A 114,095-nucleotide genomic window follows, 5' to 3' on the forward strand; every position below is an offset into this window, starting at 1 on the left:
CTGAGCCAGGATCAAACTCTCCAAAAAAGTTTGATGTGAACTCTCAAGAATTAACGAGTCATGTCTTCACTCTTCAGTTTTCAAGGAACACTTCATTTCGCTTTATGTTTGCCGCTCTCTCGCGGCGACAAATACGATATTATCACCTTCACCGACATAAGTCAACACTTTTTTTAAAAATAAAATCGAAAAAAATGGCGGGGACCTCAAAATCCCCGCGACCAAGCGGCCAACTCAATCCATTTCATATCTTTTCCCATTGATTTCAAAACTGGAAGAGATCCGGGCATTTAATGAATTGGAAACCGAGCAATACTTCTCAACGGAAAGCTGTACAGCCCGACGGACTTTTTCTTCGGGAAGATCCCCTTTTAACACATAATGCATGTGCACTTTGGTGAAGCGGCGGGGATGATCTTCTGCCCGTTCCCCTTCCACCTCCATTGCGAATCCTTCCACATTCAAACGCATCTTCCGCAGAATATCGACAATATCAATCGCGGAACAGGTTCCTACTGCCGACAAAACCATTTCTGTCGGTCGGGGGCCTTTGTTTTCCCCGCCGACTTCCGGTGCGGCATCCATTGTCACCGTATGTCCGGACGGCGTTTCCGTTTCAAACCGCATCTTTCCTTGCCATGTCACATTCACTTTCATTTCTATTCCTCCTAGGATATTCCATATATAATCAAGGCCGCCTCAACAACAGCCGCTAAAAACAGCAGCACCACAATGGCCGTAAGATTGGGCACCAGCCGGCTTCGAATCCTTTTCCATTCAGCAATGCTGGCCTGCATCCGTTCGCTTGAAAAGACCGATAAAACCCGCCTCAACACGGCCATTCCCAAATGAATCCCCAAACCGGCAGCCATAAACAATGCCGGCAATTCCATGATACCATGGGGCAAGATCGACTGGACAAAGATGGCCCAGGGATTTTGTCCCGAATCATGGGATGCGACGTAAAGGGTGGTTCCCAACAGCATTCCGTTCATCAGCATGGCCGAAAAGGGATAGATTCCGAAAAACAAAGCGCCCAATAAAATGATCATCATCGTGGCAAACAAGTTATTCAGAAAGATCGAGACAAATGCATTCAAAAACGTCGGCTGACTTTGGATGGATTGCACCACTTTTTCAATTTCCTCAAACACCCCGGCTTGTTTCAGAAAGGTTGTCAACGAATCCCCTTGGAAGTAACCGGTCACGGCACTGGTGACAAACACGACAGCCATCATCGTAAAATATCTTCTTTCTTCGCGAATGGCGGACCACCACTTTTTCATATTTCCACTCCTTTTTATGGACAAACAATCATAACCCTCGTCCTCACGCATACATTTAGGATAGATGTTGATTCGGGGGAGGGACCGACACAATGAATTTTTTTCTTGTGCTTTCAGGCAAACGTCTGAAACGGAGTATTCTTATCCTTCTTGTTCTATTCTTTGCAGCCGGGATCTTTTATGCGGAAAACAAAAACATTCAGGTCTTTGTACCGCTGGATCCGGGCCCGTCTGCGATTTACAGCGTTGACACAGATAAAAAACAAATCGCCTTAACCTTTGATATCAGCTGGGGGGAAGAACGCACCGGCCCCATTTTGGACGTTTTGGAACAAAAAGGGCTGAAAAAAGCGACGTTCTTCTTATCTTCTCCGTGGGCAGAAAGCCATCCCGACCTGGTCAAACGGATTGTGAACATGGGGTATGAAATCGGAAGCCACGGTCACCGGCATGATAACTACAGCCAATACAACGAAGAACAAATTCGCACTCAAATTTTAAAAGCAGACCAGATTTTGCAAAAAGCCACAGGCAAAAAACCGAATCTGATCCGTTTTCCGAACGGGGACTTTGACAAAAGGGTCCTCAAGATTGCCGACAGTCTCGGTTATAAAACCATCCAATGGGACACCGATTCCCGCGACTGGATGAATCCCGGGAAAGATGAAATTGTCAAACGTGTTTTAACCAAAGCCCATCCCGGAGACATCGTTTTGTTGCACGCCAGCGATTCTTGTCGCCAAACCCACGAAGCTTTGCCGGAAATCATTGACGGGTTGCGATCGAAAGGATATGAATTTGTCACGGTGTCTGAATTGATCTCCGGCTCCGAGGTGGATACCCAATCCGTTGAATAACGTTGCACCTACATAAGCATAGCATAAGATCAGCGTTTTCCCCATGAAAAAAGAGTCGATTCCGTTCGCTTGAACGGCAACCGACTCCTTTATTTTTTCTTTTTCTGTTTATGGGTGTTTTTTGCACCGGCCTTCGTGCTCTTGGCAAACTTCCCCTTCTTCCCCCTTTCAGCGGGCGAAGGTTGCACCCACCGGTGCAGCTGCAAAATTTGCCATGCATTGCAAACCAGAAGGACCAACACCGTGTGCATTATGATCAGAAGCGGGACTTCCCCTTCCTTGGGATTGATGGAAGGAATCGCTTCAATCGTTGTTGCGGCGATGACAAAAAAAAGCGTGGGTATGTATGCGCTTTGATTCGTCCACTTTTGTTTCAGGCCGGCAATCAGGATGGCCGACAAAACAATGACCGTGGGAACGAGCAAGTGGAGCCAGAATTCTTCTCCCTGATATTTCGCGAAATTCAAGTACAGCAAATTTCCGGTCAGAATCAGGATCAATAAAAGCATCACCGTGTCATAAACTGTCTTTTTTCTTAACAATCCCTTGGCCAACCAATTAAACACCAGATAGGCAAAGAAGCCGAGTTCCGCAACGGCCGCCAGGGTCAAGCCAAGCAAAAGCTGACTGGTCAAGGAACCGAACAACACTTCACCCGCCGCCTGTTCAAAAAGAAAACCCAAAATAATTGCCGTAACACATCCGAGGATCAGTGTCGAGAAAAACCAATAAATCAATTTCCTTAAAGTCATAACGGTCTCTCCTGTTTTGTTTTCTTAACCGATTGTACCAAAATTGATTCTGATTTGACAGTCAGGCATAAAGCCTCCGGCAAACTCGCATATTAAAAAAGAGTAAGCTCGCGAAACGGAGGAACAAAGAAGATGCAGAAGATAAAATGGATCGTAGCAATCATCCTTCCTGTGTTGACGGTCGTATCATGCAGTTCCAATCAGTCCCAGCCATCCGAGCCGGATTATCAAAAAATCAAGGAAATCACGCTGGACGTATTGCATACGGGAGAAGGAAAAAAAGTGCTGGAGGATCTGATGCAGGAGCCTGAATTCAAACAAAAAATCATGATGAAATCGCAAGAAATGGAAAAGGCTCTGGCCCAATCCCTTACCGATGCCAAAATGAAAAAAGAGTGGGAAACCATTTTGCAAAAGCCGGAAGTGGCCAACAATTTGTTTCAGGTCACGGAAGAACAAAACAAAAAGCTGATGAAAACCTTGTTGAAAGACCCGGAATATCAAAAAATGCTGATCGAGATCTTCAAAGATCCGCAAATGTCCAATCAAATCCTGCAAATCCTGAAAAGCCAGCAATACCGGGAAGAAACCAAAAAAATCATGGAAGAACTGATCCAAGTGCCGAGCATCCAGAAAAAGCTCGGTGAACAAGCCCAAAGCAAAAAACAAGACAGTCAAGAAGGCGGCGGTGAAGACGAAGGCGAACAAGGTGGCGGCGGCAATCAGGAAGGCGGACAGTCCCAACAATAATGAAGAGGCGGTGAAAACCGCCTCCCGTTATCCGGCAACCGGTGCCTTTTCCAACAATTTTTCAGCCAAATCCCCGTACCTTTTGCCATTGGGGTGATCGGCATCATAGATCGCCGGGGCAAAATCCGGATCATCCATGTCTTTATACTCCGGAGCCCCGAGCGGAATCTGGGCCAACAGATCCACTTTTAACTCTTCGGCCAACTTCTTGCCTCCGCCGTGGCCGAAGACGTATTCCCGCTCCCCGTATTTATTTTGGTACCAGGACATGTTCTCGACGACACCGAGAAGCTCATGTTTGGTCGTATTCAGTGCCATGGCGCCTGCCCGTGCAGCAACAAACGCCGCCGTTGCGTGGGGAGTCGTCACGAGGATTTCTTTGCTTTGCGGGATCATTTGGTGAATGTCCAGCGCCACGTCCCCCGTTCCCGGAGGCAAATCGATCAACAAATAATCAAGGTCTCCCCAGTAAACTTCACTGAAGAAGTTTCTCAGCATTTTCCCCAACATGGGTCCGCGCCAAACCACCGGCGAATTGTCTTGAACAAAAAATCCCATGGACATGACTTTCACGCCGAAACGTTCCACAGGCAAAATCATCTCACCAATCACCACGGGACGCGTTTCGATGCCCATCATGTCCGGAACGCTGAATCCGTATATATCGGCATCAATAATGCCCACTTTTTTCCCTTTCCGGGCCAATGCCACGGCCAGATTCACGGTCACGGTCGATTTTCCGACACCGCCTTTTCCGCTGGACACGGCGATAAACTGCGTGTTGGAGGAAGGATCCAACAACGGGGGAACCTGGCTCTGGCGGTCTTTCTGTCCTTCCTGGCGCAAACTTGCCGCCAGTTTTTGCCGTTCTTCATCTGTCATCGATCCGAAGCACACATTCACCTTTTCGGCTCCCAGCTGATAAATGGCCTTCTCCACATCTTCCTGGATTTTAAATTTTAAAGGGCAACCCTGAATGGTCAAAATTACATCCAGCGAAACTTCTTTCCCTTTTATCCGGATATTTCGAATCATGTCCAATTCGACAAGACTTCGGTTAATTTCAGGATCTTTCACATTTTTTAATGCTTCTAATATTTTTTCCTGGGTTAGCATGGCTGACACCTCAATCGAAAGCGATTTCTTGTCCATTATAACACACTACTGATCAACGATTGGAGGTGGTTCTTTTCCTGTGTAATATTGGAGAATCCCCAGATAAATGGATGCCGCCACTTTTTTTTGGTACTCCGGCTGCGACAAAAGTTCGGCTTCCGCGGGGTTGGACAAAAACCCAACCTCCACCAAAGCCGTCGGAACCGGGGAATGATTCAAAATATACACATCCCCTTTTTGTTTCGCCAAACGCTTGGTGTTGCCCAGCTGTTTCACCAATTCAGACTGGATAAAAACCGCCAGCCTTTTGTTTTCTTCTTTCGCCGGATGATAGAACGTTTGGGCTCCTGACCATCTGGGCGAAGGAATGGCATTCAAATGGATGCTGATCAAAGCATCCGCTTTTTTCTCTTTGACCAAATGAATCCGGCGCATGAGATCCTCTGCTTTCCGGGAACGGAGCCTGCCTGTGTCCGGGGAAGCCAGATCCCGGTCACTCTCCCGGGTCAGATAAACCAAGGCCCCTGCTTCTTGCAAATAATCCCGCAAATAAAAAACCATTTGCAATGTGATGTCTTTTTCGATGAGCCCGGACTCGCTGACCGCTCCTCCGTCCGCTCCCCCGTGCCCGGCATCCAATACAATGACTTTTCCGTTTAATGGCATGGACCATGTGGATACAATAAGATTTTTCGACATGAAAAACAAAGCCGGCAACAGGAGCAAAAGCAAAACGATTCCCGCCCACACCCAATGTCCTTTCAACCATTTTTCCATCCATTTCGCCTCACTTGATTAAACCTGTCTATCTTCATGTATATGGGCGAAACGGACAGTTATGTACAAACCATCGCTCACTCACTCCAGCCTTGCTGGAACCAGATGCGGCTCAATTCTTCCAGCAAAATCATCACCGATTGCACATTCCATTCATCCAACCACCGGAAGATGGAAAATTCCTTCACCAGTTGATCCGTCAATTGGCGGCATATTTTTTCGCGGTTGGTGATAAAAACATCCACCGGGTCGTTTTGGGTGACGATCAGGCAAAGCGATTCGGACAGAGAAATCGTTTTCTGCTCCGGTTGGTTGTTTTGGGGAGTACGGGAAGCAGCATCAACCGGTTGGGAAAACGTCACTTTTCGCCTCCCCGCCTTTTTCCGCTCGATCATCCCGGCCGCATATGATTCAAAAACCATGCGGTACACCAATTCCAACAACATAATTTTGCGCAACTCGGGCCAATAATGGGTAAACGGGTCTACAAAATCTTCCTTGATTTTTTTCAATTGGGACCAGGGAAACTGATTCAATGCTTTTAACCGAATTTGTTCTTCTCTTTTAATCTGCCATTCATCCCAGTAAAAAATTTGTGCCACCGGTGGTTTGCTCCTTTGTCCAAACTCTCTTTTTCTTCATTCTTGACAAAGAAACGTAAGAAAAAACAAGAACCGGGAAAGAACAGCAGATTGCCTCCGGAAAGAAAAGCGGATCCAACCTCTGTGGATTCCGGGCAAACCATCCTGGCTCAGCCGAAAGTGACATCCAAAATCATCATCACAACAAAACCGACCATCAAGCTCATGGAGGCCAGGTCTTTATTCCCTCTTTCCTGCGAGCTTGGAATCACTTCTTCCGCCACCACAAAGATCATCGCGCCCGCCGCAAAACCTAAGGCATAGGGCAACAGCGACCCGATGAACGTGACAAAAAATGCGCCGATGACGGCGGCAACGGGTTCAACCATTCCCGAGAACTGTCCGTAGAAAAAACTCTTTCTGCGGGACATTCCTTCTCCCCTGAGCGGCATGGAAACCGCAATTCCTTCGGGGAAATTTTGGATTCCAATCCCGACGGCAAGTGTCACGGCGGCTGCCAGAGAAGCTTCCGTTCCCCCGCCTGCGATGGAGCCGAAAGCAACCCCCACCGCCAGTCCCTCGGGAATGTTGTGCAACGTGATGGCAAGCACCAACAAGGTGCTTTTTTTCACTTCCTTTGAAAAATAACCTTCCGCTTGGCCGAGGGGCGCGTTTGGGTGGAGATGGGGCAATATTTTATCGATGGCCCCCCAAAAAAACCCGCCGGCCATAAAACCGGTTGCCGCCGGGAACCAATCGGCAATCGCATGGCCCCGGGACATTTCAATGGCCGGGGACAACAGCGACCAATAACTGGCGGCAATCATCACGCCTCCTGCAAACCCCAACATGCTGTCCATCAACTTTTCGTTGAACGTCTTGGTAAAAAAAACCAGAGAAGCTCCCAATGCGGTCATGAACCAGGTGAACAACGTGGCAATCAAAGCCTGCATCACCGGATGAAGAGCATAAAACGCGTCAAACATGGCGAAAAGCAAACTCCTTTATGCGTTTTACTTAATAAATCCCCGGTTGTTGGCGGAATACGGAATCACCGGTTTTGACTTTGAGATGAAAAAGCCGTATGTGGGCATCAGCACAAAAGAAATGCTGGAAGATTTGAATAAAAAGTACCCTTTTTCAGATCCCGTCGATGTGTTAATCGAGAAAAAGAACAGGGTTTACACACGTTTTTCCTGTAATGAAAAAGTTTTTGCACATCCTTCAGGAAAACAAGGTTCCATTGGCCCTGGTTTCGGGGTCTTCACCGGACATCATTGAGGAGATCTTGTCGGTGACCCGGTTGTCCACTTTCTTCGATGCGGTGGTTTCTTCGGAAAATGTCAAGAAAGGCAAGCCGGAACCGGATGTGTTTTTGGAAGCCGCCAGACAGCTCGCCATCCGCCCGGAACAATGTTTGGTGGTGGAGGATTCCCCATACGGGGTTGAGGCCGCCAAACGGGCCGGAATGTATTGTGTGGCGATTCCTTATCTGGCGGAAGAGCCTTTGCCTGACGGTTTCCAAAAAGCCGATTACCTTGTCAAAGAGGGAATGCGCTGTTTTTCGGCTGAAAAAACTTTTGCGTGGTTGAGACAAATCGCCATTCTTCATGAGAAATCAAAGGGAACTCCTTTGGAGCAAGGAAGTTCTTTTAATACGTTCCCCTGATTTCCATCTTTCCGAAGCCATCAGTAAGGATCCGCTTCATGGCTTTTCTGCACGGCTTCTTTGGTTGCCTGGTTGGCGGAAAGCGTCCCTTGGCCAAATTTGGTGCGTCCGGCTTCACGTCCCGGCAGCGTGATTTTTTCCCTTTCTTGCTTTGCCAACTCTTTCATTTTCTTTTCAATTCCTTTCTTCACACGACGTCCGTAATCTTCGTCCGCCTTTGTAAAGTGTTCAATCATTGCATCCTGAATCCGCTTGTCACAAACCGCAAGCGCATCCGACAAGTTTTTGATCAATTCGTCACGCTCCCAGTCTTCAAAACTCCGGTATGTCTGTCCCGCTTGTCCGTAATCGTTTGTACGCTCAATCGGTGCACTCATTGCGGCTGCATTGTACATCGGCTGATGCGGAACGCTTCCTTCTCTGGCGGCTTCTTCCAGCCCCCCCAGCAAAGAAGGTTCGTAATTGATATGCGGATTTCCACCGGATTCACGGGGGTCACGGCGATCCATTTGACCCCGGTGCTGATTGGTTCGGATCGGAACCCTCGGGGCATTCACCGGTAATTGTAAATAGTTGGCCCCGATGCGGTAACGCTGGGTGTCCGAATAAGAGAACGTGCGTCCTTGCAACATTTTATCGTCGGAAAAATCCATTCCGTCCACCAGCACTCCGGTTCCGAACGCCGCCTGTTCAATCTCTGCATGAAAGTCCACCGGGTTTCGGTTTAGCACAAGCCGGCCGACTGGCAGCCACGGGAACTGATCCTCCGGCCAAAGCTTTGTGACATCCAGTGGATCAAAATCAAGTTCGGGATGGTACCCGTCCTCCATGATTTGGACAAACAACTCCCATTCGGGATAATCTCCCCGCTCGATGGCTTCATACAGATCTTGTGTCGCATGTTCCACGTTTTTCGCCTGGATTATTTCCGCCTCTTCCTGCGTCAGGTTTCGGATTCCTTGTTTTGGTTCCCAGTGATACTTCACCAGAACCGCTTTTCCTTTGTCATTGACCCATTTGTACGTATTTACCCCGGAACCTTGCATGTGCCGGTATGTTGCGGGAATCCCCCATGGGGAAAAGAGAAACGTAATCATGTGAATGGATTCCGGTGAACGGGCAACAAAATCAAACATCCGTTGAGGATTTGGCACATTGGAAACAGGATCCGGTTTAAAAGCGTGAATCATGTCCGGAAATTTCATGGGATCACGGATAAAGAAAATTTTAAGATTGTTCCCGACCAAGTCCCAGTTCCCATCCTCCGTATACATTTTCACTGCAAATCCGCGTGGGTCCCTGGCTGTTTCCGGTGATCCTTTTGCACCGGCCACGGTGGAAAAACGAACCAATACGGGGGTTCTTTTTCCCGCTCCGGAAAACACTTTGGCACGGGTATACTTTTCAACCGGTTCATCCCCTACTTTCCCGTAGGTTTCAAAATATCCAAATGCTCCGGTGCCACGTGCATGCACCACCCGTTCCGGAACTTCTTCCCGGTCAAAGTGAGAGATCTTTTCGATGAAATGATAATTTTCAAGGGTTGCCGGTCCCCGGTTTCCAATCGTTTTAATGTTTTGATTGTCAAAAACCGGATGCCCTTGGCGGGTGGTCAGTATTCCGCGAACGATTTTATGATTCATATCATCTTTCCCAGACAAATCAAGCTCCTCCTTTGAAAATGGATTCACCCCTATTTTCAATCCAAACCGAATTTTTATTCGCTTTCATCCATGCTGCGGCCATTGTCGTAAAAACCGGAAAAGGAATGGAAAACACGGCGGCTGCCACCGCCTTGGCCATCGAGAAGTACCATCCTGTTGCCATCATCAACCAAGGAACCGATCCATTCACATGGAAACCGATGGACCAGATGGCCTCGGAAGGCAGTGCCGGGGAAGTCAAGAGCGCGGAAAAGATCCGTTATTATGAAGACGATCCGAAATTGCTGAAAGCGGCTCTGTCCGTCAAAGACAAATACAAAAACGGCAAAGTGGTGGAAGGCACCATCGGTTCGGCCGACCTTTGGAACAATGAGGTGAACCGGATCCAATAGTATCATGAAAAATACGGAACCTCCGTCGAGGAAATGGAAAGCGCCTCCGCCGCGCAAATTGCCGATGCCTATGGGGTTCCGTTCTTGGGTATGTCCAACAATAAGACAAACGCGGGAAAATACCACCTTGATACCGCTGAAACCTTGTGTATCATGTGGTAAACGAATATATTTCCACGCTGAAAAACAAATAATCCCGTTGTGAAAGAGGCGTATGGATGGTTATTTCACCCACAGGCCTCTTTCTCTTAAGTGTCCATCACCGACTTCCCTCCGTTTCCCCATATATCGCAAAAGGAGAATCAATGATGAACAAACCCCGGATTTACCAAATGAGTTTTTCAAAAATTGATCCCCTGTATGTAAAAAAAAAGCGGAGAAAAAAAGGACAAACCAAAGAAGAAGTCGATGAAATCATCCGTTGGTTGACAGGATAACGCCAAGAAGAATTAGAGGCGCACTTGGAAAAACAAACTGACCTTGAGACCTTCTTTTTGGAAGCTCCTCAATTGAATCCTTTGCGGTTCTTGATCAAAGGGGTGATCTGCGGTGTCCGGGTGAAAGACATCGAAGAACCAACAATGCAGGAAATTCGCTACTTGGATAAACTGATCGATGAGTTGGCCCGTGGAAAATCAATGGAGACCATTTTGCGCACATGAAAAACGAAGAAGCACTGATTCCAAAAAGGAGCAGTGTTTCTTCGTTTTGGTTTGAATGTAAAAAACCCTTTCCCGGACAATTCGGGAAAGGGCCTTGTAAACGTTGAGATATAAAGCTTAACGTTTGGAGAATTGGGGTGCACGGCGAGCGCCTTTGAGACCGTATTTTTTACGCTCTTTCATCCGTGGGTCACGTGTCAGGAAACCGGCTTTTTTCAAAGCTGGACGAAGTTCCGGATCAACTTTCAACAAAGCCCGTGCAATTCCGTGACGAATGGCTCCGGCTTGTCCTGTGAAGCCGCCGCCATGAACATTGACCAGAACATCATAACGATCTTGTGTATCCGTCAGCACCAACGGTTGGCGAACAATGGCTTTCAAGGTTTCCAAACCAAAATAATCATCAATGCTGCGGCCGTTGATCACGATTCGTCCATCTCCGGCAACGAGGCGAACTCGAGCGACCGATTCCTTACGGCGACCGGTTCCGTAAAATTGAACTTGTGCCAAATCGGTTACCTCCTTTTATTATCCACGCAGTTCCCACTCAACCGGCTGTTGTGCCTGATGAGGATGCTCGGAACCTGCATATACTTTTAATTTTTTGAGTTGCTTGCGACCAAGGCTTCCTTTTGGAAGCATTCCTTTGACTGCCAATTCGATCATACGTTCCGGATGTTTGTCACGCATTTCGTGTGCCGGAGTCGCTTTCAATCCGCCCGGATAACGGGAATGGCGGTAATAGATCTTTTTGTTCCATTTTTTACCGGTCAATTCAATTTGACTTGCATTGATCACAATCACGAAATCCCCGGTATCGACATGCGGGGTAAACTCAGGCTTATGTTTTCCGCGAAGCAATGCCGCAACTTCCGATGCCAAACGACCCAAGGTTTTGCCTTTGGCATCAACCACATACCACTTCCGTTCCACTTCATTGGGTTTCGCCATATAGGTGGTACGCATCCGTATTCCCTCCTCTATCAACAAACGGTAAACCGTTAATCATTTTCAAGTTTTAGAAGCATTTATCAGTGACTGATTTTGCGCCGAACATAACTCCACCGGGGCATGGAGTGGAAAATACCAAGCGTTATAATATCGCAAATGAGGTGCGATGTCAAGAAGGAGACGCGGTGGGATCGGAATTTTTCCAAGGTGTATAGCCGACTTTGACCAGGACCAGTCCTTCCGGCGGAAACGTGGGTCCCGCTTTTTGCCGGTCTTTTGCCAGAATGATTCCGGGAACCGCCTCCGGCCGGATTCTCCCTTTCCCGACTTCCACCAGCGTCCCTGCGATAATCCGCACCATATTATAAAGAAAACCGTTGCCGGTCACTTCGATGGCCAATCCGCCCGGCTCCTTTTCCAAGCGGCATTGGTAAATCGTGCGGACCTTATCTTCGATCTCGGTTTTGGCGGAACAAAAAGAGGTGAAATCATGGGTGCCCACCAGATGATCCGCCGCATCCTGCATTTTCCCCACATCCAACGAAACCGGGACATGAGTGCGAAACCGGCGCTCAAACAAATCGGGGATCGGCCTCAAATCCAACCGGTAGCGGTATGTTTTCCACTTTGCGCTTTTTCGGGCATGAAAGTCCATGGGGACTTCTTCCGCCGAAAGGGCCAATACATCCCGCGGCAAGGTACGCCTTAAGATATAAGGATATTTTTCAACCGGGATCGGACTGGAAGTCATAAAATGACAAACTTGGTGAAGGGCGTGAACCCCCGCATCGGTCCTGCCGGAACCATGAACCGAAACCGCCTCACCGGTCATCTTCCGCAATGCTTCTTCCAGTGTCCCTTGAATCGTTCTTTGTCCAGGTTGGCTTTGAAAACCGGAAAAATCCGTTCCGTCGTAAGCGATGACCAGTTTAATCTTTTTCAATCCGGGCTTTGCACCTCCCTATTGGCGAAAAATCCACACAATGCCCCCCAACAGGATCAAAACGGCAACCAGCCACCCATCCCTCCAGGTGAGCTGAAGCCGGCGCCATTTCGTTCTCCCTTCCGCTCCCCGGTAACATCTGGCTTCCATGGCCAGTGCCAGATCTTCCGCTCTCCGAAAAGAAGACACAAATAACGGGATGAGGATCGGAAAATATTTTTTCAACCGTTTCAGCAGATTCCCCTCTCCAAAATCCACTCCGCGCGCCATTTGCGCCTTGCGGATTTTCTCCGTTTCCTCCCACAGCGTCGGGATGAACCGGAGTGCGATGGACATCATCAAAGCCAATTCATGTGCGGGAACCCTGACTTTTTTAAACGGAGACAAAATCTTTTCAATCCCGTCCGTCAAGTCCATCGGAGACGTCGTAAACGTGAGCAGCGAAGCAATGGCGACAAGCAAGGAAAGCCGGCTGGCAATGATCCCGGCTTGGCGGATGCCCTCTTCATAAACGGTGATGAAAGAAAAAGACAAGACCACATCCCCGCCTTTGTTCATCCATAAATGCAAAAAGGAAGACAACAGAATGATCCAAAGGACGGGTTTCAGTGCGCTGAAAAAAAGCTTGTATGAAATCCCGGCCGCACGGACGGCGGCAAGCGTGAACAAAAGGAACACTATGCTCGGCAAAACAGCTTCCAAAAAGAAAACATAAATCATAAAGACAAAAACAAATCCCAGTTTGGCCCGGGGATCCAGCCGGTGAACAAAAGAATCGCCGGGAAAATAGGACCCCACCACAAACCCTTTCATTTTGCATTCACCCCGGAAGCAAACCGTTTTTCCAAAGCTTTTTCAAGCGCATCCAAGGTAAAAATGGATAAAGGAAGCGGCGGATCCAGTTTCCGGTTCATTTTCAGGATCAACTGCGTGACATACGGCAATGCCAAAGAAAGTTCCTGCCACTTTTGCTCCCGGCTGAACACTTCTTCCGGCGTTCCGGACAAGACCAGCTTTCCATCTGCCAGCACAAACACCCGGTCGGCACAGCGCACGACGTGATTCATGTCATGGGTCACCAGGACAATGGTTTTCCCCTGCTGATGCAGCTTTTTAAGCAAAGCAAACAGCTCTTCTTCCCCTTCCGGATCCAATCCGGCCGAGGGCTCGTCCAGAATCAGTATATCCGGTTCCAAGGCCAAGACCCCGGCAATCGCCACCCTCCTCATCTGTCCGCCGCTTAAGTGAAAAGGAGAACGATCGCATAATTCCGGCGCAAGCCCGACCAAGTCCATGGCCCATCGGACCCGGCGACTTCGTTCCGGTTCCTCCACCCCCCGGTTTTTCAAGCCGAAGGCAATATCAGCCGCTACGGTTTCCGCAAATAACTGGTGTTCCGGATATTGAAAAACCAACCCGACATGCCGTCTGAGGGCCGATCCCGATTGGCTCCGGGCGTCCCAAACCAGGTCCCCCACCTGGACGTGTCCCGCACTGGGGCGGATCAGCCCGGCGATACACTGGATCAATGTCGATTTTCCAGAGCCGGTTCCACCGACCACAGCAGCAAAACTCCCTTTCGGAATGCGAAGGCAAACCCGGGACAAAGCTTCTCTCTCAAAAGGAGTATTCGGCAAATATTTCACGCTCAGGTCTTGGATAACAATCTCCATATTTCACTCACCAGATCTTCTTTGCCGGTGATCTCTCCCAGCGGCCAGCCTTTTTTCTGGAGCCGGTGTTTCAACTCCACTTCGAGCGGAACCGCCAAACCCCATTGTTTCAAACAATGTGCCCGGGGATACAATTGCTTCACCGGTTGATCCAACTTGCATTCTCCCTGATGCATGACAATCACTCGATCCGCCTGAAAAGCTTCTTCCGCGGAGTGGGTGATGTGAATAATGGTGGTTCCCCGATCATTTAACGATTGCATCAAATGGAGCAACGTCCTCCGTCCAACCGGATCAAGCATGGACGTGGATTCATCAAAAATGATCACATCCGGTTCCAACACCAGCACTCCGGCAATGGCCAATCTTTGCTTCTGTCCGCCCGAAAGGTGATGGGGCTGGACACGTTCCAACCCCTGAAGTCCGACCGCTTTCACCGCTTGATCGATTTTGTTTTTCATTTCCGCACGCGGAACACCGATATTTTCCAATCCAAAGGCAATATCGTCTTCCACGGATGTCGCAACGATTTGGTTATCCGGGTTTTGAAACACCATCCCGACTTTCCGGCGGATATTCCACAGATCTTCTTCCGACCGGGTATCCATGTCCGCCACCCGGACCCGGCCCTTTACCGGAAGCAACAATCCGTTTGCCAACCGGGCCAGTGTGGACTTGCCAGAGCCGTTACCCCCGACAATGCTCACATATTCCCCGGAACCAATGGAAAGCGAGACATCTTTCAACACCCAAGGGGAATCTGATTCCTGTTCATAACGAAACCATACTCGTTCATACTGAATGATCGGTTCCATTTTTTCTCCTTAAAAGAAAAAAGGGTAAACGTCAGGACCAAGTGCTGGATCCTGCCTCACCCTTTCCAACAAAAAAAGATTATTTTACCAATTCAAGGAAGACCATGGGTGCACCGTCTCCACGGCGAGGTCCTAATTTGAGAATGCGTGTGTAACCACCATTCCGGTCTTCATAACGGGGAGCAATCTCATCAAACAGCTTTTTCACTGCGTTCACTTTTTGATGTGTGACTTCTTCTCCCTCTTTCACCGTGTAAGAACGATCGGTACGCACATAGGCAGCGGCTTGACGACGTGCGTGCAAATCGCCGCGCTTTCCGAGCGTAATCATTTTTTCAACGATCGAGCGCACTTCTTTTGCTTTTGCTTCCGTGGTTTCGATGCGTTCATGAATGATCAGATCGGTAACCAAGTCACGAAGCATTGCTTTGCGTGCGCTGCTGTTTCTGCCAAGTTTTGCGTATGCCATGCTTTTCCCTCCCCCTTCAGAGATTAGTCTTCTTTACGCAAAGACAAACCAAGCTCAGCCAATTTGCTTTGTACTTCTTCCAAAGATTTGCGTCCAAGGTTACGCACTTTCATCATGTCTTCTTCCGTTTTTTGCGTCAGTTCCTGAACCGTATTAATGCCGGCCCGTTTCAGACAGTTATAAGAGCGAACCGAAAGGTCGAGCTCTTCGATTGTCATTTCCATGACTTTTTCTTTCTTGTCTTCCTCTTTTTCAACCATGATTTCCGCGTCTTTTGCTTCTTCGGTCAAGCCGACAAACAACATGAGATGTTCGTTCAGGATTTTCGCACCAAGGCTTACCGCCTCGTCCGGTTTCAAGCTTCCATCGGACCATACTTCCAATGTCAGCTTATCATAGTTGGTGACTTGTCCAACCCGTGTGTTCTCCACTTGGTAGTTAACCCGTTCAATCGGCGTGTAGATCGAATCGACCGGAATCACACCAATCGGTTGATCTTCACGTTTGTTTTTATCAGCAGATACATATCCGCGGCCACGATTCGCCGTCATCCGAATGCGCAAATGAGCATCATCACTCAATGTGGCAATGTGCAAATCCGGGTTTAAAATTTCCACATCGCTGTCCGCGCGAATGTCGCCTGCGGTTACATCTCCAGGGCCTTCCACATCGATCTCCAAGATTTTTTCTTCATCCGAATGAATCTTCAGAGCCAACTGCTTCAAGTTTAAAATAATTTCCGTCGTATCTTCCACAACTCCGGGAATTGTGGAAAACTCATGCAATACCCCATCTATCTGGATGGAATTAACGGCCGCTCCTGGCAATGAAGAGAGCAGGACACGGCGCAGAGAGTTGCCCAGGGTAGTGCCGTATCCGCGTTCAAGAGGTTCCACCACAAATTTTCCATATCGATGATCTTCACTGATCTCCACAGCTTCGATCTTCGGCTTTTCAATTTCAATCATACGGCTCACAAACCCTCCTTCAGAACGTCGCGTTCCGGGCGAAATCCAACCTCATGATTGCACGGATTTGGTATAACAGGATAAAAGAATTAGTCTTATCCAGTATACACCATCTCATGCAAAAATAAACAATGGAACAGATTGGAAGCAAAAATTAAACACGGCGACGTTTCGGCGGACGACATCCATTGTGAGGGATTGGTGTTACGTCTTTGATCAGACTTACTTCCAAACCTGCCGCTTGCAAAGAACGAATCGCTGCTTCACGACCTGCTCCCGGCCCTTTCACCAGAACATCCACAGATTTCATTCCGTTTTCCATCGCTACTTTCGCAGCTTGTTCCGCAGCCATTTGAGCTGCAAAAGGCGTGCTTTTACGGGAACCTTTGAATCCCATCGTACCGGAGCTTGCCCATGCAACGGTGTTTCCGCGCGGATCGGTAATTGTTACGATGGTGTTGTTAAAAGTGGAACGAATGTGAGCCGTACCGGCTTCAATGTTTTTTCTTGCACGGCGTTTGACACGTTGAGTTGTCGTTTTACGTTTAGCCACAATTTTCCCTCCTTGCTATTCTTATTTTTTCTTGTTCGCTACAGTGCGGCGAGGACCTTTGCGTGTGCGTGCATTCGTTTTGGAGCTTTGACCGCGAACAGGCAGCCCGCGACGATGACGAATTCCGCGATAACATCCGATTTCGATCAACCGTTTGATGTTTAATGCCACTTCACGACGAAGATCCCCTTCGATGACCAGGTTTTTGTCAATGAAGCTGCGCAATTTTGCTACTTCATCTTCCGTCAGGTCACGAACCCGGGTATCCGGATTAACACCCGTCTCTTTCAAAATTCTTTTCGATTGGGAACGACCGATTCCGTAGATATAAGTGAGGGCAATTTCTACGCGTTTTTCACGTGGTAAATCGATTCCGGCAATACGCGCCATACTTTACACCTCCCGTCATTAACCTTGTTTTTGCTTATGCTTCGGATTTTCACAAATTACCATGACTGCCCCTTTGCGACGAATCACTTTGCATTTTTCGCAAATGGGCTTCACTGAAGGTCTCACTTTCATTTCAGCACCCTCCTGTCTTAAGCGTCTTTCAGCAACTGCTCACAGGTCTTTACTTGTAACGATAAGTGATCCGTCCACGGGATAGATCATAAGGAGAAAGTTGAACAGTTACTTTGTCTCCCGGCAAAATACGAATAAAGTGCATGCGAATCTTTCCGGAGACATGGGCCAGAACTTCATGACCATTTTCCAACTCTACACGAAACATCGCATTCGGTAAAGGTTCTTTTACAATCCCTTCTACCTCGATCACATCTTCTTTGGCCATCGATTCACACTCCTTTATGCTCTTTCTTGAGCAAATATTGGTTCAGGGCGTATCGTAACTTCGCATTATCCACTCGACGATACTTTTTTAAATCAGCTGCGATCTCCTGATTAATCGTATTCGTCACTTGAATGTGCTTGACATTCTTCTTTTTCGGGCATTCCATCTTTCGCCGGTCCCCGTCCGCCAGAAGAACGAAATACGGTTCTTGACAGCCGACCACGATTGCGAAGTTCCCTGCATCACGTCCGCGCAAAATGCGTACAATCTGTCCGGGACTCGGGAGACAATCCACATCTGTCACGTCCATCACCCTTCACCTGGATTACGCTTTGGTCAGAATCTCATAGCCGTCATCTGTGATCGCGATGGTATGCTCAAAGTGCGCGCAGAGAGAACCATCCACCGTTACGACCGTCCAATTGTCAGAAAGTGTTTTGACAAACCGTTTCCCATAGTTGACCATCGGCTCGACCGCAATGGTCATTCCGGATTTCAAACGGGGGCCTTTTCCGGAAATCCCGTAATTCGGGATGCTCGGACCTTCATGTAAGTTCCGGCCCACACCATGCCCGACATACTCCCGTACGATGGAAAAACCGGCTTCTTCAGCAACGGTCTGGATGGCATGCGAAATATCACCCACTCTGGCCCCGGCTTTGGCCTGCTCCAGTCCTTTATATAAAGATTCTTCCGTAACCTTCAGCAATCTTTCCGCTTCCGGACTGATCTTTCCAACCGGATAAGTCCAAGCCGAATCTCCGTGATATCCTTCATAACATGCACCGATATCCAGAGAGATAATATCTCCTTCTTTTAATTCGCGGTTTCCAGGAATCCCGTGTACCAACTCATCGTTGACGGATGTGCAGATACTGCCTGGAAAGCCATTATACCCCTTAAAGGAAGGCGTCGCACCATATCCGCTAATCACTTTTTCCGCCAGCCGGTCAAGCTCTTTGGTGGTAATCCCGGGCTGAATGGCCTTTTTTAACTCCTGATGAGTCAAATATACGATCTTTCCGGCTTCTCTCATGCGTTCGAGTTCATTGGCCGATTTGATGATAATCATGACTTCGCCCCTCGAATCACGGACATAATCTCTTTGGTTACATCTTCGATCGGCTGCTTCCCATCGACACGATGAAGTTTGCCAGTTGATTCATAATAACGCAGTAACTTTTGGATCTGCTCCATGTTGATTTTGAGACGTTCTTTCACTGTCTCAATTTTGTCATCATCCCGCTGGTAAAGTTCTCCGTTGCAGCGGTCACAAACTCCATCCACTTTTGGCGGAGCAAAAACGACATGATAAGTCGCGCCACACTCGCGGCAAATGCGTCGACCCGTCAGACGTTTCAGGAGTTCCTCCTCATCAACATCAATATAAATCACATAATCGATGGGACGATTCAACTCTTTCGTCAATTCATCCAGTGCTTCAGCTTGCGGAACCGTTCTGGGAAAGCCATCCAACATAAATCCGTTTGCACAATCATCTTTGCCCAAACGTTCACGCACAATACCGATCGTCACCTCATCAGGGACCAATTTTCCCTGATCCAGGTAAGTTTTTGCCTCCAGGCCAAGCGGCGTTTCCTCTTTCACTGCCTGGCGGAACATATCTCCGGTCGAAATATGCGGGATCTTCAACTCATCAATAATGTGCGCTGCTTGCGTCCCTTTCCCGGCCCCGGGTAAGCCCATGAGTACAATATTCATCAATATCCCTCCCGGTTCAACTGTCTACGGGTTTGGTCCGCACTTACAGAGAAAAATGGATTTGCATGCCCATATCATAGCCCCGGAAATCAATCCGGGGGATGGACAATGCTCATTTATGCATAAACCCTTTATAATGGCGTCTGATCAACTGACTTTCGATCGTTTTCATCGTTTCAAGTGCCACACCGACCACGATGAGAAGCGAGGTTCCACCAATCTGAACGGTACTGGGCAGACCCGAAAAGTTGATGAAAAAGATCGGCAAAATGGATACGGCTGCCAAAAACACAGAACCTGTCAAGGTTAAGCGATTCATCACCTTGGTCAGGTAGGTCGAAGTGTTTTTTCCAGGCCGGATCCCCGGAATAAAGCCGCCATTTTTCTTCATCTGATCAGCCAATTGAATCGGATTGATTTGCACGAAAGTGTAAAAATAAGAGAATCCGATGATCAGGATGACGTACAGAACCATTCCCAAACCAAATTGGGTGTAGGTGAAATTGGCCTGAATCCAATCAGCAACCGGATGTCCTTGCCAGAAGCTGGCGATCGTCACCGGGAACATGAGCAAAGCCAGTGCAAAGATCACCGGAATCACGCCGGCTGCATTGATTTTCATCGGAATGTGCGTCGACTGACCGCCGTACATTTTACGGCCAACCACCCGTTTGGTGTACTGTACCGGAATTCTGCGGACACCTTGTTGAATGTAAATGACCCCGATCACAACCAGGATCACGACCAGCAAAATTCCAACGGCTTTCAAAATTCCAAGGAACAGTTGGTCTTCCTGAACAAACAATGTGTTGTAAATCGCACCCACATGAGACGGGATGGCAGCCACAATTCCGGCAAAAATCAAAATGGAAATTCCATTTCCGATTCCTTTTTCCGTGATTTGTTCGCCCATCCACATCAAAAATGCGGTACCCGCTGTCAGTGTGAGAGAAATCAAAGCATAGGACCAAACGCTTTGGTCTTCAATAAAGCCGGTAATATAACGGTTGAAACCAATGGACAATCCGATGGATTGAATCAATCCCAACACAATCGTAAAGTAGCGGGTAAACTGTGCCAATTTACGGCGACCCACTTCACCTTCCTTCGCCCATCGTGCAAAGGCCGGAATGACATCCATCGTCAAAAGTTGCACAATGATCGAAGCAGTGATGTAGGGCATAATCCCCATCGCAAAAATGGAGAAGTTCGTGAAAGCTCCCCCGGAAAACGCATTGATGAGACCAAAAACACCTTGTGCTTGATCCATCAACATTTGGAGAGCCTCGGCGTTAGTGTTCGGAACCGGAATAAAACTTCCGATCCGAAATATCACTAACATCATCAAAGTATATAAAATACGCCGACGAAGATCTTCCACCTTAAAGATATTGCCCAGGTTCCGAATCATTAGATTACCTCCGTCGCTCCACCAGCGGCGTTAATTTTCTCCTGCGCTGAAGCAGAGAATTTGTGAGCTTTTACAGTCAGCTTTTTCTCCAGTTCGCCATTGCCAAGAACTTTCAATCCGCTTTTCAGGTTTTTAACAACGCCTTCTTTAACCAAGAGTTCCGGTGTCACAACGGTTCCTTCTTCAAAACGGTTCAACGTGTCCAAGTTGACGATCGCGTATTCCACACGATTCGGGTTTGTAAAACCGCGTTTCGGCAAGCGGCGGTAAATCGGCATTTGACCCCCTTCAAAACCAGGGCGTACACCGCCACCAGAACGTGCATTTTGTCCTTTTTGACCACGTCCCGAAGTTTTTCCCTGACCCGCTGCAATACCACGTCCAAGGCGTTTTTTCGCTTTACGAGCGCCGGTAGCTGGCTTTAATTCATGCAATTTCATCCCTCGCACCTCCTCTTCAGCATGTCATCCCAAAATCACTCATTGATTTCTTTGACTTCTACCAGGTGTTGCACCTTGTTCAACATCCCGCGAATCGCCGGATTGTCTTGATGCGTAACGGTTTGTTCACGTTTTTTCAAACCCAGCGTACGCAAGGTTACGCGTTGGCTTTCCGGGCGGCCGATCATGCTGCGCTTGAGGGTAATCGCCAGTTTTTTAGCCATGGTCATCCCCTCCTTATCCCAACAGTTCCTCTACGCTTTTACCGCGCAGTTTTGCTACGTCTTCCGGACGTTTCAAGTTTTCAAGTCCATTCAGTGTAGCGCGTACCATATTGATCGGGTTGTTTGAACCTGTCGATTTTGTCAGAATGTCACCAACACCCGCAGCATTCAACACGTCACGCACAGGACCTCCGGCAATAACTCCGGTACCTTTCGATGCCGGCTTCAAAAGAACTTTCCCGGCACCAAAACGGCCGATCATTTCGTGCGGAATCGTGCTTCCCAAAAGGGGCACACGAATCATATTCTTTTTCGCATTCTCAATTCCTTTGCGAATCGCTTCCGGTACTTCAGCCGCTTTTCCGATCCCTGCGCCAACTTTGCCTTTGCCGTCGCCGACAACGACAAGAGCGCTGAAACTGAAGCGACGTCCGCCTTTTACAACTTTTGCCACACGGTTAATGCTAACCACTTTTTCGATAAACTCTGATTGCGCAGCATCTCTTTTGCGCGGCTTTTCTTGTTTGCTCAAAAGTCCAGACCTCCTTCCCGTGCTCCTTCAGCCAAAGCTTTCACACGACCATGATAGATGTATCCACCGCGATCAAAAACCACTTTATTGAATCCTTTGTCCGCAGCTCGTTTCGCAATCAATTTGCCGACTTCGCGTGCCGCATCCACTGTTCCGCCATTGACACCTTTTTCTTTGATTTCTTTATCCAAGGTCGAAGCAGCTGCCAATGTGTGTCCGGCCATGTCATCAATCAATTGAGCGTAAATGTTTTTGGAAGAACGGAAAACATTCAAACGAGGACGCTCAGCGGTACCAAACACTTTGTTGCGAACACGCAAATGGCGTTTTTTCCGTCTCTCGTTACGACTTACTTTACGAATCACGGTCTAGTTCACTCCCTTCTTGATCATGCTACGGTTTACTTCCCGGTTTTCCCTTCCTTACGACGAATCACTTCATCGCTGTACTTGATTCCTTTGCCTTTGTAAGGCTCAGGCACACGGACTTTCCGGATGTTGGCGGCCATTTCACCAACAACTTGTTTGTCGATCCCTTTGACTACGACTTGTGTTTGGGAAGGGACGTCAATCTCGATTCCATCCATCGGAGTAATCTCCACCGGATGAGAATAACCGACGTTTAAGACCAGTTTGTTTCCTTTTTTCTGAGCCCGATAACCGACACCAACCAACTCAAGAGTTTTGGAGAATCCTTTGCTTACGCCTTCCACCATTCCGGCGATCAAGCTGCGGGTGGTTCCGTGTAAAGCACGGTAGGTCCGATGGTCGTTCGGACGTTCCACCACGACTTGATTCTCTTCCACCTTGATGCTGATATCGGAATGGAAGTCACGGGACAAGGTGCCTTTCGGGCCTTTCACGGTAACCTTGTTCCCTTCAACGTTTACTTCAACCCCGTTTGGGATTTCAATCGGTTTTTTCCCGATACGAGACATCACATTCACCTCCATCCGTAAACCAATTACCAGATATATGCAATGACTTCTCCGCCGACTTTTTGCTCACGGGCTTCTTTGTCCGTCAAAATCCCTTTGCTGGTGGACAAAAGAGCGATGCCCAAGCCACGCAAAACACGCGGAATTTCATTGGCTTTTACATAAACGCGCAACCCGGGTTTGCTGATCCGTTTCAATCCGGTAATCACTTTTTCATTGTTTGGTCCGTACTTCAAGAAAATCCGAATAATGCCTTGTTTGTTGTCTTCGATATATTCCGCGTCGCGGATAAAACCTTCACGTTTCAAGATCTCGGCGATTTCCCGTTTCATACGGGATGCCGGAAACTCAACACTTTCATGACGAACCATATTGGCATTCCGAATTCTTGTCAGCATATCTGCAATCGGGTCTGTCATCACCATGTGAAACCCTCCTTCCTATCCTATTACCAACTTGCTTTTTTCACGCCGGGAATCTGCCCTTTGTAGGCCAATTCTCGGAAGCAAATACGACACAGACGGAACTTACGCATCACCGAATGCGGGCGACCGCAACGTTCACAGCGCGTATAAGCACGAACTTTGAATTTCGGTTTGCGTTTCGACTTCACGATCATCGATTTTTTGGCCAAGTGATTCCCTCCCTTCAAAGTTTTGCCGTCCCGTTATTTGCGAAAAGGCATTCCCATCAATGCCAACATTTCACGCGCTTCTTCATCCGTATCGGCTGTCGTCACGATCACGACATCCATTCCACGAACTTTGTCCACTTTGTCGTAAGAGATTTCCGGGAAAATCAATTGCTCTTTCAAACCGAGGGTGTAGTTTCCGCGTCCGTCAAAGGATTTCGGAGACACCCCGCGGAAATCGCGAACCCGTGGCAGAGCCACATTGATCAGTTTGTCAAGGAAATGATACATCCGTTCACCACGAAGCGTTACTTTTGCACCAATGGGCATTCCTTCACGGAGTTTAAATCCGGCAATTGATTTTTTCGCCCGTGTCACAACAGGCTTTTGACCGGAAATCAATGTGAGGTCTTCCACTGCACCGTCCAAAGCTTTGGAGTTTTGTACAGCTTCACCCACACCCATGTTGATTACGACTTTTTCCACTTTGGGTAATTGCATGGTTGATTTGTATCCGAATTTTTTCATGAGGGCAGGAGTTACCTCATTGATATAGTGCTCTTTCAAGCGTGCTGCCATCAGGGTTAACCTCCCTTCATCAAACATTACTTGTCAAGAATTTCTCCCGATTTTTTCGCATAGCGCACTTTTTTCTTCTCGCCGTTTTTGCCTTCCACAAACTTGTAACCGACACGGGTCGGCTCTTTGGTTTTCGGATCTTCGATCATCACATTGGACACATGAATCGGTGCTTCCTGTTCAACGATCCCGCCTTGTGGATTGGCTTGGGTCGGGCGAGTGTGCTTTTTGACCATGTTGACACCTTCAACCAGCACACGGTTTTCTTTCGGCATTGCTTTAATCACACGGCCGCGAGTGTAAACTTTTTTGCCATCTGCGAAGTACGGAGCTTCTTTACCTCGCATCACAATGACCATATCACCCTTTTTGATGTGCATACCGGGCACCTCCTTACCTGCAGAAGTGTTCTGTTTTCATCTTCATGAAATCCTTAGAGTACTTCCGGTGCTAAAGAGATGATTTTCATGAAGTCGCGGTCACGCAGCTCACGGGCAACGGGTCCAAAAATCCGTGTACCGCGAGGGCTTTTATCATCTTTGATCACAACCGCGGCGTTTTCGTCAAAACGGATGTAAGAACCGTCCGGACGACGTACGGAACGGACCGTGCGTACCACCACGCACTTCACGACATCCCCTTTCTTGACAACGCCACCGGGTGTAGCTTGTTTTACAGAAGCCACAATCACATCACCGATACCGGCCGATGCTTTTTTCGATCCACCAAGTACACGAATGCACATTACTTCCTTCGCACCAGAGTTATCTGCCACACGCAAACGTGTTTGAGGTTGAATCATGACATTCCCTCCTTCCCGCTTCAATCATGCGCTTGTCATTAAACAATCACTGCTTCTTCAACGATTTCAACCAAACGCCAGCGCTTATCTTTTGAAAGCGGACGTGTTTCCATGATTCGTACAACATCCCCGACTTTTGCACGGTTTTCTTCATCATGCGCTTTGAACTTTTTGGTGTATTTCACGCGCTTCCCGTACAACGGATGCTTTTTGTAGGTTTCAACAGCGACGACGATCGTTTTATCCATTTTATCGCTGACCACTTTGCCGACACGTACTTTACGGCGACTTGTGCGCTCGTTCATCCCTGTTTCCTCCTTTCAATCCCTAGTTCGCGCTCCCGTAACACGGTTTTACAACGGGCAATATCCTTGCGAACCTGACGCAACCGGGCCGGGTTTTCCAATTGACCGGTTGCCGATTGGAAGCGGAGGTTAAACAGCTCTTCTTTGTACTGTGCGAGCTTTTGCTCGATTTCGGCGGTGGTCAATTCAATCAGCTCTTTTGCTTTCATTCGTTACCACCCGCTTCTTCACGTTTTACAAATTTGGTTTTGATCGGAAGTTTGTGAGCTGCAAGACGAATCGCTTCACGGGCCACTTCTTCCGGAACCCCTGCTACTTCAAACATCACTTTGCCAGGTTTCACAACCGCCACCCACTTTTCGGGCGAACCTTTCCCGCTTCCCATCCGTACTTCGAGGGGTTTTTGAGTGATCGGTTGATCCGGGAAAATTTTAATCCACACTTTCCCGCCACGTTTCATGTAACGGGTCATGGCAATACGGGCAGCTTCGATTTGACGGTTGGTGATCCAAGCCGGTTCAAGCGCTTGTAAACCATATTCACCGAAAGCGACTTCCGTACCGCCTTTTGCCCTCCCTTTCAAACTGGGGCGATGTGGACGGCGGAATTTCACGCGTTTTGGCATCAGCATAGGTTACTCGCCTCCTTCCGCTGCTCCTTCTTTATTTTTTTGCGGCAAAACTTCGCCACGATAAATCCATACCTTCACACCAATCCGGCCGTATGTGGTGTGTGCTTCGGCAAAACCGTAGTCAATATCTGCACGCAATGTGTGAAGCGGAACCGTTCCTTCGCTGTAACCTTCACTGCGTGCAATGTCTGCACCGCCAAGACGGCCGCTCACCAAAGTGCGAACCCCTTTTGCACCAGCACGAACCGAACGCTGAATGGCTTGCTTCATCGCACGACGGAACGAAACACGGCGTTCCAGTTGTTGTGCAATGTTTTCAGCTACCAGATATGCATCAAGCTCCGGGTTTTTCACTTCGCTGATATTGATGTGAACTTTCTTGCCGGTCAATTTTGTGAGAGCCTGACGAAGTGCTTCCACCTCAGCTCCACCTTTACCGATCACCATTCCGGGTTTCGCGGTATGAAGGGTAATGTTAATGCGATTTGCAGCACGTTCAATCTCAATTCCAGACACCGCTGCATCTTTCAGGCGTTTTTTGATATACTCACGGACTCGAATGTCTTCGTGCAAGAGATCTGCATAGTCTTTATCCGCATACCATTTGGATTCCCAGTCGCGGATCACGCCGACACGCAGACCCACCGGATTTACCTTTTGACCCAAAGCTTCATCCCTCCTTATTCAATCATTCTTTTTCAGAAACAACTACCGTAATGTGGCTTGTGCGTTTGTTGATACGGCCCGCGCCACCCCGAGCACGTGCAATGTAACGCTTCATCGTCGGCCCCTCATCTACGAAAGCTTGCTCTACATAAAGACGATTGGTGTCCATATTGTAGTTATGCTCCGCATTCGCTACGGCGGAATTCAACACTTTCTCAATAATCGGAGAGGCGGCACGAGGAGTAAAGCGTAAAATGGCAAGTGCCTCTTCTACAGATTTGCCGCGAATCAAGTCAATCACCAGACGTGCTTTACGGGGAGTGATCCGCACGTAACGAGCAACTGCTTTTGCTTTCATCATTTAACCTCCTCTCTTAACCGAAACCTCTACCGTCTTTTCGTTTTCTTGTCATCACCGGCATGCCCTCTGAAGGTCCGGGTCGGTACGAATTCACCCAATTTGTGGCCCACCATGTCTTCTGTCACATAAACCGGCACATGTTTGCGCCCGTCATGCACAGCAAACGTATGACCCACAAATTCGGGGAAAATGGTGGAACGACGAGACCATGTTTTGATCACACGTTTTTCGTCTTTTTTGTTCAGTTCTTCCACTTTTTTCAAAAGATGTGCATCGGCAAATGGCCCTTTTTTCAAGCTGCGGCCCATAAGTTCGACCTCCCTTCGAGTGAGGCTATTTCACAGCCTTTATTTACTTTTACGGCGACGAATAATATATTTGTCAGACTGCTTGTTTTTCTTGCGGGTTTTGTAACCCAGCGTCGGTTTCCCCCACGGTGTAACCGGAGATTTGCGTCCGATCGGTGCACGACCTTCCCCACCACCATGCGGGTGATCCACCGGGTTCATCACCGAACCGCGAACCGTCGGCCGTTTACCCATCCAACGAGAACGTCCGGCTTTACCCACACGGATCAATTCATGATCAATGTTTCCTACTTGACCAATCGTTGCACGACAGGTGAGAAGGATCATCCGGGTTTCACCGGAAGTCAGGCGAATGATCGCATATTTTCCTTCTTTTCCGAGCAATTGTGCAGAAGCACCTGCAGCACGCACCAATTGACCGCCGCGGCCCGGTTTCATTTCGATGTTGTGAATCACCGTACCCACCGGGATGTTTTTCAGCGGCAAGGCGTTTCCGACACGAATGTCCGCATCCGGACCGGAAACCACGGTCATTCCGACTTTCAACCCGTGCGGTGCCAGGATGTAGCGTTTTTCACCATCTTTATAATGGATCAGTGCAATGTTTGCAGAACGGTTCGGGTCGTACTCGATTGTGGCAACTTTGCCAGGAATGCCATCTTTATCACGTTTAAAGTCAATGATACGGTATTTCCGTTTATGTCCCCCACCTTGATGGCGGACCGTTAATTTCCCTTGATTGTTGCGGCCGGCTTTTCTCACCAGCGGAACAACCAATGACTTTTCCGGCTTATCCGTCGTAATCTCATCAAATGCCGAAACGGTCATATGACGACGGGACGGGGTCGTTGGCTTAAAAGATTTAATAGCCACTGCTCTTTCCCTCCTTCTTGCTTAAAATCAAACCTCGAATACTTCGATGGCCTTGCTGTCTTCCGTGAGCGTTACAATCGCTTTTTTCCGTTCGGGTCTGCGACCGCTGTAACGACCGTAACGTTTCACTTTTCCTTTTACGCGCATCGTGTTTACTTTATCCACTTTCACGCCGAAGATCTCTTCGATCGCTTTTTTCACTTCCACTTTGTTTGCGCGAGGATCCACTTCAAATACATATTTCTTTTCTTCCATCAGGTCTGTGGACTCTTCGGTGATGACCGGTCGACGAATAATGTCACGTGGGTTTTTCACTGGCCAAACACCTCCTCAATGCGATTCACAGCCCCGCGGGTGAGAATGAGTTTGTCATGATAAAGCACATCAAGAACATTCAAGCCTTCAGCCGGGATCACTTTCACTCCCGGAATGTTACGGGCGGACAGCTCTGCATTTTCTTCCACTTGATCTGCAACGATCAACGCTTTGCGATCCACACCCAGGTTTTTGAGGACTTGAACCATCTCACGGGTTTTGGGCTGTTCCATTTTCAATTCATCCAGAACGATCAGCTCGCTGTCGTTCACTTTGGAAGAAAGCGCCGATTTGATGGCGAGTCGCCGTACTTTTTTCGGCAATTTGTATGCATAGCTCCGTGGTTGCGGACCAAACACGGTGCCACCGCCAACCCACAACGGGGAACGAATGCTGCCGTGACGTGCGCGTCCGGTTCCTTTTTGTCTCCAAGGTTTTTTGCCGCCACCGCTCACAGCCGCACGATTTTTGGTTGCATGGGTACCGCGGCGCAAGGATGCTTGTTGCATGACAACGGCTTCGTGCAACACAGCTTCATTCGGGGTGATGCCAAAAACACTTTCAGAAAGCTCAATGTCCCCGACTTGCTTACCGCTCATATCTAAGACCGTTAACTTTGGCATGGATGCTCCTCCTTTCTTCACTCAATCAATTGCCTGCTTTCACAGCAGATTTGATCACAACATAACCGTTTTTCGGTCCCGGAATGGCGCCTTTGATCAAGAGCAGATTTTTCTCGGCATCAACACGAACCACTTGCAGGTTTTGTGTTGTCACCTTGTCTCCGCCCATGCGTCCGGGCAATGTTTGTCCTTTAAACACACGGCTCGGACCAACCGCACCCAAAGAACCGGGTCTGCGATGATAACGGGAACCGTGGCTCATCGGACCGCGAGATTGATTATGCCGTTTAATGGCACCGGCAAATCCTTTCCCTTTGGATGTACCTGTGACATCCACGATGTCCCCTTCGGAGAAAATATCCGCTTTGATGGTGCTTCCCAATTCATACTCATCCAAATTCACACCGCGAATCTCTTTGATGAATTTTTGGGGTTTGACGCCGGCTTTTTTCGCATGACCGAGTTCCGGCTTGTTTGCACGATGTTCTTTCTTTTCGTCAAAACCGAGTTGAACGGCCTCGTATCCGTCGGTTGCGACTTCTTTTTTCTGCAACACGACACAGGGACCTGCTTCAACCACCGTAACCGGAGTGACCACTCCGTCTTCATTGAAGACCTGAGTCATCCCGACTTTTCTACCGAGAATCCCTTTCACTTTGCACACCTCCTGCCATTACAGAATCAGAGATTACAATTTGATTTCGATATCGACACCAGACGGAAGATCCAATCTCATCAACGCATCCACTGTTTGCTGAGTTGGATTCATGATGTCAATGAGACGTTTATGAGTGCGCATTTCGAATTGCTCACGAGAATCTTTGTATTTGTGAACCGCGCGCAAAATCGTATAAACCGATTTTTCCGTCGGAAGCGGGATCGGGCCGGAAACACTGGCGCCTGTCCGCTTGGCGGTATCCACGATTTTTACCGCAGATTGGTCCAAAATGCGGTGATCGTAAGCTTTCAACCGAATGCGAATCTTTTGTTTTGCCATCTTTACCCCTCCTTCTCGCCCATTTTGAAAATGAACTTCTCCACGAAAATTTCCCGCCCGGCCATGGCAAAGGGGCCGGGTGTGTCGGCAACCTTTCGCTTCATCGCGTTCATGACAACATTCACGATTATAAAGAAAAAACAATAGATATGCAAGTTTTTTTCTTGTTTTGATTGCATCGGGGAGCCATTGTCCCATTTTTGATGAAAAAGTCCCGGAATAAAAGAGTACGGGAACCATATGGCAATTTCCTGCCGGGCGTCACGGTTTGGCTTTTTCCGATTCCCGTGCACGACGGAGAAATGCCGCAATCCGGCCGGCGGCTTGCTCGGCGTCTTTCCGGTTCGTGATGGCAATGCTTGCATGACTTAATACATACTGACGCCTTCTTTCAAAAAACAACCCTTTGATCTCTTCCATCGTTTTGTTTTGCAAAACCGGCCGGTTGTCACGGATCCGCGGATAACGTTCCTTTTTCCAATATTCCCAGGATACATCGAGGAAAACGACCAGGCCGTGTTCCAGGCAGACACGGCGCACCTCTTCCTGCAAATACGCACCGCCGCCAAGGGAAAGCACCTTCCTTTGCTCCCCCGCACACAACCTGACGATCAGATTCCGTTCCTGCCGCCGGAACCAGGCTTCCCCTTTGCGGGCAAAAATTTGCGGGACAGACATGTGAAGCACTTTTTCCAATTCCCGATCCGTATCCACAAAATCAAAGCCCAACCTCCCAGCCACCTGCTTCCCGACCGTTGTTTTTCCCGCTCCCATAAAACCAATCAGCACAAGATTTCGCTCCTGACACGAAAGACCATCCGGTTCCTTCATCTCCGCTTTCACCCTTTTCCCGCCAGTGCTGAACCCGTCAGAAGAAAGATCGGCACAGTTTTCCGGATTCCATCCAATCTCTTCCATCCAGGCCCTTTTAATTAACTAAGAGTATAAAGCGCACCCGCAAACCGTGTCAATCTTCGCCCCAGGTATACTTTCGAATGACCGGCAACAGATTTTGGACCTCTTCAACCGGCATTTGTCCCGGAGCAGAACATCGCGATCCGGCGGCAAACGTGACGGCGGACCCGTATTGCCAACCCGCCAGCCGGGTCATCGTCCCCAATCCGCCCATCGACATGGTGATTAAGGGAATTCGCACATGATGCCGCGCTTCTTCGGTTGCTCCCATTAAAACGATCACATCCTTGAAAGTGACGGGCATCACGGCCACTTTGGCAATATCCGCCCCGAACTCCCCGGCTTTTAAGATTTTATCAACCAGCACTTCTTTTGATGGAGTCTGAGCAAAATCATGGAAAGACAAAATCAAGCGGACCCCGTACTCTTTGGAAACGTTGCGGATAACCGGGATGTTCCGCTCATCCCACAACTCGTGGTCAATCAGATCCACCTGACGGGTTTGACAGACCCGCTTCATCAGGCTGATTTTTTCTGAATCCGTCAATGGGATGGGTTGCCCCCCTTCTTTTTCGGAGCGAATCGTGAACAAAAGCGGAATCTCCCCGATCATCCCCCTCATGTGCTGAACAACATCCAACACCTTTTCCGGATCGCTGATCTCTTGAAAAAAGTCCGCCCTCCACTCGATCAAATCCGGCTTTTTCCGACAAAGTTCCCTTGTCTGCTTCAGGATCTCATCCGCATCTTTGCCGACCACTGGGACACAAATACATGGCTGTCCGCCCCCGATTTCAACCTTTCGGACCGAAACGACCGTTGGCGAAATATTCATTCACCCTTCACACTCCTCTCCGCCTCTCTGCCTTTTCAGGCTGGATGCATGCGTATTGAATTTACTATACTATATCCACCCTGAAGAAAAAAACTTGCATACCGGATGATGGTGTACCCGTCCCGTTTAAAACCGCATCCGCCTCCATCGATGCCCCAAGCAACCATTCCACCGCACATTCCAAAGCAAGGAGCCGCACATCCGTGGTTTTCGGCCATAAAAAAACCGCTGCCTGATTTCAGGCAGCGGTTGTGCCAAATCCACCATTGATATTACTCAATGATTTGGGTAACGGCACCTGCACCAACGGTACGTCCACCTTCACGGATAGCGAAGCGGGTACCATCTTCAATAGCAATCGGTGCAATGAGTTCAACTTCCATTTCCACGTTGTCACCAGGCATGCACATTTCAACGCCTTCCGGCAGTTTGATAACACCGGTTACGTCCGTGGTGCGGAAGTAGAATTGCGGACGATAGTTGGAGAAGAACGGGGTATGACGTCCACCTTCTTCTTTGGACAATACATAAACTTGTGCTTTAAATTTGGTGTGCGGGTTTACGCTTCCCGGTTTTGCGAGAACTTGACCACGTTGGATTTCTTTGCGGTCAATACCACGCAACAATGCACCGATGTTGTCACCAGCTTCAGCGCTGTCGAGCAACTTACGGAACATTTCAATTCCGGTTACAACCGTTTTGCGGGTTTCATCCAAACCAACGATTTCCACTTCGTCACCTGTGTTCAGAACACCACGCTCTACACGACCGGTAGCAACGGTACCACGACCGGTGATGGTGAACACATCTTCCACAGGCATCAAGAAGGTTTTGTCGGTGTCGCGTTCCGGAGTCGGAACATATTCGTCGACGGCTTTCATGAGTTCGAGAATCGGTTGAGCATCTTCTCCGGTCGGATTTTCCAGAGCTTTCAATGCAGAACCGCGGACAACCGGAATGTCATCTCCCGGGAACTCGTACTCGCTGAGCAACTCGCGAACTTCCATTTCAACAAGCTCGAGAAGCTCTTCGTCGTCCACCATGTCGCATTTGTTCAAGAATACAACGATGTACGGAACACCCACTTGGCGGGACAGCAAGATGTGCTCACGGGTTTGCGGCATCGGACCGTCAGCTGCGGAAACAACCAGGATGGCTCCGTCCATTTGGGCAGCACCCGTGATCATGTTTTTCACGTAGTCAGCGTGACCCGGGCAGTCAACGTGAGCATAGTGACGGTTTTCGGTTTCGTACTCAACGTGAGCGGTGGAGATGGTGATTCCACGTTCTCTTTCTTCCGGAGCTTTGTCGATTTGATCGTAAGCTTGTGCTTCAGCACCACCGGTTTGAGAAAGAACGGTTGTGATTGCAGCGGTCAAAGTGGTCTTACCATGGTCAACGTGACCGATTGTTCCGATATTTACGTGCGGTTTTGTACGCTCGAATTTGGCTTTAGACATATCGAATAATCCTCCCTTTACTTAGGAATCAGTAATATTTTAATAGATTTATTGGAATCAGGGAAGCGGACATTTTTCCGCTTCTCCAGGTAGTTTAGCAGGGTTTGCCATTAAGCGCCAGTTGCTTTTTTGACAATTTCATCCGCGATGTTTTTCGGCACTTCTTCATAATGGTCAAACACCATTGTGAAGACACCGCGTCCTTGCGTGCGGGAACGCAACGTGTTTACGTAACCGAACATCTCGGCAAGCGGAACCATCGCACGGATGACTTGGCCTCCGGAACGGGATTCCATTCCTTCCACACGTCCGCGGCGCGAGTTGATGTCACCCATGACATCTCCCATGTATTCCTCCGGAACCACGACTTCCACTTTCATGATAGGTTCGAGGAGAACCGGGTTACATTTGTCCTTGGCTGCTTTCAACGCCATGGAACCTGCGATTTTAAAGGCCATTTCTGACGAGTCCACATCGTGGTAAGATCCGTCGAAGAGTGTCGCACGGATGTCCACCAACGGATAACCCGCCAACACACCGTTTTGCATGGCTTCTTCGATTCCGTTTTGTACGGCCGGGATGTATTCTTTCGGTACAACCCCACCGACAATTTTGTTGACAAATTCGAAGCCGGCGCCTTCTTCCAGCGGCTCGAATTCGATCCATACGTGACCGTATTGACCGCGTCCACCGGACTGACGCACGAATTTTCCTTCCACTTTTGCGGAAGAACGGAAGGTTTCTTTGTAGGCAACCTGAGGTGCACCCACATTCGCTTCCACTTTGAATTCGCGTTTCAGGCGGTCAACGATGATGTCCAGGTGAAGCTCTCCCATTCCGCTGATGATGGTTTGACCCGTTTCTTCATCCATTCTCGTTTTGAAGGTCGGGTCTTCTTCAGCCAGTTTGGAAAGAGCCACTGCCATTTTATCCTGGTCGCTTTTGGACTTCGGTTCAATGGCAATGTGGATCACCGGTTCCGGGAATTCCAACGATTCCAGGATGATGGGGTGTTTTTCATCGCACAGGGTTTCACCGGTGGTGGTGTCTTTGAGTCCCACCCCTGCAGCGATGTCACCGGAATAAACGGTGCTGATCTCTTCACGGTGGTTTGCGTGCATTTGCAGGATACGACCGATGCGTTCACGTTTTCCTTTGGTTGAGTTCAGTACATAGGAACCGGATTCCAATGTACCGGAATACACACGGAAGAACGTCAATTTTCCTACATACGGATCTGTCATGACTTTGAACGCCAACGCTGCAAACGGCTCGTCATCCCCGGATTTGCGGGTGGCTTCGGTGCCATCCGGCAATGTTCCTTGGATGTCCGGCACGTCGAGCGGGGACGGCAAATAATCCACGACAGCATCCAGCAACAATTGAACCCCTTTGTTTTTGTAGGAAGAACCGCAAAGAACCGGTGTGATTTCTACGTTACATGTTCCTTTGCGGAGTGCCGCTTTGATTTCATCAACGGTCAATTCTTCCCCTTCGAGGTACTTCATCATCAACTCTTCATCCAACTCAGCGACCGCTTCCACCAATGCCGTGCGGTATTCTTCCGCTTTTTCCTTATACTCTTCGGGAATGTCGCGGGCCTCGGACCGGGTTCCCAAGTCATCGAGGTAAAAGATCGCTTTCATGTTGATGAGGTCAATGATGCCTTCAAACGTGTCTTCAGCGCCGATCGGCAACTGAATCGGAACGGCATTGGCGTTCAAACGTTCACGCATTTGTTCCACGGCACCGTAGAAGTCAGCACCGATGATATCCATTTTGTTTACGTAAGCAATGCGCGGAACGCCATAGGTGTCAGCCTGACGCCATACCGTTTCGGATTGCGGCTCAACGCCACCTTTCGCACAAAAAACCCCTACAGCTCCATCCAATACACGCAGTGAACGCTCAACTTCCACGGTAAAATCAACGTGACCCGGAGTATCGATGATGTTAATCCGATGTCCTTTCCACTGAGCCGTGGTTGCGGCGGAAGTAATGGTGATTCCGCGTTCCTGCTCCTGTTCCATCCAGTCCATCGTGGCGGCACCTTCATGGGTTTCCCCGATTTTGTGCACACGCCCGGTATAGAACAGGATCCGCTCGGTGGTCGTTGTTTTACCCGCATCAATGTGAGCCATGATTCCAATATTACGTGTATTTTTTAAGGAGAATTCACGGGCCATCGGAAATTTCTCCTTTCATGTCGGCAAATTTAAATTACCAGCGATAATGTGCAAAAGCACGGTTTGCTTCTGCCATCCGGTGTGTATCTTCTTTCTTCTTCACTGCAGCTCCTGTGTTGTTTGCTGCATCCATGATTTCGTTGGCCAAACGCTCTTCCATGGTCTTCTCGCTGCGAAGACGGGCATAGTTCACGAGCCAACGCAAACCAAGGCTGGTACGGCGCTCCGGCTTGACTTCAACCGGCACTTGGTAGTTGGCACCCCCAACACGACGTGCCTTTACTTCCAATACTGGCATTACGTTTTTCAGTGCTTGTTCAAACACTTCCATCGGATCATTTCCGGAACGCTCGCGGATGATATCAAAGGCATTGTACAAAATGCGCTGAGCAACTCCTTTTTTTCCGTCATACATCAGCCGGTTGATCAGACGGGTAACCAGTTTGCTGTTGTAAATCGGATCCGGCAGCGCATCCCGACGAGGTACTGGGCCTTTACGCGGCATGCTTCTCCCTCCTTTTTATCCCATTTTGTCAAATCTTATGCTTCATTATTTTTTCGGGCGTTTGGTACCGTATTTGGAACGGCCTTGTTTCCGGTCGGTCACTCCGGCCGTGTCCAAAGCGCCACGCACAATGTGGTAACGCACACCAGGCAAGTCTTTAACACGTCCGCCACGAACCAAAACCACGGAGTGTTCTTGCAGGTTATGGCCGATTCCCGGAATGTACGCCGTCACCTCGGTTCCGTTTGTCAAACGGACACGGGCATATTTACGCAAAGCGGAGTTCGGCTTTTTCGGCGTCATCGTGCCCACACGGGTACATACTCCGCGTTTTTGCGGTGCACTTTGGTGTACAACCTCTTTTCTCAGCGTGTTGTAGGTGTATTGAAGCGCTGGTGATTTGGATTGAGATTTTTTGCTTTTACGACCTTTACGCACGAGCTGGTTAATTGTCGGCATTCTTCAGGCACCTCCCTTTGGCGCGGATTTAACTTGTTCACAAGACCACAGATCCAGGTGTTCCATCTGTGGTTATAAAAATGGGAACGACTTATGTTTCAGGAGGCCAGCCGCGCAATCACCCTGCGCGGCCAACCGTTTATATCGTCGCTCACACTTCTTTCAAAATCGCTGCCGTCGCTGCGCCGACTTCAATGCCGCAAGCTTTTCCGAGCTTTTTCATGGAGTCGACATGTTCCGCAACGATTCCTTTCTCTTTGCAAAGCATAACAATCGGTTCTGTGATTCGCGGATCCGCATCATCAGCCACAAACACCCGGGTGGCAATGCCCTGTTCAATGGCTTTCTTCGTTTGCTTGGCACCAATCGTTAACGAATTTGCTTGTTTCACTTTTTCATAAGACATGCTTGCTGCCCTCCAAAGTGAATAATTTACATCCAAGCACACGAGGATATATTACCACCATGAATGAGCAAAGTCAATAAAAAACACTATTCAATCGTTACCTTTTCCATCTCCTGTTTGTCGCTGTCCCCGACTTCATTCGCCAACTTGTATCCCATGGAACGGTAACGGTCCATACCGGTACCGGCCGGGATCAATTTCCCGATAATCACGTTTTCTTTCAATCCCAACAGACGATCCACTTTTCCTTTGATGGCGGCATCGGTCAAGACGCGGGTTGTTTCTTGGAACGATGCTGCCGACAGGAAGGAATCGGTCTCCAGTGAAGCCTTGGTGATTCCGAGCAGAACCGGACGGCCCACTGCCGGATCCCCGCCCGACAACAGTTCTCTCCGGTTGGCATCTTCGTAATCGTGAATATCCACGATGGACCCCGGCAACAAGTCCGTCGTTCCAGCATCGGTGATCCGGACTTTGCGCATCATTTGGCGAACCATGACCTCAACGTGTTTATCGTTAATTTCAACCCCTTGCAAGCGGTACACTTTTTGTACCTCGCGCAAGATATAATTTTGAACCCCGCGGGCGCCTTTGATGCGGAGCAGATCTTTCGGGTCCACCGAACCTTCGGTCAGCTCCACACCGGCTTCCACAACATCACCCACGTCCACTTTCAGCCGTGCGCCGTACGGAACGACATGAACTTTGGATTCCACCGCTCCTTCAATTTCGATTTCACGGCGATCCTTGGTTTCGCGGATGTCTTTGACCGTACCGGCAATTTCACTGATGACCGCCTGACCTTTTGGATTCCGGGCCTCAAACAGCTCTTGAATCCGTGGCAAACCTTGGGTGATGTCGTCTCCGGCCACCCCGCCTGTATGGAACGTCCGCATCGTCAGCTGGGTTCCGGGTTCACCGATCGATTGGGCGGCAATGATTCCGACGGCTTCACCGACTTCCACCGGCGTACCCAAGGCCAGGTTGCGTCCGTAACATTTTTTGCACACCCCGTGTCGGGTCCGGCATGTCAGCACCGAACGGATGACTACTTCTTCGATGCCAGCATCCACAATTTCTTTGGCGATGTCTTCATCGATCAATTCATTCCGGCGGACAATCACTTCACCCGTTTCCGGATGACGAACCGTTTGGAAGGAAACCCGTCCCACGATCCGGTCATACAGTTCCTCAATCACTTCATTGCCTTCGGCCAGTTTGGTCACGGAAATTCCTTTATCCGTACCGCAGTCGTCTTCACGCACAATCACATCTTGAGCCACGTCGACCAAACGGCGGGTCAAATAACCGGAGTCTGCCGTTCTGAGGGCGGTATCCGCCAAACCTTTCCGTGCACCGTGTGTTGAAATAAAGTACTCCAACACGGTCAGCCCTTCACGGAAGTTGGTACGAATCGGCTGTTCAATGATCTTACCGGCCGGGTTTGCCATCAGACCGCGCATTCCCGCCAGCTGGGTGATTTGCGACACGTTCCCCCGCGCACCGGAGTTGGCCATCATATAAATGGGGTTGAATTTGCCCATATTCTTCATCAGGACGTCCGTGATTTGGTCTTTGGCCTGGCTCCAGATCGAAATGACGCGTTCATACCGTTCATCGTCGGTGATCAGACCGCGACGGTATTGCTTGAGGACTTTTTTAACCTCTTCGTCTGCCTTGGCCAGAATGTCTTTCTTTTCTTCCGGAACCGTGACATCGGAAACGGAAATCGTGATTCCCGCTTTGGTGGAATACTTGTATCCCAACTCTTTGACTTTGTCCAGAACCTCAGAGGTCACCGTTGTTCCAAAACGGCGGAAACACTCGGCAATAATCGTTCCGAGGTGTCCTTTTTTCAAAGCGGACGGTTCCTCTATATTCTGGATGAATTCTTTCACGTTGGTTCCTTTTTCGAAAATGAAATACTTGTCCGGAGTGCGTACCAGGTTTTCTTTGGAAGGTTCATTGATATACGGGAAATCTGCCGGGAAAATTTCGTTGAAAATCAATTTCCCGACGGTTGTCACCAAGAGTGCGTCCTTTTGCTTTTCCGTAAAGACGTTTTTGCCCACGTTTTTCGCCGGAATCGCAATCCGCGAATGCAAAGTGACATAACCGTGATCGTATGCATTGATCGCTTCGGAAATGGAGTAGAACACACTTCCTTCTCCGGGATCGTTTCTTTTTTCCAGCGTCAGATAGTAAGAACCGAGAACCATGTCTTGTGAAGGCGTGACTACCGGTTTGCCGTCTTTCGGGTTCAAAATGTTTTGTGCCGCCAACATCAACAGACGGGCTTCCGCTTGCGCCTCAGCCGAAAGGGGCACGTGAACCGCCATTTGGTCCCCGTCAAAGTCCGCGTTATAAGCCGTACATACGAGCGGGTGCAAACGGATGGCACGCCCTTCGACCAAGACCGGCTCAAACGCTTGGATTCCCAGACGGTGCAACGTCGGCGCACGGTTCAACAGAACCGGATGCTCTTTGATCACGTCCTCCAAGACATCCCAAACTTCGGGATGGACGCGTTCCACTTTCCGTTTAGCACTTTTGATGTTGTGGGCCAGCCCTCTTGCCACCAACTCTTTCATGACAAACGGTTTAAAGAGCTCCAAAGCCATTTCCTTGGGCAAGCCGCATTGGTACATTTTCAAGTGGGGTCCGACGACGATTACCGAACGGCCGGAATAGTCGACCCGTTTTCCGAGCAGGTTTTGACGGAAACGTCCTTGTTTCCCTTTCAACATATGCGACAACGACTTCAGCGGGCGGTTTCCCGGACCGGTCACCGGACGACCGCGACGGCCGTTATCGATCAAGGCGTCGACCGCTTCCTGCAACATTCTTTTCTCGTTTTGCACGATGATATCCGGAGCACCCAAATCCAACAAACGTTTTAAGCGGTTGTTCCGGTTAATCACCCGGCGATACAAATCGTTCAGGTCGGAAGTGGCAAACCGTCCGCCATCCAGTTGGACCATCGGTCTCAGTTCCGGAGGAATCACCGGCAAAACATCCAAAACCATCCATGCCGGATCATTTCCGGAGGTGCGGAATGCTTCCAGCACTTCCAAACGTTTGATCGCACGGTTGCGTCTTTGCCCTTGTGCGGTTTGCAGTTCCTCTTTCAGTGCCTCGACTTCTTTATCCAGATCAATTTCGGAAAGCAACCGTTTGATCGCTTCGGCCCCCATCATGGCTGTAAATGCGGAACCGTATTTTTCGCGGTAAGTACGGTATTCTTTTTCCGACAACAATTGTTTTTTCTCCAGCGGGGTCGATCCCGGATCCACGACCACGTAGGAAACGAAGTAAATCACTTCTTCCAGTGAACGGGGAGACATATCCAGAACCAGACCCATCCGGCTGGGAATTCCTTTGAAGTACCAAATATGGGAGACGGGTGCGGCCAATTCGATATGCCCCATGCGTTCGCGGCGCACTTTCGAACGGGTTACTTCCACACCGCACCGGTCACAAACAACCCCTTTATACCGGACCCGTTTGTACTTTCCGCAGTGACACTCCCAGTCTTTGGTCGGACCAAAGATTTTTTCACAAAACAAGCCTTCTTTTTCCGGCTTTAACGTACGATAGTTGATCGTTTCGGGTTTTTTCACCTCACCACGGGACCAGGAACGGATCTTCTCGGGCGAGGCGAGACCAATTTTCATAAATTCAAAGTTATTTACATCGAGCATTGGGCGATTCCTCCCTCAGGATTCATCCCGTTGTGCGTAAGGAGAGCGTTTCACACGCTCCCCCTTTCGCACTACGAAGAAGAGTTGGATTTATTGCCTTCATCGACCGACAAATCAAATCCTAACTTTTCATTGGCCGGTTCATCTTCTTCATCCAGTTCGCGCATCTCAATTTCCTGCTCATCGCCGGCAAGGATCTTGACATCCATACCCAAGCTTTGCAGTTCTTTGATGAGAACTTTGAATGATTCGGGAACACCCGGCTCTGGCACATTTTCACCTTTGACAATCGCTTCATACGTTTTCACACGACCGACGACATCGTCTGACTTCACAGTGAGAATTTCCTGCAAGGTGTGGGCTGCACCGTAAGCTTCCAGCGCCCATACCTCCATCTCACCGAACCGCTGACCGCCAAACTGCGCTTTACCTCCAAGCGGTTGCTGGGTAACCAGTGAGTACGGTCCGGTTGAACGGGCGTGAATTTTATCGTCAACCATGTGAGCCAGCTTGATCATATACATAACCCCGACCGTGACGCGGTTTTCAAACGGTTCACCCGTCCGGCCGTCGTACAGGATGGTTTTCCCGTCCCGGCTAAGTCCGGCCTCTTCCAACGTGTCAAAGACATCGTTCTCGGTCGCACCGTCAAAGACCGGTGTCGCCATATGAAGCCCCAAAGCTTTTGCAGCCATCCCAAGGTGGACTTCCAGAACCTGTCCGATATTCATCCGTGACGGAACCCCTAGCGGGTTCAACACCACTTCAACCGGCGTGCCGTCGGGCAAAAACGGCATGTCTTCTTCCGGCAGAACTTTTGCGATAACCCCTTTGTTTCCATGGCGTCCCGCCATTTTGTCCCCTTCGGAAATCTTCCGTTTTTGGGCGATGTACACGCGAACCAGTTGGTTGACGCCAGGCGGCAACTCATCTCCGTTTTCCCTGGTAAACACTTTTACATCGACAACGATTCCGGATTCTCCATGGGGAACGCGCAGTGAGGTGTCGCGAACTTCCCGCGCTTTTTCACCAAAGATGGCGTGCAACAAGCGCTCTTCCGCGGTCAGTTCGGTCATTCCTTTCGGAGTGACTTTCCCCACGAGGATGTCGCCGGGTTTGATTTCAGCCCCCACGCGGATGATTCCGCGTTCATCCAGATTTTTCAGCGCATCTTCCCCGACATTGGGAATATCCCGTGTGATTTCTTCCGGTCCCAATTTGGTATCCCGTGCTTCGCTTTCGTATTTTTCAATGTGAATCGATGTGTAAACATCTTCTTTCACAAGCTTTTCACTTAACAAGATCGCGTCCTCGTAGTTGTAACCTTCCCACGTCATGAACGCGACAACCACATTTTGTCCCAGGGCCAATTCCCCTTGTTCGGTTGAAGGACCGTCCGCCAGCGTGTCACCGGCTTTCACTTTCTCCCCGTACTTGACAACCGGACGCTGGTTGATGCAGGTTCCCTGGTTGGAACGGGCAAACTTCGTCAGCTTGTACTTGTCGATGTCCCCTTCAACCACGCGGCCGTCCACTTCTTCCTCATGGCGGACCCATACTTCATCCGCTGTAACCCGCACAACGGTGCCGGGCCGTTTGGCACGAATCATGACCCCCGAATCCCTGGCGGCAATATGTTCCATGCCGGTCCCGACAAACGGTGCTCTCGGGCGGAGCAACGGAACGGCTTGACGCTGCATGTTCGATCCCATCAACGCACGGTTGGAGTCGTCGTTTTCCAAGAATGGAATACATGCCGTTGCCACCGACACGACCTGTTTCGGGGAAACGTCCATGTAATCGACCCGATCCCGCGGAACGGTAATCGTTTCATCTTGGTAACGGACGGTCACCGTTTCATGGGCAAAGGTTCCATCCTCGTTCAGTTCTGCGTTGGCTTGGGCAACATAGAAATGGTCTTCTTCATCCGCAGTCAGATAATCAATTTGATCCGTCACCTTTCCGGTTTCGGGATCGACCCGGCGGTAAGGCGTCTCGATAAAGCCGTACTCATTGACCCGTGCATATGTCGATAAAGAGTTGATCAGCCCGATGTTCGGACCCTCAGGAGTTTCGATCGGACACATCCGACCATAGTGTGAGTGGTGAACGTCACGCACTTCCATCCCTGCGCGCTCCCGGGTCAAACCACCGGGACCCAAGGCTGACAAACGGCGTTTATGCGTCAACTCAGCCAGCGGGTTGGTCTGATCCATGAATTGGGACAACTGGCTGCTGCCGAAAAACTCTTTGATCGCGGCAATCACCGGACGAATGTTAATCAGCGCTTGCGGTGTGATGGCATTGGCATCCTGGATGGACATCCGTTCACGTACCACACGCTCCATCCGGGACAAACCGATCCGGAATTGGTTTTGCAACAATTCCCCGACGGAACGCAGACGGCGGTTTCCGAGATGGTCAATGTCATCCGTTGAGCCAACCCCGTGCAACAAGTTGATAAAGTAGTTAATGGAAGCCAAAATATCCGCAGCGGTAATGTGTTTGACCGAGTCATCCACTTCCCCGTTCGAAATGACTTTGATCACTTTTCCGTCTTCCAACGGGGAGAAAATATTGATGGATTGCAACTCAATCGTTCCGTCTTCCGGCACGCCTCCACGCACTTTGTAGGACTTGTAACCGTATGCCTTTTCCCCGGTGAGATAAGGCATCAACTTGTCCAACACGCGGCGCTCCAAGACTTGTCCGGCTTCGGCCAAAATTTCGCCGGTTTCTGCATCCACAATGGGTTCAGCCAGTTTTTGATTGATCAAACGGTTTTTGATATGCAGTTTTTTATTGATTTTATAGCGTCCGACACTTGCCAAGTCATACCGTTTCGGGTCAAAAAATCTCGCATAAAGCAGACTGCGGGCATTTTCCGCGGTTGGCGGTTCACCCGGACGCAAACGTTCATAAATTTCAATCAGCGCTTTTTCAGTATTCCCCGTGTTGTCTTTATCCAGGGTGTTGCGGATATACTCGTCATCCCCCAACAACTCGAGGATTTCCGCATCACTGCTGAATCCGAGCGCACGCAAAAGAACCGTCACCGGAATTTTCCGTGTACGATCAATGCGAACATAAATGATATCTTTGGCATCGGTTTCCAACTCAAGCCAAGCGCCACGATTTGGAATTACTGTGGCAGTATAAGTCGGTTTCCCGTTTTTATCGACTTTCGTGTTATAATACACACTGGGCGAACGAACCAATTGGCTTACAATGACTCGTTCTGCGCCGTTGATGATAAAGGTTCCGGTTTCTGTCATGAGCGGGAAGTCACCCATAAACACTTCCTGTTCCTTGACTTCACCGGTTTCTTTGTTGATCAGGCGAACTTTCACGCGCAACGGTGCTGCATAGGTAACCTGGTGATCTTTTGCTTCCTCCACGGTATACTTGGGTTCGCCCAAGCTGTAATCGATAAATTCCAACACCAGATTCCCCGTGAAATCTTCGATAGGCGAAATGTCGCGGAACATTTCCCGCAAACCTTCATCCAAAAACCATTGGTATGACTTCAATTGAATCTCAATCAGATTCGGTAGTTCCAAAACCTCGTTAATGCGAGCATAACTACGACGTTGCCGACGACCACACGGGATCATTTTACCAGCCAAATAAACTCCCCCCTCGCACCCAGTCAAAACCGCTTTCCAAATGCGGTTGTCAAAGTAAAAAAAGAAAATGAGTGATATTGAACCTCATTTTTACCTAGAAGCAGTCTATTTACCTATTTTATCCAGTTGGATCGCGCAATAAACCAACCGGTTTTCACACAACCGTTTTCAATGATTCTATGAGTTCAAAGACACTTTCTGCAATTTAATACACTATCATAACGAAAATTTAGTGTCAATCTTTTCGTGAGCGGATAATGACATACCCTTTTTTCTTCCGGACCACATCCACATCTGCAAATAATTGTTCCAACTCTTTTTTGGCCGATTCCGCTCCCTGTTGCTTGCGGATGACGATCCACAAAGATCCCCCTGGATGAAGGGCAACAGACGCTTCTTTAAACAGACGGTAAATCGTTGATTTCCCCGCACGAATCGGCGGGTTTAACAAAATATGGTCAAATTTTCTGCCTTGCAATTGAGAGAACCCGTCGCTGACCAAAATTTCCACATGGTCATCCGCTTGATTCAAAGCTGCATTCGCTTTTGCCAGCTGAACAGCCCGTTCATTCACATCCACCATGGTCACTGCTACATCCGGAACCGTTTTGCTCACCGCAATTCCAACCGCTCCGTAGCCGCAGCCCAAATCAAGGACGGCGGATTCCGGTTCAATCTCGGCGCTTTCAATCAAAAGGCGGGTGCCAAAATCAATTCCCTTTTTCGAAAACACACCGGCATCCGTTTTAAACCGGAAAGATTCACCCGACAGAACGGCTTGGATTTCGCGCTCTTCACTTTTCGACTCAGGTTGACGGGAAAAATAGTGATCAGCCATGGATAACGGATCTCCTTTTTTGAAGAGAGGATCAGTCCTTCTCATCTCAAATTTCAGATCGTCTGCTTTAAAAAGAGAACCCGCCGACCGTATGACGACGGGTTAGCCGGATCCAAACGATTACTTAACTTCTACAGTAGCACCGGCTTCTTCGAGTTCTGCTTTGATTTTGTCTGCTTCTTCTTTGGAAACTCCTTCCTTGACCGGGGACGGAGCGTTGTCAACAAGTGCTTTTGCTTCTTTCAAGCCGAGGCCGGTAATACCGCGAACGGCTTTAATGACGTTGATTTTGGAGGAGCCTGCATTGGCAAGCACAACATCAAATTCAGTTTTTTCTTCAGCAGCATCCCCGCCGCCGGCAGCACCAGCCACTGCAACCGGAGCCGCAGCAGTTACACCGAATTCTTCTTCGATTGCTTTTACAAGATCGTTCAGTTCGAGAACGCTCATTTCTTTAATCGCTTGAATGATTTCTTCTTTAGACATAAAGGAAACCTCCTTGCATTCTGTTAGATATCAATAATTTTTTAAGCTTCGGCAGCTTCTCCATCTTTGTCAGCCACTGCTTTGACAGCCAGTGCAAAGTTGCGCACAGGCGCTTGCAACACGCTAAGCAACATGGAGAGCAAACCTTCGTAGGACGGCAGTTCTGCCAGTTCCTTGATTTCATCAAGGCTGACGGCTTTACCTTCCACCAAACCGCCTTTGATTTCCAGCTCCTTGTTCTCTTTGGCAAAGCCATGGAGAATTTTGGCCGGAGCCACTACATCTTCGTAGCTGAATGCAACTGCGGTTGGTCCGGTCAGATGCTCGGTCAGGTCGTTGGCGCCGACTTGTTCGCAAGCGCGGCGGGTCAGCGTATTTTTGAGCACCTTGAATTCAACGCCGGCTTCGCGCAACTGTTTGCGCAGCTCGTTCATTTGTTTTACATCCAAACCGCGATAGTCAGCTACAATGGTGCTTTTGCTCTTTTCCAGTTTTTCTGCGATTTCTGCGACAACTTGTTTTTTTCTTTCAATCGCTTTGGACACGCGGCACACCTCCTCATCAGGAGTTTTTAAAAATAGAAAAAGCCTCCGTAGACAGTCGAAGGCTTCCGTTACTCGTATGGATTCCGTGGAACACACCACATCCATGCATGTATCCTTACCTCGGTAGGATATTAAGCAGCAACTTCGGCACCTACTGTCTACGGTAAAAAGCTATATCCAATTATTGCGGATTCACCTCATCCGAAGCAGACACACTGCCACCGGCGAATCACATCATGACACGGATTATATCAGAAAAGTCATCACCGGGCAATACTTGTTCTCTTTATTGCCCCGTGCAAAAGATTTCCAGATGCAAAAATTAACGACCAACCAATTGTTGTGCGCTGACGGAAACGCCAGGTCCCATGGTCGAAGAAACGGTCACGCTCTTCATGTAGGTTCCTTTGGCAGCAGCCGGTTTGGCTTTCATCAAAGCGTCAGCCAACACTTGCAAGTTTTCACGCAATTGATCTGTCGTAAAGGAAACTTTACCGATCGCAGCGTGGACTATACCGGCTTTGTCGGCACGGTATTCAATTTTGCCGGCTTTGATTTCTTTTACGGCTTTCTCGATTTCAAAGGTAACCGTACCGGTTTTCGGGTTTGGCATTAATCCTTTCGGTCCCAGGATCCGTCCCAAACGACCGACTTGCCCCATCATGTCGGGAGTGGCCACAACCACGTCAAAATCAAGCCATCCTTGGCTGACTTTGTTGATCGTCTCTTCATCCCCGACATAATCGGCACCGGCAGCTTCAGCTTCTTTTGCTTTCTCCCCTTTGGCAAAGACGAGAACACGTTTGGTTTTCCCGGTACCATGCGGCAACACCACCGCACCTCTCACTTGCTGGTCAGCTTTTTTGGTGTCGATTCCCAAACGGAACGCTGCTTCAACCGTTTCATCAAATTTCGCAGTGGAAATTTCTTTCACAAGTTCCAATGCTTCTTGAGGGCTGTAGAGTTTTTCGCGGTCAACTTTTTTAAGCGCCTCAAGATATTTTTTGCCGTGTTTTGCCACGTTCATTTCCTCCTTTCGTGGTCTTAGCGGAAGATCCTCCCACAAGCTTCAAGCTGCTCGTGGCAGAGCAGCCCGGCTCTTCGCCCGATCAGTCTTCGATCTGAATGCCCATGCTTTTTGCCGTGCCTTCCACCATGCGCATGGCAGCTTCCACACTTGCGGCATTCAAATCGGGCATTTTCATTTCAGCGATCTCACGCACTTTATCCCGTTTAATGGTCGCTACTTTATTCCGGTTCGGTTCACCGGATCCGGATTCAATCCCGGCTGCTTTCTTCAAGAGAACGGCAGCTGGAGGAGTTTTGGTGATAAACGTAAAGGAACGGTCTTCATAAACCGTGATTTCAACCGGAATGATCAGTCCGGCCTGTTCAGCCGTGCGGGCATTGAACTCTTTACAAAATCCCATGATGTTCACACCAGCTTGACCCAATGCCGGACCTACAGGCGGTGCCGGATTGGCTTTCCCAGCCGGAATCTGCAGCTTGACCACTTTAATGACTTTTTTGGCCACGCGAATCCAACCTCCTTCAAACATGTGGTTTTCTCGGGTATTACCCTCCCACGGAAAGGCAAGCTCCCTTTCAGTCAGGCTTGCGCTCGCCCCAAAGATGGGGGTAACATACAACAAACAGTTATACTTTACCACACACAAAAAAGAAACGAAAGTTTTCGGTTCGCTAAATTTTTTCCACCTGGTCAAAATCCAGTTCAACCGGCGTCTCCCGGCCGAACATATTGACCATTACTTTGATTTTTGAACGGCTTGCATCAATTTCGTCAATTCTTCCGACAAAATTAGCGAACGGTCCTTCCTTCACTTTGACATTTTCGCCAATCGAAAAATCAACCGTCACCTTAGACTCTTCCATGCCCATTTGACGCAGGATGGCATCAACCTCATCCGGCATAAGGGGAGTTGGCTTGGACCCTGCCCCTGATGAACCCACGAATCCTGTCACTCCTGGTGTGTTTCGCACGACATACCACGAGTCGTCGGTCATAACCATCTCTACCAACACATAACCCGGAAAGACTTTTCGCATTACCGTTTTCTTTTTTCCGTCTTTGTGCTCGATTCCTTCTTCCATTGGTACAAGAACGCGGAAGATCTTATCTTGCATGTCCATGGAATGGACACGCTTTTCCAGGTTGGTTTTCACTTTGTTCTCGTAGCCGGAATACGTGTGAACCACATACCAATTTTTCTCCATTGCTCATCAGGGTTTGACCCCTGTCCCCCCCTTAAGAAATGACTGCTATTTAGTAATCAGTTTCACCAACTGATAAATCCCAGCATCCACGACAAAGAAAAAGACAGCCAAGAGTATCACAATCAGCAAAACCACAACGGTGTAGTTGACCATTTCCTGCCGGTTTGGCCAGCGAACTTTTTTCAGCTCCTGAATGCTTCCCCGGAAAAAGCCGGCTGTGCCGGAAACACTTTTCCGGACTCCACGTCTAAGACCTTGAAAAGCAGCCATATTGTCACCCCCATCTTCTATCAAGCAGCTAAACCCTTATTACTTGGTTTCACGATGGATTTGATGCGAATTGCAACGCGGACAATATTTGCGTAATTCCATGCGATCCGGATGTTTGCTTTTGTTTTTGGTCAATGCATAGTTGCGTGAACGACATACGGTGCAAGCCAGTGTAATGTTCACCCGCATCTTCCGACACCTCCTCTTCATCAAGTCGCCGTTCAAACGGAAGGAAACGATAGAAAATACCCAAATTACATTATCACACTGGCTCCCTGCTGTCAATGTAAAGCCGTTTGTAAAACCATTATTGACATAAATTTCGCTCATCAAAAATCAGTTTATAAAAAAGAAACCGGCCGGGAATTTTTGAATACTTTGTTAAAAAGCAAGCAATCCGCATGATTTTCCATACATTTTTTCAAAACAAAAAGGAATCATGATGTTTTTTGTCGAATCCAAACAAAAGAACAGGTACGAAACCTGTTCTTTTGTGAACCGGTGCTTTTGTTAATCATAAAGAAAGTTCACGCACTTCAAGGTATCTCTCTAATTTCCGTTTCACTCTCTGCAAGGCGTTGTCGATCGACTTCACATGTCGATTTAAGTCGACCGCGATTTCCTGATAAGAACGTCCGTCCAGATACAACATCAATACTTTCCGTTCCAAATCACTAAGAATTTTCGCTATTTTATCTTCAATATCATTATATTCTTCCTGGCTGATGTAGATCTCCTCAGGGTTTGATAGACTTCCGGGGATTTTATCCAGCAACGTCCTGTCCGTATCGTCGTCGTAAGCAGGCTTGTCCAATGAAACATAAGAGTTGAGCGGAATGTGTTTTTGTCGGGTAGCCGTTTTGATCGCTGTGATGATCTGGCGCGTGATGCATAATTCGGCAAATGCTTTAAACGAAGCCAGCTTGTCCCCCTTAAAGTCCCGAATCGCTTTAAATAGTCCAATCATCCCCTCCTGCACGATATCTTCGTGATCGGCTCCGATGAGAAAATAGGATCTCGCTTTCGCTCTGACGAAATTTTTGTACTTATTAATCAAATATTCCAGAGCCTGATGATCTCCCACGCGTACGCCATAAACCAGCTCTTCGTCGGCCATGTTTTTGTAATCAGCATTTCTGTCGTAAGTGACAAAATTACTGGATTGAAGATTTACACTCACCGCTTTCCCTCCCGACCAAGTAGCCTATAAACCCTTATATTAACCCACAGTAATGTTATTATATCCGAAGTGAAACAAAAACGTCAAATTTTAACCTATTTTTTCCTTCTCCATTTTTCAAATATCTGTTTGAGATCGATACTTATTCTTTCTTCCAAGGTGTTTCTTTGCTTTTGTTGCCTCTCCCGTTTCAATTTTTTGTTTAATTTCTCTTTTGCGATCCGGATCTCCTCCAACAGCTCCCTGGAAGAGATGCGGTAGGCCCCTTGTCCGAAAACCATCCGTTGCTCCAGATAATCGGACGTTGCCACATAAATGGAGCGGTGCGGGCTTTTATGCTTCTTGACAAAGCGTTCGATAAACTCATCCGCGGTTTCATCGCGACGGGTATAGTAAACCAGAATTTTCTCCTCGTCGGTTTTCACGTCAATCCCTGGTGTGGAATGCGCATCAAACACAAGATGGACCTGCCGGCCGGTCATCGCCTGATATTCAGACAAATCGCGAATCAATTGAACCCGTTCCTCTTCAATCGAAACCGGATTCCAGTGCACCCCCGACTTGGCACCGATCACGTTATACCCATCCACCACCAGCCATTCTTCGTGCTTAACCATCATTCATCCGGCAGCGCATGACTTCATACATGAGAATCCCCGCCGCAACCGATGCATTTAACGATGAAACCTTCCCTCTCATCGGGAGCTTCACCAAAAAATCGCATTTCTTTTTCAACAACGTGTGAATCCCGCGCCCTTCATTCCCGATCACCACGGCAACCGGCATGTTGTAATCAATCCCGGTATACTCCTGTTCGGCCGATCCGTCGCTTCCGACGAGCCAAACTCCCCGTTCTTTCAATTCATCGGCAACACGATTCAAATTGGTCACCCGGACCACCGGCACATGTTGCACCGCACCGGCCGAGGTTTTTGCCACCACGGAAGTCACCCCTGCCGCCCTCCGCTTCGGAATGATGACGCCATGCGCCCCCGAAGCATCGGCTGAACGCAAAATCGATCCGAGGTTGTGGGGATCTTCAATACTGTCCAAAAGCAAAAAAAAGGGTGCCTCCTGTTTCTGCTCCGCCCGCTTAAAAAGGTCTTCCAGCGAAGCGTACTCAAAGGCAGCGACTTGGGCAACGACTCCTTGATGGTTATTCCCTTCCGCCAATTGGTCCAAACGGGAACGGGGCACCCATTGGTACGGAACATTTTGTTTTTTGGCGTGTTCAATGATCTCATTCACGCTGAATTTGTTGATATTTTTTGCCAAAAGAATTTTTTCCACCGGGCGCCCGGACTTCAATGTTTCCAAAACCGCGTGTTTCCCGTATATCCAGTCAATCATTTTCCTTGTACCCCTTTTCGACAATCTCTATCGCTGAATTCATCAATTCATGCAAACGTTGTTCATCTTTTTTCAAATACAGGTAGCCCATCAACGCTTCCAATCCGGTGCTTTGTCTGTAATCCGTCACCTTTGCGTTTTTGGGGACACTTCCTGACTTGGCATTGCGGCCGCGTCTTAAGATGTCCCGCTCTTCTTCCGTCAGATCGTTTTCAATCGCTTTGTACACTTTGGCTTGGGCCAAAGCAGACACAAATTTGGCCGCCTCTTTTTGCAAGTCCTGAGGCCGGGCAATGCCACGGGCCACCAGGTGATGCCGGATAAATATCTCATACACGGCATCACCCAGATAAGCCAGCAACAAAGGATTATATTCCCGCGGTGTTTTTGTCAGCGGTTGAAGCATTCCGAATATATTTTCACTCATTTTCTTCTCCATCGAACTCCTTGTGGTGTATCTTCCAGCACAATCCCGCGGGCCAAAAGCTGGTCCCGGATTGCGTCAGCTTTTGCAAAATCCCGGGCTTTTCGCGCTTTTTGCCTTTCTTCGATCAAGGCTTCCAGCTCCTGCTCCAGGCGGTCTTCCGATTCGGTTGTGACCAGGCCCAGAATTTCTTCCCCATGCGTTTTCAGCCAATCCAAGATTCCTTGAACCGTTTCCTTGGACACGACCGGTTTCGCCACCGTTTCATTCGCCAGTTTGACCACTTCAAACAGCACACTGATGGCATTGGCTGTATTGAAATCATCGTTCATCTCGGCTTCAAACTGCTCTTTGTACCGTGACAGCTTCGCGGCCGTTTCCGGATCTTCCCCGCCGGGCATCGCCGAATCCAACCGGTGTTTTAAATTTTCCACCGCGGTTTGGATCCGTTCAATGCTTCCTTCCGCCTGTCTCATCACTTCATCGCTGAAGGAAATCGGATGCCGGTAATGGGCAGATAAAAGGAAATACCGGATCGCCTCCGGGGAATAGGTCTTACGCAATTCAACCACGCGTTTGACATTCCCGAGCGATTTCGACATCTTTTCATTTCCCATATTAATATACCCGTTATGCAGCCAATAACGCACAAATGTTTTGCCCGTCCATGCCTCGCTTTGTGCGATCTCGTTTTCGTGGTGGGGGAAGCAGAGATCCGCTCCGCCTGCATGGATGTCCAACGTGTCCCCCAGGTATTTGCGTGCCATTACGGAACATTCGATGTGCCAGCCGGGCCGCCCGCGTCCCCAAGGCGTTTCCCAGCTGATTTCCCCGGGCTTGGCGGCTTTCCACAATGCAAAATCCAACGGATGTTCCTTTTGTTCATTGATTTCAATCCTGGCCCCCGCCTTCAATTCTTCCAACGATTGATGGGACAGTTTTCCATAATCTTTTTTGCGCAAGGAGCGGAAGTAAACATCCCCGTTCTTTTCATAAGCATATCCTTTGTCAATCAGATCCCGAATCGCTTCAATCATCTCCGGAATATGCTCGGTTGCCCGCGGATGCACATCCGCCCGTTGCACCCCCAATGTATCCATGTCCTCAAAATAAGCTTGGATGTATTGTTCGGCAATTTCCGGGACCGGTTTTCCCGTTTCTTGGGAGGCCCGGATCAACTTGTCGTCGACATCGGTGAAATTCTGCACATAAGTCACACGATAACCCCGGGAGCGCAAATACCGCCGCACCACGTCAAAAAAGACAAAGACACGGGCGTTCCCGATATGAATAAAGTTATATACCGTCGGGCCGCACACATAGATGCGAACCTCATTATTTTGCACTTGAAGCATTTCTTTCTTTCTGGTCAGCGTGTTGTAAAGCTGTATTGTCATCGTCGGTTGTTCCTCCCTGATCCACTGGATTTTCCCTGCAGTTTAACTTCGCTTCCAACTCACTCAACCGGGCTTTTAACGCATCCATTTCAACATGCATGGATCGCAATGTTTCCGCAACCGGGTCGGGCAGGTTCACTTGATCCAAATCATCTTTCACCCTCACGCCGTCCTGAATCACTACCCGTCCCGGCACTCCGACAACGGTGGAATTGGGCGGCACATCCCGCAAGACCACCGAGCCGGCTCCGACTTTGGCAAAACGTCCGACACGAATGGAGCCCAAAACTTTCGCCCCTGACGCAATCATCACATGATCCTCGATCGTCGGATGCCGTTTTCCTTTTTCTTTGCCTGTTCCTCCCAATGTGACGCCCTGATAAATCGTCACATAGTCGCCAATTTCACATGTCTCTCCGATGACCACACCCATTCCGTGATCAATGAAGACCCCCCGGCCGATTTTGGCACCGGGATGAATCTCAATCCCGGTAAAAAAGCGGTTTAACTGAGATATTATACGCGCAATGAGCAACAAACGTTTTTTGTAGAACCAATGCGCCAACCGGTGAGCCCATAATGCATGCAATCCGGAATAAGTCAACACCACTTCCAAAGTGCTCCGAGCCGCCGGATCCCGGTCAAACACCGCTTGAATATCTGCCTGCAGAGTTTGGCGAATTCCATTTTTCTTACTCCACAGCATGTCAGGTTTCCCCCTCTTATCGCCGATTTGAAATAGGAAATAAAAAATCTCTGCAGCACGCAAGCTACAGAGACGGTATATCCGCGGTTCCACTCTGTTTGGGCCAACCAGGCCCCTCTTTTTCCCGATAACGGCGGGTGGCCGGATCCTCCTACTCCGGGCCGCATCCGTTTCAGAGGTCAGCTCCCGGGTGCATATCAGATGTTCAGGAATGGAGCTTCGCACCGGCCAGCTCCTCTCTGGAATCCCTTTAACATCTGACTCTCCCGATCACAGCCTTGTTACTCGTTTCTATCTATATTATTTTGGCGGCTTCACAAAACATTGTCAATGACTTGATGCAAACGTTTTATCACCCGGTCCCGGCCAATCAAAGAAAGGCTTCCGCGCAGATCGGGGCCGTGTTCCAAACCGGTGACGGCCACCCGGACCGGCATGAACAATTTTTTCCCTTTATAACCGGTTTCTTTTTGCACCTGTTTAAACATTTTCTTGATATCATCCGGTTCAAAGGACCCGCTTTGTTGAACTTGTTCCAAAAAGGCCTTCAAGACAGCGGGAACTTGCTCTTCCGCAAGCACTTGCCGGGCTTGTTCAGAGTAATTGATTTCATCTTGGAAGAACAAATCCGACAACTCAACAATTTCCGCCGCATACTCCATTTGCTCCTGATACAAAGCGACCAGGCGGGTCACCCAGGCTTTCTGTTCCTCATCGAGCGGCGTCCGGATGCGGCCAGCTTTTTCCAAGTGGGGAATGGCCAGCTCAACGACCCGTTCCAAGGATGCTTTTTTGATATATTGCCCGTTCATCCATTTTAATTTTCCGGTGTCAAAAATCGCCGGCGCTTTGGACACCCGCTCAAGCGAGAACACTTCTACCAGCTCTTGCGGTGTAAACATCTCTTCTTCCCCTTCCGGCGACCAACCCAAAAGCGAAATGAAGTTGACGATCGCCTCGGGTAAATAACCCAATTCCTTATACTGATCAATGAATTGGATGATGCTTTCATCCCGTTTGCTCATTTTCTTGCCTTCGCCGTTTAAAATGAGCGGAATATGGGCAAAGACCGGCGGCTTGAAACCAAGGGCTTCGTAAATCATGATTTGTTTCGGGGTGTTGGATAAATGCTCTTCCCCGCGGATCACATGGCTGATTTTCATCAAGGCATCATCGACAACCACGGCAAAATTGTAAGTGGGGCGTCCGTCCGGCCGGCGAATGACAAAATCCCCGATGCCGTCGGATTCGAATTTCACCGTTCCGCGAATTTCATCCTCGATGACAATGGTTTTTCCCTCCGGCACACGAAAGCGGACACTGGGAACCCGTCCCTCCGCTTCAAACTTCGCCCGCTGTTCCGGAGTCAAATCCCGGTCCCATCCGCTGTATTTGGGAACTTCTCCCCGGGCAATCTGCTCCTCGCGCTCTTTTTCCAGCTCTTCTTTGGTGGTATAGCTCAAATAAGCTTTCCCTTCTTTGAGAAGCTGATCAATGTACCGATTGTAAATTTCCGTTCTCTCCATGCAACGATAAGGCCCGTAAGGACCGCCGACATCCACGCCTTCGTCCCATTCGATGCCCAGCCATTTCAACATGGCCATCTGTTTTTCATCGGCGCCCTCCACGTTCCTTTCCGTGTCAGTATCTTCGATCCGGACGATAAAATCGCCACCATTGCGTTTGGCGTGCAAATAACTGAATAATGCCGTTCTTGCACCGCCGATATGCAGATGCCCCGTGGGGCTGGGTGCATAACGTGTGCGAACCCTGTCCATGTTTTACTCTCTCCTTTTATGCCAGATTCCATTCTTTATCGATTTTGCACAAGACAAACCACCGCCATGGATGCCATTCCTTCTTCGCGTCCGGTGAAACCCAGCTGCTCCGTGGTGGTGGCTTTCACATTCACCTGAGAGGTTTCCGCTTCCAAAATCTCCGCAATTCTTTGCGTCATTTGAGGAATGTACGGAGCCATCTTCGGTTTCTGGGCAATGATCACGGAATCAAGATTCCCCAATGCGTACCCCTTTTCTTTCACTTGCTTCCAGACCTCTTTTAACAACACCGCACTGTCGGCGTCTTTGTAAGCATCATCCGTATCCGGAAAGATTTTTCCGATATCCCCCATCCCTGCGGCACCCAAAATCGCATCCGTAATGGCATGCAATAAAACATCCGCATCCGAATGGCCCATCAACCCTTTTTCGTATGGAATGGTGATGCCGCCGACAATCAGCGGTCTTCCAACAGCAAACTGGTGAACGTCAAATCCTTGTCCAATGCGAATCATTTCTTCTTTCCCCTCATCTGATAAATCGCTTCTGCCAAATATAAATCATCAGGTGTGGTCAGCTTGATATTTGTATATTCCCCTTGAACCACACGCACATCCACGCCCATTTCTTCCACCAGCATGGAATCATCCGTCGCCACCGTTTCCCGTCCGGCAAAATGCTCATGCGCCGACAACAGGACCTCGCGCCGAAAAGCCTGAGGCGTTTGGACTGCCCACAGGCGCTTCCGGTCCGGGGTGTTTTCAACAATTCCCGCATCATCGACCACTTTGACCGTATCCTTCACCGGCACAGCCAATATGGCGGCTCCGTGCATGCGGGCTTCCTCCAACAAACGGGAAATCGCTTCATGACTGACAAAAGGACGGACCGCATCATGCACCATGACCCAGTCCGTCGAAATCTTCTTCAATCCCAGATAAACACTTTCTTGCCGTTCTTTTCCTCCGGGAACGACATGCGTCACTTTTTGAAGCCCCGCTCCCCTGATCATCTTTTGCGTCCGCCCGATCTCCTTTTGATCAGCGACAACCACCATCTCATCAATTTCGGGAAAAGATTCAAACAAGGCCAAAGTATGTATCAAGATGGGTTGACCGTGAAAGGTTAAAAACTGCTTCGGTTCACGGGCCCCCATTCTTTTTCCCAGTCCTGCGGCAGGAACCACAACTCCGACACTCAAGCACCTGTCTCCTTTCGCTTTGCAACAAAATATGCCCGTCCTTGGTTTAGAATATAAACCAATCACGGGCCTCAAGCAACGGCAATTTCATTTTTTCCTTAAAGATTTAAAAAGCCTACAACGCCTTTTCCAAAAGTTTCGGTTTGGCAAAAATCATCCGACCCGCAGATGTTTGCAACACACTGGTGACCAAAACATCAATCCGTTCCCCGATGTATTCACGCCCGCCTTCAATCACGATCATGGTTCCGTCATCCAAGTATGCCACGCCTTGACCATGTTCTTTCCCGTCTTTAATCACTTGAACATTGATTTCTTCCCCGGGCAACACAACGGGTTTCACGGCATTGGCCAAGTCATTGATGTTGAGCACGCTGACTCCTTGCAACTCACAAACTTTGTTCAAGTTGAAATCATTGGTGACCACTTTCCCCGACAAAACTTTGGCCAATTTGACCAGCTTGCTGTCCACTTCCTGAATTTCTTCAAAGTCGCCTTCATAAATCAGGACATCAACATCCAGCTCTTTTTGGATCTTGTTCAGGATATCCAATCCGCGACGTCCCCGGTTCCGTTTCAGCACATCGGATGAGTCGGCGATATGTTGCAGTTCTTCGAGCACAAAGCTCGGAATCACCAACGTCCCCTCCAAAAAGCCCGTACGGCAAATATCGGCAATGCGTCCGTCAATAATCACGCTGGTGTCCAAAATTTTATGCTCAACATAAGGCTTTTCTTCGTTTTTCTGTTTTCCTTCTTTATTTTGACGCCCAAGCGTAAAAACCGAGATCAGTTCATCCCGCTTTTTGTATCCCACCCTGAATCCAAGATAACCGAACAAACCGGAAAAGATAAAAGGCAACACACGGTTTACGCCCGGTATCGGCAGCTGTGCCAACGGTTGTTGAATTAAAAATGCAACAATCAATCCGAAAATTAAACCAAGAGCCCCGAAAAGTCCATCCGCAGCCGGTATTTTAACCAAACGTTCTTCGCTCCAGCGAATCCACTTCACCACATTATTCGACAACCAAAATGTTGCGACAAACATGATGATCGCTCCAAGAACCGCGCCAATATAATGCGGTCCCGGCACTTCGCCAAAATTCAGAGGAGACTCTTGAAGCAACCCGAAAAACTCAGGACCTAAATAATAGCCAGCGGATGCTCCGACCAAGGTGAAAGCAAGTTCGACAAAACGTTTTAACACGGGGCTTCACCTCCTCCCAAAACGATGCTCGTAATAATCATTATAGACATTCTGCAAAAATGAAAACCTGATATCAAAAATTTTTCTTATGACCTTTTTGTTACAACAGAAAATAGAAACGATTATGAGTCCTTATCGGAAAAGATGCCGTCAATCAACTCCATCGCCTTTTCCTCATTCATGTCTCTTGCCAGCACCAGTTCACTGATCAAAATCTGCCTGGCATTGTCCAACATTTTCCTCTCTCCGGTGGATAATCCTTTTTCTTCATCGCGGAGCATCAGCGAACAGACCACTTCTGCCACTTCATAAATGTCTCCGCTTTTGATTTTGTCCATATTGGCACGATAACGTCGGTTCCAATTGAGTGTATCATGGTTGTCCCTTTGCCTCATTTGTTTCAGCACTTTGTCAACGGTCGACTCATCGACCACTTCGCGCAAACCGATTTTCTCCACATTGCTCATGGGAACCATGACCTTCATATCTCCAATGGGCATCCTCATGACATAGTACTTCTTCCGCTCACCCAAGATCTCCTTCTCTTCAATCGATTCTATGACACCTGCACCATGCATGGGGTATACCACTTTATCGCCAACATTGAACAAAAGATCCACCTCCAGAGGCAATATCTGTTTCCAAGATATCACAAAACTTCAGCACAGTCAATAAAATAAAAATCATTATCTTAGCATACAAAACTGATTATCGTCAATCCCTTTTTCCATTTGTCCTGCTGTTCCGTCTTGTCAAAAAATTGACACTATAATTCCGCTCCCTATATAATAAAACTGACTTCCATTGCGACCACAAGGCTGATGACACAGGTCATCCCCCGAAGTCTTTCTATAAATCTGCCGTCTCTATACGAAAAAAAGAGGTGAAAGGCATGAGCGAAAACCCTTTTTCTTCCTTTCAGGAACAAGTCGATGAATTACTCATCCGGCATCGCAGTTTTTTAGATGTGACATCAAAATTTCAAGAATCCGGCACCCGGATCAACCGGTCTCTCACCAAAGCCGTCACCGAATGCGGATGCATCCGGATTGATGCACAGAAACAACCTTACCCCACCGATGCCCCACGTGAAGAATGGAAAAATCACTTCAAAACGCATTTATCCGGCAGGTTGTGTGACCAATGCCTGGAAACCGTTCAGACCGAAATCGGAAAAAACCTCTTTTATCTCACTGCTTTATGCAATCTGTTGGAGATCTCCCTCCCCGAAGTGATGGAAAAGGAATCAAAAAAACTCACAACACTCGGAGTATTCAATCTCCGTTAATGATTCAAAGGAAAACAACCCTTTTAAAAAAGGGTTGTTTATTTTTCCTATTTCCACTCTTCAATCGCTTTTTCGCCATCTTCTTCACGTTTTAAACTCACGGCTTTTTTCACACCATACAAAGCATACAAAAACAAGGGAATAAACAGGACTTTTGGCAATTCGCGCGGGTATAACACGGCTGTCGCCGCAATCGCGATCAAAAAAAGCGGGGCCATCCATACGGCAGATTTCGGAATGCCCACCTTTTTAAACGTCGGATATTTGATTTGACTGACCATCAGGAAGGATAAGAAAAGCATGGCCACCATGAGGAAATACACATTGGGCACATGATTATGATACAAAGCCATGGTCGCAAGAATCCCGCCTGCGGCCGTGATCGGCAATCCGATGAAGTAGCCCGGTTCACCAGGATGTACGTTAAAGCGTGCCAACCTCAAAGCTCCGCAAATGGGGAATATGGCTGTCACCAACCAACCTTCCATCCCCATATGTTGAAATGAAGATACATACATGATGACTGCAGGAGCCACGCCAAATGAAATAACATCCGATAATGAGTCCAACTCTTTTCCAAATTCGCTTTGCGTATTCAGCATACGGGCCACCCGCCCGTCCAAGCCATCCAGAATCATTCCGAAAATCACCATGATCGCCGCATATTCCCACGAATCTTGAAATGCCAAAAGAATTGACACAATCCCGAGTAATAAGTTCCCAACCGTTAAACAACTAGGTAATGCTCTGGCAATCATAAAGGGAACCTCCTAATCAGAAATACCAAAACATCTTTCAAAGTTTTCTAATTTGATGTTCTTTGTAATTTTTTAAAGTGGTTTCATTATAGTCTAGGTTATTTATATATGTCTGTCAATAAATACTTGTTCCTGAATTCGCTTCAATCCTTCTTTGATCATCTTTGCGCGCACACTTCCGATTCCTTCGACCTCATCCAGTTCATCGATGGTTGCCACCATGATTCTCGATAAATTTTCAAAGCGCTCAACTAATTTATAAATCACATGGCTTGGCAGGCGCGGGATTTTATGAAGAATCCGGTATCCGCGCGGCAAAACGGCTTCCTCTTCAATGTTGACGGACGATGGATATCCCAAAATCCGCACCAGGTTGGCGTGTTCCAGCAAATCATCCGACGACAACTTCTGCAACTCTTGGAAAACCACTTCTGGAGAAACACACGGATCAATGCAATAGTCCTCAATCAACAACTTCGCTTCATCTTCCGTGTCAGCCACCAGTTCCTCCAATTGCATACTGACCAGTCGGCCTTCCGTTCCCAATTCATGAATATATGTTTCGATCTCGCGTTTGATTCTGAGCACCATTTCTACCCGTTGCAAAACCAGTGCCACTTCGCTCAAGGTGACCAACTCTTCAAACTCCAGCGCCGTCAGGTTCGTGGTGGTTTGATCCAAAACGGATTTGTATTTCTCCAAGGTTTGGATGGCTTGGTTGGCCTTGGTCAAAATCACTCCCATATCTTTCAGGGCGTAACGAAAGTTACCTTTATACAAAGTGATAATATTTCTGCGCTGGGATATTGAGACCACCAATTTCCCGGTCTGCCTAGCCGTTCGCTGCGCCGTGCGGTGACGGATGCCTGTTTCCGTGGAAGGGATTGCGGAATCAGGAACCAATTGTGCGTTTGCATACAATATCCTTTTCCCGTCGTTACTCAGAATAATCGCTCCGTCCATCTTGGCCAATTCATAAAGATAAGCGGGCGTAAACGGACAATCGATATGAAAACCCCCATCCACAATTTCGCGAACTCCCTCGTCATAGCCGATCACGATCAGAGCCCCTGTTTTAGCCCCCAGGACGTTGTCCAATCCTTCTCTCAAGGGAGTTCCCGGAGCGATCATTTGTAAAATACTACTGCTTCCTTGATGTCTGTCGTTTTTCACACCCTACCCTCCCAACGCCACTTCTAATGCTTCTTCCAACGTTTTGACCCCGATTAGTCCGATCCCGTTCGGAGGCGTCCATCCCTGACAATTTTTCTCGGGGAGAATGACTCTTTTAAAACCCATGTTATGCGCTTCGGCCACGCGTTGTTCAATCCGTGAGACCCCTCTCACTTCCCCGGTCAGTCCCACTTCACCGATAAACAAATCAAACGGCGATACGGCCACGTCCCGAAAACTGGATGCCAGACTGACGGCCACACTGAGATCAACGGCCGGTTCGTCAATGCGTACGCCTCCTACAACGTTGATATAAGCATCATAGTTTTGCAAGAAAAGCCCCAATCTCTTTTCCAAAACCGCCATGATCATCGTAACCCGGTTATAATCGATGCCGGCTGCCATCCGTTTGGGGGTGGCAAAACTCGTCGGAGCCACCAATGCCTGCAATTCGACCAAAACCGGGCGGGTTCCTTCCATACTTGCCGTCACAGCCGTCCCCGGCGCTCCCACCGGACGACCCGACAAAAACAACTCCGAAGGATTTTCGACTTCCGCCAATCCTTCTTCCTTCATTTCAAAAACACCTATTTCATTCGTGGAACCAAAGCGGTTTTTGACCGCACGCAAAACGCGGTATGTGTGATGGCGTTCCCCCTCAAAATATAAAACGCAGTCAACCATGTGTTCAAGCATCCTCGGTCCGGCCAGCGACCCCGACTTGGTCACATGCCCCACGATGATGATCGCAATGTTTTGTTCCTTGGCCCACCGCATCAATTGTCCGGTGCATTCGCGAACCTGAGCGACACTTCCCGGCGCTGAAGCAATATCCGGATGAAACATGGTTTGAATTGAGTCGATCACCATCAATTTCGGCCGCACTTCGTCCATCAACAATTCAACGGCCGTCAAATCCGTTTCGGATACCACCAACAAACGGTCGCTCAAAGCATCCAGCCGGTCAGCACGCAACCGGATCTGTTCCGCGGACTCTTCTCCTGACACGTATAAAACGGACAATCCCCGCCTTGCCAGTTCATGCGTCGCCTGCAAAAGCAGAGTCGACTTTCCGATTCCCGGATCTCCACCCACCAAAACAAAAGAACCCGGCACCAATCCTCCGCCCAATACCCGGTTCAACTCTCTGATCCCGGTGTCAGAACGAGGCTGATCCAGCTTCTCCACTTGCGTAATCGGAATGGCTTTTTCCCGTTTGCTCTTTCTGTGCATTCCGGTACCGGGAACGGTTGAACTTTCGCTGTTGAGCTCTTCCACCATAGTGTTCCATTCATGACAGCCGGGGCACCGGCCCATCCATTTCGGCGTTTCATAGCCGCATTCCTGACAAACAAACTTTGTTTTTTTCTTCGCCATGGCTTTTTCTCCCACTTACAATGAATCATGATCTTCAAACATTATAACAAATCACTCTTTAAAAATTTATGGAGACTTTTTCACCGGCAAAATCTCTTCCTATTAAGGAATTTTTTCCCTATACGGGCAAATTTCAACCTCTTTTTTAAAAAATAGTGATAAACAAAAGCACCCGGCCGCTGATACAGCCGGGTGCCTGTTTCTCGATCATTGGGTTGCAGACCGGGACTCTTCTTTTTCGACAACCAATTTTCCGTCTTTCACATCGATGACCACCGAGTTCCCGCGTGCGACATTGCCGCGCAACAACTCTTCGGACAAACGGTCTTCGATGTTTTTCTGGATGGCCCGGCGCAACGGGCGGGCACCGTAGCTCGGGTCAAATCCTTCTTTCGCCAAGTAACGTTTGGCTTCATCCGTCAACCGGAATTCGATTCCCTGTTCAACCAGGCGTTTGCGCAATTGGTTCACCATCAGGGACACGATCTCTTCCAGATGCTCTTCTTTCAAAGGATGGAAAACAATCACATCGTCGATCCGGTTCAAAAACTCGGGACGGAAAGTTTTCTTCAGCTCTTCCATGACATTTTGCTTCATGTGTTCATAGTCATCTTCCGCTTGATTGCCGCCAACGTTAAATCCGAGGCGTGACGTTTTCTTGATGGTGGATGCCCCCACGTTGGAAGTCATGATGATGATGGTGTTACGAAAATCCACCACCCTGCCTTTTCCGTCCGTCAACCGGCCGTCTTCCAGCACTTGCAACAAGATGTTGAAAACTTCCGGGTGAGCTTTTTCGATTTCGTCAAACAGGACGACCGAATAGGGTTTCCGGCGGACTTTTTCCGTCAATTGTCCTCCTTCTTCATATCCCACGTATCCCGGAGGCGAACCGACAAGACGGCTCGTCGCATGTTTTTCCATATACTCAGACATGTCAATCCGGGTCATCGCATCTTCGTCACCAAACATGGCTTCCGCCAAAGCACGGGCCAATTCGGTTTTTCCGACTCCGGTCGGTCCCAGGAAGATGAAGGAACCGATCGGCCGCTTCGGATCTTTCAATCCTGCACGGGCCCGGCGGATGGCACGGGAAACGGAACGGACCGCTTCCTCTTGTCCGATGACGCGGTTATGCAGGATGGACTCCATATTCAACAAGCGTTCCGATTCTTCTTCCGCCAACTTCTTCACAGGAATTCCCGTCCAGCTTGAAACGACATCGGCAATATCTTCCGCGGTGACTTCGGAATCGGTTTTTCCTTGGTGTTGTTTCCAGGAATTCCGGTTGGTCTCGATTTCCTCACGCAATTTTTGCTCGGTATCCCTCAAAGAAGCCGCTTTTTCAAATTCCTGGCTTTGCACGGCCGCGTCTTTTTCTTTTTTCACTTCTTCCAGCTTTTGTTCCAGTTTTTTCAGTTCCGGCGGCATCATGTAAGATTTCAACCGCACTTTGGATGCCGCTTCATCGATCAGGTCAATCGCTTTATCCGGCAAATACCGGTCCGTAATATAGCGGTCGGATAATCTCACCGCTTGTTCAATCGCTTCATCGGTGATTTTCACCCGGTGATGGGCTTCGTAACGATCCCTCAAACCTTTCAGGATCAACACCGCTTCCTCAGTGCTCGGCTCTTCCACCAAAATCGGTTGGAAACGGCGCTCCAAAGCGGCATCTTTCTCGATGTATTTCCGGTATTCATCCAGGGTTGTCGCACCGATACATTGCAATTCCCCACGGGCAAGCGCCGGTTTCAGGATATTGGATGCGTCAATCGCTCCTTCGGCACCTCCCGCCCCGATCAACGTGTGCAACTCATCAATGAACAAGATGATGTTTCCGGCTTGGCGGATTTCATCCATGATTTTTTTCAACCGGTCTTCAAACTCACCGCGATATTTCGTTCCGGCCACCACCGTTCCCATATCCAGGGTCATAACCCGCTTGTTGCGCAAGGTTTCCGGGATTTCCCCGTCAACAATGCGCTGGGCCAAACCTTCGGCAACCGCCGTTTTTCCGACTCCCGGTTCACCGATCAAAACCGGATTGTTTTTGGTCCGGCGGGACAAGACTTGAATCACCCGCTCAATCTCTTTACTGCGGCCGATCACCGGATCCAGGTTTCCGTCATGCGCAGCGGCCGTCAAGTCGCGGGCCAAGCCGTCCAGTGTGGGTGTATTGACCTGATGATGGGTACTGGAGTGGTTGGAGAAGGTTTCGCTGTTTCCCAAGAGTTGCAAAACCTGCTGGCGGGCTTTGTTCAAGCTCACACCCAAATTGTTGAGAACGCGGGCCGCCACGCCTTCCCCCTCGCGAATCAAACCGAGAAGAATGTGCTCAGTGCCGACATAGGTGTGCCCCAACTTGCGAGCTTCATCCATGGACAATTCGATCACTTTTTTCGCCCGTGGCGTATAAGCAATGTTTACGGGTTGCCCCTGTCCCCGTCCAATCAAATTCTCAACTTCTTTTTGGATTTTTTCCAATCCCAGGCCCAAACCGATCAAGGCCTTGGCTGCAATCCCTTCCCCTTCGCGAACCAATCCAAGCAAAACATGTTCCGTTCCGATGTTGGTATGTCCCAGACGCACGGCTTCTTCCTGAGCAAGGGCGAGAACTTTTTGCGCCCGTTCTGTAAAACGTCCAAACATCATAATCCCTTACACCTCACTTATGCATGGATTTGTCAGGACTTATGTTCCATGGCCAAACGTTCACGAATCAACCGGGCTCTGCGAATGTCCCTTTGTTCGGCATTCAGCCGTTCCCCGGCATACTGTTGCAAAAATCCGGGTTGAATCATCACCATCAATTCATTCATGACACTGGCCGAAACGCCACGGATAAATCCCAAATCAATTCCCAACCGGACATCAGAGAGAAGGCTCATCGCTTCTTTGGAATCAATGATGCGGCAATGGGCCAAAGTCCCGTATGAACGATGGACACGGTCTTCCAGCTGAATCAAAGAAACCTCTTGGAGCCGTCCGCGGGCTGTATGTTCATGTTCAATCATTTGCCGGACAACTCCTTGCAGGTTTTCCAAAATCTCATTCTCATCCAATCCCAGCGTAACCTGATTGGAAACCTGATACAATTGGCCCAAAGCTTCACTGCCCTCTCCGTATATTCCGCGAACCGCAAGCCCGACTTGCGTTATCGCCGGCAACAACCGGTTTAACTGCTGGGTCATGGCCAAAGCCGGCAAGTGAAGCATCACCGAAGCCCGGATTCCCGTCCCGACATTAGTCGGGCAACTGGTCAAATAACCGCACTTTTCATCAAAAGCAAAATTCAAGTGGCTTTCCAACCAATCATCAATCTCATTGGCCAGTTCCCAGGCTTGCTTCATTTGCAATCCGGGGAACAACACCTGAATGCGGATGTGATCTTCTTCATTGATCATGATGCTGACAGATTGGGCTTTATTCAACAAAACGGCGCCATGCCGTGATTCTTCCGCCAACATCGGACTGATCAAATGCTTCTCGACCAACACGCTTTTTTCCAAATCAGACAGGTCCTTCATGCGGATCAATTCAGCACCTGCCAGGAAGGAGTACTTCGACTGATCTTGTTTCAATGCCTGCTCGACTTTGCGAATCACTTCTTCCGCCTGGGATGCGGTGCTCAGCATGGGAAACGGAAATCCGTCCAAATTCCTTGCGACCCTGATCCGGCTGGAGAATACCACATCTGACAGAGGACCTTTCACCCGCATCCATTCACTGATGGCATGGTTCATGAAATGTTCGAGTGACATGGTGTTTCCTCCCTACTTCTTGAGTCGATCCTGCAATTCTCGGATTTGGTCACGCAAACGGGCCGCTTCTTCAAACTCTTCAGCCTGAACTTTTTGCGCCAATTGTTCACGCAGCTGTTCCAATTTTCTCTGCAGTTTTAATTCACCTTTGGCACGGGACGGGATTTTCCCGTTATGCGATGTATGGCCGTGAATCCTTCTCAACAAAGGTTCCAAACGATCCTGGAACGTTTGATAACAATCACCGCATCCAAAGCGGCCGACCTTGCTGAATTGATTATAAGTCAACCCGCATGTGGGACAGCGGAGCAAATTCGTTTCATATCCTGCATGTCCGCCGGAAGAAGAGGAATCAAAATTCAACAGCCCGGACAAAAGTTGATGGAAAGAAAACCCATTGTCAAACCCGGGCATGTGTTCTCCTTTTTCCTGTGCGCAAACTTCACATAAATGAAACTCGGACTTTTCGCCGTTGACAATCTTGGTGTAGTGAATCGTTGCCGGCCGTTTACCACACTCGGGACAGAGCATCGGCCGTCACTCTCCTTTGCTGGTTAATAATGTGGTAAGTAAAACTTTCATCATCCTTGACCGCACCGGATCCCGAAGCGGAATCGGCAACTGCAAGGTTTCACGGGAAATCAAACGCTTCATGAGCAAAGCTTCCCGCTTTGTCATCAAATCTTCTTCCATCAATCTGGAAATTACATGTTCCGCCGTCATCTGGGTGACGGCATCCCCGATATATGACAACATTTCATCAAAAATTTCATGACGATTCTTATAACGTACTTTCTGGATGCGGATAAATCCTCCTCCCCCTCTTTTGCTTTCCACGATATACCCTTTCTCCACCGTGAATCGGGTACTGATCACATAATTGATCTGAGAAGGGACGCATTGGAAAATATCCGCCAATTCACTGCGTTTGATCTCAATCACGCCGTCTTCGCTTTCATTGATTATTTTTTTTAAATAGCGTTCAATTATGTCCGAAATACTACTCATTCGGACAACCTCCTGCTGACCTTGACTAACTTTGACCTTCTGATATTCATTATAAGAAAAAAGCTTCCATTTGCCAAGTCCCCTGCATTTATTTTCAGTATTGACCAATTTTTACCTTGACATGTACCGTTTGTTTTTAATCCACGCGAACTGATTTTACACCGTCAAGCTGACGGACTTCCTCCACCAATTGGGGAATGGGGACTTTTTCGTGGATGCGGATGGTAAAAGTGATCTCCAACAGACGGCCCTCATCCTCTTCTTCCTGTTCCTCCATGTGCACCCGCCTTATTTTTCCGCCAAACCGCCCGATCAGCGATGCCAGCTCGCCCAGTTTGCCCGGTTCATCCTCGGCAATGATGTGAAGCAGACAAAGACGTTTCTTTTTGATCCACATGCTTTCCAACCGGTTTAAAAGCTCCAGGCTCACCAAAACCAAAATGGTGGTCAGGACGGCCCCGAAGATAAAACCGGTTCCGACCGCCAGCCCGATGCCTGAGACCACCCACAAAGAAGCCGCCGTCGTCAACCCTGTCACCGATGCACGGTGGCGCATGATCGTTCCCGCTCCCAAAAAACCGATTCCGCTCACCACCTGTGCACTTAACCGGGAAGGATCAAACCGGACATTCTGCTCCGCCATATAATCCGTAAAACCATAGATGGAAATCAGCATAATCAAAGCCGAGCCCACACTGACCAAAATATGTGTGCGAAAGCCTGCAGGATGGTTATGCCGTTCACGTTCCCAACCGACCAACCCTCCCAAAAGTGCCGCCATAAACAAACGAACCGCCACTTCCAGGTAAGAAACCATCCATACACTTTCTCCCATTTTTCACCCTCTTTTCTTTCGTGATAACTCCCGGTACAAAAAGAGATTTCCTTCCTTTTGACTTCATTGTTCCCCGACTTGAAAATCAAAAGGTTGGAAACCTCATCCATCACCTTCACCTGTTCACTTTTTTGTTGCTTCGACCACTTGCTTCAGTTCCGGAAAAGAATGAATGATTGCATCAGCTTCGTCCAGTTCATTTTCTTGACCAAAACAGGGATATCCGGTATAGCGGCATCCAACCGAAAACAGTTGATTCTCCTTGCCGGCTTTGATGTCTGAACTGCGATCTCCGACCATCAAACCGTCCGTCACCCCGTAATCATTTTTTAAAATGCGGACAAGATCCGATTTATCAGCCGTTTGATACTCTCCTGCTGTATAAATTCCCTTAAACAGAGAAATTAATCCTTTTGTTTCCAAAGCCGTGCGCACGTAATCACCGGCCCCGTTGCTGGCCACAAACAAGGGCCATCCGTCTTCATAAAACTGCATCAAGGTTTCCCTGACCCCGGGAAAAATCTCCCCTTTTCCCTGGCGGAACAATTCTAGCTCTTTTTGCAGCATGAACCGATCCGCTTTTTCTTTGAGGGCACTGTCTGCCCCCGGCAACAAAACCTCCCACAATTCCTGATGCGTCATTCCGAAAACGGATTGAATTTTTTCCTCATCGGGGATGTCTCCTTGAAACTTGCCCGTCGTCTGTAAATGGCGAAAAGTTTCCTGAAATGCGGGAACGGCCACTTTTTCGGTTTGAAATAATGTTCCATCCAAGTCAAAGATGATTGCTTTCATGATTCCCCTTCTTTCCAGTGATGTTCTTTTCATTTTACAAGATCGCAAAAAGGATGTTCGACAGTTTGTTCATTTTTTTTCGTTTATTTTCGTGTAAAGTAAATTTTGAAATGGCTTTTGGAGTGATCCCGTTGACTTATAAACAAATCAAATGGCTCATTTTGACAATCCCCACGATCGCGGTGGGGATCTGGGAATATATCCGTCATGAATACCTGTTGCCTTATATCTCCATGGAATTGGGCAACTGGCTCACCCCTCTGATCGTTTTGGGGGTCACATTAACCCTCTTGGTGCATTTATTTGTGATTTATGAAGAAATCCAAGAAGCTCTAAAAAAAGAGCGGGAAGAAAATGCCGTTTTACAGGAACGGGAGCGAATCGCCCGCGAATTGCATGACGGCATGGCACAAACGTTGTTTTTGTGTTCGGTGGAACTGGAATCCCTGCGGGAAAAACACCCCGATCCTTCATTAAACCGGGTTCATCAACACTTGCAACAATTGCACGATGATGTCCGTCAAGCGATCGCCAGTTTAAAAAATCCGGAACACCCCGCTCCTTTTCTTTTAAAGGACAAATTGATGCATTTGTTCCGCGAATTTGAAATCGATACCGGGGTCCGCATTTCAGCCCGTTTCGAAATGGAAACCGGATCCCTTCTCACCAAAGAAAAAGTGGAACTGTATGCCTGTATACAGGAAGCCTTGACCAACGTCCGAAAACATGCCCGGGCCACTTGGGTCCAAGTCTCTTTCGAACCGTTCTGCCAAGGATGGCGATGCACGGTGGAAGACAACGGAATCGGGTTTGAAGGCGATGTGTTTTCCTACCCGGACCGATACGGGATGCGCATCATGCAAGAACGGGTAAAAAGCATCGGCGCCGGACTTCAATTAACACGACAGGACGGAAAAACCATTCTGACCATCCAAAAAGGGAGGGAAAACGAGTGAATCCCCTTTATCGCATTGTCATTGGAGATGATCATGAACACGCGCGCCAAGCCATGCGTTTGATTATCAAAAGAGATTCCCGGTTTCAAATCGTGGGCGAAGCAGCCGACGGAAAGGAAGTGATCGAACTCGCCGAATCCGCCCGTCCCGATCTTATCTTAATGGATATCAACATGCCAAAGATCAACGGCCTGACCGCCACCCGCATCATCAAAGAACAGTTCCCGTCCGTAAAAATTGTCATCGTCACGGTTTCCGATGATGCTTCCGATCTGTTTGACGCTTTAAAACAGGGGGCTCAGGGGTATCTGCTGAAAAACCTGAAGCCTTCCTTGTGGCTGGAATATTTACAAGCCGTTGCCGCAGACGAAACCCCCATGCCCAAAGAAATTGCCCGCCGGATTTTGCATGAATTCCATACCACCCCCGTTCCTTCCAAACAATCCAATCTGACCCAACGGGAACAAGAAATTTTAACATGGGTGGCCCAGGGTTACAGCAATAAAGAAATCGCACGCCAGTGCCTGATATCGGAATACACCGTCAAAAACCATCTGAAAAATATTATGCAGAAACTCCACTTGAATAATCGAGTTCAATTGACCCGTTATGCCTATGAACAAGGATGGATGGAAGGGAACGACCGGGGAGAGAATAGCTCCAAAGAGGGATAGTCATTCCTGCCGCTTTTGCTACAATGAGCATGATACAGACCGGAAGTTACGGAAGGAGTCCGCCATCATGAAGCGTAATTTATTCTTTTTTCATTTGGTTCTCTTTATCCTGGTTGCCGCCGGATGCGGACAGTTAAAACCCGAAACCAAGGAACAGCAAAACCTGCAAACACCGGCCCAGCTGAATATCACTTTCCAATCATCCCCGGACCATCCCGAAAAGAATCAGCCGGTTGAGTTAAGTTCCGTGATTACGGCCGAAAACAAACCGTTTCCGGATGCCAATGTCGAATTTGAAGTCTGGAAACAAGGGAAAGAACATCAAACGTTCAAAGCAACCCATCAGGCCGACGGAACATATACCGCAGTACAGAAATTCCCTGAGGACGGGGAGTATCACGTGGTGGTCCATGTCACCGCCCCCGGCATCCACCAGATGACCAGTGGTTCGTTTACCGTCGGATCCGTCCAAAATGACTCCCACGCGCACCATGATTCCGGGGTGCAAATGCATCTGACGGTCCCGGACAACATTCAGGCCGGGCAAGCCATTGAAGCATCGGCACACATTCAACTGAATCAAAAAGCTTTAAGTGGTGCCGATGTCCGGTTGGAGGTCTGGAAACAAGGCAACGAACAACATAAGTTTGTCGAGGCCTCCGAAAAGAAACCCGGTGAGTACACCGCCTCCTTGTCCTTTCCGGAAAAAGGAACATATCATTTGAAATTGCATGTGGAAAAAGAAAAGATTCACGATCACCAGGAAAAAACCGTTACCGTGCAGTAAAAAAAGGAGCCCGGATCCGGAGCTCCTTTTTTGGTCACGTCAATCCCATTTGGCCGATTTGATACATCATAAAGCCGATAAATACGGCCAGCCCCACGTAGACGGTGCCGTAAATCCACCGCAACTTCGGAGGCACGCTGTAATACTTCTCATCCTGTTTAATACCTCCCACACGAAGAGGCGTATAAGTCCCTTTTAACTTCATTTTCACTTCCGGATCTTCCGGAGAAGGGGGAATCGTCTGTACCAACGTCATCTCATGGATTTGTCCCATCATTTCAAACTGGAGGATCGTCCCAAGCCCGGGATAACCCACTTCCGCCATTTCTCTCTGGTCTTGGATGAAACAATATTGGCGAAACGGCAAAGAACGTTGGTGATATTCACCCGGGATCCACAACCCGGCTTCATCAAAACGCTCCTTTTTCACCCTGGCTTCAATCACAAACTCTCTTTTTTTCGGCTTCTTCTTCCGGTATGCCCCCCATAAATCAATCAAAAACATAATGTAAATAATCAACAGCAAAATACTTTTCAAATATATGATCAAAAAAAGCCCCACAATCAAACCGACCACCCACAGCCAACGGGTAATCGCCACGACAATCCTTCCGCCATCCAAAGGATGAATGGGGATCAGGTTAAACAAATTTAAAAACAAGCCGATATAGGCGATGGCGATCAAAAGATCCTGATCAAGCCAAACTCCCAAACCGTAGGAAACAACCGCCCCCAACGTGCCCAAAAGAGGACCGCCCAAAGCGACAAAGGCTTCCGTCGCCGCATCGCTCGGCTGCTTCTTCATGGTGATCAACGCACCCACAAACGGAATAAAGGCCGGTGCCGACACAGGCAATCCCTTGATCTTTGCCGCCCAAACATGTCCCATTTCATGGATGAAAATCATCAAAACCAAACCGATGGCAAATTGATAAGGAAAAAGCAGCGCATATCCTCCGACGGAAATCGCCATGGTGATCAATGTGCCGCCAAACTTTCCAAATTTCAACAAGGGCAAGATCGATTTCAACTTGGTTCCGATGCTGACCAAAAAAAGTCCGAGCCAACCCAAATTTCTTCGATTTTTCTGATTGGACTGTTCCTGCTCCACTCACAGAGCCTCCTTAACCCGTCTTTTACTATATCTTTCACCGGTTAAATCCGGTCTCATTCCCATATCTTTAAGCATATAAAACAATTCCCCTTACAATATACCATGAAACCCGTTCATCAAACAGCCTCGACATTGACAGCATTGTATACAATTTTGCCGCAATTCCCCTGACAGCCCATGAAAAAGGCTGTTGACCTACCGGGGTTGTCAACAGCCTTTTTGGGTGTCACCTTTTTTCAACCTGAATATCCAAAGGCAGAGGATCTTTCTCGATTTTATCCAATTGCATTTCCAATTTCGGGGTCCGGACGATGATCGGAACGCCGGCTTTTTCATCATCCCCTCCAACCGCCCAAACGACCGCGCTGATCACAGCGACCACCAGGATGAACGGAATCAAGAGTTTACTTATTGGCTTCTTCATCTTCCGGTTTTGCCTCCTTATTTTGTGGTGTGGCCTGCATTTGTTGGGCTTTTTTAATCGCATCCTGATACAAAGACTGGTTCGGATCCAACTGGTATGCGCGTTCAAAAGCTTTCAGCGCTCCTTCTTTGTCTCCCAGCCCCATGCAGGTGATTCCCAGTTGATAGTGGTAGAGAGGATTTTTCGGATCATATTTGGCGGCTTTTTCCGCTGTCTGATTGGCGGAGATGAAATATCCGTACAAATAGTAAGCCATGGAACGGTAATATTGCGCTCTCGGATATTTGGATTCTTCATCCACTGCATCATTGAAAGCCCGGAAAGCAGATTTGGAGTAGCTGGCAAGTTCTTTTTTCTTCTCTTCGGCGTTCATGTTTTTGTCTTGATAAACTTGTTCCCATTTTTTCAAATAAAGGACACCCAGCGTCACATAATATTCTTCTTTTTTGCTGCTGGCCAATTTGGCCGCTTTTTTGGCTTGTTCGATCGCTTCATCAATCTTTCCCTGTTTGAAAAGATAAACCGCCAGGTCATGTTGGTAACGTGCATTTTTCTTTTTCAAATAGGTGGCAAACTTCAGGGATTGGACTGCTTGATCATAATCCCCCATGGCCCCGTAAATTTTCCCTTGATGGTAATAAACTTCTGCTTCTTCACTGGTCAGGGAAACCGCCTGATCCGATGCTTCCTTGGCCAGTTCATAATCCTTCAGATAATAAGCGTACACCGACAAGGCATCTTGTAACTCATAATCTTTCGGGAATTTATCCGTTGCCGCTTTTAAAATCTGCAATCCGGTTTGATAATCTTCTTTCAATCCGTATAAGTTCGCCAAATGCAAGAAATACTCTTTTTGTTCCAAATCGGCGCTTAACGCCTTGCGCCCCAGGAGAATGGCCTGATCCAATTGCTTTTGGTCATAAGCTTGTGTCGATTGGCGGAAGTAATTGAACGCTTCTTGCGGATTTTCTTCCACGGTCGGATCAATCACCCCGGCCAACGTTTCCCGGGTGTTGTCGGCAAACATTTGGATCACCACAAAAGCCAACACAACGGCCGCTGCCACCAACCCGAACCGCTTCCATCCTTTCCGGCTTTTGGCCGGTTCTTTTTTCTCTTTCTTGGCGCTTTTCGCCTTCTCTTTTTTATCGGATGCAGCCGGCTTTTTCATTTTCCCTTTCTCTTCCGCCGGTTTCTCCTCCTGATCATCCGCAACCGGTTTTTCATCCAAGGCTTTTGGTTTTTTCTCTTCATATTGATAGGCCCATTTCCAGAAATCATGGATGCGCGGACGCTTAATGGCGTCATTGGATAATGACCGCAACAGCAGCCCTTCCAATTGCAATGGCAAATCCGAACGGGAGGAACGAATGGAATCGATCTGCGTGGTTTTGTCGTCAATCCGCTCTTTGGTCAGCATAAAATAAAGTAACTGACCCAATTTCTTCACATCTTCGGTCTCTTGGCGGTAGTGACTGAACAAACGGTTGGGGCCCCCGTACAAAAAGCGGAGATGGCCGTCCGATTGCAACACCATGTTTTGCGGGTCGACCAGGGCAAATTGCTCATCGTCATAACATTGTAACAGATGGCTGGTGATGTTTTTCAACAAGTTGGCCACTTCCGCCATGGGAAGAGGAGCGGAACGCATCAAATAAACCCCCAGCAAGTCCCCCTCCATACGCTCAAACACCTGATACAGGATCCCGTCTTCGATGAACACATCCTGGACCGGGAAAAACACTTCGCTGTTTCGCTTTTTTAACTCTTCCAACTCGTGCTCTTCCGGCTGGTTTTTCAGCTTTACGGCATGAATAAACCGGGTGGTGCCTTCTTCTGCCTCTTTTTTTACGGACGTAAAATACAAAACCCCTTCCACAAAAGGGAATACACTTAAAACTTCATAACTTCCCCGAATTCGTTCACCTTTCTGTTTAAACTCACTCATTTTTCTCCTCCAACCTTTTTTTCTAAACGTTCTGCCATCCAATCCAAGAAGTCGGCAATCTCTTCGATATGAGGTCGTTTATGGATATCAAAAGAGATCGATCGCTGCACAAATTCATCCAGTTCAGCCGGGCAGTCTCGACGGTATTGAGAAACAGAGGGAATTGTGAGTCCTTGTGCCATGGGATTCTTTCCAGTCAACATCTGATATAACAATGCGCCAACGGTGTACGTATCATAAATCCGGTCCGCGCTGGTGTTTCCCGAAACAGATCCTGCAAATCCTTTGGGCAATTCTCCTTTATTTCCCCCATATAAAAACCGCAAAGACCGGCCTGATGTCAGCACCATATTTTGCGGATGGACAAGTGTGAACTGGCCTATTTCATAAAGCCGGAGCAAATGCTGTATGACTTTGCGGCCTAAATTTACGGTTTCTTTCAAAGACAATGGTGCATGCGTTCCCAGATAATGTGCCAGAAGCGTTCCTTCCAGGCGCCGGAAAACCTGGAAAAGCAACCCTTTTGTTTCATCGGAAAAAACCTCACGGATTGGGAAAAACACATGTTCATCCCGATGAAGAAGTGACTTCGGATCAAAATCAGCATTCACCAATTGAAGGTCAAGGGCATGAACAAACCGGGTATGTACCTCATCCTGACCACAATGATATTCCGTATAGTATAATGTGCCAATCACAAATGGAAAACCTTTTAATACACGGTATCTTTCTTTAATCCATTCACCCTCTTGCACTTTCCTCAATCATTCATTCCCTCCTTCCCTCTGATCCGTTCTGCTTGCCCATCTGCCTTGCACTCGAATTATTTTCTACGCTTCATTCTATCATGATTATGAAAAAGAGAGTAGAACCTTGACGGATGGATTGCCTGATCCGTCCAAACGTTCAAATTTCTTTCACCGAAAAAATTTTCCTGTGTTGAAATGAATGAAAAAAAGGAGAAATGCATGAACAAGCAAGCCGTTTTTGGTTGGGTGATGTATGACTGGGCCAACTCAGCTTATGCCACGATCATTATGACCACCGTGATGCCGATTTTTTATTCGGAAGTGGCCGGAAAACACCTGGCTCCCTCCGCTTCCACCGCCTATTGGGGATACACGCAGTCCATTTCTCTCATCCTGGTGGTGCTCATCACTCCGGTTCTCGGAGCCATTGCGGACAGCATGCACAATAAAAAAGTTTCCTTGCCTTTTTTACGGGTCTTGGCATCTCATCCACCCTGTGCATGTTCACGATCAATGAAGGGGAATGGTTGTGGGCATCGGTTACGGTGGTTATGGGAACCGTTGCTTTTTCCGGAGCCAACATCTTTTATGACGCCTTTTTAAACGACATTGCCCCGGAACACGAACGGGACCGCATTTCTTCCCGCGGATATCAATTGGGCTATCTTGGCGGAGGCATCTTGCTCGCATTGAATTTATTTCTGATCCAATTTCACAATATTTTTTCTTTTACAAGAACCTTCGCCACACAGGTCACCTTTTTAACCGTGGCCGTCTGGTGGTGGGTTTTCTCCATTCCGATGTTTCGCCATGTTCAAGAAAAAAAGCGTTCTTCCCCTCCCGCTTCCGTCTTCCGCTTGACACGAAAAGGCATCCGTTCCGTCACCGGCAACCTTCAAAAGTACAAGGAAATACCCGGAACTCTTGAAATTTCTGATCGCTTTTTGGTTTTACAGCGACGGGATCAACACCATCATCAAAATGGCAACCATTTATGGTGTGGAAATTGGCATTCATCAGACCGATCTCATCATCGCTTTGCTCTTGACACAATTCGTCGGGATTCCCTGCACGTTCCTCTTCGGGAAACTGGCCGTCCGCCGGGGTTCCAAACCCACATTGTTCTTCACCTTGGTTGTTTACCTCGTCATTGTCATCTTCGGTTATTTTATGCAAACGGCTCTGCACTTTTATATCTTGGCGGTCATGGTCGGATGGGTGCAGGGAGGAAGCCAGACGTTGAGCCGGGCCATATTCAGCCGGCTGATTCCCCGGGGGCGGCAGGCGGAATTTTTCAGTTTGTACAGTTTGTCCGGCAAATTTGCCTCCATTTTCGGACCGGCCGTGTTTGGTCTGGCCGGGCAATGGATGGGATCGGGCCGGGCGGGCATTGCCTCGTTAGTCCTTTTCTTCATCATCGGAATTGTATTGCTTTTCACCGTCAATGAAGAAAAAGGCCGGGCCGAATCTGCATTGGATCCCTCCTTCACCGAATAACAACATTTATCCCATTGACGAAGTAATTTTATTTTAATAGCATAGGACTTAGTCTTAAAGGAGGTTGGGTTCGATGAGGATTGTCCCATTCCTTTTGGCTTCTGCCTTATCTTTGAGCCTGTTAACCGGTTGTGAATCTTCTGCCGGTGCAGATCCGGTTCCGGAAGATCACATCGATCTTTCAGAGGCACAACCCGCACAGGAAACCTACGAAGAAATTCCTTTTACGTTGATCAATTGGAAAGAAGGCGAACCCGAAAGACAACCGCATGGAGGCGTATGGGTATATACGAAGGAAAAGCACCCCGCCATGTTTCAGGATACCCTTGATTGGAATAACAAAGACATGCTGTTGGTTCAAATCAAAGACGAATCATACATGGGAAAAGGGCTGAAAATCAAGGCCCTGCAAAAAATCCAGCCCAAGGTGACCCGCATTCTGGTTGAATTTGATGAGGAGGGCGGAAGAGCCGGAAAAGCACCCCGGCGTTATGCGGAAATTCCCAAAGGCTCCATCGGCCCGCAAAACCAATTCGTCATTCAGACCGCCGATGGAAAAACGATTCAATAACGAGACTGAAAATCCATTCCCTGGCATCCGCCCCCACGGAATGGATTTTTTCATGCCCTTTCCCATAAAAAAAAGCTTGGTTTCCCAAGCTTCATCTTTTCATGAAAGATAAAATAAGTGCTCTTGTCAATCCCATTCTCTGTCTGTTTATTATGTACAAAGATGCCAACCGATTAACCGATCGCCAGCTTTTTCATCCGCTCTTGTTTTTCCAACACTTCTTCTTCCGTCAGGTTGGACTTCCGCTCGATATTCAATTCCCCCAGCAATTTCCCCGCTGTGGAGTCAATCACCGAGATATGGATGATTCCATCACTGTCATACTCAAAAATAACCTCGAGGGGAGCGCCTTTGGGATATTCCGGCAAGTCGATCATGCCTTCCCCCACGATTTTTACATAATCCAGATCCATGTCTTCCCCTTCCGTCACTTGCAAATGCAATTGGGACTGTTGATCAACGGTGGTTTCATAATGGCCGCTTACTTTGCTGGGGATCACGGTATCTTTTTTGAGTACGATGGAGTTGAATTCTTGCCCGGATTCATCCAGCGCCACAACCCCCATGCTGTGAGAATTGACATCCTGCACTTCAACCACCGGGAAGGACTGGCTGAGTGAGAGGTCGGCATTTCCTTCCTTAATCTGCAGGATCGCACCTTGGATGGCAGCTCCCAAAGCCACCACTTCATCCGGATTGACATCCAATGACGGCTTGATTCCCGTGACACGCTCGATCATGGCAGGAACTTGTTTCATCCGGGTCGAGCCGCCGACCAAAAGGACTTTGTCAATGTCTTTCCATTCAATGTTTGCGTCTTCCAAAACGAATTCCATGATTTTTTGGGTCCGGTTCAGGAGAGGAGCGGTTAATTCATCAAAAATCTCTCTTGTCAGGGTGATGGATGCGTTGATTCCATTGGCAGACAGGAATACATTGGTGCGGTCACGGACAGAAAGGGTTTTCTTGGCGATTTCCGCTTTATCACGCAAGTCCTGTTCCAGCATGGGGTCTTCCAACAGATCGATGCCCCCTTGCTTTTGGAACTCTTCATTCAGGTAGTTCATCACCACATTGTCCCAGTCAAAGCCGCCAAGGTTTTTGGCACCCCCGGTGGACAACACCCTCAATCCGCTTGGAGACAAGTGCATAATGGTCACGTCAAAGGTTCCGCCACCCAAATCATAAACCAGAATGTTTTGCTCCATATGCATCTTGTCCAATCCGTATGCCAGTGCCGCTGCGGTGGGTTCGTTAATGATGCGAAGAACATTGAGACCTGCAATTCTTCCCGCGTCTTGTGTCGCTTTCCGTTGTGCATCGTCAAAGTAAGCGGGGACGGTGATGACGGCATCTTCCACTTTTTCCCCCAGCAGGGTTTCCGCGTCTTCTTTCAGGCGCCGGAGAATCATGGCCGAAATTTCTTCGGGGGTAAAGTCTTCGTTTTGTTCCGTGGTGAATTTCCATGCCTTGTCGCCAATCTGCCTTTTCACAAATTGGACAACATTAAAAGGACTTGCAACTGCAGAACGTTTCGCAATACTGCCCACAACCACATCCGAACCATCAAAGAGAACGACAGAAGGAGTAATCCGTTCCCCTTCCCGGTTCACCATAATTTCCGGTTTCCCGTATTTATTTACAACAGAGATCGCCGAATAGGTTGTTCCCAGGTCGATCCCAACGACTCTTCCCATCTTTTTTCACTCCTTCGATCACTTATAACCCATGGGTTACGGGAAAGCTCCCATATACTACCCTCTTTCACGCAAAATGGCAAAATCTATGTAGTGTAAAAAACGGTTGACAAAAAAATGCGTCTTTCACCCCGGTCCCCAAATGCTCATGAAAAGGGTTCAATGATGAAAGATTAGCCAACATCATGGCTAATCCTCGTTTGTTGTCATATTCCGTTCAATCAGGGATTATATTTTTTTATCACCACTTCTTCAGGTCTGAGAACCACGTCTCCATATCTAAAGCCATGGCGGATCATATGGACAACCATATTATCTTCTGCAGGGTTATTGGTGGGAATCACTTCAACCACTTGTTGAATTTTGGGATCAAATTTGTTGGACGGGGCAACAATCAATTCAACGCCGCGACGGTACAAAATTTCCAGCACTTCATGGCTCAAGGTTTGCAGAATGTCAATTAATTCGGGATTTTGTCCTCCGACATCCAGCTGATCGTTATAAATGTTGTTCATCCGGTCAATCAGCAGAATCAAATCAATATAAAGCGGACGGAGTTGTTGAAGTTCCTGGTCCTGCTTCAACTCTTCCATCTCTTTATAAAGGCGGTCAAACGCCATTTCTTTCGTTTTGTCATAACTGAGCCGGTTGGTAACCACATTCAACAGCGATGTGAAATTTTGTTGCAATGCACTGAGCATGTTCAAAACTTGTTGTTGGGAACGAGATTCGCTTTTGGTTTCTTTGATCGGACTCGGAGTCACGTTTTCTTTTTTTGTTAATCCAAAACGCGCTTCAGGAAATGAAAGCTGGTTACCCTGTTCTAAGAATCTATGGTTCTCTTTCCTGGAACCCATAGCTTAACCTCCCTGGTGTACACTATTTTCATATTCTGTGATATATATCAAGGCCAACTATCCATCATTCTCTGTATATTGAATGATTTGCCTCTTTTTGTAAACTGAACGGAACAGTACTGCTCCTACCATTTTACTAATAACCTCATTCATGTCGCAAGTGGATGAATTCAAAAAGAATATCAAATATCTACATCAAAAAATGTTTTTCTCGCCGGACCAACGAAAATGAAGTAAATCATGCGGTAATGCCGGGAAATATTGCAAAACTTGATAGATTCCATGATATCATGATGCAACCTAGGGCAATTATAGACGTTTTGAAGTTTTTATACAAGGCGATTTTTATAAACTATTCCAAGATATTCCCGTTTCCTTTCATTTCTGAAGTTTTTTGGTCCGGCAAAACGCCATGGCTGAACTTCCCCATACAACTTCGAAATTGTCCCTGAAAACTCCTTCTTCAAAGAAAAATGCCCGTTCAGGGCATCCGGGTGATAACAAGATTGGTCTTTTTTTTGTCAGTTTGTTGAAGACATTCGGTATAACACATCCGGCAATAATACTTGCCATTGAATTGAAAAAATTGAATGTATAAGGACTTTGCGCCGCATTTGGCACAGGTGCATTTATCCATGTGCTCCCAACCTCCCTTTTCCTAGCTGTCAGGGTTGTCTATATCTTTCAACACCCAGGCAAAATTTACCTTTTTATTCCTGATATTTATTGATATTTTCTTTATTTGGAAGATCGGGGCTGTTTTTTCACAAGTTATCCACAATTCGCACAGGCGTTTGTGTATATTGTGGATAACTTGTGAAAAAAGCTTCTGATTCATAACGAATCAGAAGCTTTTCCATCAGTCTTCCTGCTGGTTTTCGCGCATATGCGGGAACAAGAGAACGTCGCGGATCGACGGGCTGTCTGTCAACAGCATCACCAAACGGTCCACACCGATTCCCAGACCGCCGGTGGGCGGCATTCCGTATTCCAGTGCTTCCAGGAAATCTTCATCCATCGGGTGCGCTTCGTCGTTACCGGCTTCTTTTTCTCTCAGTTGTGCTTCAAAACGCTCCCGTTGATCCATCGGGTCGTTCAATTCGGAGAAAGCATTCGCATGTTCCCGTCCCACGATAAACAGCTCAAACCGGTCCGTAAACCGGGGATCTTCTTCATTTTTCTTCGCAAGCGGGGAAATTTCCACCGGATGTCCGTAAACGAACGTCGGTTGAATCAATTGGTCTTCCACTTTTTGTTCAAAGAACTCATTGACAATGTGACCAAAGGTCATAAACTCTGTAATTTCCACGCCATGTTCTTTCGCAAGCCGGCGGGCTTCTTCATCGGTCATCTGCCGGGTAAAATCCACCCCGGTCGTTTCCCGGATCAATTCGGTCATCGATTTGCGTGCCCAGCCGGGGGAAAGATCCACTTCATGCCCTTGGTAATGGATTTTCGTGGTGCCCAAGACTTCTTGCGCCACATGGGCGATCAAATCCTCCGTGAGATCCATGATGTCATGAAAATCCGCATAAGCGGCATACAATTCCATCATGGTGAACTCCGGATTATGGCGGGTGGAAATCCCTTCATTGCGGTACACCCGGCCGATTTCATAAACTTTTTCAAATCCGCCCACAACCAGGCGCTTCAAATGAAGCTCAAGGGCAATCCGCATATACAGCTTCATATCGAGTGCATTGTGGTGGGTGATGAACGGACGTGCCGCCCCGCCGCCGGCGATCACATTCATAGTCGGGGTTTCCACTTCCAAAAACCCTTGTTGATCCAGATACCGGCGCATCGCGGCAATGATCCGGCTCCGGGTGACAAACGTTTCTTTGACTTCCGGGTTCATGATGAGATCCAGATACCGTTTCCGATACCGGAGCTCCACATCTTTCAGTCCATGATATTTTTCCGGAAGGGGCCGGAGCGATTTGCTCAGGAAATCCACCTGATCGGCTTTGACACTGACTTCCCCGCGGTTGGTTTTAAAAACAACGCCTTTGATCCCCAGAAAATCCCCGAGATCGGCTGTCCGGAAAATCTCATATTGCTCTTCCCCCACCCGGTCCAGCCGGACATAGATCTGAATCCGGCCGCTCATATCCTGGAGATGGGCAAAGGAAGCCTTTCCTTGTTTCCGTTTGGCCACAAGACGACCCGCAATCGATACGGAAATGTTTTTTTCTTGCAATTCTTCTTTGGACATCGATTCGTACTGATCCAAAATCTGCTTTGCATGATGGGTACGCTCAAACTTGTGGCCGAAAGGATTGACACCTTTCTCCCTCAACGCAGAAACTTTTTCACGCCTGATTTGAAACAGATCGCTTTGTTCTTCATGACTCATCGTTTCGCACTCCTTCGTTCATCCGTTACGCAGTTTCTTGATTGACGGCTTCTTGTTTTTCGCGCTGACGCTTTTCGTATTCCTCCGCAAACGAAAGCAGGAGATTTGCCATTCCATCCCTGGTTTCTTGTTGATTCACTTTTTCTTTCACCTTGCTGGCACCAGGCAGTCCTTTGAGATACCACGCCGCATGTTTTCGCATTTCGCGGACGGCAATGTCTTCCCCACGCAGTTTGACAAGCCGGTCCATATGCAAAATGGCAATCTCCATCTTTTCCCTCACTTCCGGTTCCGGAAGCAGTTCGCCGGTCTGAAGATAATGGACCGTCCGGTACAACATCCACGGATTCCCCAATGCGCCGCGACCGATCATGACCCCGTCACAACCGGTTGTATCAAGCATCCGCTTCGCATCTTCCGGTGTAAAGACATCGCCGTTTCCGATGACAGGAATCCCCACGGCCTCTTTTACTTTTTTAATCCAACTCCAGTCCGCTTGCCCGCGGTACATCTGCTTCCGCGTGCGACCGTGTACGGAAACCGCTTTTCCTCCAGCGCGTTCGACCGCTTTGGCGTTTTCAACCACATAAATATGATCTTCATCCCAACCAATGCGCATCTTGACGGTCACCGGTTTGTCCACGGCTTCCACTACGGCAGACACCATCTCTTCAATCTTGTCCGGATCAAGGAGCCAGCGGGCGCCCGCATCGCATTTGACCACTTTCGGAACCGGGCATCCCATGTTGATATCGATAATATCCGCATTGGTTTGTTGGTCGACAACTTTGGCCGCTTCCACCAGCGTTTCTTTGTCTCCGCCGAAAATTTGCAAACTGAGCGGTTTTTCCCGTTCATCCACATAAAGCATCTCCCGGGTCCTTTTATTTCCGTGCAAAATGGCTTTGTCGCTCACCATTTCCGCACACACCAATCCCACGCCAAACTCTTTGGCAATGAGGCGGAAAGCCGGATTGCAGACCCCTGCCATCGGAGCCAACACGACACGGTTTTTTAACGCAATGTCACCAATTTTCAGCATCGAAATACCTCCTTTCCCCATGGTTAAACCGGAATCATTTCCAATTTGTACACTTTTTGTTCACCGGGAATCTCCTTCATCCACTGGGAAATTGTTTTATGCGTCCCCGGGATTTCGATATCCCCGGCAATTTCAAACAAGGGGACCAAAACAAATGCCCGCTCGGTCATGCGCGGATGGGGCACCACCAGATCTTCCTGCCGGATCACGCGATCTTCATAAAGGAGCAGATCCAGATCCATGGTGCGCGGTCCCCAGCGGATCTTTCGCACCCGGTGTAACTTTTGTTCGATCCGCAAAAAAGCTTCCAACAATTGCCCGGGAGACAAAATCGTCTGGATTTCCGCCGCCATGTTGTAAAACGGCGGTTGATCGAGATACCCGACCGGAGCGGTTTCATAAATCGAAGAGGTTTGCCGCACGTGGATTCCTCTGGTGTTGTTCAACAGATGAATCGCCTGTTTCAACTGTTCCCGCCGATCTCCCTGATTGGTTCCCAGTCCCAGATAGGCCGTCACTTTTCGGCTCATGGCCTTGTCCTTACCACTTCAACCCCGACCGACTCATAGTGTCCCTGAATCGGCGGATTGGGTTTGGTGACGCGGACCCGTACTTCTTCAATCGGGAAATCAGCCAACAAACGTCCGGCAATTCGCTCTGCCAAGGTTTCAATCAATTTCACCCGGGTTCCGGTCATGATGTTTTCCACTTTCTGATATACCGCTCCATAATCAACGGTTTTCTGCAAATCATCCGTTGTGCCGGCAGGCCTTAAATCCAATTTCATTTCCAGATCGACATAAAAACGCTGCCCCAGCCGGTTTTCTTCGGCATAAGCCCCATGATACCCGTAAAAGCTCAGCCGTTTCATAAAGATTTTATCCACGGGCCTCCGCCTCCTTTGGCAGAACCCCGTAAAGCATCGCATCCATCATCCGGCAAACCCTGGTCATCTCTTTGACATCGTGGACCCGTACGATCCGGCATCCTTGGGAAATTCCGAATGCCACCGTTGCCGCCGTGCCTTCCACCCTTTCATGAGCCGGCAGGTTCAATGTCTTGCCAATCATGGATTTCCGGGACGTTCCCAGCAACACGGGATACCCCAACGCGGTAATGCGATCCAGGTGGCGCATCACGGTTAAATTTTGTTCAAGGTTTTTGGCAAAGCCGATCCCGGGATCCAAAATGATATTTTCATCTTTGACTCCGGCTTGTTTCGCATTTTGTACCATCGCCATCAGATCCTGAATCACATCGTCCATCAGCGAATCATAATCAGGTTGTTGCCGGTTATGCATCAAAATGACCGGCACATCCAACTCCGCCGCAACCTTGGCCATGTCCGGATCTTTGAGCGTTCCCCATACATCATTGATGATATGCGCCCCGGCCTGGATGCATTGCCGGGCCACCTCTGCCTTATACGTATCCACGGAAATGGGGCAGTCCAACTCGCGATGCAACACCTCAATCACCGGGAGCAAGCGGGACAATTCCTTTTCCGGCGGTACATACTCCGCCCCGGGGCGTGTGGATTCTCCGCCGATGTCTATGATATCCGCGCCATCACGCACCAGTTGTTTGGCATGTTCGATAGCCCGGTCCACCGTATTGTATTTTCCGCCGTCTGAAAAAGAGTCCGGGGTCACATTCAAAATGCCCATCACCAGCGTGCGGCGGTCATAAGACAACGTATACGGACCGGCTTGAATCGTTGAATGGTTCATGGCTCCAGCTCCTCTCTGATGAATACAAGCGCTTGATGCTGCATCGATGACAAAAAAAGATGGCCGACCGATTCCTTCTGTCAGTGAGCCATCTCATATCTATCTTTCTTCTTCCGCAGAAGGAAATGGATTTGTTTTCTGAATCCGGTTCTTCAAAATGGTTTTTCATCTCTGCTTTCACAGGGATTCCGGATGGGACCGGGTCTCTTTCCGTCGGATTCCGCTCCAATCAGACTGGAAAGCAGCCTGCGCCATGATGACGGAAAAGAGGAATTCCGGCGCCCGACGTTCATGCAATCCCCGCAAGGGAACCTTTCAACACCGCTCCCGCTTCTTCTTCAAACGCTTTCGGATCCGACGCCGGTGATTACGCTTGCTTTTCTATTTCATCGATGTCCATGGCATCGCTTTTGCTCATCCCGCAAACCAATTTCATGATGATCCAATCCCTTCCCGGCTTTTCCCGACAGGCTCAACTCTTCTAATCACATCATTTTACCACATAAAACCGGGATCTTCATCACAATTTTCCCCGAAAGCAAAAGAAGCTATCCTTTCCGATCAAGGACAGCTTCCAACAGATGTATTTGGTTTACGCTTATGCTTCATCTTCGAAATTGAAAAGAGGCGTGGACAAATAACGTTCTCCGTTACTTGGAACAACAGCGACAACTTTTTTGCCTTCTCCCAACCGGCGGGCGATTTTCACCGCGGAAGCAATGGCCGCACCGGAGGAGATTCCCACGAGAATCCCTTCTTCACGAGCTGCACGACGCGCCCATTCAAAAGCTTCCTCGTTATCCACTTGCAAGACTTCATCGTAAATATCCGTATCGAGAATCTTGGGTACAAATCCGGCACCGATACCCTGAATTTTGTGAGGCCCTGGTTTTCCTCCGGACAAAACGGGGGAATTGGAAGGCTCAACAGCAACCACGTGAACATGAGGATATTTTTCTTTCAAGACCCTGCCGACACCGGTAATCGTTCCGCCGGTCCCGATTCCCGCAACAAAGGCATCCAATTCACCGCCTGTTTGTTCAACGATTTCTCTGGCGGTGTTTTCAAAGTGTGCTTTCACGTTATCCGGGTTTTCAAATTGTTGGGGAACGAAATAATCGGGATGTTGTTCATGGATTTCTTTGGCTTTTTGAATGGCCCCTTTCATTCCTTCCGCACCGGGAGTCAGCACCAGTTCGGCTCCATAGGCCCGCAGAAGATTTCTGCGTTCCACGCTCATCGTGTCAGGCATGACCAACACGGCGCGGTAACCTTTGGCTGCTGCCACCATCGCCAGTCCGATTCCGGTGTTTCCGCTGGTCGGCTCCAAAATCGTGGAACCGGGTTTCAGCTCCCCGCGTTTTTCAGCTTCTTCAATCATGCTGAGGGCAATCCGGTCTTTGACACTGCCACCCGGGTTAAAAAATTCCAGTTTCAAATAAACATCGGCATCCGTCTTTCCAACAATCCGGTTTAATTTCACAAGCGGTGTTTCGCCAATCAACTCAAGAATATTATTTCCAACCCGCATGTAGGAAGCCTCCTTATTCCGAGTAAACTCATAGGTTTTGTATTTATCATCATACTAATCCCGATCCGATTTGTCAATCAATTTCTTCTATTATAATCCTTTCTAATTCCTCATCCGTAAACAAGTATCTTTCATTGCAAAAATGGCAAACGACCTCGGCACGGCCCAATTCGTCCCGGATGGATTCTATTTCCTCCTTGCCAAGCGCCCGCAACATTGCCTTTGAACGTTCCCTGGAACAATTGCATTGAAATTGAACCGGCGATTTCCCCAGGATTTCCAAATCGTCCCCCATTAAAAAGCGCAGCATTTCTTCCGGCGTTTCCCCGTTTTTCAACCGGTCTGAGATCGACGAAAGCCGGGAAATCCGTTGCTCCAGGTTTTGAATCACTTCTTCCCCGGCCCCCGGCAAAAGCTGGATCATATACCCGCCGGACGCCAAAATTTCGTTCCCTTTGACCAATACCCCCAATCCCACGGATGATGGAGTTTGTTCAGAGGCCGTAAAATAATAAGTAAAGTCTTCCGCCAATTCCCCTGAGATAATCGGCGAAGCGCCTCGATACGGTTCCTTCATGCCCAAGTCTTTGATGATGTGAATCATTCCTTTTCCCACAGCGGAAGCCACATCCAGCTTGTTACCTTTGGATTTGCCTTCCACTTGCGGTTGGTCGACACATCCGCGCACATGGCCTTGCCCGTCGGCATCCACCATGATCCGCCCGATGGGTCCGTCACCTTCCACCCGGATCAATACTTTGTGGTTCTTCTCTTTTAAAGTCACGCCCATCATCGCACCCATGGTCGCCGTTCTGCCCAATGCCGCGCTGACCACCGGAAAAGTGCGGTGACGTTGTTGCAGTTCCTGTACCAGATTCGTCGTCCGTGCCGCAAACCCGCGCACGGCCCCGTCTGCAGAGATCGCTCGAATAACATAATCTTCCATCAGTGATTTCCTCCTTAAAAAAAGGACTCCTTCGCAAGAAGCCCTCTGTTTCCCATTCTGTTACTTTGCATTCAGCTCATGGATCAACTTTAATCCTTCCAAGGTTAACAGCGGATCCACCTTGTCAATCGTCTTGGTATCCTTGCAAATCAATGAGGCATACCCGCCGGTGGCCACCACCGTGGGACGTTGGCGCATCATCTTTTTCATGCGGGTGACAATTTCATCCACAAGCCCGACATAACCATAGTATATGCCAGCCTGCATGGATTGAACCGGATTTTTGCCAACCACCGAATCCGGTTTGTCAATTTCCACCCTTGTCAACTTGGCGGCCCGTTGATACAGCGCCTCCATGGATATACTGATACCGGGCGCAATGGCTCCTCCGACGTAATTTCCCTCTTCATCAATAAAACAGAAGGTGGTTGCCGTCCCAAAATCGACAATCACCAACGGCGCCCCGTATTTCTCAATGCCGGCCACCGCATTGGCAATCCGGTCGGCCCCGACCTCGCGTGGATTGTCATACTTGATATTCAATCCGGTACGAATGCCCGGTCCCAAGATTAATGGGGTCAAACCAAGATACTTTTCAGCCATCCGCCGCAAGACAATCGTCAGCGGAGGGACAACGGAAGAAAGGATGGCAGCCCCCACATCTTTGATGGACAGGTTGGTATAGGAAAGCAAATCGGCCAATTGCATGCCGTATTCATCTTCGGTCGCGTGGCGGTTTGTTTGCAAACGCCAATGATGCAACAATTTTTCCTTGCGGTAAATGCCCAAAACGATATTGGTGTTTCCAACATCCATGACCAGCAATAAATCCTTGTTCAAGTTATTCACCTGCTTTAGTGATGTAATCCATTTTACTTATAGAATACCATCCTCCCGGATTGTTTTACATCCATTAATTCACAAGAAAAAAGAGGCGGAAACGCCTCTTTTTTCTACACCGATTGGTCTGAATCCGAATCTTTATCCACCGGATCGTTATTGACAAACGGATTATCCTTTGCAGGGCTTTCTGTCCAGTTTGCATCAACCGCCCCGGAATTATCCTGTTTTGTGGACTCTTTATTGGTTTCTTCTTCCTCTTTGGATTGGATGTTGACTTTCACGGAATCGTCATCATCCAACTTCCCGTTTTCAAGCAATTGTTTGATTTGCCGCTCATCCAACGTTTCTTTCTCCAGCAAGGTTTGCGCCAACAGTTCCAATTTGTCGCGATGTTCCATGATCAGGTTTTTCGCCCGGTTGTAGCAGGAACGGATCAAATCTTGCATCTCCGTATCGATCTCATAGGCGATTTTATCGCTGTAGTTGGATTCGTGTCCCAGGTCACGCCCCAAGAACACCTGTCCTTGCGAACGCCCGAAGGTCATGGTGGCCAACCGGTCGCTCATTCCGTATTCCGTAATCATGGAACGGACAATGGAGGTTGCTTTCTCAAAGTCATTGCTGGCCCCGGTGCTGATTTCACCAAACACAATCTCTTCGGCGACACGGCCTCCGAGCAACCCGGTCACCCGATCCAGCAATTCGTTTTTGGTGGCCAAATAACGATCTTCCTTCGGCAACATCATGGCATATCCGCCGGCTTGCCCGCGGGGGACGATTGTCACCTTGTGAACCACATCGGCATGCTGCAGGTAATATCCGCACAACACGTGTCCGGATTCATGATAAGCAACAATTTTTCTTTCTTTTTTGCTGAAGACGCGGCTTTTCTTCTGAGGACCTGCAATCACGCGGTCCACCGCTTCATCAATTTCTTCCATCGTGATTTTCTTCTTCCGGTGCCGTGCCGCAAGCAGAGCCGCTTCATTCAACAAGTTCTCCAGATCGGCTCCGGAAAAGCCCGTGGTACGCTGGGCAATGACTTCCAATTTGACGTCTTCTGCCAGGGGTTTGTTACGGGCATGCACTTTCAAAACGGCTTCCCGGCCTTTCACATCAGGACGGTTCACCAGAATCTGGCGGTCAAAACGGCCCGGGCGCAACAATGCCGGGTCGAGGATATCCGGACGGTTGGTTGCCGCCATGATGATGATTCCGGAATTGACATCAAATCCGTCCATTTCCACAAGCAATTGGTTCAATGTTTGTTCGCGCTCGTCGTGACCGCCGCCGAGCCCGGCCCCGCGTTGACGGCCCACTGCGTCGATTTCGTCGATGAAAATGATACAAGGCGCATTTTTCTTCGCCTGTTCAAACAAATCACGAACACGGGATGCCCCCACCCCGACAAACATTTCCACAAAGTCCGAACCGCTGATGGAAAAGAACGGAACTTTCGCTTCTCCGGCCACCGCCCTGGCCAACAAAGTTTTCCCTGTTCCCGGCGGTCCGACCAAAAGAACCCCTTTCGGAATCCGTGCCCCCATTTGGGCGTAACGCCGGTTGTCTTTCAGGAAGTCAACAATTTCGACCAACTCGGCTTTTTCCTCGTCTGCGCCTGCCACGTCATCAAAAGTTACACGCCTTTTCTCTTCATTGTATAACTTGGCTTTGCTTTTGCCGAAATTCATCACACGGCTTCCGCCGCCTTGCGCCTGGTTTAACAAGAAAAAGAAAAGGAAAAGAATGACGACAAAAGGAATGATGTACGTAAACAAGGTGATCCAAATCGAGTCACCTTTCGGTTTTTCATAAGTCACCTTGACATTTGCATTTTGTAAATCCTGAAGCACCGTTGAACCGTAGTTCGCGGGTCCCCGGGTTACAAAAGACTTGTTCGGCTGGTCCTTGAACTTACCTTCAATATGGTAAGTACCCCCATCCAACTGTACCTTGATGTCAGTGAGCTTATTCGCCGTCAGCTGTTGCCTGTATTCATTGTAAGCCAGCTGCTGCGTGTCTGTTGCCGGATTGGCAAACATATTGATAACCGCAATGGTTACAAGGATGAGGATAATATATAATACTCCATTTCTGAGGAAGTAGTTTTTCATCCCTGGCCTCCTCTCAGTCCACTTGTATCATTTTAGCATAGCAGGCAAACGGTTCTCAACAAAACAAAACGTCACGGCTAATCCGTATAAACTTCCTTTTTGAGGATTCCTATGTATGGGAGATTCCGATATTTCTCCGCATAATCAAGGCCATAACCGACAACAAATGCATCCGGAATCGTATATCCGCAGTAATCAGGGCTCAGATCCACTTTACGGCGTTCCGGTTTGTCCAGCATGGTGATGATTTTAACCGATGCCGCATTCCGGGCTTTCAGCATTTCCACCAGATAACTGAGCGTCAAACCGGAATCAATTATGTCTTCGACAATCAGGACATGACGTCCTTCGACGGATGTCTCTAAATCTTTAATAATTCTCACAACCCCTGAGGATTTGGTGGAATTCCCGTAGCTGGAAACATCCATAAAGTCCATCTCAATCGGGATGTCAATCTCCCTGATCAAATCGGCCATAAAAGGAACGGCCCCTTTTAACACACAAACGCACAGCGGGTTCAACCCTTTGTACTCACGGGAAATGATTTTCCCCAACTCCTCTACTTTTTCCCGGATTTGCTCTTTGGTAAACAACACTTCCGCAATGTCTTCATGCACGGTGGGAACCTCCTATCTTTCTTCGGGTGCATCATTTTGATCCCACAATAAATATAGAAAACGTTTTGTTGATGCTGTCGCAGGAGCCAGGTCGGACCTCCTCACTCCCGGTATCCAGATGATTTCATCACCGGATCCAACCAATGGATAGCGCGAACGCATTTTTTTGGGGATTTTTGCTTCCATCATTAAACTTTTTACCTTTTTTCTTCCGCGCATACCTGAACAACGCATTTTGTCTCCCGGTTTCCGGGCCCGGACATAAAGCGGTCCTGAAAGAAGATCAAGGTCAAACACAGCATGGCTAAAAACGTTTTTCAATCTATGTATGGGGATGGGTTGATCTGACTCCAATATTTCCATTCTACCCAAAAACCCCGGTAATGAAGACACTCCATGACCGGGCAACCAGATCATTTCCGGCGTTTCCTGCCTGTCCCGGGCTTCATCCGGTGTTTGTGGCTTTTTTGTGAAAATCAACTTGGAATACTCTCTTTCTGCAACGATTCCTTGAAACATCCGGATCATTGCCGACGGATTGTTGTTTTCAGCCAATTTTCGAACCTGATCCACTTTATCAAGGGAAAGTTCCGTTAAATCTTGGTGGCAAAGATAACTTAATATTAGTTTAACCACTCTTCTTTGTAAAGCAACCGACAAGTGAAGAAAACTTGAAACATCAAGCGTGTAACAGTTTTCACCCCGTTCGGTGACCACTTCTTTCAATGCCTTTTTCACCCGGAAATCCCAGTCTCTTTCTTCTTCCCGGATCAGATCGCTCAACTTTGAAACCGCTCTGTCGGCATGCGGATACAGCCTTCTCACCACGGGAATCAGTTCATGACGGATCCGGTTTCGCGTATATTCCAGAGAGCGGTTGCTTGAATCTTCACGCGGGGACAGATTTTGTTCCCGGCAAAAAGAAATGATTTCCTCTTTCCTAAATCCCAATAAAGGCCGGATCAACACGTAACCGTCCCAAGACCGGGACCAATCCATCCCGGAGAGGCCGGAGATCCCTGTTCCCCGGAACAAACGCATCAACACCGTTTCCAATTGGTCATCGGCATGGTGCGCCAACGCCAGCCGGTCTGCTTTTATTTCCTCAGCCACCCGTTTGAATGCCCGGTAGCGTAATGTTCGCGATACGGCCTGTTTATTCCCACCGTGTTTCTTCCGTTCTCCGGCCACATCCACATGCATGACACGGACGGGGATGTTCCATTCCTTTGCGCGGCACACCACATATTTCTCATCTTCATCGCTTTCTTCCCCGCGCAAGTGATGATTCACATGAACGGCAAACACTTGATGCCCCAATGTCTTTTCCAACTGTTTTAAAGCAAACAGCAAGGCCGTGGAATCGGGACCGCCCGATACCCCGACCAATACGTTGTCACCGGGTCTGATCAATTTTCTCGTTGCAATCTCTTCTTCCAAGCGTTTCAAAAACCAGGACAATGTCATCTTCCCCTTAAATAAAAAGGCCCGGGAAGCCCCGGGTTTGTTTCATCCTTCCCTGTACTCATCATATATTTTTTCAGGAAGGGAAGCAATTTACAACATGGTTTTTGTCCGTTTTAATTCACGGGTTCCGGCCGGACGAGCTTTTTGACGCCGGGCAAACGGATCGTCGACCATTCGGGGGAATGCTTTTCCACCTTGGAAACGACAATCGTCATATCGTCCATGATCTGTCCCCCGTGATGCCGCACCACTTTTTCCAAAAGGCAATCCGCAAATCCCTGCGGATCTTTGGTGTCAATTTCCGAAATCATCCGCGCCATGAAAGCATCTTTGTTGACCGCATGATCCGGTGTGTCATAAACCCCGTCCGTCATCAAAATAATCAGGTCGCCCGGCTCCAGCTGCATTTCAATCGGTTCAAATTCAATGTGATTTAAAATGCCGATGGGGGGATTGGCTGCCGACAGCGCGATCACCTTTTTCCCCCGCTTGATAAAGCCCGGGGTGGAACCAATTTTCATAAACCGCCCTTCCGCGGTGTTCAAATCCACAATGGCCAGATCAATCGTCGCAAACATTTCGTCGGCCGACCGCAAACTCAAAATCGAATTGACCGTATCCACCGCCCGCTCTTCATTCATACCCGCCTGAAGCAAACGGCGCAACAACTTCAATGCCGCACTACTTTCGGCTTGTGCCCGTTGTCCGTTCCCCATTCCGTCCGATAAGGCCACGGCATACTTTCCTGTGCCCAAATTCATGTAACAATAGCTGTCTCCGGAAATCACTCCCCCGCCTTTGGCCGCACAAGAAGCTCCCGTTTTCAGTTCAAAACGCTGTGCCGATCCCAAAATGACAACCGCACCAGGCGATCCGTCTTTGACCACCTTCCGGTACACAGCCACCGGCTCTCCCAAAATCTCCGTCAACAAGGGAGCCACCAACTTTTTGCACTCTTCCAGCCCGTCCCGGTCAGCCATCGTAACTTCAATCTCCACTTTTCCTTCTTCCAGGTTAATGATATCCACCCGGTGAATGGACAAGCCCAACTCTTCCAGCGCCTCGTGAATCTGCTCTTCATGCGCGGACAGCACTTGTGTTTCATGCCGGATTTCCCTGGACAGCTTGGACATCACTTCCGCCATTCCGGTCAACTGGTCGGAAACCAACCGGCGCGATTCCTGCATTTTTTCCTTCCAATAGATGTTTTGCTCGTAGCGTGCATACTGACGCTGAATTTCGTTTACCACTTTGTCGGGACGGATGCAGTGACGTTCCCATGATTTTGGAACCGGCGCAGGATTTTGCGGCCCGTTCTCCTCGACACGAGCCATTAAATCCATCATCCCCTGATAAGTTTTCACCACTTTTTGATCCCAACAATGTTCAAACTTGCTGCACCCCATGCAAGCCTGATCCATGATCTCGGAAATAAAAAACCGGACCTGGTCTTCATCTTCTTTTTTGTGTTTGGTCACATCTTCACGGAAACTGAACGCCAACTCCTGAAACAATTCCGTGAATTTCTCCACTTTGCTCGCCGTCACATCCCTGAGCCGTTTGATGTGCTCCTGTTGCGCCGTATGATTTTCCAACGTGCCGGGAACATACCGGGACAATGCTTTCAACCAACGTTCCGGAGTCAGGAAAAACAAACAGACTGCCAATGCCGATTCTTGCATGGAAGGCCAGATGGCCTGGGAACCGCCGTCATATAAGGTCAGGATGGCCGAACCCAACAAAAAGCCGACCGATACGCCGATTTTTTTCCCTTCTTTGAACAAACCGGCCAGCAAACCGGCAAACGCCAGCAAACTGATCTGCAAAATGGATTTGGGTTCGGAGAGGCTTAAAATCATGCCTGTGACCACCCCCATGGAGGAACCCAACATTCCCCCACCCACCAAAGCCAGCACCAGAATTGCGTAACGGGAAATAATGTTGACGATCGATAACTGCCCAGCTTCCCACCCCATGGTTCCGGTCATCGCGGAACCCAGAAGAATCACCAAACAGACAATTTCCTCCTGACGCAGTGAAACGCGTCTTTTTTTCATGGTGAAAATCGGGAGGGATTGGACAAAGATAAACGTCAAGATGAAACTGAGCAGCACATCGATCCCGGCCAACAACAATTCATAAGAAGTCCCGTCTTTCCACCACCACTCAGCCAGGCGGGCCACGGCCCCCGTGATCCCCACCATAAAAGGAGCAAAACTGAGCTCTCCTTTTCCCAAGGCCGCAAAAATTTTCTGGATAAAAAGGAAAAGAATTAAACTGCCGGTCATCTTGGCCACCTCTGCCCCGCCCAGGGTGGCCGCACCGAGAATCAGTGACAACATCACCACCGGCCATTGCTTTTTGGCCAAATGATACACCACGGCCAGATAAGCAACAGCAAACGGGGAGATCATCCCCAAGATCGTGGCCCTTCCCAAGAGCACTCCCATCACAACAACCGGAACATTCCACATGTTCGCCAAACGATGCATGATCCGTCTTCGCTTACTGCTTTCCCAACCGAACCAACTTCCCACCGGTCGAATCAATAAATTCCGAAAATGAGTTCCCACTTGCATCCCTTGTCACCTCGCGTTCAGTTTGTGCCACTCATTATAGCGGGGAGGCAAGCGGAAAGTTTGTTGCAATTTCTGAAAAGAAAAATTTTTTTGGCGACATTTTTCTAACCGGCCGCGATCCCGTATGATTTGCCATCGGGACAAAGAAGGAACGGCAAGGGATTCAGCCAAATGAGCCCCCGGCTTCCTTTGGGAGCTCACTCGGATCCCGTCTTCCTTTGTCGTTTTCTCTCAAGACAAACATGGGAGCGACAAAACTTCCTATTTCTTTTTCCGGTTTGTCGAAAATCGGATTCACCGGCGCCGGGAAGGGGAATCCGTCAACGGATACATCTTGGCCTCGCGAATAAACGAGGGAATCAGCTTGCGATCGGCATGCAAACGGATCATCTGATCCAGCGTCCGCAACGCATGCACTTGCTGTCTGCGTTTGATCTGCCTGCGTTCAATGGAATCGGCAAATTCATCAATATCGATTACATGATAATGATCATCCCGGTCAATGATCAGATCCAACAAAAGATCCACCATCACATAACGCATGCGGCCCACCTGGTGCATTTGCATCACATCGCAATAATAGTAAAGGAATTCTCCGGAGCGGCCGAACACCTTTGAAATTGTGTATCCTTTGCGCACAAAATAATACGTCAAAAAGATCCGTTTTCCGTCCGGATTGGCATACTGCGTGGAGAACAAATGACGCCCCCGCCAATCCCGGACTTTTTCCGTATAGGTTTTATTTATGGTCGTAAACTTTATTTTCTTAATCACGACATTCACACAATCACTCCCATGCACTCGCAACTTGCTGATCCTTAAAAATCACATAAAAAAAAGGCGACATTCACCCAATTGGGGAAGCTCGCCTTCTCCTACTTTGGTAGCGGCGGAGGGCCTCGAACCCCCGACCTTACGGGTATGAACCGTACGCTCTAGCCAGCTGAGCTACGCCGCCATATATTTTGGTTGCGGGGACAGGATTTGAACCTGCGACCTTCGGGTTATGAGCCCGACGAGCTACCTGACTGCTCCACCCCGCGTCAATTCATCATTTATCACCGCGAACAATCTCAATTATACATAGCCTGTGTTTCGGTGTCAACATCCAATTTCATTTAAAATTGAATTCAGATTTTTCATGATGAATAGAGAAGGTATTTTTTCCGTATCCCCTTAAAGTGATTGATTTCTTTTTTCCATTGTCGGGTGATTTCCCGGGCTGACTTCCCCTGATCCAATTGACGGCGTATTTGGTCCGTTCCAGCCAGCAGATCTATCCAGTATTTTTCCCCTGATCGGACCCAGGCAAACTGTTCCGGATACAATTTTTTCGTTTTCTCCAAAATCGTGATCCCCGTTAAAACCGGATCAAATTGGTCAACGTCCGTAACATGGATTTGGACACCGCCCACCTCTTCCCCTTGGAATTTTGAAAAAGTGGGAATAAAATATGCCTCCCGAAAAACAACCCCCGGCAGACGGGCCCGGTTCAACGCCTGAGACAATTCCCAACCGTTGACATAGGGGGCCCCGACCAGTTCAAAAGGACGGGTCGTCCCTCTTCCTTCCGACAAGTTGGTTCCTTCCACCAACCCCGTCCCCGGATAGACAAGGGCGGTCAACGGGGAGGGCATGTTCGGAGAAGGCATCACCCATGGCAATCCGGTATCTTCATACCTCTGATCCCGTGTCCATCCCTCCATATTCACCACGTGCAATTCCGCTTTCGGCGATTGCTGATCATTGATCAAAAGAGCCAATTCCCCCATCGTCATTCCGTGTACGAGCGGAATGGGAAACCGTCCCACGGAAGAGCGGAATGCCGGGTTTAAAAGCGGCCCCTCCACCCGTGTTCCGCCAAGCGGATTGGGCCGGTCCAAAACATACAAAGGCTTCTTTAACATCCCCGCGGCCTTCATCGCATCCGCCATCGTGTAAAGATAAGTATAAAACCGGGTGCCGGTCTCCTGCATGTCAAAGACGAGGACATCCACCTCTTGAAAGAGGGAAGCCATTTCTTCCGGCTTTTTTCCATACAGGTTTTCGAAAGGGATTCCCGTTTTGGGATCCACCACCGTCTCCGGTTCCTCTCCGGCTTGTTCAGCCCCGCGGACCCCGTGCTCCGGACCGAAAACTTTCGTCACTTGAATCCCGCGGGCCAGCATCGCATCCAGCGCATGCTGATAATCCGGGGTGATACTGGTCGGATTGGCGATCAAGCCCACCCGTTTCCCTTGAAAATCCTCCGGATTCCTCAACACTTTTTCCAAGCCGGTGATCACCTTTTTTTCCCTGTTTTCCTGCACGTTAAGACGGAAACAACCGGATCCGGCCAAAACCAACAACATAATGCAAAAAAGCCCGATCCACTTTCTCCCCATCGCTATCCCTCTTCCTGACACAGATAGAAAAATCCTCTTGTTCCCCGACAGAACAAGAGGGATCTGCTTCACTCTTTGTTTTCAATGGAGTAAATTTGTTCACCCGGTTTTCCGTAACCCATTTTATGAGCCAATTCCATCATATAATCTTCCGATTTTAACTTTTGAACTTCCTGCTTTAACGTTTTCTGTTGTTCATAAGCCTGAGACAACTGCCTTTGTTTGTCGGCCAGTTCTTTTTCCTGATCCCAGATGCGCACCTGCTGGATGACGCTTTGCGCCGCCGCCCAAACAATAAAGACAACCATGCAACCAAGCCAGATCAGCCGGCGCCTTTTGACGGCGGGATGCAAAGGGCGTACGGATTGGGATTTGGATGCGGATTCCGGTTTTTTCACGGGTTTTGCGGACCGCTGGATGAAAAGCACATTATCTCTGCCGTGTTGATAAGCCATCTTTTCATTCACCCTTATCCCGGTTTTTATTCCACCATGCTTTGATCTTTCGGACTTGGGCCTTTCCTTTTTGAATCCTTCGGGAGAGCCAGGGTTCCAACCTGGCTTGAACAGGGCGAAGCAGGAAGAAAAACGGGGACAAAATCAGCTTGATGCATGCAGTGGTTCCTTTCCAGATCAGACCCGCCAACCGCCGGCATCCCCTGAACAAGATCCGGGCGGGACTGAATATCAACAGGTGAAACAGCCGTGCGAGAAAGAAAAAAATCCGTTCCAAGATATGAAACAACATCCGGATTCCGCGAAGTACCGAGCGGCTTGCCCACTTAAAATAAATCAAAAAACCCAGGCACACCGCAACAAAGAAATAAAAGCGAAGCTCTCCCCAATTGCTCCAAAACAATAAACCAAACACCAAAACGGCCGAAACCATCCAATAAATGAGGTCAATGAGGGAAATCAACCACTTGCGAATCCGGAAACGGACTGTCAACACCCGGTAAAAATCAAGAATGATCCCGATAAAAAAACCGGATCCGAGCATGAGAAGCATGGTAAACCATTGCGTTTGCAGCGTCACTTGAAGATCCGGCCCCAGACGCTTTTAACTTTTTCCTGCGCCGGCACAGGCATGTCCAAATAGCTCATGTCTGAAATTTGCCCTTCAATGGAAACCCTGCCCTGATCCAAATCCAGTGTTTTGATATGCAACCCTTGCCCTCTGATCCCCAGATAACCGTAATCGGTCTGAAGCAAAAACTCCTCGCTGTCAAAACTCTCCACCCGGGTTACACCGCTGACATCCAGCGTGTTGCGGTTGGTCATCACGATCTCATGCGGAATCTGGTTAAAGGTTTCTTCCATATCACGTTCCCCCCTCTTGGTACATGATATGGACAAAATCTCCGTTTAGAACTGTTCTTGGGGATCTTTTTGTCCGCTGAGGCTCTCTTCGCGGATCAGGCTGAACATGCTCCCGGCATCTTCTTTGCGGACGGAATCCTGTAACTTCTCCACACAGACCGTCACCAATTTTTGCCCGAAACGAATCTGGATTTCATCTCCCACGTGAAGAACCGTTCCTGCTTTGGCCGTTTTTCCGTTGACTTGAACCCGCCCTTCGTCACACACTTCCTTGGCCAATGTCCGTCTTTTCACCAAACGCGACACTTTCAAGAACTTGTCCAATCGCATGATGTCACCTTCAATCTTTTAACGTTTTCTTGAACAAAGGAAAAAATCCTGCCTCGGCTCATAAATCATTCGCCTTTTTCCAGACGCTTGGCTTCATCCCACCAGGCATCCAATTCTTCTAAAGAGAAGTCCTCCCAACTTTTTTGGGACATCCTGACTTGACTTTCAATGTAGCGAAAACGGCGCTCAAATTTATAACAAGATCCGTGGAGAGCCAGTTCCGGTTGCACTTTGAGAAAGCGGGCGAAATTAACCAAAGCAAACAACACATCCCCCAGTTCTTCTTCCTTTTCTTCCTGGGTTTCGGCTTCCGACATTTCTTTTAATTCCTCTTGCACCTTTTTTAAAACTTCCTCTGCATCATTCCAGTCAAATCCCGCTTTGGCCGCTTTTTTCTGCAGTTCGTAAGCTTTCATCAAAGCCGGGAAATGTTTGGGCACACCCTCCAGCAACGAGGAAGATTCCTCTTGTTTTTTCTCTTTTTGCTTCAACTGGTCCCAAGTCTGCTTCACATCTTCCGCCGTCTCGGCCTTTAAGTTGCCAAACACATGGGGATGGCGGCGGATCATTTTCGCATTCAAGTGGCGGATCACATCATGAATGTCAAACGTCCCTTCTTCGCTGGCGATTTGAGAGTGCAACATCACTTGAAGCAAAACATCCCCCAATTCCTCGGCCATTGCGGCGGAATCCTTTTCTTCCACCGCTTCCAAAAATTCATAAGCTTCCTCCAGCAGGTACGGGCGCAAACTGTCATGGGTTTGTTTGCGGTCCCAAGGACAGCCTTCCGGGCTTCTCAAATGGCGGATCACTGCTTTTAAATACTCAAAGCGCGGGTATAAATCTTCCTCTTTCACAAGAGGTGGGAGATAAACGGAGGTCAAGTCGCTGAAAAGCTCCTTGCGATCCAATTCATACAAGGGAACTTCGGTGATCTTTTCCAATCCGTCGATCCCGCAAGCAGTGACAATTTTAACCGGGTGATCATCGGGATAAATTTCCATCAACGTCAATTTGACTTCAGAAGCGACAAACCGGCTGTATACCTGGGCAATCAAAAGGTGGTTTTCCGGATTCACCTTCCCTGAATCAAAATCCGTCCCGTTGAGCAATTGAAACCCTTCAATGGGATCCACCTGCAAACGGGCAAAAAACGTTTCCAGGAAACTCACACTTCCTCCCCGGATATCGATTTCCACCCCTTGCCCCTCCCCTTGATCAAGGAGCAACCGGACCGTCCGTTCCGCAACCATCGGGTGCCCCGGAACCGCATAAATCACCGTGGAATTCTTTTTGGCCGCCTGAAGCAACCGCCCGGCAATTTGATCATAAACCGTATCAAAATCATGATTTGACTCATAAACATCATCAAAAGTGGCAAAAGAAATCCCTTGTTGACTCAGCCACCCGGCAACCGGGATTTGCCGGGTCCGCAAAAAAACCGGGTTTTCTCCTTTTAATAACCGGAGCACTCCCAAAGACAACGATTCCTCATCGCCTGCACCCAAACCGACAACCACAATTTTTGCCATTTTTCTCCTCCTCTTGCGGATTCCTTAATTCCGTTCTTTCTTCAGCCATCCCCATTTATCCAGGAGCGGGACCAACTTTTTCCGCAACTTCGGAACTTTCTCCAGATCCCGCCGTGTCCAGACCCCGAAGCGGAAAACGGCCCACGGGTAAACCATCACGCCGACAAGCACCGACAATAAGGAAGCAGCCATCATCGCCACTCTGAATTCCAGGAAAGGAACCGCGATTTGCTGAACCACAACTGATGTCACGTAAACTGCAATCCCCATCCAGACTGCTGCCCATGCGGCAAACAGCTCTTGCCTGGGGATCCACGATTTCCAACCGAAATGCTGTTTCATTTTCACCAGTTGCAAAATGGCCGTGCACAAAAAGGCAAGCACCGTTGAAAGGGAAGCCCCCCGGATATCCCAAAGGGGAATCAGCAACACATTGAACCCGACTTTCAAAATCATCCCCAATGCCAAATAAACAGCGGGCAAATATACTTTTCCCAATCCCTGCAAAACTCCTGCCGATACAATCCACAAAGATGAGAGGACTCCGGACCATGCCAAAACAGCCATGGCATCCGATCCCGCCGCGTCTTCATACAACATCACGTTGACAGGTTCGGCGATGACCATCAGACCGACCGCAGCCGGAAGCCCCAAGCCCCAAGTCAACCGCAAAGCGAGGACAGCTTGCTCTTCAACTTCCTTCACCCTCTGTTTGCTGACCAGATCCGAAATGGCCGGAACGATGGAGAGCGCGATCGCCGTGGCAAAAAACGAAGCAAATTGAACCAAAGGTTGCCCCCGGTCAAAAACGCCTTTTAAGCGAATGGCTTCTTCAGTTTCCCATCCCCGATCCACCAGCAAATTGGCCACCGTGAAAGAATCCGCCAAAGAAAACAAAGGGAGAATGAGCGAACCGATACAAATCGGCAATGACAAACGAAACAGGTTTTTCATCACTTCAGCCGGCGGCTCGATGCCGGAAGCAACTGCAAAGCCTGCCTCTTTTTTGGGAAACGGCTGGGCTTTATGCCAGTAATAGACCAACACAATCAGCGCTCCGACGGCTCCGGTGATGGATCCAAACACAGCTCCCGCACCGGCATAAACCACGCTCATCCCCGAATCCATAAAATACCAGGAAAGAACAAGAATGGTCACAACCCGGATCAACTGTTCAACCATTTGTGAATTTGCAGTCGGAACCATATTTTGCTGTCCTTGAAAACAGCCGCGCATCACCGCCAGAAACGGCACAGCCAAAAGAGCAAAGGAAACGGTTTGAATCGGCAAAGTAAGCAAGCTACGGTTTCCCATCCATTCCGCGATTTGGCCGGCCCCAAAAAACAGGAGCAAAAAGGAAACCGCCCCCAGCAAGGACAAAGCTGTCAAAGAAACACGGAAAATTTGCGCGACTCCCGCCATTTGCCCGCGGGACCACTTTTCCGAGACCAACTTTGAAATCGCGGCCGGAAACCCGGCGGTGGCCAGGATCAACAAAACACTGTACAAGGGATATACTTGCTGATAAACATACATCCCTTCATCGCCGGTAATATTTTGATAAGGAATTTTGTAAACAGCCCCTAATATCTTCGAAAACAAAGCAGCCCCTCCCAAAATGGCCGCACCACGGAAGAAGGACTGCCGGCTTTGCTCCATCATCTTCCATTTGCTCTCCTCTCCACGCTGCAATTGCTTTTCATTATACAAAAGTGCGGGAGGTTACAAAAGAAAAAAGCAGGTACATTCACCTGCCCGACAAAGAATTGTTAATGTTCCATTTGTTTGGCCAGAAAAGTGGCAGCCGTGCTGGCCAGTTTTTCTTCCAATTCCCCCAACTTCCCTCCTTCTTTCTTGCTGAGCACGATGACTGCACCGATCGGATCGCCTCCCGCATTAATGGGAACAATGAGATAGGACTGATATTTTTCAGGCATTCCTTTGAATATCTCGGCAGTTCCGGGGTTTGTTTCCAGATGAGTTCTTCTTTGATCCATGCATGATTCCACGATTTCACCAATGTTTTTCTCCAAGTATTCTTTTTTGGACACCCCTGCAACGGCAATTACATGATCCCTGTCACAAATGAGTGTGGGGTAATGCATATTTTCATATAATGCTTCGGAAAATTCCTGTGCAAAGTCACCCAACTCGCCGATGGGTGAATACTTTTTTAAAATCACTTCACCTTCTCGGTCCACAAAAATCTCCAAAGGGTCTCCTTCTCGAATACGCAGTGTTCGTCGAATTTCTTTCGGGATGACAACACGCCCCAAATCGTCAATCCGGCGAACGATGCCTGTTGCTTTCATAGAATAATTTCCTCTCTTTCTTTATATATTTTTTATAATTTCTGGTTTAATTTGTTTTATCAGCCATAGTATTTATTTTCTTCCAGCAGATTATACAGACCTCCGGACATAAAAAAAGAGCCCTAGTGCGGCATAACATGCCACGGGCTCTTTTCCGGCAGTTCAGGATCCTTTTTGGTCATTGGAAAGAAGGGACTTAAAGCCTAATTCCTCTTTGACCAGTTGATCATACACTTCTTGCCGTTTTTGCATTTTCACTTGTTCGTCCGCTTCGTCCACCGGCTTTTTCCCCCGGTCCAACACTTTTACGATATGAAAACCGTAATCGGTTTTAATCGGGTCGCTGATTTGGTTGAGGGGCAACTCCCGGCATGCTTTGGCAAATTCAGGGACAAACTGGTCCGGTGTGCCTTCATAAACTCCGTTTGAGTCTTTGGATCCGGGATCATCCGAATACTCCTTCACCAACTTTGCGAAATCGCCGCCGTCATCCAATTTTTTCTTGACTTCCTCCGCGCGTTTTTTCGCTTGTTCTTCCGTTCGTTTCGGCTGATCTTGCTGCGAACCGTCATTGATGGAAACCAACACGTGCTGTACTTTTACATAGTCATAAGTTTGCCCTTTTAATTGTTCGTCATAGTATTTGTTGACCCGGTGATACTCCACAAAAAACTGCCGTAATTGCGTCTTGTCAAACCCTTTTCCTTTGATCGCCTCATCCAGGGTTTGAGGATTGTTTTGGCCTTGTTCCTGCCCTGCTTGCTGTTTCAGGCCTTCTTCGATTTGTTTGATCGTTTCATCCGCTTGTTTGGCGAACGATGCATCATCTTTGATTTTGGTCAACATATACTGGCGGGCCGCATACTCTTTCGCCAATTCCGTTTTTAATTCCTGATTGTCCTTGATCGATGACATCATAAACGACAATTGGGGATCCAAATACGCAATGATGTTGATGTAGCGGTTCAAATCCCCTTCAACCACTTTGCCTCCCTTGTATTCGGCAACCACCTTTTTGCTGGTGGTGTCAAGGGGCTGGAATTCCATCGCCCCGGCCGTCTGCTCTTCTTCTTTGTTGTCTTTTCCCATCGCACATCCGGCAATGGTCGCGGAAAGAATCAGCACGAAGGCCAACGTCCCGGCGATCCACTTTTTACTCAGTCGCATGTTGAACGGCTCCTTTCGGTTTGGGAACATCTTTATATTTTATCAGAAACTGTTCGATCATTTCTAATGCCTGTTTATGGGGCATCCCTTTGGTTTTGAAGATGATCCCGATCTTCTCTCCCGTTGAGAAACGAATTTTTCCCGGGAAATCCTGAGCAATTTCAAACAATTTCGGGCCGTCGATTTGGTCATTTTGTTCCGGCCGCAACCGGAGAATGATATCCCCGTCTTTCTGCTCAACTGATTCCATGCCGTACAGAATGGCATAAGCTTTGATTTTGGAAATTTTTAACAGCATTTGCACAGGATCCGGCAAATCCCCGAAACGATCCTCAATCTCTTCTTCCAAGTCGGTCACTTCATCCAATGTGGTGACGGCACGGATCTTTTTATACAATTCAATTTTCTGTTTCTCATCACCAATGTATCCGGAAGGCAAATAGGCGTCCACATTTAATTCGATGACTGGCTCGGTTTCTTCCTTTGTGGATTTTTCTCCTTTCAGTTCCTCAATCGCTTCCTTCAGCATCTGGCTGTAAAGCTCAAATCCCACGGTTGCAATATGGCCGTGCTGTTCGGCTCCCAAGATGTTCCCGGCTCCCCGGATGGATAAATCGCGCATCGCAATTTTAAATCCGGATCCCAGCTCGGTAAATTCTTTGATGGCCTGCAGGCGCTTCTCCGCGGTTTCGGACAACACTTTATCCCGTTGGTACGTAAAGTAAGCATAAGCAATGCGATTGGAACGCCCCACCCGGCCGCGCAACTGGTAAAGCTGGGACAATCCCATCTTGTCGGCGTCATAAATGATCAATGTATTCACATTGGGAATATCCACACCGGTTTCAATGATGGTGGTACTGACCAAAACGTCGTATTCCCCGTCCAGGAAGTCCAGCATCACTTTTTCCAGTTCGGATTCCTGCATCTGGCCATGGGCCACCGCCACCCGTGCTTCCGGAATCAAAAGCCGGATTTGGTCGGCCATCTGTTCGATGTTGTGCACTTGATTATATAGGAAATAAACTTGTCCGCCACGCGCCAGTTCCCGTTCCACCGCTTCCCGGACCAACGCCCCGGAGTATTCCAACACGTATGTCTGCACCGGGAACCGGTTTTCAGGAGGCGTTTCAATAACAGACAGATCGCGCACACCCATCATGGCCATGTGCAGGGTGCGGGGAATCGGTGTCGCCGATAACGTCAACACATCAATATTGTGCTTCAGCTGTTTGATTTTCTCCTTGTGTTTCACGCCAAAGCGTTGTTCCTCGTCGATGATGAGAAGCCCCAAGTCTTTGAATTGGACATCTTTGGATAAAAGACGGTGCGTGCCGATGACGATATCCACCGTTCCTTTTTTCAGCCCTTCCATCGTTTCTTTCTGTTCTTTCCGGGTGCGGAACCGGCTCAACACATGAATTTGTACCGGGAAGTCAGAAAAACGCTCACGAAAAGTCTCATAATGCTGTTGAGCCAAAATGGTGGTCGGAACCAACACAGCCACCTGCTTGCCGTCCATCGTCGCTTTAAACGCCGCGCGGATGGCCACTTCCGTTTTTCCGTATCCCACATCCCCGCACAACAAGCGGTCCATCGGCTGGCTTCGTTCCATATCCTTTTTGATCTCTTCCACTGAACGCAATTGATCCGGCGTTTCCTCATAAGGGAACATCGCTTCAAACTCTCTCTGGTAAGGCGTATCTTTCGAAAAAGCAAAGCCTTTGGCCTGTTGCCGCTTGGCGTATAATTCGATCAAATCCTGGGCGATATCCTGCACCGAAGACCGGACTTTATTTTTCACCTTGCTCCATTCGCTGCCGCCCAGACTGTAAACCTTCGGCGTTTTTTCCTCGCTGCCGACATACTTTTGCACTTGGTCGATTTGCTCCACCGGCACGTAGAGCTTGTCGTTTCCGGCATACTGGATGTGCAGATAATCCTTGTGCATGCCGCCGACTTCCAGCGTTTCAATGCCGATGTATTTCCCGATTCCGTGATTGACGTGAACCACATAATCCCCGGGTTTCAATTCTTGGTAATCTTTGATTTTTTCGGCATGGTCCATCTTGGCATGGCGCCGGGTCCGCCGTTGCTTTTGCGTGAACACTTCGCTTTCGGTGATCACTGCGAGCCGGACCGGGTTCATCTCAAAGCCGTTTTGCAGATTGCCCAGGCAAATGACGGGTTTTCCCGGCAAAGGAACCTGGTCGGACAAATCTTTGGCCGCATTCATTCCGTAATCATTCAACACCCGTTCCAGACGGTCCATCCGCTCTTCACTGCTGGCCAAAAACACCACACGGTAATTGGATTTTTCCCAACGTTCCCATTCCGCCTTCAAAACATGCATTTGCCCGTGAAATTGCTGCATGCTGCGGCACACCATCTGGATCACATTTTGCGGCTTGATTGCCGGAATCTTTCGCATGAACAAGGAAAGATAAATCCGTTGGTGGTCCTTGTTTTCAACCACTTCATCAAAAGAAAAAGATATTTTCAACCCTGGCAAAAGCTCTCCTTGTTGCAACAAGACGGTCTGCCATTCCCCTTCTTCCCTTTCCATCTGCCGGGCACTTTCAATGATCCGGTTCGGTTCATCCAAGATGACCAACGTGTCCGAAGGCATGTAATCCACAAGGCTTTGGCACTCCGGGTAAATTTGCGAAATATACTTGTACATGCCGGTAAAGTATGTGCCGTTTTTCAATTGTTCAATATCATAACCAATCGATTGATTTAATTTTTCCCTCAGTTCAGTCTCTTTGGTGACGCTTAACCGTTCCCCCAACCGTTTTTCCACTTTTTCGCCCGCTTGATACAACTCATCTGCCGATGCGAACAATTCTTTTGCCGGAGGAATGGTCAATTCCTCCCATTTGTCAAAAGAACGCTGATCCGACACGGAGAAAGGACGGATGGAATCCACTTCGTCGTCAAACCACTCCACACGGACGGGATTTTCAAAGTGAACGGGATAAATGTCCACAATGCCGCCACGCACACTGTATTCACCGGGTTTTTCCACCATTTCAACCCGCTGGTACCCCACATTCACCAGCTGCGTGAGCAATGAATCAATTTCCTGAACCTGCCCCACCTTCAACGTGGTATAGTTTTTCGCAAACACTTTTTTCGGCAAAAACAATTTGCGCAAGCCGGAAAACGGGACCACAAGCACCCCGTTGAATCCATGAATCAAACGGGTTAACACACCGATTTTTTCTCCCAGTGTCTCCTGGCCGGCCACGGCAATTTCGGTGGTGACCAGTTCATTGGCCGGGTACAGCAAAACCTCGTCCTTTGACAAGATTTCCTGCAGGTCTTCGGTCGCTTTTTGCGCCTGATTTAAATTATGGCAAACCAACAGGACGGGCCGTTTCACTTCCTGGAACAGCGCAGCGACATATAACATGCGGGCGGTGCCTGACAATCCGGCAACCAACTGCTCTTTCAACCCGGTTTTGATTCCTGTTACCGTTGACTGAAAATCTTTGTCCTGCTTAAATATATGCGTTAACGGTATCAACAGTTGTTCCTCCCCTTTTTTCCATCAGTCTACAGGTCAAATAGAAAAGAAGCCTTAGCTATCAACAGCCAAGGCCGTTTTTTCATTATAATCAGAAAAATATCCACCATTATTCCTAATGAAAGAGTGAAGGATACAAAACCCGTTCCGGATCTTTTTCCAATACCTGCTGACATGACTCACAAGTCACTTTCACCACTTGGTTTCCTTCAATATCACTGGTTATTATATCTTCCCGTTCTTCCGGGGTCAACTGATCAAACCCCAACTGGGATTCGGTTACCCTTGAAGAATCGATTCTTCCGATCGATTTTTGACAATGTCGGCAAATATAATGTATGGCCATGAAAATGCCTCCTGCCTGTTTATGTTAGTCATAGTATCGTCTTTCAAACAAAAAATATTCAACTTCGCTTTGGTTTCCATGGCCATACCAAATGCAACATTTATTTCCGCACATTAAACTGGTTCATCGCTTGCAAAAAGTCTGACTTCACCCATTCATTCACCGCTTCTTTGGCACGGTCAACGGCATCCAGCACCGTTTCCAGTTCTTCTTGGCGAAATGGGGACAAAACATAATCCGGAACCGAAAGATTTCCCGACGGCCGGTCAATGCCGATCTTGATCCGCTTAAATTGATCCGTTCCCAAATGGCGGATAATGGATTTCATCCCGTTGTGGCCGCCTGAACTTCCTTTTAACCGCAAGCGGATTTGCCCGCACGGCAAATCGAGATCGTCGTAGATGACGCACAAATCCTCCAAATCCAGTTTCAACCAGTCCAATGCCGGCTTCACCGACTCCCCGGACAAATTCATATAGGTCATCGGTTTCAATAAAATAACTTTCTCCCCGTGCACAAAGCCTTCGCCCACTTCGCCTTTCCACTTTTCTTTCCCCACGGGAATTCCCCATTGTTCACTCAGTTGATCAATCACCCAAAAACCGACGTTATGGCGTGTCCGCGCATACTGTCGCCCCGGGTTACCCAAACCGACTATTAGCTTCATCCTGTACCTCCAACTTTCCCTGAACTCATCTCAATCCTTTTTATTTTATCATGGAATCATGAAAAAGGCGCAACCGGTAAGGATTGCGCCTTTTTCTTCATTCTGTTTCTTCCTCATCTGTATCTGTATCAACGGCTTTTTCTTCGTTGTCAATGTCTTCACATTTGGCAGGAGGCACGACCGTAGCCACTGTTGTTTCCGGTTCGAAATGAAGCAGTTCCACTCTGTCCGGCACCTTGATATCCTTTAACAACAGGGAATCCCCCACCTGCAGATGGGACACATCCGCTTCAATGGATTCCGGAATGTCGGACGGCAACGCCTTCACTTCGACCAAGCGGAGATGCTGTTCCAAAATCCCCCCGCTTTTCACACCGGCCGCTTCCCCCGTCAGGTGAACAGGCACCTCGACATGCAAAGGTTCATTCATTTCCACTTTGAGAAAGTCAATGTGCAAAATGGAAGATTTGATCGGGTCTCTCTGGATGTCTCGAACCATTACTCGATGCGTCTTGCCTGCTACGTTTAAATCCACAAAACCATTCGACTGAACTTGTTTTTGTGCTTCACTGTAATCAACCGCAAGCTTTACCGGATCCAATCCCTTGCCATATAAAATCGCCGGAATTTGGCCTTGTTTTCTCAAGGCATTTAAAGATCCGGTTTTTTCTCTTTTCACTGCTGTAATGGCATTCGACATTTCCATATCCCCCTTCTATAAGAGGGAATATAACCTTTTTCACCGCGATCTAAACCTGATTTTGGAAAATCACATTTTGAAAGCCGTTACAAAAAGAAACTTTGTGCCGGATCCCGCCTCAGTCGAACAACTTGCTGACCGATTGCTCATTGTGAACCCGCCGGATGGCTTCACCGATCAACTCCGCCACCGAAAGAACGGTGACCTTGTCCAGTTGTTTTTCCTTCGAAAGAGGGATGGTGTCGGTCACCACCATCTCGGTGATGTTGGAGTCGCGAATCCGTTCAATGGCCGGTCCCGAGAAAACAGGGTGGGTACAACATGTGTATACTTCTTTGGCTCCGTATTCAAGCAAGGCATTGGCAGCCAGGGTAATGGTTCCTGCCGTGTCAATGATATCATCAATGATGATCGCCGTTTTTCCTTTGACATCACCGACAATGTTCATCACTTCCGCCACATTGGGCTCCGGACGTCTTTTGTCGATGATCGCTATCGGAGATTCCAACCGTTCGGCGAGACGACGGGCACGAATCACTCCGCCGTGGTCGGGGGAGACGACCACCACATCCCCCAGATCTTTTTTGATAAAATAATCAGCCAAAATCGGGACACCCATCAGGTGATCCACAGGGATGTCAAAGAAACCTTGGATTTGTGTCGCATGCAAGTCCATCGTAATGACCCGGTCCGCACCGGCTGTCTCAATCAGATTGGCAACCAGCTTGGCGGTGATGGGATCCCGTGCCCGGGTTTTCCGGTCCTGCCTTGCATATCCGTAATAGGGAATCACCACATTGATGGTGCCGGCCGAAGCACGGCGCAAGGCATCCACAAAAACCAACAGTTCCATCAAGTTCTGGTTCACCGGATTGCATGTGGATTGAATCACATACACATCCGAACCGCGCACGCTTTCATCCAGCTTTACATGAATCTCTCCATCGCTGAATTTACCCACATGCGCTTTTCCGAGAGGAATATTCAAATGATCGCAAATGGCATGGGCAAGTTTCGGGTTGGAATTGCACGTAAAAACTTGTAGACGAGGGCTTACCGTAGACATAGAAATTTGTTCCTCCAATTTTATCATTTCTCCACACGCTTTGATTTAATTTTATCCGCATAGCCGGACTTGTTTGTCTGACGCTCCCGCGCAATGGCCAAAGCTTTTTCAGGCACATCGTCGGTAATGGTGGAACCGGCCGCCACATAAGCGCCTTGTTCAACCGTAACGGGTGCCACCAGATTCACATTGCATCCGATAAACGCATCATCCTCAATGACGGTTTGATGCTTGTTCACACCATCGTAATTCACGGTGATCACACCGCAACCGATATTCACTTTCTTGCCGACTTCGGCATCCCCGACATAAGCCAGATGGGAAATCTTGGTCCCTTCACCGATTTTGGCTTTCTTCAGATCAATGAAACAACCGACTTTGGTCCGGTTTCCGAGTTCCGTTTTCGGCCGCACCAAGACATAAGGACCGACTTTGGCCTCTTCCCCGACCCTGCTGTCTTCCAGGACGGCATAACGGATGTTTGTTCCATCGGCAACCTCCACATCGGTCAGATCTGCTTGCGGGCCAATATGGCAGTCTTCCCCAATCACGGTTTTCCCTCTTAAAAATGATCCCGGTTCGATCACCGTATCGGCGCCGATTTTCACATCGGCTTCAATATAGGTGTTTGCCGGATCGACAATGGTGACACCATTTCGCATGTGTTCTTTAAGCAAACGCTGCTGCATCCATCGATTGGCTTCCGCAAGCTGGATCCGGTCGTTGACTCCCATTGCTTCCTCTTGGTCCCCGATCTCTTGTGCACCGATGGTTTCCCCTTGATCGCGCAAAATGGATAATACATCGGGAAGATAGTATTCACCTTGGGCATTATCGTTATTGACCAGCGACAAAACGGAAAAAAGCTTTTGATTATCAAAACAATAAGTGCCAGTATTCACTTCACGGATTTGCCGTTCGGCATCCGTGGCATCTTTATGTTCGACGATGCGATCCACCTGCCCGTCCTCGCGCCGAACCACCCGTCCGTAACCGGAAGGATCATCCATGATGGCTGTCAAAACCGTGGCAGCCGCTTTGGTTTCCTGATGTTTCTCAATCAATTTTTGGAAGGTTTCCGCTGTGAAGAGAGGATGGTCCCCGTTTAATACCAGCGTGATCCCTTCTTCATTTTCCAACAAGGACCGGGCTTGCATCACCGCATGAGCGGTTCCGAGTTGTTCCTCTTGTTCCACAAAGTCAACTTGACCGCTCAAGTGCTCTTTCAACGCCTCTTTTTGATGCCCCACCACCAAAATAGTTTTTTCAATCGCCAGCCGGTTCAATTGACCGATAATGTGATCAATCATAGGTTTTCCACAAACCGGATGCAATACTTTATGTTTTTTGGATTTCATACGGGTTCCTTTTCCCGCGGCCAAAATGACTGCATACACATGTTGTTGCATAACCCAAGTTCCCCCGTTTCTCAAAACTTCCTCCCTGAATATATCCCAATTGGTATGGGATTGCAACCAAGCCCCTTTGAACATCGTATAAAAACAATGCCCATCACCATTATAATCAAAAACCTTTGCCGACAACGAAAAAATCACCCATTCCCGAAACGGAATGGGTGATTTTTTATACATCCACTTGCAACGCTTTATTCGGATCGGCTTGAGACTCCATCTCTCCTGCACGGTGGTACTCGGCCAGCACCGCGGATTCAATCTTCTCACGGCTCATCGGAGAAATGGGATGGGCAATATCGCGAAACTCCCCGTCAGGAGTACGTTTGCTCGGCATTGCCACAAACATACCGTTATTTCCCTCAATCACACGAATGTCATGGACCACAAATTCACTGTCAAACGTGATGGATGCGATGGCGCGCATTCTTCCCTCACGGTTGACCCTGCGAAGTCGAATATCGGTAATTTCCACTAGATCCCACCACCTATTTTACAATGATGACTCAATTTGCTTATTTTTACTATTCTAGACAGCGGGATTAAATCCTTCCACGAATGGATAAATTGACCAAATTTTCTTTTTTATCTATTTTTCTTTGCAATCACTTCTATTTCAATCAACACTTCTTTCGGCAAGCGGGACACTTCCACACACGAACGTGCCGGTTGGTGTTCTTTGAAGTACCCGCCGTAAATTTCGTTTACGGTTTGAAACTGGTTCATATCCCGGAGAAAGATCGTGGTTTTCACCACATGCTCCAAACCGCTTCCGGCAGCTTCAAGAACTGATTTTAAATTTTCCAGCACTTGCCGGGTTTGTTCCTCGATTCCTCCCGCGACGAGTTTCCCGTCCGGGGTGAGCGGAATTTGCCCAGACGTAAAGATCCAATCCCCGGTTTCCACCGCTTGCGAATAAGGACCGATTGCTTGAGGCGCTTTGTCTGTTTGCACTTTTTTCAACATGATCATCGCTCCTTCCTGTCATCAAAAACATTTCCAACTTCCACTTGAACTTTCCTCTTTTTCACATCAATTTCCGTCACTTTGGCCAGTGACACATATTCATCCACCAACCGGTTCTCAGCAGGCTGTTCCAACATCACTCCGACTCCGACCACTTCTGCTTTAAATTCATTCAACAAATCCATCAGTCCCCGGACCGTGCCCCCGGCTTTCATAAAGTCGTCAATAATGAGGACACGGGCTCCTTCAGACAAGCTCCGCTTGGATACGGATAACTGGCGCAACCGTCTGCTGGAACCCGAGACGGTGTGTACGGTCACGACGGAACCTTCGGTGACGCGGTAATCGTACCGGGCGATGGTGACCGGAACCCCCAACAAAGCCGCCGTGGCATAAGCAATGGGGATTCCTTTGGTCTCGACGGTTAACACGGCATCGATGTTTTGTTCCTGAAACACCGTGGCAAAAATCCGCCCGATCTGATTCAGGAAAAAGGGGTCGCCCAACAGATCAGACAGATACAAAAAGCCGCCCGGCAAAATGCGTTCGGGACTGGATAATTTTTCGCACAACTCTTGCACGACCTTCCGGGCATGTTCCACGCCAAAACCCGGAATATAACGGACACCGCCGGCCGCACCGGCCACTGTTTCCAATTTGCCGTTTCCTTCCGAGCGCAACACCTCATCAATAATATCCAAATCTTCACTGATAGAGGATTTTGCCGCTTTATACTTCTCCGCAAAAACGGTCAGAGGAATCAATCGATATGGATTGAACAGCAATTGGCGGATCATATCGGTTAATCGTGCACTCCGTTTCCACTTTTCCATTCACTACCTCCGAAAAATCGAATGATATTGACCGAAATATATCACTTCGTTCGCTTTTCTTCAAGCAGCGGAACCTGTTTTTTTCCCAACATTCTCACGGCAAACACTTGCTGGCAAAAGCCTTTTAAACTGTTTACAATCCGTTTGGCCCTTTGTTCCTGCTTCACCAGCCCGAATACGGTGGGGCCGCTTCCGGACATCAACACCCCGTCCGCTCCAAAGAGCTGCATTTTTTCTTTTATTTTTTTCACAGTGGGATGCATGTGATGAGTCACCGGCTCCAATACGTTTTCCAGG

130 protein-coding genes, 2 tRNA genes, 4 pseudogenes and 2 other annotated features (1 of these 138 running past the window's edge) are annotated in these 114,095 nt (G+C 48.5%); of the genes and pseudogenes, 14 read left to right on the forward strand and 122 right to left on the reverse strand.

Annotated elements, in window-relative coordinates:
• Positions 1-234 precede the first annotated feature (234 nt).
• Entirely contained in the window at positions 235-657 is a 423-nt protein-coding gene (locus I8U23_RS11545; RefSeq protein ID WP_037997891.1) for an OsmC family protein, read from the reverse strand.
• An 11-nt stretch (positions 658-668) separates the two neighbouring features.
• A complete protein-coding gene (locus I8U23_RS11550; RefSeq protein ID WP_037997894.1) occupies positions 669-1,286 on the reverse strand; it encodes a stage II sporulation protein M in 618 nt (205 codons plus the stop codon).
• Positions 1,287-1,378: 92 nt separating this feature from the next.
• On the opposite strand from I8U23_RS11550, the gene pdaB reads away from it, so the two are divergent.
• On the forward strand, positions 1,379-2,143 hold the full coding sequence (gene pdaB, locus I8U23_RS11555; RefSeq protein ID WP_037997897.1) for a polysaccharide deacetylase family sporulation protein PdaB: 765 nt from the start codon (positions 1,379-1,381) through the stop codon (positions 2,141-2,143).
• 89 nt (positions 2,144-2,232) lie between these two features.
• Here pdaB and I8U23_RS11560 read toward each other — a convergent pair whose 3' ends face one another.
• On the reverse strand, positions 2,233-2,895 hold the full coding sequence (locus I8U23_RS11560) for a KinB-signaling pathway activation protein (RefSeq protein ID WP_049720828.1): 663 nt from the start codon (positions 2,893-2,895) through the stop codon (positions 2,233-2,235).
• A 132-nt stretch (positions 2,896-3,027) separates the two neighbouring features.
• On the opposite strand from I8U23_RS11560, the gene gerD reads away from it, so the two are divergent.
• Positions 3,028-3,645, forward strand: a complete 618-nt coding sequence (gerD, locus tag I8U23_RS11565; protein WP_037997903.1) for a spore germination lipoprotein GerD — start codon at positions 3,028-3,030, stop codon at positions 3,643-3,645.
• Between the two features lie 27 nt (positions 3,646-3,672).
• Here gerD and I8U23_RS11570 read toward each other — a convergent pair whose 3' ends face one another.
• From I8U23_RS11570 to I8U23_RS11585, 4 genes are all read right to left on the reverse strand, one after another.
• Positions 3,673-4,761: an Mrp/NBP35 family ATP-binding protein gene (locus I8U23_RS11570; protein ID WP_049720827.1), complete on the reverse strand. Its 1,089-nt coding sequence runs from the start codon at positions 4,759-4,761 to the stop codon at positions 3,673-3,675.
• A gap of 45 nt (positions 4,762-4,806) precedes the next feature.
• A complete protein-coding gene (cwlD, locus tag I8U23_RS11575) occupies positions 4,807-5,538 on the reverse strand; it encodes an N-acetylmuramoyl-L-alanine amidase CwlD (RefSeq protein ID WP_198051074.1) in 732 nt (243 codons plus the stop codon).
• Positions 5,539-5,615: 77 nt separating this feature from the next.
• The gene (locus I8U23_RS11580; RefSeq protein ID WP_037997911.1) at positions 5,616-6,140 is read right to left on the reverse strand and encodes a hypothetical protein; all 525 of its coding nucleotides are present in this window, start codon (positions 6,138-6,140) and stop codon (positions 5,616-5,618) included.
• 149 nt (positions 6,141-6,289) lie between these two features.
• The gene (locus I8U23_RS11585) at positions 6,290-7,105 is read right to left on the reverse strand and encodes a ZIP family metal transporter (protein ID WP_198051075.1); all 816 of its coding nucleotides are present in this window, start codon (positions 7,103-7,105) and stop codon (positions 6,290-6,292) included.
• Between I8U23_RS11585 and I8U23_RS11590 the strand changes: the two genes are divergently transcribed.
• Both I8U23_RS11590 and I8U23_RS11595 read left to right on the forward strand, forming a co-directional pair.
• Positions 7,104-7,400: a hypothetical protein gene (locus I8U23_RS11590; protein ID WP_198051092.1), complete on the forward strand. Its 297-nt coding sequence runs from the start codon at positions 7,104-7,106 to the stop codon at positions 7,398-7,400. The two genes, I8U23_RS11585 and I8U23_RS11590, sit on opposite strands and share 2 nt — an antisense overlap.
• On the forward strand, positions 7,363-7,788 hold the full coding sequence (locus tag I8U23_RS11595) for an HAD family hydrolase (RefSeq protein ID WP_476756199.1): 426 nt from the start codon (positions 7,363-7,365) through the stop codon (positions 7,786-7,788). Before I8U23_RS11590 ends, I8U23_RS11595 begins: the two co-directional genes overlap by 38 nt.
• A gap of 20 nt (positions 7,789-7,808) precedes the next feature.
• Here the strand turns inward: I8U23_RS11595 and I8U23_RS11600 are convergent, their stop codons facing one another.
• Entirely contained in the window at positions 7,809-9,431 is a 1,623-nt protein-coding gene (locus I8U23_RS11600) for a catalase (RefSeq protein WP_198051090.1), read from the reverse strand.
• Between the two features lie 101 nt (positions 9,432-9,532).
• Here I8U23_RS11600 and I8U23_RS11605 point away from each other — a divergent pair.
• Both I8U23_RS11605 and I8U23_RS11610 read left to right on the forward strand, forming a co-directional pair.
• Positions 9,533-10,038: pseudogene (locus tag I8U23_RS11605) on the forward strand (5'-methylthioadenosine/S-adenosylhomocysteine nucleosidase); the annotation flags it as partial.
• A gap of 114 nt (positions 10,039-10,152) precedes the next feature.
• Positions 10,153-10,506 (forward strand): annotated as a pseudogene (locus tag I8U23_RS11610) (DUF2200 domain-containing protein).
• Between the two features lie 117 nt (positions 10,507-10,623).
• On the opposite strand, the gene rpsI reads toward I8U23_RS11610, so the two are convergent.
• From rpsI to I8U23_RS11935, 65 genes are all read right to left on the reverse strand, one after another.
• Positions 10,624-11,016 (reverse strand): 30S ribosomal protein S9, encoded by a 393-nt coding sequence (gene rpsI / locus I8U23_RS11615; RefSeq protein WP_037998380.1) that lies wholly within the window; start codon positions 11,014-11,016, stop codon positions 10,624-10,626.
• 18 nt (positions 11,017-11,034) lie between these two features.
• Positions 11,035-11,472, reverse strand: a complete 438-nt coding sequence (gene rplM, locus I8U23_RS11620) for a 50S ribosomal protein L13 (RefSeq protein ID WP_037998383.1) — start codon at positions 11,470-11,472, stop codon at positions 11,035-11,037.
• A 154-nt stretch (positions 11,473-11,626) separates the two neighbouring features.
• On the reverse strand, positions 11,627-12,400 hold the full coding sequence (gene truA, locus I8U23_RS11625) for a tRNA pseudouridine(38-40) synthase TruA (protein ID WP_037998387.1): 774 nt from the start codon (positions 12,398-12,400) through the stop codon (positions 11,627-11,629).
• Between the two features lie 18 nt (positions 12,401-12,418).
• Positions 12,419-13,213 (reverse strand): energy-coupling factor transporter transmembrane component T family protein, encoded by a 795-nt coding sequence (locus tag I8U23_RS11630; RefSeq protein ID WP_049720824.1) that lies wholly within the window; start codon positions 13,211-13,213, stop codon positions 12,419-12,421.
• Positions 13,210-14,073 carry an energy-coupling factor transporter ATPase gene (locus I8U23_RS11635; RefSeq protein ID WP_198051077.1) on the reverse strand — a complete coding sequence of 288 codons (864 nt, stop codon included), beginning with the start codon at positions 14,071-14,073 and terminating at the stop codon, positions 13,210-13,212. The genes I8U23_RS11630 and I8U23_RS11635 overlap by 4 nt, the downstream gene beginning before the upstream one ends.
• Entirely contained in the window at positions 14,049-14,888 is an 840-nt protein-coding gene (locus I8U23_RS11640) for an energy-coupling factor transporter ATPase (protein ID WP_037998351.1), read from the reverse strand. Before I8U23_RS11640 ends, I8U23_RS11635 begins: the two co-directional genes overlap by 25 nt.
• Positions 14,889-14,967: 79 nt before the next feature.
• A complete protein-coding gene (rplQ, locus tag I8U23_RS11645) occupies positions 14,968-15,357 on the reverse strand; it encodes a 50S ribosomal protein L17 (protein WP_037998354.1) in 390 nt (129 codons plus the stop codon).
• Positions 15,358-15,380: 23 nt separating this feature from the next.
• Entirely contained in the window at positions 15,381-16,325 is a 945-nt protein-coding gene (locus I8U23_RS11650; RefSeq protein WP_049720822.1) for a DNA-directed RNA polymerase subunit alpha, read from the reverse strand.
• Positions 16,326-16,479: 154 nt separating this feature from the next.
• Entirely contained in the window at positions 16,480-16,878 is a 399-nt protein-coding gene (gene rpsK, locus I8U23_RS11655; protein WP_037997801.1) for a 30S ribosomal protein S11, read from the reverse strand.
• A 21-nt stretch (positions 16,879-16,899) separates the two neighbouring features.
• Positions 16,900-17,268, reverse strand: a complete 369-nt coding sequence (gene rpsM / locus I8U23_RS11660; protein WP_037997804.1) for a 30S ribosomal protein S13 — start codon at positions 17,266-17,268, stop codon at positions 16,900-16,902.
• An 18-nt stretch (positions 17,269-17,286) separates the two neighbouring features.
• Entirely contained in the window at positions 17,287-17,400 is a 114-nt protein-coding gene (gene rpmJ / locus I8U23_RS11665) for a 50S ribosomal protein L36 (RefSeq protein WP_022738894.1), read from the reverse strand.
• Positions 17,401-17,449: 49 nt separating this feature from the next.
• Positions 17,450-17,668 carry a translation initiation factor IF-1 gene (gene infA / locus I8U23_RS11670; protein ID WP_037997807.1) on the reverse strand — a complete coding sequence of 73 codons (219 nt, stop codon included), beginning with the start codon at positions 17,666-17,668 and terminating at the stop codon, positions 17,450-17,452.
• 4 nt (positions 17,669-17,672) lie between these two features.
• Complete coding sequence (locus I8U23_RS11675; protein ID WP_037997809.1) at positions 17,673-17,978, reverse strand: KOW domain-containing RNA-binding protein; 306 nt, start codon at positions 17,976-17,978, stop codon at positions 17,673-17,675.
• Between the two features lie 15 nt (positions 17,979-17,993).
• Positions 17,994-18,740, reverse strand: a complete 747-nt coding sequence (gene map, locus I8U23_RS11680; RefSeq protein WP_037997812.1) for a type I methionyl aminopeptidase — start codon at positions 18,738-18,740, stop codon at positions 17,994-17,996.
• Positions 18,737-19,390, reverse strand: a complete 654-nt coding sequence (locus I8U23_RS11685) for an adenylate kinase (protein WP_037997815.1) — start codon at positions 19,388-19,390, stop codon at positions 18,737-18,739. Before I8U23_RS11685 ends, map begins: the two co-directional genes overlap by 4 nt.
• Before the next feature lie 112 nt (positions 19,391-19,502).
• Positions 19,503-20,801 (reverse strand): preprotein translocase subunit SecY, encoded by a 1,299-nt coding sequence (gene secY, locus I8U23_RS11690; RefSeq protein ID WP_037997819.1) that lies wholly within the window; start codon positions 20,799-20,801, stop codon positions 19,503-19,505.
• Complete coding sequence (gene rplO, locus I8U23_RS11695) at positions 20,801-21,241, reverse strand: 50S ribosomal protein L15 (RefSeq protein WP_037997821.1); 441 nt, start codon at positions 21,239-21,241, stop codon at positions 20,801-20,803. The genes secY and rplO overlap by 1 nt, the downstream gene beginning before the upstream one ends.
• Before the next feature lie 35 nt (positions 21,242-21,276).
• The gene (gene rpmD, locus I8U23_RS11700; protein ID WP_037997822.1) at positions 21,277-21,465 is read right to left on the reverse strand and encodes a 50S ribosomal protein L30; all 189 of its coding nucleotides are present in this window, start codon (positions 21,463-21,465) and stop codon (positions 21,277-21,279) included.
• A gap of 13 nt (positions 21,466-21,478) precedes the next feature.
• A complete protein-coding gene (rpsE, locus tag I8U23_RS11705) occupies positions 21,479-21,946 on the reverse strand; it encodes a 30S ribosomal protein S5 (protein WP_121874459.1) in 468 nt (155 codons plus the stop codon).
• A gap of 47 nt (positions 21,947-21,993) precedes the next feature.
• Entirely contained in the window at positions 21,994-22,362 is a 369-nt protein-coding gene (gene rplR, locus I8U23_RS11710) for a 50S ribosomal protein L18 (RefSeq protein ID WP_037997828.1), read from the reverse strand.
• 35 nt (positions 22,363-22,397) lie between these two features.
• The gene (rplF, locus tag I8U23_RS11715; RefSeq protein WP_037997831.1) at positions 22,398-22,934 is read right to left on the reverse strand and encodes a 50S ribosomal protein L6; all 537 of its coding nucleotides are present in this window, start codon (positions 22,932-22,934) and stop codon (positions 22,398-22,400) included.
• A gap of 26 nt (positions 22,935-22,960) precedes the next feature.
• Positions 22,961-23,359 carry a 30S ribosomal protein S8 gene (gene rpsH / locus I8U23_RS11720; protein WP_037997834.1) on the reverse strand — a complete coding sequence of 133 codons (399 nt, stop codon included), beginning with the start codon at positions 23,357-23,359 and terminating at the stop codon, positions 22,961-22,963.
• Between the two features lie 23 nt (positions 23,360-23,382).
• The gene (locus I8U23_RS11725) at positions 23,383-23,568 is read right to left on the reverse strand and encodes a type Z 30S ribosomal protein S14 (RefSeq protein ID WP_037997836.1); all 186 of its coding nucleotides are present in this window, start codon (positions 23,566-23,568) and stop codon (positions 23,383-23,385) included.
• A gap of 33 nt (positions 23,569-23,601) precedes the next feature.
• Entirely contained in the window at positions 23,602-24,144 is a 543-nt protein-coding gene (gene rplE, locus I8U23_RS11730) for a 50S ribosomal protein L5 (protein WP_037997838.1), read from the reverse strand.
• A gap of 26 nt (positions 24,145-24,170) precedes the next feature.
• The gene (gene rplX / locus I8U23_RS11735) at positions 24,171-24,524 is read right to left on the reverse strand and encodes a 50S ribosomal protein L24 (protein WP_037997839.1); all 354 of its coding nucleotides are present in this window, start codon (positions 24,522-24,524) and stop codon (positions 24,171-24,173) included.
• 53 nt (positions 24,525-24,577) lie between these two features.
• Positions 24,578-24,946, reverse strand: a complete 369-nt coding sequence (gene rplN, locus I8U23_RS11740) for a 50S ribosomal protein L14 (RefSeq protein ID WP_037997843.1) — start codon at positions 24,944-24,946, stop codon at positions 24,578-24,580.
• A gap of 38 nt (positions 24,947-24,984) precedes the next feature.
• The gene (rpsQ, locus tag I8U23_RS11745) at positions 24,985-25,251 is read right to left on the reverse strand and encodes a 30S ribosomal protein S17 (RefSeq protein WP_037997846.1); all 267 of its coding nucleotides are present in this window, start codon (positions 25,249-25,251) and stop codon (positions 24,985-24,987) included.
• The gene (gene rpmC / locus I8U23_RS11750; protein ID WP_037997849.1) at positions 25,248-25,460 is read right to left on the reverse strand and encodes a 50S ribosomal protein L29; all 213 of its coding nucleotides are present in this window, start codon (positions 25,458-25,460) and stop codon (positions 25,248-25,250) included. Before rpmC ends, rpsQ begins: the two co-directional genes overlap by 4 nt.
• Positions 25,457-25,882 carry a 50S ribosomal protein L16 gene (gene rplP / locus I8U23_RS11755; RefSeq protein ID WP_037997063.1) on the reverse strand — a complete coding sequence of 142 codons (426 nt, stop codon included), beginning with the start codon at positions 25,880-25,882 and terminating at the stop codon, positions 25,457-25,459. The genes rpmC and rplP overlap by 4 nt, the downstream gene beginning before the upstream one ends.
• Positions 25,883-25,885: 3 nt before the next feature.
• Positions 25,886-26,548 (reverse strand): 30S ribosomal protein S3, encoded by a 663-nt coding sequence (rpsC, locus tag I8U23_RS11760; protein ID WP_037997062.1) that lies wholly within the window; start codon positions 26,546-26,548, stop codon positions 25,886-25,888.
• A 22-nt stretch (positions 26,549-26,570) separates the two neighbouring features.
• Positions 26,571-26,906 (reverse strand): 50S ribosomal protein L22, encoded by a 336-nt coding sequence (gene rplV, locus I8U23_RS11765; protein WP_037997060.1) that lies wholly within the window; start codon positions 26,904-26,906, stop codon positions 26,571-26,573.
• A 29-nt stretch (positions 26,907-26,935) separates the two neighbouring features.
• Positions 26,936-27,217, reverse strand: coding sequence for a 30S ribosomal protein S19 (gene rpsS, locus I8U23_RS11770; protein WP_037997058.1), 282 nt, complete (start codon positions 27,215-27,217; stop codon positions 26,936-26,938).
• Between the two features lie 39 nt (positions 27,218-27,256).
• On the reverse strand, positions 27,257-28,090 hold the full coding sequence (gene rplB, locus I8U23_RS11775) for a 50S ribosomal protein L2 (RefSeq protein ID WP_037997056.1): 834 nt from the start codon (positions 28,088-28,090) through the stop codon (positions 27,257-27,259).
• 27 nt (positions 28,091-28,117) lie between these two features.
• Positions 28,118-28,405 (reverse strand): 50S ribosomal protein L23, encoded by a 288-nt coding sequence (gene rplW / locus I8U23_RS11780; protein WP_037997053.1) that lies wholly within the window; start codon positions 28,403-28,405, stop codon positions 28,118-28,120.
• A complete protein-coding gene (gene rplD / locus I8U23_RS11785) occupies positions 28,402-29,028 on the reverse strand; it encodes a 50S ribosomal protein L4 (RefSeq protein WP_037997051.1) in 627 nt (208 codons plus the stop codon). Before rplD ends, rplW begins: the two co-directional genes overlap by 4 nt.
• 25 nt (positions 29,029-29,053) lie before the next feature.
• Positions 29,054-29,683, reverse strand: coding sequence for a 50S ribosomal protein L3 (gene rplC / locus I8U23_RS11790; protein WP_082240741.1), 630 nt, complete (start codon positions 29,681-29,683; stop codon positions 29,054-29,056).
• A 33-nt stretch (positions 29,684-29,716) separates the two neighbouring features.
• Positions 29,717-30,025 carry a 30S ribosomal protein S10 gene (rpsJ, locus tag I8U23_RS11795; protein ID WP_037997048.1) on the reverse strand — a complete coding sequence of 103 codons (309 nt, stop codon included), beginning with the start codon at positions 30,023-30,025 and terminating at the stop codon, positions 29,717-29,719.
• A gap of 261 nt (positions 30,026-30,286) precedes the next feature.
• The gene (locus I8U23_RS11800) at positions 30,287-30,856 is read right to left on the reverse strand and encodes a shikimate kinase (RefSeq protein WP_049720837.1); all 570 of its coding nucleotides are present in this window, start codon (positions 30,854-30,856) and stop codon (positions 30,287-30,289) included.
• Positions 30,857-30,992: 136 nt separating this feature from the next.
• Positions 30,993-31,775 carry a type I 3-dehydroquinate dehydratase gene (gene aroD / locus I8U23_RS11805; protein ID WP_138614811.1) on the reverse strand — a complete coding sequence of 261 codons (783 nt, stop codon included), beginning with the start codon at positions 31,773-31,775 and terminating at the stop codon, positions 30,993-30,995.
• A 272-nt stretch (positions 31,776-32,047) separates the two neighbouring features.
• Positions 32,048-33,235: an elongation factor Tu gene (gene tuf / locus I8U23_RS11810; RefSeq protein WP_037997041.1), complete on the reverse strand. Its 1,188-nt coding sequence runs from the start codon at positions 33,233-33,235 to the stop codon at positions 32,048-32,050.
• A gap of 110 nt (positions 33,236-33,345) precedes the next feature.
• On the reverse strand, positions 33,346-35,421 hold the full coding sequence (gene fusA / locus I8U23_RS11815; protein ID WP_198051078.1) for an elongation factor G: 2,076 nt from the start codon (positions 35,419-35,421) through the stop codon (positions 33,346-33,348).
• Positions 35,422-35,455: 34 nt separating this feature from the next.
• Complete coding sequence (gene rpsG, locus I8U23_RS11820) at positions 35,456-35,926, reverse strand: 30S ribosomal protein S7 (RefSeq protein ID WP_037997036.1); 471 nt, start codon at positions 35,924-35,926, stop codon at positions 35,456-35,458.
• 45 nt (positions 35,927-35,971) lie between these two features.
• Positions 35,972-36,385 (reverse strand): 30S ribosomal protein S12, encoded by a 414-nt coding sequence (gene rpsL / locus I8U23_RS11825; RefSeq protein ID WP_037997033.1) that lies wholly within the window; start codon positions 36,383-36,385, stop codon positions 35,972-35,974.
• Between the two features lie 151 nt (positions 36,386-36,536).
• Positions 36,537-36,791 (reverse strand): 50S ribosomal protein L7ae-like protein, encoded by a 255-nt coding sequence (locus tag I8U23_RS11830; RefSeq protein WP_198051079.1) that lies wholly within the window; start codon positions 36,789-36,791, stop codon positions 36,537-36,539.
• Positions 36,792-36,877: 86 nt separating this feature from the next.
• Positions 36,878-40,492 carry a DNA-directed RNA polymerase subunit beta' gene (rpoC, locus tag I8U23_RS11835; RefSeq protein ID WP_037997026.1) on the reverse strand — a complete coding sequence of 1,205 codons (3,615 nt, stop codon included), beginning with the start codon at positions 40,490-40,492 and terminating at the stop codon, positions 36,878-36,880.
• 71 nt (positions 40,493-40,563) lie between these two features.
• A complete protein-coding gene (rpoB, locus tag I8U23_RS11840; protein ID WP_037997024.1) occupies positions 40,564-44,118 on the reverse strand; it encodes a DNA-directed RNA polymerase subunit beta in 3,555 nt (1,184 codons plus the stop codon).
• 235 nt (positions 44,119-44,353) lie between these two features.
• A complete protein-coding gene (locus I8U23_RS11845; protein ID WP_037997022.1) occupies positions 44,354-44,956 on the reverse strand; it encodes a class I SAM-dependent methyltransferase in 603 nt (200 codons plus the stop codon).
• A 120-nt stretch (positions 44,957-45,076) separates the two neighbouring features.
• Positions 45,077-45,442, reverse strand: coding sequence for a 50S ribosomal protein L7/L12 (rplL, locus tag I8U23_RS11850; RefSeq protein ID WP_037997021.1), 366 nt, complete (start codon positions 45,440-45,442; stop codon positions 45,077-45,079).
• Positions 45,443-45,483: 41 nt separating this feature from the next.
• A complete protein-coding gene (rplJ, locus tag I8U23_RS11855) occupies positions 45,484-45,987 on the reverse strand; it encodes a 50S ribosomal protein L10 (protein ID WP_037997020.1) in 504 nt (167 codons plus the stop codon).
• Between the two features lie 26 nt (positions 45,988-46,013).
• Positions 46,014-46,169: a sequence feature (ribosomal protein L10 leader region), on the reverse strand.
• 140 nt (positions 46,170-46,309) lie between these two features.
• Positions 46,310-47,008 carry a 50S ribosomal protein L1 gene (gene rplA / locus I8U23_RS11860; RefSeq protein WP_037997019.1) on the reverse strand — a complete coding sequence of 233 codons (699 nt, stop codon included), beginning with the start codon at positions 47,006-47,008 and terminating at the stop codon, positions 46,310-46,312.
• Between the two features lie 88 nt (positions 47,009-47,096).
• Entirely contained in the window at positions 47,097-47,522 is a 426-nt protein-coding gene (rplK, locus tag I8U23_RS11865; RefSeq protein ID WP_037997076.1) for a 50S ribosomal protein L11, read from the reverse strand.
• Positions 47,523-47,688: 166 nt separating this feature from the next.
• Entirely contained in the window at positions 47,689-48,222 is a 534-nt protein-coding gene (gene nusG / locus I8U23_RS11870; protein ID WP_037997016.1) for a transcription termination/antitermination protein NusG, read from the reverse strand.
• A 45-nt stretch (positions 48,223-48,267) separates the two neighbouring features.
• On the reverse strand, positions 48,268-48,492 hold the full coding sequence (gene secE / locus I8U23_RS11875) for a preprotein translocase subunit SecE (protein ID WP_049720820.1): 225 nt from the start codon (positions 48,490-48,492) through the stop codon (positions 48,268-48,270).
• A 39-nt stretch (positions 48,493-48,531) separates the two neighbouring features.
• On the reverse strand, positions 48,532-48,681 hold the full coding sequence (gene rpmG, locus I8U23_RS11880) for a 50S ribosomal protein L33 (protein ID WP_037997011.1): 150 nt from the start codon (positions 48,679-48,681) through the stop codon (positions 48,532-48,534).
• 325 nt (positions 48,682-49,006) lie between these two features.
• Entirely contained in the window at positions 49,007-49,672 is a 666-nt protein-coding gene (gene sigH / locus I8U23_RS11885) for an RNA polymerase sporulation sigma factor SigH (RefSeq protein ID WP_037997009.1), read from the reverse strand.
• Positions 49,673-49,767: 95 nt separating this feature from the next.
• Positions 49,768-50,289, reverse strand: coding sequence for an NYN domain-containing protein (locus I8U23_RS11890; RefSeq protein WP_037997007.1), 522 nt, complete (start codon positions 50,287-50,289; stop codon positions 49,768-49,770).
• Entirely contained in the window at positions 50,282-51,022 is a 741-nt protein-coding gene (gene rlmB / locus I8U23_RS11895) for a 23S rRNA (guanosine(2251)-2'-O)-methyltransferase RlmB (RefSeq protein ID WP_037997004.1), read from the reverse strand. The genes I8U23_RS11890 and rlmB overlap by 8 nt, the downstream gene beginning before the upstream one ends.
• A complete protein-coding gene (locus tag I8U23_RS11900) occupies positions 51,015-51,449 on the reverse strand; it encodes a Mini-ribonuclease 3 (RefSeq protein WP_231564633.1) in 435 nt (144 codons plus the stop codon). Before I8U23_RS11900 ends, rlmB begins: the two co-directional genes overlap by 8 nt.
• Entirely contained in the window at positions 51,446-52,843 is a 1,398-nt protein-coding gene (gene cysS / locus I8U23_RS11905) for a cysteine--tRNA ligase (protein WP_037997003.1), read from the reverse strand. The genes I8U23_RS11900 and cysS overlap by 4 nt, the downstream gene beginning before the upstream one ends.
• Positions 52,782-53,549, reverse strand: a complete 768-nt coding sequence (gene cysE / locus I8U23_RS11910; RefSeq protein WP_206760047.1) for a serine O-acetyltransferase — start codon at positions 53,547-53,549, stop codon at positions 52,782-52,784. Before cysE ends, cysS begins: the two co-directional genes overlap by 62 nt.
• A 65-nt stretch (positions 53,550-53,614) precedes the next feature.
• Positions 53,615-53,832, reverse strand: a binding site (T-box leader).
• A gap of 31 nt (positions 53,833-53,863) precedes the next feature.
• The gene (gene gltX / locus I8U23_RS11915) at positions 53,864-55,327 is read right to left on the reverse strand and encodes a glutamate--tRNA ligase (RefSeq protein WP_037997000.1); all 1,464 of its coding nucleotides are present in this window, start codon (positions 55,325-55,327) and stop codon (positions 53,864-53,866) included.
• Positions 55,328-55,362: 35 nt separating this feature from the next.
• Positions 55,363-55,842 carry a 2-C-methyl-D-erythritol 2,4-cyclodiphosphate synthase gene (ispF, locus tag I8U23_RS11920; RefSeq protein WP_037996998.1) on the reverse strand — a complete coding sequence of 160 codons (480 nt, stop codon included), beginning with the start codon at positions 55,840-55,842 and terminating at the stop codon, positions 55,363-55,365.
• Positions 55,839-56,528, reverse strand: coding sequence for a 2-C-methyl-D-erythritol 4-phosphate cytidylyltransferase (ispD, locus tag I8U23_RS11925; RefSeq protein WP_037996996.1), 690 nt, complete (start codon positions 56,526-56,528; stop codon positions 55,839-55,841). The genes ispF and ispD overlap by 4 nt, the downstream gene beginning before the upstream one ends.
• 115 nt (positions 56,529-56,643) lie before the next feature.
• Positions 56,644-57,738 (reverse strand): PIN/TRAM domain-containing protein, encoded by a 1,095-nt coding sequence (locus I8U23_RS11930; RefSeq protein WP_037996994.1) that lies wholly within the window; start codon positions 57,736-57,738, stop codon positions 56,644-56,646.
• Between the two features lie 122 nt (positions 57,739-57,860).
• Complete coding sequence (locus I8U23_RS11935; protein WP_231564634.1) at positions 57,861-58,358, reverse strand: CarD family transcriptional regulator; 498 nt, start codon at positions 58,356-58,358, stop codon at positions 57,861-57,863.
• A 272-nt stretch (positions 58,359-58,630) separates the two neighbouring features.
• Here I8U23_RS11935 and I8U23_RS11940 point away from each other — a divergent pair, with 272 nt between their 5' ends.
• Positions 58,631-59,026 (forward strand): nucleoside triphosphate pyrophosphohydrolase family protein, encoded by a 396-nt coding sequence (locus I8U23_RS11940; protein WP_037996988.1) that lies wholly within the window; start codon positions 58,631-58,633, stop codon positions 59,024-59,026.
• A 47-nt stretch (positions 59,027-59,073) separates the two neighbouring features.
• Here the strand turns inward: I8U23_RS11940 and pssA are convergent, their stop codons facing one another.
• The 9 genes from pssA to I8U23_RS11985 all read right to left on the reverse strand — a co-directional run bounded on the left by pssA (position 59,074) and on the right by I8U23_RS11985 (position 68,736).
• A complete protein-coding gene (gene pssA, locus I8U23_RS11945; protein WP_121874449.1) occupies positions 59,074-59,784 on the reverse strand; it encodes a CDP-diacylglycerol--serine O-phosphatidyltransferase in 711 nt (236 codons plus the stop codon).
• Between the two features lie 102 nt (positions 59,785-59,886).
• Complete coding sequence (gene disA / locus I8U23_RS11950) at positions 59,887-60,915, reverse strand: DNA integrity scanning diadenylate cyclase DisA (protein WP_049720835.1); 1,029 nt, start codon at positions 60,913-60,915, stop codon at positions 59,887-59,889.
• A 45-nt stretch (positions 60,916-60,960) separates the two neighbouring features.
• Positions 60,961-62,334 carry a DNA repair protein RadA gene (gene radA, locus I8U23_RS11955; protein ID WP_037996979.1) on the reverse strand — a complete coding sequence of 458 codons (1,374 nt, stop codon included), beginning with the start codon at positions 62,332-62,334 and terminating at the stop codon, positions 60,961-60,963.
• Positions 62,335-62,541: 207 nt separating this feature from the next.
• Positions 62,542-64,989, reverse strand: a complete 2,448-nt coding sequence (locus I8U23_RS11960) for an ATP-dependent Clp protease ATP-binding subunit (RefSeq protein WP_049720819.1) — start codon at positions 64,987-64,989, stop codon at positions 62,542-62,544.
• 32 nt (positions 64,990-65,021) lie between these two features.
• The gene (mcsB, locus tag I8U23_RS11965; protein ID WP_037996974.1) at positions 65,022-66,098 is read right to left on the reverse strand and encodes a protein-arginine kinase McsB; all 1,077 of its coding nucleotides are present in this window, start codon (positions 66,096-66,098) and stop codon (positions 65,022-65,024) included.
• A 12-nt stretch (positions 66,099-66,110) separates the two neighbouring features.
• Complete coding sequence (gene mcsA, locus I8U23_RS11970) at positions 66,111-66,629, reverse strand: protein-arginine kinase activator protein McsA (protein WP_049720818.1); 519 nt, start codon at positions 66,627-66,629, stop codon at positions 66,111-66,113.
• A 6-nt stretch (positions 66,630-66,635) separates the two neighbouring features.
• Positions 66,636-67,106 carry a CtsR family transcriptional regulator gene (locus I8U23_RS11975; RefSeq protein WP_037996967.1) on the reverse strand — a complete coding sequence of 157 codons (471 nt, stop codon included), beginning with the start codon at positions 67,104-67,106 and terminating at the stop codon, positions 66,636-66,638.
• 136 nt (positions 67,107-67,242) lie between these two features.
• A complete protein-coding gene (locus I8U23_RS11980; RefSeq protein WP_037996966.1) occupies positions 67,243-67,941 on the reverse strand; it encodes an MgtC/SapB family protein in 699 nt (232 codons plus the stop codon).
• Positions 67,942-68,064: 123 nt separating this feature from the next.
• Positions 68,065-68,736 carry an HAD family hydrolase gene (locus I8U23_RS11985; RefSeq protein ID WP_049720816.1) on the reverse strand — a complete coding sequence of 224 codons (672 nt, stop codon included), beginning with the start codon at positions 68,734-68,736 and terminating at the stop codon, positions 68,065-68,067.
• Positions 68,737-68,867: 131 nt separating this feature from the next.
• Between I8U23_RS11985 and I8U23_RS11990 the strand changes: the two genes are divergently transcribed.
• The 3 genes from I8U23_RS11990 (at position 68,868) to I8U23_RS12000 (ending at position 71,153) form a co-directional block, all read left to right on the forward strand.
• Positions 68,868-69,692 carry a sensor histidine kinase gene (locus tag I8U23_RS11990; RefSeq protein WP_198051080.1) on the forward strand — a complete coding sequence of 275 codons (825 nt, stop codon included), beginning with the start codon at positions 68,868-68,870 and terminating at the stop codon, positions 69,690-69,692.
• Positions 69,689-70,366: a response regulator gene (locus I8U23_RS11995; protein WP_037996963.1), complete on the forward strand. Its 678-nt coding sequence runs from the start codon at positions 69,689-69,691 to the stop codon at positions 70,364-70,366. The genes I8U23_RS11990 and I8U23_RS11995 overlap by 4 nt, the downstream gene beginning before the upstream one ends.
• Before the next feature lie 67 nt (positions 70,367-70,433).
• The gene (locus I8U23_RS12000) at positions 70,434-71,153 is read left to right on the forward strand and encodes a FixH family protein (protein ID WP_037996961.1); all 720 of its coding nucleotides are present in this window, start codon (positions 70,434-70,436) and stop codon (positions 71,151-71,153) included.
• A gap of 34 nt (positions 71,154-71,187) precedes the next feature.
• On the opposite strand, the gene I8U23_RS12005 is transcribed toward I8U23_RS12000, so the two are convergent.
• The 4 genes from I8U23_RS12005 to I8U23_RS12020 form a co-directional block, all read right to left on the reverse strand.
• A complete protein-coding gene (locus I8U23_RS12005; RefSeq protein ID WP_037996957.1) occupies positions 71,188-72,264 on the reverse strand; it encodes a site-2 protease family protein in 1,077 nt (358 codons plus the stop codon).
• Between the two features lie 229 nt (positions 72,265-72,493).
• Entirely contained in the window at positions 72,494-72,691 is a 198-nt protein-coding gene (locus I8U23_RS12010; RefSeq protein WP_037996955.1) for a hypothetical protein, read from the reverse strand.
• Positions 72,672-74,639, reverse strand: coding sequence for a tetratricopeptide repeat protein (locus tag I8U23_RS12015; protein ID WP_049720815.1), 1,968 nt, complete (start codon positions 74,637-74,639; stop codon positions 72,672-72,674). Before I8U23_RS12015 ends, I8U23_RS12010 begins: the two co-directional genes overlap by 20 nt.
• A complete protein-coding gene (locus tag I8U23_RS12020; RefSeq protein ID WP_049720814.1) occupies positions 74,636-75,403 on the reverse strand; it encodes a protein kinase family protein in 768 nt (255 codons plus the stop codon). Before I8U23_RS12020 ends, I8U23_RS12015 begins: the two co-directional genes overlap by 4 nt.
• Positions 75,404-75,607: 204 nt before the next feature.
• Here I8U23_RS12020 and I8U23_RS13765 point away from each other — a divergent pair, with 204 nt between their 5' ends.
• The 4 genes and pseudogenes from I8U23_RS13765 (at position 75,608) to I8U23_RS12030 (ending at position 77,456) form a co-directional block, all read left to right on the forward strand.
• On the forward strand, positions 75,608-75,991 hold the full coding sequence (locus I8U23_RS13765) for a hypothetical protein (RefSeq protein ID WP_370526947.1): 384 nt from the start codon (positions 75,608-75,610) through the stop codon (positions 75,989-75,991).
• Positions 75,889-76,218 (forward strand): annotated as a pseudogene (locus I8U23_RS13770) (MFS transporter); the annotation flags it as partial. The gene I8U23_RS13765 and the pseudogene I8U23_RS13770, both read left to right, overlap by 103 nt.
• A 73-nt stretch (positions 76,219-76,291) precedes the next feature.
• Positions 76,292-76,885: pseudogene (locus I8U23_RS13775) on the forward strand (MFS transporter); the annotation flags it as partial.
• A gap of 73 nt (positions 76,886-76,958) precedes the next feature.
• On the forward strand, positions 76,959-77,456 hold the full coding sequence (locus I8U23_RS12030; protein WP_037996943.1) for a hypothetical protein: 498 nt from the start codon (positions 76,959-76,961) through the stop codon (positions 77,454-77,456).
• Between the two features lie 173 nt (positions 77,457-77,629).
• On the opposite strand, the gene I8U23_RS12035 is transcribed toward I8U23_RS12030, so the two are convergent.
• The 36 genes from I8U23_RS12035 to ispE all read right to left on the reverse strand — a co-directional run.
• Positions 77,630-79,153, reverse strand: coding sequence for an Hsp70 family protein (locus I8U23_RS12035; protein ID WP_049720813.1), 1,524 nt, complete (start codon positions 79,151-79,153; stop codon positions 77,630-77,632).
• Between the two features lie 221 nt (positions 79,154-79,374).
• Entirely contained in the window at positions 79,375-80,010 is a 636-nt protein-coding gene (locus I8U23_RS12040) for a nucleotide exchange factor GrpE (protein ID WP_198051081.1), read from the reverse strand.
• A gap of 859 nt (positions 80,011-80,869) precedes the next feature.
• The gene (lysS, locus tag I8U23_RS12045; protein WP_037997879.1) at positions 80,870-82,366 is read right to left on the reverse strand and encodes a lysine--tRNA ligase; all 1,497 of its coding nucleotides are present in this window, start codon (positions 82,364-82,366) and stop codon (positions 80,870-80,872) included.
• A 25-nt stretch (positions 82,367-82,391) separates the two neighbouring features.
• Positions 82,392-83,408 carry a tRNA dihydrouridine synthase DusB gene (gene dusB, locus I8U23_RS12050; RefSeq protein ID WP_049720811.1) on the reverse strand — a complete coding sequence of 339 codons (1,017 nt, stop codon included), beginning with the start codon at positions 83,406-83,408 and terminating at the stop codon, positions 82,392-82,394.
• A 23-nt stretch (positions 83,409-83,431) separates the two neighbouring features.
• Positions 83,432-83,938 carry a 2-amino-4-hydroxy-6-hydroxymethyldihydropteridine diphosphokinase gene (gene folK, locus I8U23_RS12055; RefSeq protein WP_037997876.1) on the reverse strand — a complete coding sequence of 169 codons (507 nt, stop codon included), beginning with the start codon at positions 83,936-83,938 and terminating at the stop codon, positions 83,432-83,434.
• Positions 83,935-84,294: a dihydroneopterin aldolase gene (folB, locus tag I8U23_RS12060; protein ID WP_037997867.1), complete on the reverse strand. Its 360-nt coding sequence runs from the start codon at positions 84,292-84,294 to the stop codon at positions 83,935-83,937. Before folB ends, folK begins: the two co-directional genes overlap by 4 nt.
• Positions 84,287-85,138: a dihydropteroate synthase gene (gene folP, locus I8U23_RS12065; RefSeq protein ID WP_037997865.1), complete on the reverse strand. Its 852-nt coding sequence runs from the start codon at positions 85,136-85,138 to the stop codon at positions 84,287-84,289. The genes folB and folP overlap by 8 nt, the downstream gene beginning before the upstream one ends.
• A gap of 598 nt (positions 85,139-85,736) precedes the next feature.
• A complete protein-coding gene (cysK, locus tag I8U23_RS12070) occupies positions 85,737-86,669 on the reverse strand; it encodes a cysteine synthase A (protein ID WP_049720809.1) in 933 nt (310 codons plus the stop codon).
• A 73-nt stretch (positions 86,670-86,742) separates the two neighbouring features.
• Positions 86,743-87,615: an Hsp33 family molecular chaperone HslO gene (gene hslO, locus I8U23_RS12075; protein ID WP_037997861.1), complete on the reverse strand. Its 873-nt coding sequence runs from the start codon at positions 87,613-87,615 to the stop codon at positions 86,743-86,745.
• Positions 87,616-87,675: 60 nt separating this feature from the next.
• The gene (locus I8U23_RS12080) at positions 87,676-88,431 is read right to left on the reverse strand and encodes a type III pantothenate kinase (protein WP_062843359.1); all 756 of its coding nucleotides are present in this window, start codon (positions 88,429-88,431) and stop codon (positions 87,676-87,678) included.
• A 137-nt stretch (positions 88,432-88,568) separates the two neighbouring features.
• Positions 88,569-90,572: an ATP-dependent zinc metalloprotease FtsH gene (ftsH, locus tag I8U23_RS12085; protein WP_198051082.1), complete on the reverse strand. Its 2,004-nt coding sequence runs from the start codon at positions 90,570-90,572 to the stop codon at positions 88,569-88,571.
• 77 nt (positions 90,573-90,649) lie between these two features.
• A complete protein-coding gene (hpt, locus tag I8U23_RS12090; RefSeq protein ID WP_037998020.1) occupies positions 90,650-91,189 on the reverse strand; it encodes a hypoxanthine phosphoribosyltransferase in 540 nt (179 codons plus the stop codon).
• 12 nt (positions 91,190-91,201) lie between these two features.
• Entirely contained in the window at positions 91,202-92,650 is a 1,449-nt protein-coding gene (tilS, locus tag I8U23_RS12095) for a tRNA lysidine(34) synthetase TilS (protein WP_198051083.1), read from the reverse strand.
• A 119-nt stretch (positions 92,651-92,769) separates the two neighbouring features.
• Entirely contained in the window at positions 92,770-95,235 is a 2,466-nt protein-coding gene (spoIIE, locus tag I8U23_RS12100; protein WP_049720807.1) for a stage II sporulation protein E, read from the reverse strand.
• A gap of 294 nt (positions 95,236-95,529) precedes the next feature.
• The gene (locus I8U23_RS12105) at positions 95,530-96,018 is read right to left on the reverse strand and encodes a ribonuclease FAU-1 family protein (RefSeq protein WP_037998011.1); all 489 of its coding nucleotides are present in this window, start codon (positions 96,016-96,018) and stop codon (positions 95,530-95,532) included.
• A 98-nt stretch (positions 96,019-96,116) separates the two neighbouring features.
• Positions 96,117-96,193, reverse strand: a tRNA-Met gene (locus tag I8U23_RS12110).
• An 8-nt stretch (positions 96,194-96,201) separates the two neighbouring features.
• Positions 96,202-96,278, reverse strand: a tRNA-Met gene (locus I8U23_RS12115).
• A 96-nt stretch (positions 96,279-96,374) separates the two neighbouring features.
• On the reverse strand, positions 96,375-97,619 hold the full coding sequence (locus I8U23_RS12120) for an exo-beta-N-acetylmuramidase NamZ family protein (protein WP_037998008.1): 1,245 nt from the start codon (positions 97,617-97,619) through the stop codon (positions 96,375-96,377).
• A gap of 68 nt (positions 97,620-97,687) precedes the next feature.
• Positions 97,688-98,074 (reverse strand): FtsB family cell division protein, encoded by a 387-nt coding sequence (locus I8U23_RS12125; RefSeq protein ID WP_037998005.1) that lies wholly within the window; start codon positions 98,072-98,074, stop codon positions 97,688-97,690.
• A 4-nt stretch (positions 98,075-98,078) separates the two neighbouring features.
• Positions 98,079-98,654, reverse strand: coding sequence for a spore cortex biosynthesis protein YabQ (gene yabQ, locus I8U23_RS12130; protein WP_062843353.1), 576 nt, complete (start codon positions 98,652-98,654; stop codon positions 98,079-98,081).
• Entirely contained in the window at positions 98,651-98,938 is a 288-nt protein-coding gene (gene yabP, locus I8U23_RS12135) for a sporulation protein YabP (protein WP_037997999.1), read from the reverse strand. The genes yabQ and yabP overlap by 4 nt, the downstream gene beginning before the upstream one ends.
• Before the next feature lie 45 nt (positions 98,939-98,983).
• Positions 98,984-99,283, reverse strand: a complete 300-nt coding sequence (locus I8U23_RS12140; protein WP_276319280.1) for an RNA-binding S4 domain-containing protein — start codon at positions 99,281-99,283, stop codon at positions 98,984-98,986.
• A gap of 50 nt (positions 99,284-99,333) precedes the next feature.
• Positions 99,334-100,800 carry a bifunctional methyltransferase/pyrophosphohydrolase YabN gene (gene yabN / locus I8U23_RS12145; RefSeq protein ID WP_198051084.1) on the reverse strand — a complete coding sequence of 489 codons (1,467 nt, stop codon included), beginning with the start codon at positions 100,798-100,800 and terminating at the stop codon, positions 99,334-99,336.
• A 24-nt stretch (positions 100,801-100,824) separates the two neighbouring features.
• Complete coding sequence (locus tag I8U23_RS12150; protein WP_198051085.1) at positions 100,825-102,462, reverse strand: putative polysaccharide biosynthesis protein; 1,638 nt, start codon at positions 102,460-102,462, stop codon at positions 100,825-100,827.
• 107 nt (positions 102,463-102,569) lie between these two features.
• Complete coding sequence (gene spoVT, locus I8U23_RS12155; protein ID WP_198051086.1) at positions 102,570-103,112, reverse strand: stage V sporulation protein T; 543 nt, start codon at positions 103,110-103,112, stop codon at positions 102,570-102,572.
• 162 nt (positions 103,113-103,274) lie between these two features.
• Positions 103,275-104,279, reverse strand: a complete 1,005-nt coding sequence (locus I8U23_RS12160; protein WP_037997989.1) for a peptidylprolyl isomerase — start codon at positions 104,277-104,279, stop codon at positions 103,275-103,277.
• A complete protein-coding gene (gene mfd, locus I8U23_RS12165) occupies positions 104,266-107,808 on the reverse strand; it encodes a transcription-repair coupling factor (protein ID WP_037997986.1) in 3,543 nt (1,180 codons plus the stop codon). The genes I8U23_RS12160 and mfd overlap by 14 nt, the downstream gene beginning before the upstream one ends.
• 115 nt (positions 107,809-107,923) lie before the next feature.
• Positions 107,924-108,154 carry an anti-sigma-F factor Fin family protein gene (locus I8U23_RS12170; protein ID WP_037997983.1) on the reverse strand — a complete coding sequence of 77 codons (231 nt, stop codon included), beginning with the start codon at positions 108,152-108,154 and terminating at the stop codon, positions 107,924-107,926.
• A gap of 100 nt (positions 108,155-108,254) precedes the next feature.
• Entirely contained in the window at positions 108,255-108,821 is a 567-nt protein-coding gene (gene pth / locus I8U23_RS12175) for an aminoacyl-tRNA hydrolase (RefSeq protein ID WP_037997980.1), read from the reverse strand.
• 97 nt (positions 108,822-108,918) lie between these two features.
• The gene (locus I8U23_RS12180) at positions 108,919-109,521 is read right to left on the reverse strand and encodes a 50S ribosomal protein L25/general stress protein Ctc (RefSeq protein ID WP_198051087.1); all 603 of its coding nucleotides are present in this window, start codon (positions 109,519-109,521) and stop codon (positions 108,919-108,921) included.
• A 118-nt stretch (positions 109,522-109,639) separates the two neighbouring features.
• Positions 109,640-110,587, reverse strand: a complete 948-nt coding sequence (locus I8U23_RS12185) for a ribose-phosphate diphosphokinase (protein WP_037997977.1) — start codon at positions 110,585-110,587, stop codon at positions 109,640-109,642.
• A 23-nt stretch (positions 110,588-110,610) separates the two neighbouring features.
• A complete protein-coding gene (gene glmU, locus I8U23_RS12190; protein WP_062843361.1) occupies positions 110,611-111,996 on the reverse strand; it encodes a bifunctional UDP-N-acetylglucosamine diphosphorylase/glucosamine-1-phosphate N-acetyltransferase GlmU in 1,386 nt (461 codons plus the stop codon).
• 175 nt (positions 111,997-112,171) lie between these two features.
• Entirely contained in the window at positions 112,172-112,474 is a 303-nt protein-coding gene (spoVG, locus tag I8U23_RS12195; RefSeq protein WP_037997974.1) for a septation regulator SpoVG, read from the reverse strand.
• A 110-nt stretch (positions 112,475-112,584) separates the two neighbouring features.
• The gene (locus tag I8U23_RS12200) at positions 112,585-112,962 is read right to left on the reverse strand and encodes a RidA family protein (RefSeq protein WP_304440547.1); all 378 of its coding nucleotides are present in this window, start codon (positions 112,960-112,962) and stop codon (positions 112,585-112,587) included.
• Positions 112,963-112,967: 5 nt separating this feature from the next.
• Positions 112,968-113,798: a pur operon repressor gene (gene purR / locus I8U23_RS12205; RefSeq protein ID WP_037997971.1), complete on the reverse strand. Its 831-nt coding sequence runs from the start codon at positions 113,796-113,798 to the stop codon at positions 112,968-112,970.
• A 41-nt stretch (positions 113,799-113,839) separates the two neighbouring features.
• Positions 113,840-114,095, reverse strand: partial view of a 4-(cytidine 5'-diphospho)-2-C-methyl-D-erythritol kinase gene (gene ispE / locus I8U23_RS12210; protein WP_049720799.1) — the 3' end only. 638 nt of this gene lie beyond the right edge of the window; only the last 256 of its 894 coding nucleotides appear in the window; its start codon lies off the right edge, out of view; its stop codon occupies positions 113,840-113,842.

Origin of the sequence: Thermoactinomyces sp. CICC 10735, assembly GCF_016055175.1 — a bacterium.
Taxonomy (GTDB): domain Bacteria; phylum Bacillota; class Bacilli; order Thermoactinomycetales; family Thermoactinomycetaceae; genus Thermoactinomyces; species Thermoactinomyces vulgaris.

Coding starts and splice junctions, on each gene's coding strand:
- I8U23_RS11545 (WP_037997891.1), bottom strand. CDS start 657: ATGAAAGTGAATGTGACATGGCAAGGAAAGATGCGGTTTGAAACGGAA.
- I8U23_RS11550 (WP_037997894.1), bottom strand. CDS start 1,286: ATGAAAAAGTGGTGGTCCGCCATTCGCGAAGAAAGAAGATATTTTACG.
- pdaB (WP_037997897.1), top strand. CDS start 1,379: ATGAATTTTTTTCTTGTGCTTTCAGGCAAACGTCTGAAACGGAGTATT.
- I8U23_RS11560 (WP_049720828.1), bottom strand. CDS start 2,895: ATGACTTTAAGGAAATTGATTTATTGGTTTTTCTCGACACTGATCCTC.
- gerD (WP_037997903.1), top strand. CDS start 3,028: ATGCAGAAGATAAAATGGATCGTAGCAATCATCCTTCCTGTGTTGACG.
- I8U23_RS11570 (WP_049720827.1), bottom strand. CDS start 4,761: ATGCTAACCCAGGAAAAAATATTAGAAGCATTAAAAAATGTGAAAGAT.
- cwlD (WP_198051074.1), bottom strand. CDS start 5,538: ATGGAAAAATGGTTGAAAGGACATTGGGTGTGGGCGGGAATCGTTTTG.
- I8U23_RS11590 (WP_198051092.1), top strand. CDS start 7,104: ATGGCGAAAAGCAAACTCCTTTATGCGTTTTACTTAATAAATCCCCGG.
- I8U23_RS11585 (WP_198051075.1), bottom strand. CDS start 7,105: ATGTTTGACGCGTTTTATGCTCTTCATCCGGTGATGCAGGCTTTGATT.
- I8U23_RS11600 (WP_198051090.1), bottom strand. CDS start 9,431: ATGAATCATAAAATCGTTCGCGGAATACTGACCACCCGCCAAGGGCAT.
- rplM (WP_037998383.1), bottom strand. CDS start 11,472: ATGCGTACCACCTATATGGCGAAACCCAATGAAGTGGAACGGAAGTGG.
- I8U23_RS11630 (WP_049720824.1), bottom strand. CDS start 13,213: ATGAAAGGGTTTGTGGTGGGGTCCTATTTTCCCGGCGATTCTTTTGTT.
- I8U23_RS11635 (WP_198051077.1), bottom strand. CDS start 14,073: ATGGAGATTGTTATCCAAGACCTGAGCGTGAAATATTTGCCGAATACT.
- I8U23_RS11640 (WP_037998351.1), bottom strand. CDS start 14,888: ATGGAACCGATCATTCAGTATGAACGAGTATGGTTTCGTTATGAACAG.
- rplQ (WP_037998354.1), bottom strand. CDS start 15,357: ATGGCATACGCAAAACTTGGCAGAAACAGCAGCGCACGCAAAGCAATG.
- I8U23_RS11650 (WP_049720822.1), bottom strand. CDS start 16,325: ATGATTGAAATTGAAAAGCCGAAGATCGAAGCTGTGGAGATCAGTGAA.
- rpsM (WP_037997804.1), bottom strand. CDS start 17,268: ATGGCGCGTATTGCCGGAATCGATTTACCACGTGAAAAACGCGTAGAA.
- rpmJ (WP_022738894.1), bottom strand. CDS start 17,400: ATGAAAGTGAGACCTTCAGTGAAGCCCATTTGCGAAAAATGCAAAGTG.
- infA (WP_037997807.1), bottom strand. CDS start 17,668: ATGGCCAAAGAAGATGTGATCGAGGTAGAAGGGATTGTAAAAGAACCT.
- I8U23_RS11675 (WP_037997809.1), bottom strand. CDS start 17,978: ATGGACGTGACAGATGTGGATTGTCTCCCGAGTCCCGGACAGATTGTA.
- map (WP_037997812.1), bottom strand. CDS start 18,740: ATGATTATCATCAAATCGGCCAATGAACTCGAACGCATGAGAGAAGCC.
- I8U23_RS11685 (WP_037997815.1), bottom strand. CDS start 19,390: ATGAATATTGTACTCATGGGCTTACCCGGGGCCGGGAAAGGGACGCAA.
- secY (WP_037997819.1), bottom strand. CDS start 20,801: ATGATTCGGAACCTGGGCAATATCTTTAAGGTGGAAGATCTTCGTCGG.
- rplO (WP_037997821.1), bottom strand. CDS start 21,241: ATGAAATTGCATGAATTAAAGCCAGCTACCGGCGCTCGTAAAGCGAAA.
- rpmD (WP_037997822.1), bottom strand. CDS start 21,465: ATGGCTAAAAAACTGGCGATTACCCTCAAGCGCAGCATGATCGGCCGC.
- rplF (WP_037997831.1), bottom strand. CDS start 22,934: ATGTCTCGTATCGGGAAAAAACCGATTGAAATCCCAAACGGGGTTGAA.
- rpsH (WP_037997834.1), bottom strand. CDS start 23,359: ATGGTGATGACAGACCCGATTGCAGATATGCTGACAAGAATTCGGAAT.
- rplE (WP_037997838.1), bottom strand. CDS start 24,144: ATGGCAGCACGCTTGAAAGAGCACTATATCAATGAGGTAACTCCTGCC.
- rplX (WP_037997839.1), bottom strand. CDS start 24,524: ATGCACATCAAAAAGGGTGATATGGTCATTGTGATGCGAGGTAAAGAA.
- rplN (WP_037997843.1), bottom strand. CDS start 24,946: ATGATTCAACCTCAAACACGTTTGCGTGTGGCAGATAACTCTGGTGCG.
- rpsQ (WP_037997846.1), bottom strand. CDS start 25,251: ATGAACGAGCGCACAAGTCGCCGTAAAGTACGTGTCGGCAAAGTGGTC.
- rpmC (WP_037997849.1), bottom strand. CDS start 25,460: ATGAAAGCAAAAGAGCTGATTGAATTGACCACCGCCGAAATCGAGCAA.
- rplP (WP_037997063.1), bottom strand. CDS start 25,882: ATGCTGATGCCAAAACGCGTGAAATTCCGCCGTCCACATCGCCCCAGT.
- rplV (WP_037997060.1), bottom strand. CDS start 26,906: ATGAAAGCAAAAGCAGTTGCTCGTTACGTGCGGATCACTCCCCGTAAA.
- rpsS (WP_037997058.1), bottom strand. CDS start 27,217: ATGGGCCGCAGCTTGAAAAAAGGGCCATTTGCCGATGCACATCTTTTG.
- rplD (WP_037997051.1), bottom strand. CDS start 29,028: ATGCCAAAGTTAACGGTCTTAGATATGAGCGGTAAGCAAGTCGGGGAC.
- rpsJ (WP_037997048.1), bottom strand. CDS start 30,025: ATGGCAAAACAAAAGATTCGCATTCGGTTGAAAGCTTACGATCACCGC.
- I8U23_RS11800 (WP_049720837.1), bottom strand. CDS start 30,856: ATGAAGGAACCGGATGGTCTTTCGTGTCAGGAGCGAAATCTTGTGCTG.
- aroD (WP_138614811.1), bottom strand. CDS start 31,775: ATGAATATTTCGCCAACGGTCGTTTCGGTCCGAAAGGTTGAAATCGGG.
- tuf (WP_037997041.1), bottom strand. CDS start 33,235: ATGTCTAAAGCCAAATTCGAGCGTACAAAACCGCACGTAAATATCGGA.
- fusA (WP_198051078.1), bottom strand. CDS start 35,421: ATGGCCCGTGAATTCTCCTTAAAAAATACACGTAATATTGGAATCATG.
- rpsG (WP_037997036.1), bottom strand. CDS start 35,926: ATGCCGCGTAAAGGCCCAGTACCTCGTCGGGATGCGCTGCCGGATCCG.
- rpsL (WP_037997033.1), bottom strand. CDS start 36,385: ATGCCGACAATTAACCAGCTCGTGCGTAAAGGTCGTAAAAGCAAAAAA.
- I8U23_RS11830 (WP_198051079.1), bottom strand. CDS start 36,791: ATGTCTTATGAAAAAGTGAAACAAGCAAATTCGTTAACGATTGGTGCC.
- rpoC (WP_037997026.1), bottom strand. CDS start 40,492: ATGCTCGATGTAAATAACTTTGAATTTATGAAAATTGGTCTCGCCTCG.
- I8U23_RS11845 (WP_037997022.1), bottom strand. CDS start 44,956: ATGGCTGATCACTATTTTTCCCGTCAACCTGAGTCGAAAAGTGAAGAG.
- rplL (WP_037997021.1), bottom strand. CDS start 45,442: ATGTCTAAAGAAGAAATCATTCAAGCGATTAAAGAAATGAGCGTTCTC.
- nusG (WP_037997016.1), bottom strand. CDS start 48,222: ATGGAGAAAAATTGGTATGTGGTTCACACGTATTCCGGCTACGAGAAC.
- secE (WP_049720820.1), bottom strand. CDS start 48,492: ATGGCTGCTTTTCAAGGTCTTAGACGTGGAGTCCGGAAAAGTGTTTCC.
- rpmG (WP_037997011.1), bottom strand. CDS start 48,681: ATGCGGGTGAACATTACACTGGCTTGCACCGTATGTCGTTCACGCAAC.
- I8U23_RS11890 (WP_037997007.1), bottom strand. CDS start 50,289: ATGGTTAAGCACGAAGAATGGCTGGTGGTGGATGGGTATAACGTGATC.
- rlmB (WP_037997004.1), bottom strand. CDS start 51,022: ATGATTGACTGGATATACGGGAAACACGCGGTTTTGGAAACATTGAAG.
- I8U23_RS11900 (WP_231564633.1), bottom strand. CDS start 51,449: ATGAGTGAAAATATATTCGGAATGCTTCAACCGCTGACAAAAACACCG.
- cysS (WP_037997003.1), bottom strand. CDS start 52,843: ATGACAATACAGCTTTACAACACGCTGACCAGAAAGAAAGAAATGCTT.
- cysE (WP_206760047.1), bottom strand. CDS start 53,549: ATGCTGTGGAGTAAGAAAAATGGAATTCGCCAAACTCTGCAGGCAGAT.
- gltX (WP_037997000.1), bottom strand. CDS start 55,327: ATGGACAGGGTTCGCACACGTTATGCACCCAGCCCCACGGGGCATCTG.
- ispF (WP_037996998.1), bottom strand. CDS start 55,842: ATGATTCGCATTGGACAAGGATTTGACGTTCACCAGTTTGCTGTTGGA.
- I8U23_RS11940 (WP_037996988.1), top strand. CDS start 58,631: ATGAGCGAAAACCCTTTTTCTTCCTTTCAGGAACAAGTCGATGAATTA.
- pssA (WP_121874449.1), bottom strand. CDS start 59,784: ATGATTGCCAGAGCATTACCTAGTTGTTTAACGGTTGGGAACTTATTA.
- disA (WP_049720835.1), bottom strand. CDS start 60,915: ATGATCGCTCCGGGAACTCCCTTGAGAGAAGGATTGGACAACGTCCTG.
- radA (WP_037996979.1), bottom strand. CDS start 62,334: ATGGCGAAGAAAAAAACAAAGTTTGTTTGTCAGGAATGCGGCTATGAA.
- I8U23_RS11960 (WP_049720819.1), bottom strand. CDS start 64,989: ATGATGTTTGGACGTTTTACAGAACGGGCGCAAAAAGTTCTCGCCCTT.
- mcsB (WP_037996974.1), bottom strand. CDS start 66,098: ATGTCACTCGAACATTTCATGAACCATGCCATCAGTGAATGGATGCGG.
- mcsA (WP_049720818.1), bottom strand. CDS start 66,629: ATGCTCTGTCCCGAGTGTGGTAAACGGCCGGCAACGATTCACTACACC.
- I8U23_RS11975 (WP_037996967.1), bottom strand. CDS start 67,106: ATGAGTAGTATTTCGGACATAATTGAACGCTATTTAAAAAAAATAATC.
- I8U23_RS11980 (WP_037996966.1), bottom strand. CDS start 67,941: ATGGGAGAAAGTGTATGGATGGTTTCTTACCTGGAAGTGGCGGTTCGT.
- I8U23_RS11985 (WP_049720816.1), bottom strand. CDS start 68,736: ATGAAAGCAATCATCTTTGACTTGGATGGAACATTATTTCAAACCGAA.
- I8U23_RS12000 (WP_037996961.1), top strand. CDS start 70,434: ATGAAGCGTAATTTATTCTTTTTTCATTTGGTTCTCTTTATCCTGGTT.
- I8U23_RS12010 (WP_037996955.1), bottom strand. CDS start 72,691: ATGAAGAAGCCAATAAGTAAACTCTTGATTCCGTTCATCCTGGTGGTC.
- I8U23_RS12015 (WP_049720815.1), bottom strand. CDS start 74,639: ATGAGTGAGTTTAAACAGAAAGGTGAACGAATTCGGGGAAGTTATGAA.
- I8U23_RS13765 (WP_370526947.1), top strand. CDS start 75,608: ATGAACAAGCAAGCCGTTTTTGGTTGGGTGATGTATGACTGGGCCAAC.
- I8U23_RS12030 (WP_037996943.1), top strand. CDS start 76,959: ATGAGGATTGTCCCATTCCTTTTGGCTTCTGCCTTATCTTTGAGCCTG.
- I8U23_RS12035 (WP_049720813.1), bottom strand. CDS start 79,153: ATGGGAAGAGTCGTTGGGATCGACCTGGGAACAACCTATTCGGCGATC.
- I8U23_RS12040 (WP_198051081.1), bottom strand. CDS start 80,010: ATGGGTTCCAGGAAAGAGAACCATAGATTCTTAGAACAGGGTAACCAG.
- lysS (WP_037997879.1), bottom strand. CDS start 82,366: ATGAGTCATGAAGAACAAAGCGATCTGTTTCAAATCAGGCGTGAAAAA.
- dusB (WP_049720811.1), bottom strand. CDS start 83,408: ATGCTGAAAATTGGTGACATTGCGTTAAAAAACCGTGTCGTGTTGGCT.
- folK (WP_037997876.1), bottom strand. CDS start 83,938: ATGAGCCGAAAAGTGACGGCCTATCTGGGACTGGGAACCAATCAGGGA.
- folP (WP_037997865.1), bottom strand. CDS start 85,138: ATGAACCATTCAACGATTCAAGCCGGTCCGTATACGTTGTCTTATGAC.
- cysK (WP_049720809.1), bottom strand. CDS start 86,669: ATGCGGGTTGGAAATAATATTCTTGAGTTGATTGGCGAAACACCGCTT.
- hslO (WP_037997861.1), bottom strand. CDS start 87,615: ATGGAAGATTATGTTATTCGAGCGATCTCTGCAGACGGGGCCGTGCGC.
- I8U23_RS12080 (WP_062843359.1), bottom strand. CDS start 88,431: ATGGATGTTGGAAACACCAATATCGTTTTGGGCATTTACCGCAAGGAA.
- ftsH (WP_198051082.1), bottom strand. CDS start 90,572: ATGAAAAACTACTTCCTCAGAAATGGAGTATTATATATTATCCTCATC.
- spoIIE (WP_049720807.1), bottom strand. CDS start 95,235: ATGCAAGTGGGAACTCATTTTCGGAATTTATTGATTCGACCGGTGGGA.
- I8U23_RS12120 (WP_037998008.1), bottom strand. CDS start 97,619: ATGGGGAGAAAGTGGATCGGGCTTTTTTGCATTATGTTGTTGGTTTTG.
- I8U23_RS12125 (WP_037998005.1), bottom strand. CDS start 98,074: ATGGCTTATCAACACGGCAGAGATAATGTGCTTTTCATCCAGCGGTCC.
- yabP (WP_037997999.1), bottom strand. CDS start 98,938: ATGGAAGAAACCTTTAACCAGATTCCGCATGAGATCGTGATGACCAAC.
- yabN (WP_198051084.1), bottom strand. CDS start 100,800: ATGGCAAAAATTGTGGTTGTCGGTTTGGGTGCAGGCGATGAGGAATCG.
- I8U23_RS12150 (WP_198051085.1), bottom strand. CDS start 102,462: ATGATGGAGCAAAGCCGGCAGTCCTTCTTCCGTGGTGCGGCCATTTTG.
- spoVT (WP_198051086.1), bottom strand. CDS start 103,112: ATGAAAGCAACAGGCATCGTTCGCCGGATTGACGATTTGGGGCGTGTT.
- I8U23_RS12160 (WP_037997989.1), bottom strand. CDS start 104,279: ATGCGACTGAGTAAAAAGTGGATCGCCGGGACGTTGGCCTTCGTGCTG.
- I8U23_RS12170 (WP_037997983.1), bottom strand. CDS start 108,154: ATGGCCATACATTATATTTGCCGACATTGTCAAAAATCGATCGGAAGA.
- pth (WP_037997980.1), bottom strand. CDS start 108,821: ATGAAGCTAATAGTCGGTTTGGGTAACCCGGGGCGACAGTATGCGCGG.
- I8U23_RS12180 (WP_198051087.1), bottom strand. CDS start 109,521: ATGTCGAATGCCATTACAGCAGTGAAAAGAGAAAAAACCGGATCTTTA.
- I8U23_RS12185 (WP_037997977.1), bottom strand. CDS start 110,587: ATGTCTACGGTAAGCCCTCGTCTACAAGTTTTTACGTGCAATTCCAAC.
- glmU (WP_062843361.1), bottom strand. CDS start 111,996: ATGCAACAACATGTGTATGCAGTCATTTTGGCCGCGGGAAAAGGAACC.
- purR (WP_037997971.1), bottom strand. CDS start 113,798: ATGGAAAAGTGGAAACGGAGTGCACGATTAACCGATATGATCCGCCAA.